The organism is Phenylobacterium sp. (genome assembly GCF_046291545.1).
Taxonomy (GTDB): Bacteria; Pseudomonadota; Alphaproteobacteria; order Caulobacterales; family Caulobacteraceae; genus Phenylobacterium.
On the sequence record NZ_JBKBSM010000001.1, the window covers coordinates 493,798 to 601,570 of the forward strand.

Genomic DNA, 107,773 nt, shown 5'->3' on the forward strand with positions numbered 1-107,773 from the left:
CGGCGATCTTCTGCCCGGTCAGGTCGCAGGCCCACACCCGCCCGTCGTCGAGGCCGGCGGCGACGATCGATCCCGCCGGCATGGCCGCGACCCGGGCGACGAGGGCGCTTTCGTCGAATCCCACCTCGGCCGCCTGCTTGCCCATCGGCCCGGTGGAGCCGGAGAACGGCCAGACCACAAGGCCGTTGGCGCCGGACGTCGCCAGCAGCTGGCCCTTGGACATGAAGACGAGGCTCTTCACCTTTGAGGGGTAGCCCCCCATCCGCATGTTCTTCTCGTCGGCCACCCGCCAGCCGTGCAGCTGGTTCTCCTGCATCGACGACATCAGGAACTTGCCGTCCGGGCTCCAGGCCACCGCGATGTGGCTGCCCGCCCATTCGAGCACCACCGGCTTCTGCTCGGCGATGCGCGCGTACCAGAGCCAGGCGCCGCCGTAGGTGGCCGCCGCGACTCGCCGGCCCTTGGGATCGAAGGCGAGACCGGCGACCGACTTCTCGTGGAGGAAGACCCGGGCGAAGGCCGCATCGGCCGCGTCGCGCACGTGCAGCTCGCGCCCGGCGGCGAAGGCGATCAGTCCCGACTCGGCGCTGGCCTCCACCGCTTCGATCCAGCGGCCGGGGACCTCGGCGATGGTCTCGGCGCCCGACGGGCGCGACCAGACGACGCGGCCGTCGTCGCCCCCGGTGACTACGCCTTCACCCCTGGGATGCAGGCACGCGGCGAGCACCGCCCCATCGTGGGCTTCCACCGCCGCGCCGTCCTCGAAGCGCACCGTGCCGTCGCCCAGAGCGAAGGCGGCCTTGCCGGAACGGTCGAAAAGGGCGGCGGAGACATAGGCGTCGAAGTCGTTGGTCATGCGCGAGCCCATAGCGCATCCGGGCGCGCAGGCAACCACCGTGGAGAACGAACGTCGGTCTTGGAAAAAGGGCGCCGCCGCCCAAGAATCGGTCGCCTCGGCGCCGCTGAACCGGGCCGGCGCCGGATGGGCGATCCGGATGAGGCGAGCGCCGTCACGTTCGGGCTTTACTTTCCCGAAACGACAGGCGAATGGTCTGCCGACGAGCGCGGGCCGTCCATCGACGGGCCCCTAGGGAAGGAATTGCATATGGGTGCGAAGCTGGGCGGCGGAGGCGGGAAGAACAAGTTCGACCTCGGCCAGAACAGCGACATCAACGTGACGCCCTTCGTGGACGTCATGCTGGTGCTCCTCATCATTTTCATGGTGGCGATCCCCGCCGCGACGGTGTCGATCAAGCTCGACCTGCCTCCGGCCATTCCGCCGCCGCCCGGCACGAAGGTGAAGGAGCCGATCCTGGTGAACATCCAGCAGGGCGGCGAACTCTACATCGGCGAGCAGGCGACCAGCCTCGACCGGCTGACCGGCGACCTGTCCGTCGTGCTGACCCAGGAAGACCCGGCTACGCCGCCGACCGAGCAGCGCGTCTACATCCGCGCCGACCGGACCGTGCGCTACGGCGACTTCATGGCCGTAATGAACAACCTGCAGGAAAACGGCTTCTATCAGGTGGCCCTGATCAACGAAGAGCTCTGAGCCCTTCGTCCTTGCAGACAGACAAGCCCGCCCGGGTTTCCCTGGGCGGGCTTTTCTTTTGGCCGTCGCGGGGCCGCCTCAGGCGGCGCAGGCCTCGAAGCCCTGGCGCAGCGCCGCCTCGTCCAGGTTGCGGCCGATGAAGACCAGACGGCTGTAGCGGGGCTCGCCCTCGCGCCACTCGCGTTGGAAGTCGCCCTCCAGGATCATGTGCACGGCCTGGAAGACGAGGCGCCGGTTCTCTCCGGCGACGTCGAGGATCCCCTTGGCCCGCAGGATGTCCGGCCCCTGGGCCTGCAGCACGTTGTTCAGCCACTGGGTCACGCGGCCGCCGTCGATGGGCTTGTCCAGCGTCAGCGAAATCCCGCGGATGCCCGCCTCGGCCACGTGGTCATGGTGGTGGTGGCCGTGATCATGGTGATGGTGGCCATGATCGTGGTCGTGGTGCTCGCAGTGCTCGTCGTGCACGTGGCCGGGCTCGCCGTGGGCCGGGTTGAGGAATTCCGGCTGCAGTTCGGTGATGCGGCCCAGGTCGAAGCCGCCACGCCCCAGGATCGCCTCCAGCGGCACGTTCGAACGCTGCGCCCGATGGATCGGGGCCAGCGGGTTGAGCCTGCGGATCTGCGCCTCCACCGAGGCGAGGTCCGCCTCGGAGACCAGGTCGGTCTTGTTCAGGATGATCTGGTCGGCGAAGGCGATCTGCTCGACCGCCTCCTTGGAATCGGCCAGCCGCAGGGGCAGGTGCTTGGCGTCGACCACCGTGGTCACGCTGTCGAGCTCGGCCTTGGCCCGCACGTCGTCGTCGACGAAGAAGGTCTGGGCCACCGGCCCGGGGTCGGCCAGGCCCGTGGTCTCGACGATGATCGCGTCGAACTTGCCCTTGCGCCGCATCAGCCCGGACAGCACGCGGATCAGGTCGCCCCGGACCGTGCAGCAGACGCAGCCGTTGTTCATCTCGAACACTTCCTCGTCGGCGCCGACGATGAGGTCGTTGTCGATGCCCACCTCGCCGAACTCGTTGACGATGACGGCGTAGCGCTTGCCGTGGTCCTCCGAGAGGATGCGGTTCAGCAGGGTGGTCTTGCCGGCGCCGAGATAGCCGGTGAGGACGGTGACGGGGGTCTTGTCGGTCATGACGCCCATCTAGTCATTGGCGGGCGCTTAGGGAACAGGTCTTGCCGCCATACCCGCGGAACGCGCGCCTTGACCCTGCGTTCTGTTATAGAATAACGCTGGTTTCCCCACCGCCCTGCGAGACCTCGTGACCGCCGCCAATCCCCGAGAGGCCCTCGACGCCGAGACCCTCGACGCCTTCCGCACGGACCGATCGTACCTGGGCGCCGACCATCGGCGGAACGAGCGGCGCACCCGCGTGGTGGCGGCGATCTGCGTCCTCAGCCTTGCGCTGCAGGTGGCCGGAGGGCTGGCGTTCAACTCCATGGCCCTGCTGGCCGGGGGGCTGCACATGGCCGGCCATGTCGCCGCCCTGGTGGTGGCCGCCGGCGCCTACGGCCTGGCCCGCCGCTTCGCCGCCGACCCCCGCTTCGCCTTCGGGACGGGCAAGATCGGCTATCTCGCCGCCTTCGCCAACGCCGTGGTCCTCGGCGTCACCGCCGTGGTGGTCCTGGCCGAGAGCGTCGAGCGGATCGCCGCCCCCCACGAGGTGGGCTACCACGCCGCCCTCCCCCTGGCCGGCGCGAGCCTGGCCATCAACCTGCTCTGCGCCTGGCTGTTGCGGCCGGCGCCGCGGGCGCACGACCACGACGAGTTCGGCGACCTGAACCTGAACGTCGCCCACCTTCACCTGACCGCCGACGCGGCGGTCGCCGTCCTGGCGATCCTGGGCCTCGGCGCCGGCGAGCTGCTCGGGTGGACCTGGGCCGACCCGGCGGCGGGTCTGCTCGGCGCCCTGCTCATCGCCCAGTTCGCCCTGACGTTGATGCGGCGGGCCGGCGGCGTGCTGCTGGACATGAACCCCAGCCCGGCCCTGGCCTCGGAGATCCGCCGGCGGATGCAGGAGGCCGGCGGCCGGGTGCTCGATCTGCACCTCTGGCGCCTTGGTCCGGGGCACCACGCCGTCATCCTGGTGGTGGCCGGCGACGGGGCCGGATCGCCGCAGGACTATCGCGCGCGGCTGGCGGGACTTCCCGGCCTAAGCCACGTGACGATCGAAGTGCGGCCGAAAGGCGTCTGACGCCTGCTGGCGCGTTGACTCAAGCCTCGGCCTCTGTATAACCGCGCCTCTCGTCCGCGGGACCGCTCGCGGGCGCAATCTATTTTGCGGCGACGCAATCACTTAAGAACCAAGGCGCGAACGATGTACGCGGTGATCAAGACCGGCGGCAAACAGTACCGAGTTAAGGCCGGCGATCTGCTCGTGGTCGAAAAGCTCGACGGCGAGCCGGGCGCGAATGTGGCCTTCGGCGAAGTGCTGATGCTGGGCGAGGGCGAGGCGGTGACGCTGGGCGCCCCCACCGTTGAAGGCGCCAGCGTCAGCGCCACCCTGATCGAGACCCGCAAGGGCGAGAAGGTGAAGATCTTCAAGAAGATCCGCCGCCAGGGCTATCGCCGCACCCGCGGCCACCGCCAGACCGAGTCGGTGCTGCGCGTCACCGCCATCGAAGGCGCCGGCAAGTCCGAGAAGTGGGACGGGACCGTCGACCTGACGCCGAAGGCCGTGCTCGACGCCCGCGCCCGCAACCTGAAGATCGACGCGCCTGCTCCGCTCGCGGCGCCGGCGGCCAAGCCGGCGAAGGCCGCCGACGCCGAGGCCGCTCCGGCCGAGGCCAAGCCCGCCAAGAAGGCGGCTGCGCCCAAGGCTGCGGCGCCCAAGGCCGAGGCCGGTGAGAAGAAGGCTGCGCCGAAGAAGGCCGCGGCCAAGAAGACGGAGAAGGACGCCGAGTAAGGCGTCCGCAGCAGGATCTAGGAGAGCGCTATGGCTCACAAGAAATCGGGCGGCTCCTCGCGCAACGGGCGCGACTCTGCGGGCCGCCGTCTCGGCGTGAAGAAGTTCGGCGGCGAAGCGGTCGTCCCGGGCAACATCATCATCCGTCAGCGCGGGACCAAGTTCTACGCCGGCGACAACGTCGGCATGGGCAAGGACCATACCCTCTTCGCGACCGCCGCCGGCGCCGTGAAGTTCGTCACCAAGCGCGACGACCGAACCTATGTTACGGTGGTTCCGGAAGTGGTGGCGGCCGAATAAGGCGAAACCTCCATTCCCCGGTTTCGCCCTGACGCAATCAGGCAAACCGGACATGAGACCAAGCGGGGGGTCCGGTTCGCCGGGCTCCCCGCTTTGTTTTTGGGCCTGGCGTCGCGCGCCGGGCCAGGAGGAGACGAGATGGCCCGTCCAGCGGCCTCGCCTGTCGTCGAAACCCCGCGGCTGCGGCTGCGCCCGCCGTGCGCCGCGGACGCCCGTCGTCTGGCGGAGCTCGCCAACGACTTCGACATCGCGCGCATGACCGGCTCCATGCCGCACCCCTATGGCCTGGACGACGCCCATGCCTTCCTCGAACGCGTGGGTACGGACGATCCGGCCAGTCACGCCGAGTTCGCCATCGAGCTCGACGGCGACCTGATCGGCATGCTCGGCTTCCACCCCATGGAAAGCGCGCGCTGCGAGCTGGGCTACTGGCTGGGCCGCGCCTACTGGGGCCGAGGCTACGCCACCGAAGCGGTCGACGGCGCCCTGGCATGGGCCAGCCGCGACTGGCGCCGCCGCTACGTCATGGCCCGGCACTTTTCCGACAATCCCGCGTCGGGCGAGGTTCTGTGCAAGGCCGGCTTCCTCTACACCGGCGAAGTGACGCTCACCCACTCGCGCGCGCGGGGGCAGGCCGCCGCCAGCCGCACCCTGGTCTGGCTGGCCTGACGTGCCCGCCCGCGCCACATCCACGACGGAGACCGCCGATGGCGTCCGCCCCGCTCGCCGCGCTGGTCGCCGGCCGCCCGCTCGCCTGGCGCGTGGGCCTGGTGCTGGCGGCAAGCTGGCTGTTGGCGGCGTCCTCCTGGGCGGCCATTCCGGTGGGACCGGCGCCGATCACCCTTCAGACCTTCACGCTTCTGGCGCTGTCCGCCCTCGCCGGGCCGCGCCTGGCGGCGGAGATCGTCCTCGTCTGGCTGGGCCAGGCGCTGATCGGCCTGCCGTTCCTGGCGGAGGGGGCGGGCGGGCCGGCCGCCTTCGCGGGGCCGACGGCGGGCTTCCTGGCCGGTTTCGCGCTGGCCGCGCCGACGGTCGGGGGCCTGGCGCAGACACCACCCTGGCGAGGCTGGCGGGGATTGATCCTCCTCTTCCTTGGCGCTCACGCCTTCATCCTGGCCCTGGGCTGGGCCTGGCTGGCCGTCCGGATCGGCGCGGGCCCGGCCTGGTCGGGCGGCGTCGCGCCCTTCCTGCCGGGAGCGCTCCTGAAGAGTCTGCTCGCCGCGGCGGTGGTGCGTCCGGCGGCGGCGCGCTTCGGCGTTCGCGGCCGAGCCTGAACACGGCCGCTCGACGGCGGGCGGCGGCTGGTCCAAAAGGCGCGGCATGAAGTTTCTCGACCAGTGCAAGATCTACATCCGCTCCGGCAACGGCGGCGGAGGCGCCGTCTCTTTCCGGCGCGAAAAGTACATCGAGTACGGTGGTCCGGACGGCGGCGACGGCGGCAAGGGCGGCGATGTCTGGATCGAGGCGGTGGACGGCCTCAACACCCTGATCGACTACCGCTACCAGCAGCATTTCCGTGCGGAGACCGGCGGGCACGGCATGGGCAAGAACCGCCACGGCGCCAATGGAGCGGACGTGGTGCTGAAGGTCCCGGTCGGCACCCAGGTGCTGGATGAGGACAAGGAGACCCTGATCGCCGACCTCGACCACCTGGGCGCCCGGGTGCGCCTCGCCAAGGGCGGAAACGGCGGCTTCGGCAACACGCACTTCAAGGGTCCGGTGAACCAGGCGCCCAAGTTCGCCAATCCCGGCCAGGAGGGCGAGGAACGCGCGATCTGGCTGCGCCTGAAGCTGATCGCCGACGTGGGCCTGGTCGGCCTGCCCAACGCGGGCAAGTCGACGTTCCTGGCCGCAGCTTCGGCGGCCAAGCCGAAGATCGCCGACTACCCGTTCACCACGCTCGCCCCGAACCTGGGCGTCGTGGACCTGTCGCCCAGCGAGCGCTTCGTCATCGCCGACATCCCCGGCCTGATCGAAGGCGCCTCCGAGGGCGCGGGCCTGGGAACCCGGTTCCTGGGGCACGTGGAGCGCAGCGCCAGCCTGATCCACCTGGTCGACGGAACCCAGGAAGACGTGGCGGGCGCGTGGCGCACGGTGCGCAACGAACTTGACGCCTATGGCGAGGGCTTGGCCGACAAGACCGAGTTCCTGGCCCTGAACAAGATCGACGCCCTGGATCCGGAAACCCGCCGGGCCAAGTCCGCCGAGCTGGAAGCCGCGGCCGGCCGGAAGCCGTTCCTGGTGTCCGGCGTCTCCGGCGAGGGCGTGACCGAACTCCTGCGCGCCGCCTGGGCGGAGGTGCGCGCCCGCCGTGGCGAAGCCGCCTCCGGCGCGGATAAAGAAGGCCAGGGCGACGGCGGGGGCTGGACCCCGTGAGCGGCCTGCAACGCGCCCGGCGCGTCGTCGTCAAGGTGGGCTCGGCCCTGGTCGCCGGCAGCGGCGGCGGGGCGGCCGATTCCGCCTGGCTGGCGGCCTTCGCCGCCGACGCCGCGCGCCTGAGGGCCAGGGGTCAACAGGTGCTGGTGGTGTCCTCGGGCGCGGTGGCGTTGGGGCGGCGGCGGCTGGGCCTGAAGCGCAAGGCCCTCACCATCCCCGAGAAGCAGGCCGCTGCGGCCGCCGGCCAGTCCGGGCTGATGCGCGCCTGGGAAGAGGCCTTCGAGCCTCACGGCCTGGCCGTTGCCCAGGTGCTGCTGACCCGCGACGACACCGAGGTGCGCCGCCGCTGGCTGAACGGCCGCGCCACTCTGGAGACTCTGCTCGACCTCGGCGTCGTGCCGATCGTCAACGAGAACGACACGGTCGTGACCGAGGAGATCCGCTACGGCGACAACGACCGCCTGGCCGCCCGCGTCGCGCAGATGATCGGCGCCGACGTGCTGGTGCTGCTGTCCGACATCGACGGGCTCTACACGGCCGATCCCCGCCGCGACCCGGCGGCTCGCCACCTGGACCGGGTTTCGCGGCTGACGCCGGAGATCGAGGCCATGGCCGGCGGCGCGAACGCCGGAGCCGGCGTCGGCACCGGCGGAATGGCCACCAAGCTCGCCGCGGCGCGCATCGCCCAGTCCGCCGGCTGCGCCACCGTAATCACCCTTGGCGCCCGCCCCTCGCCGCTGCTCGCCGTCGAGCAGGGCGAACGGGCGACGGTGATAGAGCCCGGGACCACGCCCTCAGCGGCCTACAAGGCCTGGATCGCCGGCTCGCTCGCGCCCGGAGGCGCGCTGATCGTCGACGCCGGTGCAGCCGCCGCCCTCTGCAAGGGCAAGAGCCTGCTCGCCGCCGGCGTGCGCCGCGTGGAGGGGCGGTTCGGCAAGGGCGACGCCGTGATCGTTCGCGACGAGACCGGCGTCGAGATCGGCCGGGGCCTTTGCCGCTACGACGCGGCGGACGCCGAGCGCATCTGCGGCCTGAAATCCGACGCCATCGAGGCCACCCTCGGGTACACGGCCGGGCCGCTGATCCACGTGGACGACCTGGCCCTGGCGGCTCGCACTGAGGCCTAGGCCTCGCCCCAGTCGCGTCCCATCGTCCGCTTCAGATGGGCCCGCACGGCGGCCTCGAAGGCCTCCGGCCAGGCCGCGCCGCAGTCGGCCGCGATCCGGCGGGCCCTTGGCAGGAAAAGGCGCGCATGCTCGAGCTGCGCCTCGATGACCGCCTCCGTGTCCGAGGCCGGCGTCGGCAGGGCCGCAAGCAGCTCCATGTCCTCGGCCGGCAGCACCTTGGCCACCGACAGCGCGCCGACCGGCGCCGGCAGGGCCTGGGCTTCGATCAGCAGCGCCAGCACCGCCTGGCGAAGGTGCCCGACGCCGCCGACGGCGATCGCCGGCTGCCGACGGCCCGCCACCAGCGGCAGCAGGCCCATCACCCGCAGGAACTCGCGGACGATGGCCTCGACCTTGGCCGGGTCCACCCGCCCGGGCGGCGGCGAGGCCGGCAGGGCCGCATAGACGCCGTCGCGGTCCAACAGCGGCTTCAGCGTGCTCTGCGCGCCCAGCACCATTCCCGGCACGGTCACCGTCAGGTCGAGCCGGTCGTAGCCGGCCGTGACCGCGCCGAACAGCGGCAGCGGCGGGTGCGGCGAATGCCAGTGGACGATGTCGGCCACGGCGCCCAGCCAGTCCCGCGCACCGGCGGCGAAAGCCTTGTGATCCTCGGGCGAGACGACGGCGATCAGGTCGACGTCGGACCAGTCGTCGGCCTCGTCCTTGCCGAAGCTGCCGCTCAACAGCAGCGCCCGGACGCGCGCATCTTCCTCTGCGTGGCGCGTGACGCGTGCGATCAGGTCGGCCTGCGATGGCATCGGCCCCTCCTCCGATGGGGCGCAATCTAGGCTCCCCGGCCCCCGGACGACAACGAAGACGCATTTGCCGCGCGCCGAAAGTGGGCCTAGTAAGGCTCAACTTGAGCATATCGGACCGGATACGGACGATGGACGACGCCGCCGCCAGGTCTTCGCCGAAAGACCCCGCAGGGCCCTCCGCCCGGCTGGAGGCGCTTGTCCCGGGCATGGCGATCGTCTGGGGCGGCGACCGGGTGACCCATGTGAGCGCCGACCTCGCCGAGGCCTTCCGCGCCGGCGACCGGCTGGTGGTCGTGCAGGAGACCGGCGACCTGCTGCACGTGCCGGCCCGGGAAGCCGCGGTGGCCGCCGCGGCCGTGGGCCGCGCCCACGCCGCCTTCGCCCGCATGGGACGGGTGTCCGACGCCGCGATCAGCGCGTTCTTCGAGGCTTTCGCCGCCAACCTCGAGGACGAGGCTCGCTGGGGGCGGATCGCCCGGGCCAACGCCGCCGACGTCGAAAGCGCCCGGGCCCGGGGCCGCTCGACCACCCGGCTGGCGGCGAGCGAGGCGATGCGCCGCGACATGATCGCAGGCCTGCGCGCCTGGGCCGCCGCGCCCGCCGCCCGCGGCCAGGTGATCGAGACCGTCCGCCACGAGGGCTGGCGGGTGGAGCAGACGCTGGCGCCGCTGGGGGTCGTCGGCTTCGTCTTCGAGGGCCGCCCCAACGTCTTCGCCGACGCCACTGGCGTCCTGCGCACCGGCAACACCGTGGTCTTCCGCATCGGCTCCGACGCGCTGGGCACGGCCCGCGCCATCGTCGAGCACGCCCTCGACCCGGCGCTCGCCGCCGCCGGCCTGCCCGAAGGGGCCGCCGCCCTGGTGGACAGCGCCAGCCATGCGGCAGGCTGGTCGATGTTCTGCGACGCACGCCTGTCGCTAGCGGTGGCCCGCGGCTCCGGACCGGCGGTGGCCCAGCTCGGCGCCATCGCCCGGCAGGCGGGGATCGCCGTCTCGCTGCACGGCACCGGTGGGGCCTGGATGATGGCCGACGCCACGGCGGACGCCGAGCGCTTCCACGCCGCCGTGTTCCATTCGCTGGACCGCAAGGTCTGCAACACGCTGAACGTCTGCTGCATCGTGCGCGAACGCGCGCACGACCTGACGCCCCTGTTCCTGAAGGCCCTGCGCCAGGCCGGCGAACGGCGGGGCCACGGCGCCAAGCTGCATGTGGTGGAGGGCTCGCAGGGCGTCGTCCCGCAGGACTGGCTGCAGGCCCGCACGCTGGTGGCCCGGGCCGAAGGCCCCCGCGACGAGCCGCTGGTGGAGCTCCTGGCCGAGGCCGATCTCGGCCGCGAGTGGGAATGGGAGGAGACCCCCGAGGTCACCCTGGTGATCGTCGACGACATCGATCATGCGGCGGCCCTGTTCAACCGCCACAGCCCTCGGTTCACCGCCTCGCTCATTTCCCAGGACCCCGACGCCCATCGCCGCTTCTACGAGGCCGTGGACGCCCCCTTCGTCGGCGACGGCTTCACCCGCTGGGTCGACGGCCAGTACGCGCTGAAGAAGCCTGAACTCGGGCTTTCCAACTGGGAGCACGGCCGCCTGTTCGCCCGCGGCGGCGTGCTGGCCGGCGACGGCGTCTTCACGGTGCGCAGCCGCGTCGTGCAGGACGATCCGCATCTGGACCGGGGCGGAGTCCCCACGCCTTGAGCAAGACCCTGTCTCATGTGGTTCGCCGGACCGGCTCGCCGCGTTCCTGAGGCCGGCCGGCCCGCCATGCTGCGTCCGGGATTCGTCCTGACGCCGGGCATGCGCGTGGGCCTCTACGGCGGCTCGTTCAACCCGGCGCACGAGGGGCACGCCCACGTGGCCGAGACCGCGCGGCGGCGCCTGAGGCTGGACCGGGTGATCTGGCTGGTCTCGCCGCAGAACCCGCTGAAGTCGTCGCACGAGACGGCCTCCCTCGCCGAGCGGCTGGCCGGGGCCCGCCGCCTGGCCCGCGGGCGCGCCATGATCGTGAGCGACGCCGAGACGCGGATCGGCACCCAGTACACCATCGACACCCTGCGCGTTCTGAAGGCGCGGTTCCCAGGGGTGAAGTTCGTCTGGATCATGGGCGCCGACAGTCTGGCCGGCTTTCACCGCTGGCGCGGCTGGACCCAGATCATGCGCGAGGCGCCGGTGGCCGTGGTCTCGCGTCCGTGGATCTCCCTGAAGAGCCGCTTCGCGCCGGCCGCGCGGCGCTTCGGCTCGGCCCGCGTGCATTCGTCTCAGGCCGCGCTCCTGCCCGGATCGCCGACTCCGCGCTGGACCTACCTGCGCGGCCCCTTGAATTTCCAGTCCTCAACGGCCCTGCGCGAGCGCATGGGCAAGCCTCGCTCGTGACCCGCACGAGGGCGGCTGACCGAAGGTCGCTTCCGTGTTAGTCTTGCCCACGCGAGGACCAAAAGGAGCATCCCGCTGAATAGCCAACCCGCGCCGCGCGCGCAGGAGGACATCGGCGCCGCCGAGCCCTCCCAGGAGGACCAGGGACGCGTCGGCGCCTTGGAAGATCTGATCCTGGCCCGTCTGGACGACGACAAGGCCCAGGATGTCGTGTTCATCGACCTGAAGGGCAAGAGCGCCGTGGCCGACGGCCTGATCGTGGCTTCGGGCCGCTCGCACAGGCACGTGGGCGCCATGGCCGACCACCTGTTGCGCACCCTCAAGGAGCACGGCTACGGCAAAGCCCGCGTCGAGGGCATGCCGCACTGCGACTGGGTGCTGATCGATGCAGGCGACGTGATCGTCCATCTGTTCCGGCCCGAGGTCCGCTCCTTCTACAACATCGAGAAGATCTGGTCGGTCGAGCCGCCGGCGCGCAGCGCCGCCGTCTGATCGGCCGGCCCGAGCGCCGCGCCGCGTGAAGATCGCCATCCTCGCCATCGGCCGGCTGTCGCGCTCGCCCGAGGCCGATCTCGTCAAGCTCTACGCCGATCGCGCCACCGCTGCGGGCCGCGCCCTGGGCCTGGGTCCGGTCGAGGTGGTGGAGGTGGAGGCGCGCAAGCCCGGCAAGGCCGCCGAGGCCGACGTCCTGCGCCCGCACCTGCAGGACGCCCACGTCATCGCCTGCGACGAACATGGGGCGCCGCGAACCTCCCGCGCATTCGCGGCCGAGATCGGACGGCTGCGCGACGACGGCGTGCGCCGCCTGGTGTTCGTGATCGGCGGCGCCGACGGCCTGGATCCGGCGCTGCTGGCGGACGCGAACGGCAAGCTCGCCTTCGGACCGCAGACCTGGCCCCACGCCCTGGCGCGCGCCATGCTGGCCGAGCAGGTCTATCGGGCGGTCACCATTCTTGCCGGCGGCCCCTATCATCGGGATTGAGGCGAGGCGTCGGCGCGCCTATGCCTGGACCATGCCCGCGCGCCGATCGCCTGCCCTGCCCCTCGCCCTGGCGCTGATCATCGCCGCCGGCGCGGGCGTCGCGGCCTTGGCGCAGACGGGCCTCGCCCAGAAGCTGGCCGACCTCAACCTGCGCGAGACCTCCCTGAACGCCGAGCAGGGCCGCAACCTGAACCGTATCGCCCGGCTGCTCAGCGTGCTGGTGCAGATGCGCCGCGACCCGCCCCCGGCCCTTCTGGTCAGCCCTGACGACGCCAAGGATGCGGTGCGCGCCGCGATCCTGGTCAAGGCCATCACCCCGGAGCTGCAGCGGCGCGCCCGCGCCTACGCCGCCGAGGCCGTCGAGATCGCCCGCCAGCGGCGGCTGGCCGCGGTGGCCAGCGAGACCGTGTTCATGGCCGACAGCGAGGAGGCCGACCACGACCTCGAGCTGATTCCGGAGGGCGTCCCCGCCCCACCGCCGAGGAGCGAGGCGTTCACCGGCGCGCTGATCCCGCCCTCGGAGCTGCGGCCGCCGGTGAACGGGCCGGTCGTGCAGCCGTTCGGCGCCCAGGCGGTGGGAGGCGGGCGCACGTCGGGCCTGACCTACCAGGCGCCGCCCGGCTCGGCCGTGCGCGCCCCCGGCCCGGGACAGATTCAGTACGTCGGCCCGGTGAAGGGCTGGGGCGTCATCCTGATCTTAAGGATGGCGGGTGGATACCATCTCGTGCTCGCCGGTCTGGACCGGTCCTCGGCGCAGGTCGGACAATCCGTCGCGGCGGGTGCAACTGTCGGCTGGATGCCCGATGGGCGACAATCGGCGTCAGAACTCTATTTCGAGGTTCGCCAGCGCGGGGAACCAGTTGATCCGCGCCGCTGGATGAGAGCCAATACGGAATAAGGGCCTAGGGGGCTGAAACGCGTGAGCGGCGCGCGGCGTCGCAAGGGAGCCTGTGGACAGGCAGATGAAGAAGTACCTTCTGATCGGGATTTCGGCCTTCGTCATGGGCGCGGGCTCCATGGCCTACGTCAGCCAGCAGGCCGCGGCCTCCGCCACGGCCCAGCCGCGGACGCAGACCTATCGCATGCTCGAGTTGTTCGGCGATGTGCTGGATACTGTCGAGCACCAGTACGTGACCGAGGTCGACGACACCAAGCTGATCGAGGCGGCCATCGACGGCATGCTGACCTCGCTCGATCCGCACTCCGGATACCTGAACGCCGACAGCTTTGACGACATGCGCGACCAGACGCGCGGCGAGTACGGCGGACTAGGCATCGAAGTCACCAGCGAAGAGGGCGTGGTCAAGGTGATCTCGCCGATGGACGGCACCCCCGCCGAGCAGGCGGGCATCAAGGCCGGCGACTACATCACTGCGGTGAACGGCGAGAGCGTCCTCGGCATGTCGGTGAACGACGCCGTCAAGCAGATGCGCGGCAAGCCCGGCGAGGCCGTCACCCTCACCATCGCCCGAGAGAAGAGCGATCCCTTCGACGTGAAGATCGTGCGCGAGGTGATCAAGCCGAAGTCGGCCACCGCGCGGATGGAGGGCGACTACGGCTACCTGCGCATCTCCTCGTTCAATGAGCGCACGACCGAGGACGCTGAAGCGGCCCTGGCCGACCTGCGCGCCAAGAACCCGCAGATGAAGGGGCTGATCCTAGACCTGCGCAACAATCCGGGCGGCCTGCTGGACCAGGCGGTCGGCGTGGCCGACATGTTCCTGGAAGGCGGCGAGATCGTCTCCCAGCGCGGCCGCGACCCGCGCGACGTCGAACGCTACAACGCCCGGCCGGGCGACGCCGCCGCCGGCCTGCCGATGGTGGTCCTGATCAATTCCGGGTCGGCCTCGGCAGCGGAGATCGTCGCCGGCGCCCTGCAGGACCGCAAGCGCGCCGAGCTGGTCGGCCTGACCAGCTTCGGCAAGGGCTCTGTGCAGACGGTGATCCCGCTGCGCGGCGGCATGGACGGCGCGCTGAAACTGACCACGGCGCGCTACTACACGCCCTCCGGACGCTCCATCCAGAAGACCGGAATCGAGCCGGACCTGGAGGTCGCCTCCACCCGCGAGGAGGCCGAGGCGATCGCCAACCGCGCCTTCCAGTTCAGCGAAGCGAGCCTGCGCAATGCGCTGAACGCCGACGAGGGCAAGGAGCGCCGCGGCGCCCACCAGCCGGCCGAGGCGCCGCCGGAGAACTTCGACCCGAAGAAGGACTTCCAGTTGGTTCGCGCGGAAGACGTGCTGAAGTACGGCTCGGTCGCGGCCACGCCCAAGCTGCCCAAGCCGGCGGCCAAGCTGGCGGAGGCAACCGCGAAGGTGCGGGGCGCGGAGGCGCCGGCGGTCAATAAATAGGTCCTGGCGGCGGGACCGGCGCAGCGCGCCGGTCCCCCGTTAAGCCCTTCGTTAACCATATCAGCGGACGTTCCTGGGGCCGTAGCCGTCGACCTGGGCCATGTTCTCGAAGAAGTCCCTCAAGCCCGCGCCCGCGCCTCCCCCGCGCAGCCGCAACGCGCCGCAGCTCGCCCTGGCGGCCATCTCCAATCCCTATGTCGGCGCAAGCGGGGCGGCCCTGCTGCTGCTGATCACGCTGCTGGCGCTGGTGGCGATCATGGGCGACCCGAAGGCCGGCGAGCCCCAGGTGCGCATCTCCCTGGCCAAGATCGCCCAATCCGCCGCCCCGGCCGGCTGGCGTGAGGCGCTGGTGGCCCAGCAGCCCGGCGGCCAGGTCGTCACCGAGGAGCTCTACCAGCTGTCCGACAAGCCCGGCCCCATCGGCGGCCAGGCGGTGATCACCCTGCCCGGCGCGCGCACCCAGCACGGCCGGGGCCTGCCCCCGGCGCCGATCGCCGGCCTGCACTCCCAGGGCCCCGGCGGCCCCCTGCCGATCATCGCCGCCGACGGACGCACGCCGGCGCAGGCCTACGCCCGCCCCTTCACAGCCGACGGCCGGCCCCGCATCGCGCTGGTGATCGGCGGCCTGGGCTTGAACGCCCGCGCCACGCGGGAGGCGATCGAGACCTTGCCGCCGCAGGTCACCCTGTCGTTCGTGCCCTACTCGGAAGGCCTGCAGGCCTGGATCGACCTGGCGCGCGAGCACGGCCACGAGGTGCTGCTGGAAGCTCCGATGGAGCCCACCGACTATCCGGAGAACGATCCGGGGCCCTACACCCTGATGGCCGGCGCGAATTCGGCCGACACCGTCCGGAAGCTGGAGTGGCTGCTGTCGCGGGCGACCGGCTACTTCGGCCTCACCAATTATCTCGGCTCGCGCTTCATGGCCTCGGACAAGGCCATGGCCGCGTTCTCCGGCGCCCTGAAGACCCGCGGGCTGGCGTTCATCGACGACGGCTCGGCCGCCGGCCGCGGCGGCGGGGTGCCCCGGGCCTCGGCCGACCGCATCATCGACGAGCAGCTCTCCAACGAGGCGATCGACCAGCAGCTGCTGGCCCTGGAAGCCGGCGCTTTGCAGCATGGCCAGGCTCTCGGCTCGGGGTTCGCCTATCCTGTCACCATCGACCAGGTCGCGCGTTGGGCCGCCCAGGTGGAGCAACGGGGCTATCAGCTGGCGCCGGCCTCGGCGCTGATGGTGCGAAAATGACCGACCTTGCGCTTTATCGCCCGAACGTGGGCGTCGTCCTGTTCCATCCGGACGGTCGGGTGTGGCTGGGCAAGCGCGCCAACACGCCGGGTCCCCACAACTGGCAGTTCCCGCAAGGCGGGGTCGATGACGGCGAGGACCTTGAGACCGCCGCCCTGCGCGAGCTCGCCGAGGAGACCGGCGTCACCGCCGTCACCATGCTCGGCCGTACGGACGGCTGGCTCGCCTACGACTTCCCGGCCGATCACGGCGGCTCGAAGGCCGCCCGCGGCTGGAAGGGGCAGCGGCAGGTTTGGTTCGCCCTGCGGTTCGACGGCGAGGAGTCCGAGGTGGACCTGGCCGCGCACCCGCCGGCGGAGTTCGAGGACTGGCGCTGGGCGGCCCTGGAAGAGGCGCCGCGCCTGGTGGTGCCGTTCAAGCGGGAGATCTACCTGGCCGTGGCCGAGGCGTTCGCCGACTTCGCCGGACGGCCGGGACATGGCGCCAGCGCGGCCTGAACCGGTTGGTCAAGGTTGTGCGGTAGGGTGAGACGGGTTCGCGAGCGTCCGGCCGTTCGGGCGTGGAGCGCATCTTCTGTGAGGGTTGGATGTCGGCGCCTGTGGTGATGGTGCATGGCGCCTTCTGCGGCGCATGGGTGTTCGACACGTTCCGCAAGCCCTTCGAGGCGGCGGGACATGAGGTGATCTGTCCTGACCTTCGCGGGCACGCGCCGGACGATCCGCCCCAGGCCGTGGCCGGCGTGTCCATGGCCGACTACGCTTCGGACATCGTCGGGCTCTGCGCCTCGCTGGCCGAACCGCCGATCCTGATCGGCCATTCCATGGGCGGGCTTGTGGCCCAGCTCGCCGCCCGGCGCGCGGCCTTGCGCGCCCTGGTGCTGCTGGCGCCTTCGGCGCCGTGGGGGGTGATGGGCTCGTCCATCGAGGAGGCCGTCACCGCCGTGGGGCTGCACGCCCTGGGGCCCTACTGGATCCAGGCGATCCCGCCCGACAAGGGGCTGATGCTGGCCTATTCGCTGGACCGCGTGCCCCCGGGCGCGCGACGTCCCGTGCTGGAGCGGCTGCGCCCGGAGAGCGGGCGGGCGGTGTGGGAGACGCTGAACTGGTGGCTCGATCCGCTGATGACCACCAGCATCGGGCTGCGCGCCCCCGGGGTTCCGGCCCTGGCCATGGTCGGCGAGCGCGATGTCGTGCACCCGCCGCCGACGGTCAAGCAGACCGCCCAGCGAATCGGCGCGGAGTTCCTGGTCCTGCCGGGCATGAGCCACTGGCTGCCTGGCGAGCCCGGCTGGGAGGAGGTGGCCGAGATCACCCTCGGCTGGCTGGAGACGGTGGCGGCCTAGGGGTTTCCCGACAGGCGCCGTGCCCGGTCGACCGACCCGACACGGCCATTCGCCCTAGAGCGTGCGTTCGCTGTAGAGGATGGTCGCCTGGTCGAACTTCTTGTCGAGCGGACTGTCGTCCGGGTTCTTCAGCTGCACCAGCACCAGGCCGGTGGATTCCTTGTCGGTGAAGTATTCCCAGGACAGGGTGATGCGCTTGACGCCGTCGGCGCCGACCATGAAGTCGTTGCGCTGCATCGGCATTTCCGGCTGGTGCAGGAAGGCCCAGATGTTCAGGGCGTTGACGATCGGGCGCTCCTGGCCGACCGCGTACTTGACCCGGACGTTGCAGACGTTGGTGTTCGAGCCCTTCGGCAGGACGGTGATCTCGTAGGGCTTGGAGCCCATCACCTTCGACCAGGTGTTTTCGCGCCGATTGAACTTGAAGCCCAGCGGCTTGGCGACTTCCTCGACCGTCTTGCCGCGCACCGAGGGCACGCAGATGTTGTTGATGACCGAGATCACCTCGGCGCCGTCCCCGGTCGTGGGCAGGGTCGGATGGGCGGCGGGATCGTCGGCCGGGGCCGCGGCCGGAGCCTGGGGCGCGGCGGCGTCGGGCGCAGGGGCCGCTGCAGGGGCCGCCGGCGGAGCGGCGGGCGCTTCCGGCGCGGCGGGCGGAGGCGTTTCCGCCGTGGGCTGGGCGACCGCAGCGGAGCTGAGACCCGCGAGGACGATCAGACTGGCGACGACGCTGCGCATAACGCTTTCCCCTGACTTACCAATGCGGCGGCATCACACTAAAGCAGGACGCCGACCGCAACCCCCGAACCGCGAATTTCCGGCCGCCGGTCGTCAGGCGGCCGCTTCCTCGGCATGTTCCGCCAGAATCGTCAGGCCCTCCGGGGTGACGTCGGCGAATCCGCCCTTCAGATCGAACACGGTGATCTGACCGCCGTTGCGCACCACGACCTGCCCCTCCTTGAGGGTGGTCATGAACGGCGCGTGTCCGGCCAGGACGCCGAAGTCGCCTTCCGACCCCGGCGCGTCGACCTGGTCCACCTCGCCCGAGAACAGCTCCCGTTGCGGCGAGACCAGGGAGAAGTGGAGCTTGTCGGCCATGATCAGGCCTCAGCCGCGAGCTTCTCGGCCTTGGCCACCGCATCTTCGATGGTGCCGACGTTGTAGAAGGCCGGCTCCGGCAGGTGGTCGTACTCGCCGTCGCAGATCGCCTTGAACGAGCGGATCGTGTCTTCCAGGCTGACGAACACGCCCGGCAGGTTGGTGAACTGCTCGGCCACGTGGAACGGCTGCGACAGGAAGCGCTGGATCTTCCGGGCGCGGGCCACGATCAGCTTGTCGTCTTCCGAAAGCTCGTCCATGCCCAGGATGGCGATGATGTCCTTCAGGGCCTTGTACTGCTGCAGGATCTCCTGCACGCGGCGGGCGGTGTTGTAGTGCTCCTCGCCGATCACCAGCGGGTCGAGGATCCGCGAGGTGGAGTCCAGCGGGTCCACGGCCGGGAAGATGCCCTGGGCGGCGATGTCGCGGCTCAGAACGGTCGTGGCGTCCAGGTGCGCGAAGGAGGTGGCCGGGGCCGGGTCGGTCAGGTCGTCGGCGGGCACGTAGATGGCCTGCACCGAGGTGATCGAGCCCTTGTTGGTCGAGGTGATGCGCTCCTGCAGGTTGCCCATCTCGGTGGCCAGGGTGGGTTGATAGCCCACGGCCGAGGGGATGCGGCCCAGCAGAGCGGACACTTCCGAGCCGGCCTGGGTGAAGCGGAAGATGTTGTCGATGAAGAGCAGCACGTCCTTGCCCTCTTCGTCGCGGAAGTACTCGGCCTGGGCCAGACCCGTCAGGGCCACGCGGGCGCGGGCGCCGGGGGGCTCGTTCATCTGGCCGTAGACCAGGGTGCAGCGGCTCTCGCCGCCGCCGCCCGGCTGGTTCACGCCGGACTCGATCATTTCGTGGTAGAGGTCGTTGCCCTCGCGGGTGCGCTCGCCCACGCCCGCCAGCACGGAGTAGCCGCCGTAGGCCTTGGCGATGTTGTTGATCAGCTCCTGCATGGTCACGGTCTTGCCCACGCCGGCGCCGCCGAACAGGCCGATCTTGCCGCCCTTGGTGTAGGGGCACATCAGGTCGATGACCTTGATGCCCGTGACCAGCACTTCGGCCTGGGTCGACTGCTCGGCGAAGGACGGGGCGTCGCGGTGGATGCCGCTCTGGAACTTGGATTCGATGGGGCCGGCTTCGTCGATCGGCTCGCCGATGACGTTCATGATTCGGCCCAGGGTGGCCGGGCCGACCGGCACGGTGATCGGCGCGCCGGTGTCGACCACGGGCTGGCCGCGGGTCAGGCCCTCGGTGGTGTCCATGGCGATGGTGCGCACGGTGTTCTCGCCCAGGTGCTGGGCCACCTCGAGCACCAGACGGAAGGGCTGGCCGGTCCGCTGGTCGGTGTTGGTCGTTTCCAGCGCGTTCAGGATCGCCGGCAGGTGGCCGTCGAACTCCACGTCGACGACGGCGCCGATGACCTGCGCGATGCGGCCCTTGCCCGTCCCCGCGGCGGTCGCCGTCGCCATCGGCGCGGCGGCGGCCTTGGCGGGCGACTTGCGGGCCGGAGCCTTGGCGGCGGCGGCGGGCGCGGCGGCCGCGGCGGCGGCCTTCGGGGCGGCGGGCTTCTTGGCCGGAGCCTTCGGGGTCGTAGCCATGGGGTCCAATTCTCTCAGATTAGAGCGCTTCGGCGCCGGAGATGATCTCGATCAGCTCCTTGGTGATCTGCGCCTGGCGAGTGCGGTTGTACTGCAGGGTGAGGCTGGCGATCATGTCGCCGGCGTTGCGGGTGGCGTTGTCCATCGCGGTCATCTGCGCGGCGAAGAACCCGGCCTGGTTCTCCAGCATGGCGGAGAACACCTGGACCTTGAGGTTGCGCGGCAGCAGTTCCTCGAGGATCGCCTCTTCGGACGGCTCGTATTCGTAGGCGGCGCCCTTCAGGTCGATGGGGGCGGCGCCGGTCTCCAGCTGCGCGGGGATCAGTTGCGCGGCCGTCGGGACCTGGCTGACCACCGAGCGGAACTGATTGTAGATCAGGGTGACCACGTCGGCCTCCCCCGTCTCGAACAGCTCGGTGATCCGCGCGGCCACGGCCTCGGCCGTCGCCATCGACGGATTGCCGCCGGCTTCAAACACGCCGACGAAGCGGTCCCCGTACTGGCGGCGGAGCTGGTCCCGCGCCTTCTTGCCGAGCACCAGGACGCGCACGTCCTTGCCCTCGGCGATCAGGCGGCTGATGCGCTCGCGCGCCATGCGCACGATGGACGAGTTGAACCCGCCCGCCAGGCCGCGGTCAGCGGTGGCGACCACCACCAGCTGCTTGGTCGTGGACCCGGTGCCCACCAGCAGGCGGGGGGCCGCGTCGCCCGACACGCCTCCGGCGAGGTTGGCGATCACCGACGCCATGCGACGCGCATAGGGCCGGGCGCTCTGCGCCGCGTCCTGGGCGCGCCGCAGCTTGGCTGCGGCCACCATCTGCATCGCTTTCGTGATCTTCTGCGTGGCTTTCACGCTTCCGATCCGATTGCGCATCTCCTTGAGGCTGGCCATCCCCTTAGGCTCTCCGGCTCAGGTTCAGGCGAAGGTCTTGGAGAAGCTCTCGAGCGCGCCCTTCAGCTCCGCCTCGAGGTCCGCCGTCAGCTCCTTCTTGGTGCGGATGGCGTCCAGCAGAGGCTGGTGCTTGGCGTGCAGCAGGCTCAGAAGCTCGGCTTCGAAGCGGCCGACCGCGGAGGTCGGGATGCCGTCGAGGTAGCCGCGGGTGCCGGCGTAGATCACGCAAACCTGCTCTTCCACGGCCAGCGGCGCGTACTGCGGCTGCTTCAGGAGCTCGGTCAGGCGCTCGCCCCGGGCCAGCATCCGCTGGGTCGCCGCGTCAAGGTCGGAGCCGAACTTGGCGAAGGCGGCCATTTCCCGGTACTGGGCGAGTTCGCCCTTGATGGGCCCCGCCACCTGCTTCATCGCCTTGATCTGGGCCGAGGAGCCCACGCGGCTGACGCTGATGCCGACGTTCACCGCCGGGCGGATGCCCTGGAAGAACAGGTCGGTTTCCAGGAAGATCTGGCCGTCGGTGATCGAGATCACGTTGGTCGGGATGTAGGCCGACACGTCGTTGGCCTGGGTCTCGATGAGCGGCAGGGCGGTCAGCGAGCCGGAGCCGTTGTCGGCGTTCAGCTTGGCCGCGCGTTCCAGCAGGCGGGAGTGCAGGTAGAACACGTCGCCCGGATAGGCTTCGCGGCCCGGCGGACGGCGCAGCAGCAGCGACATCTGGCGATAGGCGACGGCCTGCTTGGACAGGTCGTCATAGATGATGACGGCGTGCATGCCGTTGTCGCGGAACCACTCGCCCATGGCGCAGCCGGCGAAGGGCGCGAGGAACTGCAGCGGAGCCGGCTCCGAGGCCGTGGCCGAGACGACGATCGTGTAGTCCAGGGCGCCGCGCTCTTCGAGCGTCTTGACGATCTGGGCCACGGTCGAGCGCTTCTGGCCCACGGCGACGTAGATGCAGTAGAGCTTCTGGCTCTCGTCGCCGGTGGCGTTGACCGCCTTCTGGTTCAGGATGGTGTCGATCGCGACGGCGGTCTTGCCAGTCTGGCGGTCGCCGATGATCAGTTCGCGCTGACCGCGGCCAATCGGGATCAGGGTGTCGATGGCCTTCAGGCCCGTCTGCACAGGCTCATGCACCGACTTGCGCGGGATGATGCCCGGAGCCTTCACGTCCACGCGGCGGCGCTCGGCCACGTTCTGGAGCGGGCCCTTGCCATCGATCGGTTCGCCCAGCGGGTTGACCACGCGGCCCAGGAGGCCCTTGCCGACCGGCACGTCCACGATCTCGCCGAGGCGGCGGACTTCGTCGCCTTCGGAGATGGCGCGGTCGTCGCCGAAGATCACGACCCCGACGTTGTCGCGCTCCAGGTTCAGAGCCATGCCCTTGGCGCCGGCCTTGGGGAACTCCACCATTTCGCCGGCCTGGACGTTGTCGAGGCCGAACACGCGGGCGATGCCGTCACCCACCGACAGCACGCTGCCGACGTCGGAAACGTCGGCTTCTTCGCCGAAATTGGCGATCTGCGACTTGAGGATGGCCGAAATCTCGGCGGCGCGGATGTCCATGGGCTTACGCTCTCTTCAGGGCGAATTTGAGGGAATCGAGCTTCGAACGCAGCGAAGCATCGAACAGACGGGAGCCGACCTTCACCTTGACGCCGCCCAGGATGGACGGGTCGACGCGGGTCGAGATTTCAGGATCCTTGCCCAGCGCCTGGCGCAGGGCGGCGGCCACGCCCTTGGCCTGGGCGGGGCTCAGCGGCAGGGCGCTGACCACTTCGGCGGAGACCACGCCGCGGGCTTCGGCCGAAAGCGCCTCGAAGGCGGAAATCACCGCGCTGAGGGCCGAGGCCCGGCCATTGGCCGCGAGCAGCCCAAGGAACTTGCGGGTCGTGGAGTCCAGCCCGGCCTTTTCGGCGATGGCGCCGAGGCCCTTGGCCTTGTCATCCGCGCCGAAAGCAGGCGAAGCCAAGAGGACGCGCAGGTCGTTGCTGTCGGCGATCATCGCCTTCAGCGACTTCAGGTCGGCCTCGACCTTGGCGATCTTGTTCTCGTCGCTCGCGAGATCGAACAGGGCCTGCGCGTATCGGCCGCCCACATTCGAAGACTTGGAATCATCCGCCACTTAATTTTGTCCGCCCGATGCGTGTCGAACGCCGCCGTGAAGAGCAAGCCTCACTGCGGCTAAAGGCTTGAAAGCGCTTGGAAAAAGCACGTCACCGCAGGGCCCGAAAGGCCCCCCGGCTGTCAGCCGCGCGCCTGATAGCACGCGATTTTGGGCGCCGCAACCGAACCGCCGCCCAGGACACGGGCTTTTCAGGGCTTCGGAGCCGGCGGCGAGCCGCGCCGGAAGACGGCCGAGCCGCTCGCCAGGAGGGTCGCGCCGTCGGCGGCCAGCAGCCGGCCATGGGCGAAGACCAGGGTCCGAGTGGCGCGGTCGATCCAGGCTTCGACCACCACGGCGGCGCCGCCCGGGACCTGCGCCCCATAGTCCAGCGTCAGGGAGACAGGGGCGGCGTCCGCGCCCGCGGCTTCGGCCAGGGCCGGCTCGAGCAGGACCGCAGCGGCGGCGGGCGAGGCCGGCAGGCGGCTCTCGCGGCGGAGGATGTCGGGGGAGGTCGTCATCGGCGCGCTCCTTTAAAGGAGACCAGGCCGTTTGGGGAAGGGCCGCGGGGTCGCAGCGCGCGCTTGAATCCAAAAAGAGCGCAGATGTCTCCGGCGCGGGCAGCTCGCGAAAGCAAGGACGCCGGATGTCTCCGGCGCGGCGAACTCGCAAAAAAGAAGGGCGCCGGATGTCTCCGGCGCGGCGAACTCGCAAAAAAGAAGGGCGCCGGATGTCTCCGGCGCCCAGGGTCGACAGGCTCGAGAATTGGCGGCTGGGAGGCGCGCCTACCGCTTCGCAACCTGGGTCGCGGGGCCGGCCACGGCGTTGCATTGGTCCAGCTTGGCCGCGTCGAGGGCGCGGCGGTCGTTGCCGTAGCCGGCGAGAGGGCCGACTTCCTTCGCCAGTTCCTTGCAGGCGACGGTGGCGAAGGTGCGCGAGGTGGCGGCGTTGGCCACGCAGGTGTCGCCTTCGCAGACGAACACCGCGCCGCCGGCGATCAGCTTGGTCTTGGCGGGAACCGGCTCCTGCAGCTTGGCGGCGAGCGTTTCGGCCATCGCGGCGCCAGCCGCGGTCGTGGTCAGGATGGCCGCCGCGGCGGCCGCAAGGAATTGGAGCTTCATAAAGCCCTCCAGCGTTTCGGGGAGATGCAAGGCCCGAGGGCCCCGGCACGCCGCTCCGGTGATCGCTGGCGGTACCCCCGCCGCCAGCGCGAAGCGAACTAAGCAACGCTAAGATAACACTGTTAAGATCGCACGCAACTGTGCATTTCCGCACCGCCGTTATGCGCGTTTGCAGAGCCGCGGGCGATGACCTCGCAGGTAGGGGGCGCCACGGCTCGGCCCCGATCGCGCCATGCGAAGGGCCCCGCATGCGGCCATTCATCTCTCGTCAATCTTGTCGCGCGTTTCGTGCCCCTGCGGTAAAGGGCGCCCCGGGGCGGGCGCGGCACATTTCGCTGACTAGGACGAGACGATGGCGAAACCCAAGGCGCCGGAACCGAAGCGCGAGGGGCGGCGTGAGCCGAAACCCCGACGCACGCCGTTGCAGGCGCTGGCCTACTGGACCCTGGTTCTGGGGGTCTGGGGACTGATCTTCGCGGCGGCGGTCTTCGCCGTGGTCGCGTCCGACCTGCCCGACACCTCCAAGCTCTACGACGTGGAGCGCCAGCCCTCGATCTCCTATCTCGACCGGTCCGGCGCCGTGGTGGCCGTGCGCGGCAGCCAGTACGCGCCGCCGGTCGACCTGGATTCACTGCCGCCCTATGTGCCCAAGGCGTTCGTCGCCATCGAAGACCGCTGGTTCTACTGGCACTTCGGCTTCAATCCCTGGGGCATCGCCCGCAGCCAGGTCTACAACCTGACCCACAAGGGCGGCCCCCTGCGGGGCGGCTCGACGATCACCCAGCAGCTTGCGCGCAACCTGTTCCTGACCCTGGACCAGACCTACAAGCGCAAGCTTCAGGAACTGATCCTGGCCATCTGGCTGGAGGCCAAGTTCTCCAAGAAGGAGATCCTGGAGCTCTATCTGAACCGGGTCTATTTCGGCGCCGGCGCCTATGGCATCGAGGCGGCGTCCCAGCGCTATTTCAACAAGAGCGCCACCGAACTCACCGTCGGCGAAGCCGCCCTCCTGGCCGGCATGATGAAGGGCCCTTCCCGCTACAGCCCGGTCTCCGCCAGCGACCGCGCCGCCCGCCGCGCGACCATCGTCCTGGACGAGATGGTGCGCATCAAGGCGATCACGCCGGAACAGCGGGCCGAGGCCTTCAAGAACCCGGTGCGGGTGAACCCCACCCTGGCCAACCAGCGCGCCCAGTACTTCACCGACTGGGTGGACGATCAGGTGCGCAGCCTGGTGGGCGAGCCCACCGAGGACCTGGTGGTGGAGACCACCCTGGACCTGCCGATCCAGACCTCCGCCGAAGTGGCCCTGCGCCGCGGGGTGCTGGCCGCCGAGGGCCAGAAGGTCGAGCAGGGCGCGCTCGTCGCCCTGGACGGCGAGGGCCGCGTCCGGGCCTATGTAGGCGGGATCTCCTACACCGACAGCCAGTTCGACCGGGCCACCATGGCCCGCCGCCAGGCCGGTTCGGCCTTCAAGCCGTTCGTCTATCTGACCGCGGTCGATCAGGGGCGCACCCCCGACCTGATGGTGGTCGACGAACCGCTGAAGATCGGCAACTGGGAGCCCCGCAACTACACCAACGACTTCCGCGGCCCGATGACGCTGCAGAGCGCCCTGGCCCAGTCGATCAACACCGTCGCAGCGCGCCTGGCCAACGAAGTGGGCACCGCCAACGTGGCGGCCACCGCCCGGCGGCTCGGCATCTCCTCGAAGATCCAGCTCGACCCCTCCATGGCCCTCGGCGCCGTGGAGGTGAGCCCGCTGGAAATGGCCCAGGCCTACGCCCCCTTCGCCAACGGCGGCTTCCAGGCGCGGGCCTACGGCATCGAGCGGATCCGCACCGCCGACGGTCGGGTGCTCTATGACCACAACGTGGACAGGCCGGAGCGCCGCGCCGTCATCGGCTCGCCCTCGCTGCAGTACATGAACCAGATGCTGCGCCAGGTGGTGGCGGCCGGCACCGGAACGCGCGCGCGGGTCGCGGGCTATGACCTGGCCGGCAAGACCGGCACCACCAGCGACTACCGGGACGCATGGTTCGTCGGCTACACGGGCGGCTTCGTCACGGCGGTCTGGGTCGGCCGCGACGACAACACCCCGATGCGCCGGGTGACCGGCGGCGGGGCGCCGGCGGGAATCTGGCGCGACTTCATGGGCGCGGCCCTTCCGCGGCTGAACGTCCAGGCCATCCCCGGCGGCGAGGCGCCGCCGCCGGTCCCGCACGACGATCCGATCGGCGACCTGCTGTCCGGAGAAGGGGTCGACCAGCCCCAGCCCGCCGCGGTCCAGGCCCCGCCGGCCCCCGCGCCCGACCCGGAGCCGGTTCCCTTCTAGCCGCCGGACTGGCCGAAGGCGTGCAACCGCGCGCCCTCGGCCCGCAGCCACTGCCGATGCGGCCGCTCGTCGCCGCCGAGGCGGCGGACGTGCGCCCAGAACTGCGGGCCGTGGTTCTGCTCCAGCAGGTGGGCGCATTCGTGGACGACCACGTACTCGGCCACCGGCAGGGGCGCGAGGGCCAGGCGCCAGGAATAGCGGATCGCGCCTGGACCACCCCGAGGATCGGCCTTGCAGGAGCCCCAGCGGGCCTTGGCGTCCATCACCGACACCTTGGGCGCCGGCTGGCCCAGGGCGGCCGCGTGCGCCAGGGTGCGCGCGGTGAACACCTCGAGCGCCCGGCGCTTGATCACCCGCACCACGCCCATCGCGAAGACGTCGCCCTCTCCCGCAGCCAGGATGCGGGCGGGCTGATCGGCCGAGGCGGGCGTCCAGCGCGCCCGGCCCGCGGTGGTCTCCAGCCGGCAGGCCTCGCCGAACACCTCCAGCGCCATGCCGGGCGCCAGCAGCCAGGGCGCGGGCAGTTCGGCCAGGCGGGCCGCGATCCAGTCGGCGCGCTCCCGGGCGAAGGCCGCCGCCTCGGGCAGTCGCCGCTTCGAGGGGGCGACGGCGACCACCTCGCGCCGCGTGCGGTCGAGGCGCAGAGAGACCCGGCGGGCCCGGGCGTTGACTTTCAGGCGCACCACCGCGCCGGCCACGCTCAGCCGGTCGCCGTCGGCAGGCGCTCGGCCGAAGGGACTCATGGCGTCTGATCTAGCGCGGTTCGACGCCGGCGGGGAGCCGTGCGCCTACTCGGCGGCGTTGGCCGCCGCCCGCTTGTCCACCTTGGCCTCGAAGCGGCGGATGAAGCCGCGGACGCGGGGATAGATCTCCTCGCGGAAGCGACGGCCGTTGAACACGCCGTAGTGGCCCACGTGCGGCTGCACGTAGTCCTCCTTCAGCGCCTCGGGCAGCCCGGAGCACAGGGCATGGGCTGCCTGGGTCTGGCCGATGCCGGAGATGTCGTCGTTCTCGCCCTCGACCGTCAGCAGGCCGATGTCGCCGATCTTTTCGGGACGTACGAGGCGGCCGCGGTGGGTGAGCTCCCCCTTTGGCAGGAGGTAGTCCTGGAACACCGTCTTGACGGTCTGCAGGTAGAACTCCTCGGTCAGGTCCAGCACCGAGAGATACTCGTCGTAGAATTCCAGGTGCTTCTCGGCCGAGTCCCCGTCGCCCTTCATCAGGTCCTCCAGGTAGCGCAGGTGCGCCTGCTGGTGGCGTTCGATGTTCATCGACATGAAGCTGAAGAGCTGCACGAACCCCGGATAGACCCGCCGCCCCATGCCCGGATAGGGGGCCGGAACGGTGTAGATCATGTTCGAGGCGAACCAGGCGAAGGGCCTCTCCTCGGCCAGCTTGTTGGTGACCGTCGGAGACAGGCGCGCGTCGATGGGCGAGCCCATGAAGGTCATGGTGCCCGGACGCGAGGGCTCGTCGTCCTCGGCCATCAGGGCGGCCGCGGCCAGGACCGGCGGACCGGGCTGGCAGACCGCCACCACGTGCGGCCGCGGCCCCAGGAAGCGCAGGGCGTCACGGATGTGGTCGATGTAGTCGTGGAAGTCGAAGCGGCCTTCCAGCATCGGCACGTCGCGGGCGTTGGACCAGTCGGTGACGAACACCTCGTGGTCCTGCAGGAACGCCTCGACCGTGCCGCGCAGCAGGGTGGCGTAGTGGCCGGAGAGCGGCGCCACGATCAGCACCGGCGGCTCCAGGCTGGTGCGGCCGGCCTTGCGCATGTCGGCCATGTTCCGCGTGAAGTGGATGAGCCGAACCCAGGGCGTGCGCCACACCTCGGTCTTGCGCACGCGCACCGGCTCGCCGTCGATCATCACCTCGTGGATGTTCCAGTCGGGGCGGCCATAGCGCCGGGTCAGGTTGGCGAAGAGGTCGGCCGAGGCGAACAGGCGCCGGCCGACCGGCGTGTCGCGCGCGGGATTGAGGCTGGAAGACCAGAAGTCCCGCGTGGCGCGCGCCGTCAGGCGCAGGGGCGTGGAGCCGTAGTATCCGGCCTCGTAGAGCGCATAGAGCATCGGCGCCGTTCCTAACCCGCCCTTCGGCGGCTTGCGGGCCGGGCGTTGCGCTGCAGCGCGCCGGCGAAGATTGCTGGTGCGGCCCGAGCATCGGCCCCGGGCCGTCATCTTGTGCGGCGCAGCATAACACAGGGACGCTTAACGAAGTCCAGCGCGGATCGGTTGCAGGCTCAGCCGCCGCGCATGGCGTCGGCGATCTGCCTCGCCACCTCCGCCGGCGGCAGATTGTAGGGGATGATCCGGTTGAACCGCCCCTTGGGGTCCATCAGGTAGGTCGGGGTGGAATGGTTGACGAGGTAGCCGTCCCCCTCCCCCGCGACCTCGTAATAGACGTGATAGGCCTTGGCGATGGCGGCGACCTGCTCGGGCGTGCCGGTCAGGCCGATGGCGCCCGGGGGAAAGGAATCCGCCGACAGATAGGCCTTGAGCTGGGCCGGCGTGTCGCGTTTCGGGTCGAAGGACACGAAGACCACCTGCAGGTCCCTGGCCTTGGGCCCGAGCTGGTCCTCCGCCGCGGCCAGGGTCTGCAGCGTTGTGGGGCAGACGTCCGGGCAGTAGGTGAAGCCGAAGAAGACCGCGCTCCACTTGCCCTTCAGCACGCTCTCGTCGACCGGTCGGCCGTCCTGGTCGACCATGGTGAACGCTCCCCCCACGGCCGCGCCCTGGGCGGCCTGCGGCTGAAAGCCGCCGTTGCGGGCGGCGAGGACCGCCAGGGTCGCCGCCGCCGCGAGGCCGAGAGCCAGGAAGATCGCCGATCGCGCGCGCATTACCGCCTCCATGCTTCGAAAGGTGCTCGTCAGGCGTCGCGAACTCGACAATCCTGCAACCATGGCGCAAGCGGCGACACAGGGATCCGCGCAACACCGGGCGCACGCCGGCCTCGATAGGCCTGGGACCGACCCGGCGCAAGCACGCCCGGCCTGGGACATGGGGGTGGCGCAGCGAGGGCGGCTTCGCGTGCGGACGCTGACGGCCTCGCGCTGGCTGGTGATCGCCGGCGAGGTCGTGATCCTGGTGCTGGCGCGCACGGTGCTGGACCTCGACGCGCCGTACCTGCTCTGCTTCGGCCTGGTGGGGCTGGCGGCCTGGATCAACCTGCTCACCGGGGTGGCCTCGCCCGCCCAGCGGATGACGGGGGACCTGGAGGCCACCGTCCAGCTCGGCTTCGACATCGTTCAGATCGGCGGTCTGGTCTATCTCACCGGGGGGGCGGGCAACCCCTTCCTGGTGATGTTGATCGGGCCGGTGGTGCTGGCCGCCGCCACCCTGCCGCTGCGGGCGGTCGCGCCCCTCGGCGGACTGGCCATCGCCATCGCCCTGGCGCTGGCCTTCCTGGCCTGGCCCGAGCCCTGGAGGCCGGCGACGGGCGGTGGAGCCAGCCTCGGCTATCGGCTGAGCGCCTCGGCCGCGGCGACCGTCGGCGTGGTGCTGATCGCCGGCTATGTGCGCCAGGCCGCCGAGGACGCCGCGCGCATGGCCCTGGCCCTGGACGTCACCCAGACCGTCCTGGCCCGCGAGCAGCGCCTGTCGGCCCTGGGCGCGCTGGCCGCCGCCGCCGCCCACGAGCTCGGCACGCCGCTGGCCACCATCTCCATCGTCGCCAAGGAGATGTCCCGCGAAGCCCCGACCCAAGAGGTCAAGGAGGACGCGGCCCTGCTGATCGCCCAGGCCGAGCGCTGCCGCGAAATCCTGCGGCGCCTGGCCGAGACGCCGGACACCCAGGACGAGGTGCACGAGCGCATGAGCCTGCTGCAGCTCGTCCACGAGGTGATCGAGCCGCACGCCGACACCAAGGACGTGCGCGTCGAGGCCATCGTCACCGGCGCGCCGGGGGTGAAGGCGCCGGACATATGGCGCATGCCCGAGGTGATGCACGCCATGACCAGTTTCGTGGAGAACGCCGTGGACTTCGCCACCTCCGAGGTCCTCGTCACCGCCCGCTTCGACGCCCAGACGATCTCGGTCGAGGTCCGCGACGACGGCCCCGGCTTTGCGCCGGAAGTCCTCTCCAAGCTGGGCGAACCCTATGTGACCACGCGTCCGGGCGCGGAGGGCTCGCGCAGCGGCCACATCGGCATGGGCCTTGGGTTCTTCATCTCCAAGACGCTGCTGGAGCGGACCGGCGCTGTGGTGAAGTTCCAGAACGCCCGCCCTCGCGGGGCGGTCGTGTCCGCCAGATGGCCCCGTGCACGGATCGAGGTTCGTCAGAGTTGACAAACGCTTGAACACAGACGCGAGCTTGACGCGCAGGCTTGCGCCACACTCAGAAGCAGCGACATCATGTCGCATGCCCGCGTCGAGGGAGCCCCCACTGGGATTTAGTCCATATGACCGACTTGGCCTCTGAAGTCGCCCAACTGCCCGACAAGTCCCTGCTGGTCCTGGACGACGACGCGCCTCTGCGAACGCGGCTGGGCCGGGCCCTGGAGCAGAGGGGTTTCGAGACCACCCTGGTGGGAAGCGTGGCCGAGGCGCTGGAAGCCGTGAAGTCCCAGGCGCCGGCCTATGCCGTTCTCGACATGCGCCTGGACGACGGCTCGGGCCTGAAGGTGGTGGAGGCCGTGCGCGACGCGCGCCCCGACGCCAAGATCATCATGCTGACCGGATACGGCAACATCGCCACCGCCGTGGCGGCGGTGAAGGCGGGGGCGGTGGACTATCTCTCCAAGCCCGCCGACGCGGACGACGTCGCCCGCGCGCTCCTGGCCCGCAAGGACGAGGTTCCCGCCCCGCCTGAGAACCCGATGAGCGCCGACCGCGTGCGGTGGGAGCATATCCAGCGGGTCTACGAACTCTGCGGCCACAACGTCTCGGAGACCGCCCGGCGGCTCAACATGCATCGCCGCACCCTGCAGCGCATCCTGGCCAAGCGCACCCCCCGCTAGGCGGGTCAGCTCGGCCAGGTCTCCGGGCTCATCGCCAGGACCTCGCCGGCGAAGTGCAGGCCGCCGCAGATCAGCACGTGCGGCGGCTCGCCCGCGGCGTCCACGGCCGCCTCCAGGGCCTGCTTCACGTCCGCCGCCGTGGTCGCCGAGAGTCCGGCCTGGCGGGCGGCCGCGGCCAGGTCGTCAGGGGCGGCGGCGTTCGGGCTGTCGAAGGCGGTCGTGATCACCTGGGGCGCGAGCCCGGCGAACGGGGCGAAGAAGCCGTACGCGTCCTTGCGGGCGAACATGCCGACGATCAGCACCAACGGCCGCGGATCGCGCGCCACCAGGCGGCTCGCCGCCTCGGCGAGGGCGCGGCCGGCATGGGGGTTGTGCCCGCCGTCGAGCCACAGGTCCGCGCCCCGGGCGGCGGCCATCTGCGCCATGGGGCCGGCGGTCAGCCGCTGGAACCGCGCCGGCCAGACCGCCGAGGCCACGCCGCGGGCCAGAGCCGCCTCGTCGATGCGCGGGTCGCCGAGCGTGAGCGCCGCGGCCGCGGCGAGGCCGGCGTTGGCGAACTGGTGGGGACCGAACAGGCTCGGCGCGGGCAGATCGAGGAGCCGATCCTCCATCTGAACCATCAGGCGGCCCCGCTCCTCCCAGGCGTCGAACTCGCGTCCCATCAGGCTGAGCGGCGCCCCGAGCTTCCCGGCTTCGGCTTCGATCACCGCCAGGGCCTCGTCCATCTGGCGGGCGCAGACCACCGGCCGCTCCGGCTTGATGATCCCGGCCTTTTCCCAGGCGATCTTGGAAAGCTCCGGCCCCAGCATCTCCAGGTGGTCGTAGTCCACGGGGGTGATCACGCTCACCGCCGGGGCGTCGAAGATGTTGGTGGCGTCGAAGCGGCCGCCGAGACCCACCTCGACGATGCAAAGATCGGCCGGCGTGCGCGCAAAGGCGGTGAGCGCCAGGACGGTGGAGATCTCGAAGAAACTGATCGGCTGGCCCCGGTTGGCGGCCTCCACCTCGTCGATCAGGTCGGAAAGCGCATCGTCGGCGATCAGCGCGCCCGCCACCCGGATGCGCTCGGCGAACCGCACCAGGTGAGGGGACGTCAGGGCGTGGACCCGCAGATTGGCCGCCTCAGCGATCGCCCGCAGATAGGCCACCGTCGAGCCCTTGCCGTTGGTGCCGGCGACATGGACCACCGGCGGCAGGGCCCGCTCCGGATGGTCCAAGGCGGCCAGCAGCCGCTCCACCCGTCCGGTGGTCAGGTCGATCAGGCTCGGGTGATTGGCGCGCAGGCGCTGGATCACCTCGTCGGAGGCGCGGATCGGGTCATACATGGGGGCGAACTCTCCCGGCGAGCGCTGATCGCGCCGCGCTCCTCACACGGGACGGGTCAAAGGAAAAGGGGGTCAGGCCGCCTTGGAACGCGCTCGCCCCGCCATCAGCGTCTTGAGGATCGAGCCCAGCACGCCGGGAATCTCCTTGCGCGTCAGCACCATGTCCACCTGGCCGCGCTCCATCAGGAACTCGGCGCGCTGGAAGCCCGGCGGCAGGGTTTCACGGATCGTCTGCTCGATCACGCGGCGCCCGGCGAAGGCGATCATGGCGTTCGGCTCGGCGATGTGGATGTCGCCCAGCATGGCGTAGGACGCCGTCACCCCGCCCGTCGTCGGGTCGGTCAGCACCACGATGTAGGGCAGGCCCTTGGCCTTCACTTCGTTCAGCGCGAGCGTCGTGCGCGCCATCTGCATCAGCGACAGCGTGCCTTCCTGCATGCGCGCGCCGCCAGCGGCGGTGAAGATCACGAACGGGCAGTCCCGGGCGATCGCCTCGCGCGCGGCCTTGATGAAGGTCTCGCCGGCCGCCATCGACAGCGAACCGCCCATGAAGGCGAAGTCCTGCACCACCACCACGGTCGGCACGCCCTGGATCTCGCCGAAGGCGATGGCCATGGAGTCCTGCTCGCCGGTGGCCTTGCGCGCCGCCTTCAGACGTTCGGGATAGGGCTTGTCGTCGGGGAATTTCAGCGGGTCCTCGACCACGGTCGGCGAGGCGATGCGCTCGTACTTGCCGTCGTCGAAGGTGTACTTCAGCCGCAGTTGCGTGCCGATCCGCATGTGGCTGCCGGCCGGGGTGACCCAGAGCGACGCTTCAAGGTCCGGCCGATAGATCATCTCGCCCGTGTCCGGGCACTTGACCCACAGGTTGTCCGGCGTCTCGCGCTTGGCGAAGGCGTTGCGGACTCCCGGGGCGATCCGGGCCAGCCAGCCGCCGCGCTCGCGGGGCGCCGAGGGCCGGCCGGGCTTGTCGTTTCTCTGCTCAGCCATCGCCATGATCACACCGTCAGGCTTTCCGCACGCGCGGATCGCACAGCCTTAGCCAAGGATTGAACTTTGGAAAGAACCCGCTCGGTCACGCTTTCGTTGCCTGCCAGGCCCTGAGCGACTTCCTCGACCAGGGCCGAGCCCACCACGGCGGCGTCGGCGACCCGGGCGATCGCCGCGGCGCGCTCGGGTGTCTTGATGCCGAAGCCCACCGCCACCGGCAGGCCCGAGGCCGCCCGGATGCGCGCCACGGCCGGCGCGACCGCCTCGGCGTCGGCTTCCTTCACCCCCGTCACCCCGGCGACAGAGACGTAGTACACGAAGCCCGACGTCCGCTTCAGCACCATCGGCAGGCGCTTGTCGTCGGTGGTGGGCGTGGCCAGCCGGATCAGGGAGACTTGGTTCGCCTCCAGGGCGTCGGCCAGGGGATCGGCCTCCTCGGGCGGACAGTCGACGATGATCAGGCCGTCGGCCCCGGCGGCGGCGGCGTCGGCGGCGAAGGCGTCGTAGCCGTAGATCAGCACGGGATTGAGATAGCCCATGAGGATCAGGGGCGTGTCCTTGTCGCCGGCGCGGAAATCGCGGACCAGCTGCAGGGTCTTCTTCAGGGTCATGCCGCCGGCCAGGGCGCGCTGGGCGGCGCGCTGGATCGGCGGGCCCTCGGCCATCGGATCGGAGAAGGGAAAGCCCAACTCGATCACGTCGGCGCCGGCGGCCGGCAGGCCCTTCAGGATCTCCAGCGCCTTGGCCGCGTCCGGATCTCCGGCCATCACATAGGCCACGAAGGCCGCGCGGCCTTCCGCCTTGAGGGCGGAAAAGCGCTGGTCGATGCGCGAGGTCGTCAAATCTTGCGTCCCAGGTGCTCGGCGACGGTGAAGATGTCCTTGTCCCCACGACCGGACATCAAGAGGACAACCACGCCGTCTCTTCCGATTTCATTAACGATGTCGGGGAGGCGGGCCACGGCGTGCGCGGCCTCCAGCGCCGGGATGATCCCCTCCAGCTCGGCGCACATCTGGAAGGCGGCCAGCGCCTCCTCGTCGGTCGCCGACAGGTACTGAGCCCGGCCCACGTCGTGCAGCCAGGCGTGCTCGGGGCCGATGCCCGGATAGTCGAGCCCGGCCGAGATCGAGTGGGCGTCCTTGATCTGGCCGTCCGCGTCCTGCAGCAGGTAGGTCTTGTTGCCGTGCAGCACGCCGGGTCGGCCGCCGGTCAGCGAGGCCGCGTGCTCTCCGGTGGCCAGGCCATGGCCGGCGGCTTCGACGCCGACCAGGCGCACCGTCTCGTCGGACAGGAACGGATGGAACATGCCGATCGCATTGGAGCCCCCGCCGATGCACGCCACCAGCGCGTCCGGCAGCCGGCCCTCCGCCTCCAACACCTGGGCCCTGGTCTCGACGCCGATCACCGACTGGAAGTCGCGCACCATCGCCGGATAGGGATGGGGCCCCGCCGCCGTGCCGATCAGGTAGTAGGTGTCATGCACGTTGGTCACCCAGTCGCGCATGGCCTCGTTCATCGCATCCTTCAGGGTGCCCGTGCCGCTCGTCACCGGCCGCACCTCGGCGCCCAGCAGGTTCATGCGGAAGACGTTGGGCTTTTGCCGCTCGACGTCGGTCTCGCCCATGTAGACTACGCAGGGCAGGCCGAAGCGGGCGCAGACCGTGGCGGTGGCGACCCCGTGCTGGCCGGCGCCGGTCTCGGCGATGATCCGGGTCTTGCCCATCCGCTGGGCCAGCAGGATCTGGCCCATGCAGTTGTTGATCTTGTGCGCGCCGGTGTGATTCAGCTCCTCGCGCTTGAAGTAGATCTTCGCCCCGCCCAGGTGCTCGGTCAGGCGTTCTGCGAAGTAGAGCGGCGAGGGCCGGCCCACATAGTGGGTCATGTAGCCGGCAAGTTCGGCCTGGAACCCTTCGTCCGCCTTCGCCGCGGCATAGGCGGCGTCCAGGTCCAGGACCAGCGGCATCAGCGTCTCGGCCACATAGCGGCCGCCGAAGTCGCCGAAACGGCCATTGGCGTCTGGGAAGGCGGAGTAGTCGTTCGGTCGGGCGGTGGCGTTCACGGGTGATCCAGGGGCGTCAAGGCACAGGGCTCAAGGGCTCAGGCGCGGCGGACGGCGTCCAGGAACGCCTTGATCAGAGCCGGGTCCTTTAGTCCGGGACCGCGCTCCACGCCAGAGGAAACGTCCACCAGAGGCGCGCCGGACAGCCGCACCGCTTCGCCGACGTTCCACGGATCCAGGCCGCCGGCCAGGAGCCACGGCCGCGCGAAGCGGCGGCCCGCCAGCAGCGACCAGTCGAACCGCGCCCCAACGCCGCCGGGCCGGTCGGCGTCCTTGGGCGGGCGGCCCTCGAACATCAGGTGGGCGACGACCGGCTCGTAGGGCCGGGCCTGGTCGATGTCCGCCGCCTCCGAGACCGGCAGCACCTTGATCACAGCCGCGCCCGTGCGCTCGGCCACCTCGCGTGCGCGGGCCGGCGTCTCCTTGCCGTGCAGCTGGATGTAGTCGGGGCGCAGCGTGGCGCTCAGCCGATCGAGCAGCGCGTCGTCGGGGTCGACGGTCACCGCCACCACACCGGCGCCTCCCCTGGCGCGGACCGGCTCGGCCAGACGCGCGGCGGCTTCCGGCTCGACATTGCGGGGGCTGCGCTCGAAGAAGAGGAAGCCCACATGCCACGCGCCGCCGTCCAGGGCCGCAAGCACGGCTTCGGGCGTGGACAGTCCGCAGATCTTTGCGCCGACGTTCATGCCGCCGAATTAGGCCCCGCGAGGCCCCGGCCGCAAGGGGTCAGCCGGCCTTGGGCTTGCGGGCCGCGGGCTTGCGCGCGGCCGGCTTGGCCGCCGCGGCCTTGGCGGGCGCCGGGGCGGACCCCGCCTTCAGCAGATCGCGGATCTCGGTCAGCAGCGCCTCGGAGGGGGTGGGCGCAGGCGGGGCCGAGGGCTGGGGCTCTTCGGCCTGTTTGCGCCGCAGAGCGTTGACGCCCTTGACCAGCAGGAACACGACGAACGCGATGATCAGGAACTGGATGATCGTGTTGACGAAGGCGCCGTACTGGATGGCGACCGCGTCCACGGCCTCGGTCGCCGGATCGTCCGGCCTCAGCACGACCTGCAGGTCGGCGAAATCGACCCCGCCCAGCAACAGCCCGATCGGGGGCATGATCACCTGGTCGACGAGGCTCTTGGTGATGGCGCCGAAGGCGCCGCCGATGATGACGCCCACCGCCAGGTCGACGACGTTGCCGCGGGCGATGAATTCCCGGAACTCGGATACGATGCTCATGCGGGTCCCTCAGATGACGGCCCGAGCCTAGCCTATTCGTCGCTGGCGTTAAGCCTCTCGCGCAGTTCCTTGCCGCTCTTGAAGAACGGCACGTGCTTGGCCCGCACGTCCACCGGAGCCCCGGTGCGCGGGTTGCGCCCGGCCCGTGCGTCCCGCGAGCGGACCGAAAGCGCGCCGAAGCCGCGCAGCTCCACGCGACCACCGGTTTCGAGGGCCTGGATCATGCGCTCCAGGATGACCCCCACGACGCGCTCGACATCGCGCTGGGTGAGGTGCGGATTCTCCTCGGCGAGCCGGGTGATCAGTTCGGACTTGATCATGCTGCCTTTCCGGTCCTTAGGGCGCCGCGACCATGGGCGACTCCCGTTGGATGATCAAGGGTTGAAGATGGTTGACGCGCCAATTGGCGAATGAAAGGGCCGCCAGCTTCCACCCTAGGTGAACCTTGATCACGTGAGACGGGAGGGCTCGCGGGAATGCGATCCACGATCAACCACAGATAGGCGCTTGATCGCAAAGGAAAACGGCGGGCCGGAGATCCGGCCCGCCGCTCTGCGCCGGCCGCCGGGGGGCGGGCGGCCCGGTCCTGACGCTCAGGAAGCGTCCTACTCCTTCTGCGCCTTTTCGCGCAGGGCGGCGCCGAGGATGTCGCCAAGCGAGGCGCCCGAATCGGACGAGCCGAACTGCTCGATCGCTTCCTTCTCTTCCGACATCTCCAGAGCCTTGATCGACAGCGACACCCGGCGGGCGGCCTTGTCGATGTTGGTCACCTGGGCGTCCACGCGATCGCCCACCGCGAAGCGCTCGGGGCGCTGGTCGGCGCGGTCGCGCGACAGGTCCGACTTGCGGATGAAGGCCGTCATGAGCGCGTCGTCCTCGCCGAAGCGGACTTCGATGCCGCCCGAGGTGACCTCGGTGACGGTGACCGTCACGGTCTGGCCCTTGCGGTAGGTGTCGCCGGCCATCGGATCGCCCGCGAGCTGCTTGATGCCCAGGGAGATGCGTTCCTTCTCGACGTCGACGTCGAGAACCTTGGCCTTGACCATCTCGCCCTTGTGGTAGCGCGCGATGGCTTCCTCACCCGGCGCCGACCAGTCGAGGTCGGACAGGTGCACCATGCCGTCGATGTCGTTCTCCAGGCCGATGAACAGGCCGAACTCGGTGGCGTTCTTGACCTCGCCCTCGACGGTCGAGCCGATCGGATGGGCTTCGAGGAAGGCGTCCCACGGATTGGCCATGGCCTGCTTCAGGCCCAGCGACACGCGGCGCTTGGAGGGATCCACGTCCAGCACCACCACGTCGACTTCCTGGGAGGTCGACACGATCTTGCCGGGGTGGACGTTCTTCTTGGTCCAGGACATTTCCGAGACGTGGACCAGGCCCTCGACCCCCGGCTCCAGCTCCACGAAGGCGCCGTAGTCGGTGATGTTGGTGATTCGGCCGGTGAACTTGGCGCCCACCGGGTACTTGGCCTCCACGCCGTCCCACGGGTCGGACTGGAGCTGCTTCATGCCGAGCGAGATGCGCTGGGTGTCCGGGTTGATCTTGACGATCTGGACCTTCACCGTGTCGCCCACGGCCAGCACCTGGCTGGGATGGTTGACGCGCTTCCAGCTCATGTCGGTGACGTGCAGCAGGCCGTCGATGCCGCCCAGGTCCACGAACGCGCCGTAGTCGGTGATGTTCTTGACCACGCCTTCGCGGACTTCGCCTTCCTGCAGCTGGCTGACCAGCTCGGTGCGCTGTTCGGCGCGGGCTTCTTCCAGGATGGCGCGGCGCGAGACCACGATGTTGCCGCGCGGACGGTCCATCTTCAGGATCGCGAAGGGCTGTTCCTTGCCCATCAGCGGACCGACGTCGCGCACCGGACGGATATCCACCTGCGAGCCCGGCAGGAACGCCGAGGCGCCGCCCAGGTCGACGGTGAAGCCGCCCTTCACGCGGCCGACGATGGCGCCCATCACCGGCTCGTTGCGCTCATAGACGCCTTCCAGGCGCGTCCAGGCTTCCTCGCGGCGGGCCTTGTCGCGGCTGATCACCGCCTCGCCCATCGCGTTCTCGACCCGCTCCAGGAACACTTCGACGGTGTCGCCCGTGGTGACGGTCGGCTTGCCGGCCTCGTCCAGGCCGAATTCCTTGAGCGGCACGCGCCCTTCGGTCTTCAGGCCCACGTCGATGATCGCGAAGTCCTTCTCGATGCCCACGATCTTGCCGTGGACCACCGAGCCTTCCATGAAATCGCGCCCGCCCAGGGACTGGTCGAGCAACGCGGCGAAGTCGTCGCGCGTAGGGTTGAGGCTCATGTCGTCAGCCATATTGAACTTTCGTCTTCAATGGACATCGGGTCCGCGCCGCATTGCGGTCGGACGGAATCCCGGCGTCGGGTTAGAGGTTGGACCGAAGGCGCGGATGGACCCCGCGCGGGTGGAATTCGCCCGCGGCTATCGAGGGAATGGCGCGGTGGGATTAGCCGTGCCGGGATCCTTCCCAGCGGGCGCGCGCCGCCTCGACGATGCGGCGGGCCGCATCGGCGGCCTGTTCTATAGTCATTTCAGAGGTGTCCAGCAAGACGGCGTCGGCCGCCGGCCGCATGGGGGCGGCCTCGCGACCGGCATCGCGGGCGTCGCGCCGGCGGATGTCCTCCAGCACCTCGGCCGCCGAGACCGTCTCGCCCTGCGCCTCGAGCTGGCGCCGGCGGCGCTCGGCGCGGACCTCGGGCGTGGCCGTGACGTAGAGCTTGGCCGGCGCCTGCGGACAGATCACCGTGCCCATGTCGCGCCCGTCCAGCACGGCTCCCCCGGCCTGTCCCGCAAAGCGGCGCTGCAGATCCAGGAGGGCGGCGCGCACCGCCCCGTGCACGGCCACGCGGCTGGCCGCCTCCCCCGCCCCGCGGGTGCGGAAGGCCGGATCCTCGAGATCGGCGGCCGAGAGCCGGCGCGCGAGCGCCTCGGCGGCCGCGGCGTCGTCGAGATCGGCGCCCGCCCGCTGCAGCATCACGCCCACGGCGCGATAGAGCAGGCCGGAGTCCAGCACCGGCAGGCCGTAGAGCGCCCCGAGGCGGGAGGCGACGGTGCCCTTGCCCGACGCCGCCGGGCCGTCGACGGTAATGACGAAGCCCCCTGTCCCGCTCATGCTCCCGCCCCGCCGGAGCGGCGCGCGCACGGCCCCGGCTGGCCGCCGCGCGACGCGGTCGATCCTGCCGCCGCCATGGGACGTCCAAGCCTCCTAAACGCCGTCGGTTTTCGCGATGGGATTGCTTTTGACAGCCGCCATTCCGCGTGGCAAGGGACGCGGCTCCCGCAAAACCGCTCTATTCAGAGGATCGCCGCCTTGGCCAATCCCGAGCTGGGCACCAAGCAAGTCTGCCCAAACTGCCAAGCCAAGTTCTACGATCTGGGCCGGCGCCCCGCCGTCTGCCCCAAGTGCAAGACCGAGTTCGATCCGGAAGAAGCGGTGCGCAGCCGCCGCGTCCGCGCTCGCGCCGTCCAGCCTGAGCACGAGACCGAGGACGAGGTCGAGGATCAAGTCCGCGGCAAGCCCGCCGACGACGAGGACGAGGACGAGGACGTCAGCGCCCCCGAAATCGACGAGGTCGCCGACGAGCCGCCGATCGGCGGCGACGACGAAGACGAGGACGAAGACGGCAAGGTCGGGGTCAGCCCCGTCTCTGACGATGACCTCGGCGACTTCTCCGACGACGAGGAACTGTCCGACGAGGACGACGACGTGCCCTTCCTGGAAGAGGAAGAGGACGACTTCGACGACTCCGAAATCGACGGCCTGCCGGACTCCGGCGACGACGACTGACGGGGTGCGACATTCGCGTGAAAAAATTCGCTTCAAGGCGGCTTGATCACGGGAAACTGTCAGACTAGGTTCCGCGCCTCTTCGGCCGGCCCGCCGGGCGGAGAGGCAAAGACCTCGGGGCTATAGCTCAGCTGGTAGAGCGCTTGAATGGCATTCAAGAGGTCAGCGGTTCGACTCCGCTTAGCTCCACCATGAAGGCCCGCCGGGAGACCGGCGGGCCTTCGCCTTATCCGGGCCCCTGCAATCCGTTCCACCGGGCGCGCGCCGCCGCTTGACGGCGGTCAAGGCGGAGGGCCGCGGCGATGGTCACGCTGCGTCCGACGTGCCCGCCGCGCGGTCGCCACGGCGGCGACCAAGCGGGCGCCGGGAGACATCACATGCGCAGGTCCATCGCCCTCGTCATGGCCTCGGTCGCCAGCCTTGTCGCCGCAACGCCGGGACTCGCCCAGCCACGCCCCTACGTCGACGCCTGGGGCGGCCGGCCGCCGCCGCGCGACGGCGCACACTACTACTACGACGGCCGATGGGTGGATCACGACGAGTGGCGCCGCCACGAGGCCGAGCGCGAGCGCTGGGCCCGGGCCTATCACCGCCGCCGCCCCGACCGCCGCGACGACGACGGCTCGGCCGCCCTGGTGGCCGGCATCATCGGCTTCGCCCTCGGCGCGGCCATCGTCGGCTCGATGGAGCAGGCCGAGCACGCCCGCACCGCCGACGAGAGCTGGGACGACTACTGCCGGCGCAAGTACCGCAGCTACGACCCACGGAGCCGCACCTATCTCGGCTACGACGGCCTACGCCATTATTGCCGCTGAGGAGACCTTCGCCGGCGCAGTGAACGGTTCCGCAAGCAAAGCGGCCTAGGGTCGGCGTCATGATCGCCTTCGCCGCCTCGCTATCCACCGATCCCCGGCTGCGCCGCCTCGCCGGCGAACTGGCCCGCTTCTTCGCCGTGGGCGCCACGGCGACGGTGGTCCACTACGCCATCCTGATCGGCCTGGTGGAACTGGCCCACGCGGCCCTGATCCCGGCGACCACCGCCGGCTTCATCGGCGGCGCGACCACGAGCTACACCCTCAACCGCCGCGTCACCTTCTCCCACCAGCCACAGTACGGACGGGGCTTGGCCAAGTTCTTCGCCGTCAGCCTGTTCGGCATGGGGCTGAACGCGCTGATCGTCGGCGGCCTGGCGCGGCTGGGCCTGCCCTACCTTATGGCCCAGGTGGGCGCCACCGGCGCCTGCTTCTTCTGGAACTTCACCGCCGCCCGGCTGCTGGTGTTCCGCGCGCCGCGGCCGCAGGGCTGAACGCGCCCGCCTTCGTCGGCATGACGCGCCAGGTAATGGCGCAGCTTCCCGCCCGCTTCTAGGCTCCCCCCATCGATCGGGAGGGTGGGACGATGAACGCTTTCTGGCGCAACTGGATGTGGGGCTGGTGTGCCGCCGTCGGGCTTTTCGGCGCGGTCCTGGCGCTGGGGGGCCTGCCGGCGACGGGCGAGCCCGCGCGCCTGCTGCTGGACGTGCTGAACGGCCCCGCGCCGGTGGCCCTGGACGGGGCGCTGCGCTTTTCGGTGGCGGTGCTGGGCGCCGTGACCATCGGCTGGAGCCTGACCCTGGCGGCGGCCATCCGCGCCGCGCTCGAACTGGGCGAGGGGGCCGGGCCGGTCTGGCGCCTGACGCTCGCAGGCGTCGTCGGCTGGTTCGTGATCGACAGCATCCTGTCGGTGGCGACGGGATTTGCGCTGAACGTGGTGCCGAACCTCATCCTCCTGGCCACCTTCCTCTGGCCGCTGCAGCGGAGCGGCGCCCTGCGCAGCGCCTGACGCGGGACGCCCGCGGCTACTTCTCCATCACGTTCAGCACAGCCAGGGTCATGGCCGTGACGCCAGTGCGGATCGAAGGCTCCGGAACCGGCGCGAAGAACGGCGAGTGGTTGGCCGGGATCGGCGCGCCCTTGGCCCGGGCCTCGGCCATCATCTTCGGGTCCAGCCCGCCGATGGAGAAGAACACCGACGGCACGCCGGCCAGGATGTACTCCGAATAGTCCTCGCTGGCCGTGCCGGGCGCCGGGAGTTCGAAGGCCTGGTCGCCGAACGCGGCCTTGAACACCCGGGCCGTGCGCGCGGTCAGGTCCGCATCGTTGACCACCGCCTTGCCGCCCGCCTCCATGGTCACGTCCGGCTTCGGCGCGCCGGCGATCGCGGCCACCCCGTCGGCGGTGCGCTGAACCCCCTCCAGGATCTTGGTCCGCACCTCGCCGTCATAGGTGCGGATCGTGCCGCGCAGCAGCGCCTGGTCGGGGATGATGTTGCCGGCGCTGCCCGCCTGGATCGCGCCGACCGTGACGATGCCGAAGGCGGCCGGGTCCTTTTCGCGGCTGATCACGCTCTGGACGTCCACCACGAAGCGCGCGGCCATCATCACCGGATCGATGGTCACCGAGGGCATGGCGCCATGGCCCCCGCGCCCCTTGAACAGGACCTCCAGGCTGTCGGAATTCGAGGAGACCACCCCCGGCTTGTAGGCCACCTGACCGGCGGGCAGCGGGCCGACATGCAGGCCGAAGCCGTAGTCCGGCTTCGGGAAGCGGGTGAACAGGCCGTCCTCCAGCATCGCCCGCGCGCCGGTGACCGTCTCTTCCGAGGGCTGGCCGATGAACACCAGGGTGCCGCTCCAGCGATCCTTCATCGCCACGAGCGCCTGGGCCGTGCCGACCCAGGAGGCCATGTGGATGTCGTGGCCGCAGGCGTGGTCGACGAAGGTCTCCTTGCCGTTCCACACCGCCTTGGCCTTGCTGGCGTAGGGCAGGCCGGTCTTCTCCTCCATGGGCAGGGCGTCCATCTCGGTGCGCACCAGCACGACCGGCCCGTCGCCGTTCCTGTAGATCCCGACCACGCCGGTCTTGCCCACGCCTTCGGTCACGGTGAAGCCCAGCGCCCGCAGCGCCTTGGCGAGCTTGGCCGCCGTCTGGGTCTCCTGAAAGCCGAGTTCAGGGTGGGCGTGGATGTCCTTGTAGAGGGCGTCGAGCTTGGGATAGGCGCCGTCGAACTGGGCGCCGATCGCCGCCTTGGCCTCCGCCACGTCCAGGGCCGCGGCCCGGTCCGGCGCCGCCGCCAACGACAGGAGCGCAAGGGCCGAGCACAGGGCGGCGGACGGACGAAGGGTCATGGCGATCTCAGGCGCTCGCGCCTGCCTCTGTTGTCGGAACCAGCGCGCACGCCCCCGCGGCCTCTGGCCGCCACGCTCGCGCCGCGCCACACTGGCGCAGGGCGCGGCCTTGAACAATGCGCCGAGCGAAGATCGCCGCCGGGGAGACGACCATGAGATTGAAAACCGCCCGCATTGCGCCCGTTCCGGACGCTGAACTGACCGCCGACCAGAAGGAGGCGCTCGGCCCGATGCTGGAGACCGGCCGGGTGCTGAACATCTTCCGCACCCTGGCCCATGCCCCCAAGGCGCTGAAGGCCTTCCTGTCCTGGGGCAACTATGTGCTGTCGCGGCGCAACGCCCTGCCCGCCCGCGAGCGCGAGATCGTCATCCTTCGCATCGGCTTCCTGTGCCGCGCCGGCTACGAATGGACCCAGCACGCCGAGATCGGGCTGCGCTCGGGCCTCACCGCCGAAGAGGTGGCCCGCATCAAGGCGGGCGCCGACGCCGCCGGCTGGAGCGCGGCGGATGCGGCCCTGATCCGCGCCGCCGACGAACTGCACCACGACCAGTTCATCACCGACTCCACCTGGCGGGCGCTGGGCGAGCACTTCGACGACAAGCAGAAGATGGACGTGGTGTTCACCGCCGGCCAGTACACCCAGGTGTCGATGATGCTGAACACCTTCGGCGTGCAACTCGACGAGGGCCAGAGCCTCGATCCCGACCTCAAGGGCTTCTGACGTGGCCGGTCGAATGCAGGACAAGGCCTGCGTCGTAGTCGGCGCGGGCCAGACGCCGGGCGAGACCATCGGCAACGGCCGGGCGATCGCCGTCCTCTTCGCCCGCGAAGGCGCGCGCGTCCTGTGCGTCGACCGGGATCTGGGGCGGGCCGAGGACACCGTGGCGATGATCCGCGCCGAGGGCGGCGAGGCCTTCGCCGCGCAGGCCGACATCCGCAAGGCCGCGGACTGCGACGCCATGGCGGCCGAGGCCAACGCGCGCTTCGGAAGGGTCGACGTGCTGGTCAACAACGTCGGGATCGGCGGCGGGGGCGACGGCCCGGCCCACCGGCTCACCGAGGCGGCCTTCGACCGGATCGTCGCGGTGAACCTGAAAGGCTGCTGGCTGTCCGCCCGGGCCTTCCTGCCGTCGATGCGCGAGGCCGGCGCCGGCGCCATCGTCAACATCTCGTCCCTCGCCGGGATCGCCGGAGGGAACCAGACCGCCTACGAGGTCACCAAGGCCGGCGTGAACCGGCTGACCACCAGCATCGCCCAGGCGAACGCAGGCAAGGGCGTGCGCTGCAACGCGGTGGCCATGGGGCTGCTGGACACCCCCATGGCCGTAGCCGGCATCGCCGAGGCTTCGGGTCAGGACGTGGAGGAGGTGCGCCGCGCCCGCAACGCCCGGGTGCCCTTGGGCGGGCGAATGGGAACGGCCTGGGACACGGCGTACGCCGCCCTGTTCCTGGCCAGCGACGAGGCCCGATTCATCACCGGCGTGGTGCTGCATGTGGATGGGGGCATGTCCAGCCGCATCGGCTGATCCCTGGGCGGCCGCCATTGAAACCGAGGCGGCGCCATTCCATCTAAGTCGCAACCGGTCGGACGTGCCGACAGCGGGCGTCGGGCCGGGGAGTCGCTTCCAGCGAGGACTCTTTGGAATGACCCGGACGATCCTGTTCGACAGCCCCTTCCTGCTCGGCTTCGAGCACACCCGCGCCCTTGCCGAACGGGCGGCCAAGGCGGCCGCCGAGAGCTACCCTCCCTACAACGTGGAGGACCGCGGCGCAGGCGCCTTGCGCATAACCCTGGCCGTGGCTGGCTTTTCGCCCGACCAGCTCCACGTGACCGTCGAGGACCGTCAACTGGTCGTCGCCGGCCGCCGGGAAGACGGTTCGGCTAAGCCCGACGAGGCTTATCTGCATCGCGGAATCGCCGCCCGCGGCTTCGTGCGCAGCTTTGTCCTGGCGGACGGAATGGAGGTCGAAGGGGCGATCCTGGAGCACGGCCTCCTGCACATCGACCTGGTCAGGCCCGAGCCCGAAAGGCTGGTGAAACGTATCCCGATCCGAACGGCCGGCTGAACCGGCGACCGTTCAGAGCGTTGAGTTTTTGGAGGTGGTCATAATGACGCCCGTACTGTCGACTGAAGCATTCGCCAATCTTGGCGCTCCGGACCTGGTCTATGTGCGCCCGATCAAGGCCGCCGAGATCATCGCCAGCGTGCCCGCACAGCAGATCGCCGAGTTCGAGCTCGATCCGGATCAGACGCTGTATGCAGTGCACCGCGCCGACGGCGAACGCCTCGCCGTCCTGGCCGACCGGGACTCCGCCATGGCCGCCGCACTTGCGCACGAATTGGCGCCGGTGTCGGTGCACTGATCCCGACAATCTCGGCCGCAGTCGCGGCGGCCGGCGTGTCAGGCCGCCGTGGAGCGGGCTTCCTGCACCAGAAGGGCGTGGATGGCGTCGGCCGTCCACGCCTGGCGCAGTTGCTCGCGCAGGTCGGCCTGCCGTAGCAGGCGCGAGACGCGGGCCAGGGCGCGCAGGTGCTCCGCCCCGGCCTTGGCCGGCGCAAACAGCGCGAAGATCAGGTCCACCGGCTGCTCGTCGATCGAATCGAAGGCCACCGGCTGGTCCAGCCGGATGAAGACGCCGCGGATGCGGTCCAGCCCCTCGACCCGGGCGTGCGGGACGGCCACGCCGTAGCCGACGCCGGTGGAGCCGGCCTGTTCGCGTTCCGAGAGCGCTTCAAGGAGGACCCCGGCGTCGAGGCCGAAGCTGCGGGCCGCCAGGTCGGACGCCAGGGCCAGGGCCTGCCGTTTCGTGGGCGCGTTCGCCCGCGGCGCGATAGCCGCGCGGTCCAGGATGTCGCCGATCTGCATTAGCCTCAAACACGCCCGTTCAACTGCCGGCCCCGACTGCGACCGACTGGGAACGCCCGGATCTCGGCTCGATCAGCCGCCTCCGTTCGATCCGTTCCCGTTCGGCGGCTTGGTGCGTTCGGGGTCGATCCAGCCGATATTCCCGTCGGGTCGGCGATATACCACGGACAACCCGCCGTGAGCGGCGTTCCTAAACACGATTGTTTGAGATTCCGTCAAGTCCAGTTCCATGACCGCCATCGAAACGGTCATGACGCGGATGGGCTTTTCGGTTTCGGCGATGACCATGGCCGAGGGCAGCGCGCCGTCGCCCGGCCCGCCCTCGTCCAGCTCATCTTCCTCTTCCTCCTCAGGGGCGCGCAGCACGAAATAGGCGGCGGTCTCCGCCTGCTTGGCCTGGGCGGCGAGATGGTGATCCTTCAGCCTTCGCTTGTAGCGGCGGATCCGCGTCTCGATCTTCTGCAGCGCTGTGCCGAAGGCCGAATGGGCGTCGGCGCCCAGCCCCTGGCTCTGCAGTTGCTGGCCCGAGGCGAGCGTGACCACGCAGTCCACCTTGAAGGCGTAGCCCTCGCGGGTGACCACCACGTCGGCGCCGCCGCCGCGGTCAAAGTACTTGCCAATGCTGCTTGTGAGTTCGTCGGACACCCGCGTCCGCAGGGCGTCTCCGACATCGACATGCTTGCCGGTGACTTGGACTTGCATGCGACAACAACGCGCCCGCACACGGATGGTGTCAAGCCGTTCCCAAAAGCGTGAGCATGTGCCGGAAGAAGCCCATGATCGCGCCCCCCGCCACGTAGAGCACGCTCCAGCTCGCGGCGGCCAAGGCGTAGCCCAGCAGCGCCAGAACCCCGTCCCGCAGGACCAGCGACAGGGACAGGGCCGTGATCGCCGCGGCGGGCAGCAGGTTGCCGAACGGCAGCGGCAGGATGAGCACCAGCGACAGCCCCACGCACATCAGTCCGAGGAACCGGTCGCCGAAGCGCCCGAACAGGAAGCCGAGCCGCGGGCGGGAGACGTGCTCCACCCGCTCCAGCCACGGGATGATGCGGCCGAACGCCTGATGGAGGGTCGAGGCGCGGATCGTCCGGCGTCCCGCGTTCGGCGGCAGCCACAGCCGCCGCACCCCCAACGCCAGTTGCGGCGCCAGGAGGACGAGGGGCGCCCCCAGCACCGTGGACGACCCCGGCGGCAGCGGCAGGAGGTTGGGCGCGGCGAACACGAACAGCAGCGCCCCCAGCGCCCGCGGGCCGAAGGCGGAGATGATCTGGCCGACGCTGAGCGTCCCCTCGTCCGCCGCCGTCAGCTCCCGCAGGATCTGCGACAGGGGTTTCACGTGCTCCATTTCGATCGCCTGCTCATCGGACATGCGGCGCTCCGCTGGCCAGCCTCTCCGCTCGTGACACCTCATGCCGAACGGTCAAGGCCGGTCGGCGTTCGCGACGCCGCCCGTTTACAGGAGCCCCGCTTCTGGTCTATCGGAGCGGCCATGTCGGTTACGGCCATGATCTGCGTCATTAAAACCATCACGCCCGCGGGCGTGGGGGATGACGCGCGCGCGGCCTAAGGCCGCACGGCCCCCCTCGACCCCGCCGGCAGGACGGGGTCGCCGAACCGACGGAACCCGCCTCCGGCTCCCAAGCAAGGAGATGTGTTCCATGAGCCCCGCCCAATCCGCCGCTGCGCAGGACGCCCCCCGCACGCGGCATGTCGCGATCGTCGGCGCCACCGGCGCCGTCGGCCGCGAGCTGATCGCCTGTCTCGAGCGCCGCGACTTTCCGACGGCCAGCCTGCGGCTCCTGGCCTCGCCCCGCTCGGCCGGCCGGACCCTGCCCTTCCGCGGGCGCGAACTCACGGTCGAGGCGCTCGGTCCGGACAGCTTCGCCGGCGTCGACGTCGCGCTGTTCTCCGCCGGCGCCTCGATCTCGCGCAAGTATGCGCCGATCGCGACCGCCGCCGGCGCGATGGTGGTCGACAACTCGTCCGCCTTCCGCATGGACCCGGCGACGCCGCTGGTGGTGCCCGAGGTCAACGGCTCGGCCCTGGCCGCCGGACCGCGGCTGATCGCCAACCCCAACTGCGTGGCCGCCATCGCCGTGATGGCCCTGGCGCCGCTGAACGCGAACGTCCAGGTCCGCCGCGTGATCGGCGCGACCTACCAGGCGGCCTCCGGGGCGGGAGCCGCGGCGATGGAGGAGCTGGAGGCCTCCACCGCCGCCCATCTCGCCGGACAGGCCTTCCAGCCCAAGGTCCTGCCGCATCCCTACGCCTTCAACATCTTCAGCCACAACGCCGAGGTCGATCCGGACAGCGGCTACAACGGCGAGGAAGCCAAGGTGATGGACGAGGTGCGCAAGATCATGGGCGCGCAGGACCTTCGGCTGTCGTTCACCTGCATCCGCGTGCCGGTGCTGCGCGCCCACGCCATGGCTCTGACGGTGGAGTTCGATGCGCCCGTCAGCCCGGACGAGGCCCACGCCTGGCTGGCCGAAGCTCCCGGCGTGCGGCTGGTGGACGACCGCGCCGCCAACCATTTCCCGATGCCGATCGAGGCCTCCGGCGCCGACGAGGTGCTGGTGGGCCGCATCCGGCGCGACCTTTCAGACCCGGAGGGACGCACCCTGGCGCTCTTCGTCTGTGGCGACCAGTTGCTGAAGGGCGCGGCGCTCAACGCCGTGCAGATCGCCGAGGCGCTGCTCTGAAGCGGCGACTCGCGGCATCAGAAGCCAGCCAAGGAGCGTCCATGATCGAGCTGCACTATCACCCCGGAAACGCCAGCCTGTTCCCGCACCTGCTGCTCCGCGAACTGGGCGTTCCCTTCGAGCTGGCCCTGGTCGACCGCGACGCCGAAGCCCAGAGGAGCGCCGCCTACCTGGCGCTCAATCCCACCGGCAAGATCCCGGTCCTCGTCCATGACGGGCGGCCGGTGTTCGAGACCGTGGCCATCGGCCTCTACCTGGCCGACGCGTTTCCGGCGGCGGGACTCGCGCCGCCGCCGGATTCGCCAGTGCGGGCCGACTACCTCAAGCTGATGGCCCTCATCTCCAACACGCTCCAGGCGGAGTTTCGGATCTGGTTCTACCCGCACGAGTTCACCACCGATCCGTCCGGCGTGGAGGCGGTGAAGCAGGCGGTGGGCGCCCGGCTGACGGCCGCCTTCGAGACGATCGCCAGCCTCCTCGGGGATGGGCCCTGGCTTCTGCCGTGGGGCCCCTCGGCGGCCGACCTCTACCTTTTGATGATGGTCCGCTGGGGCCGCACCCTGCCCAGGCCGGCGCGGGAGATCGGCGGACTCGGCGCCCACGCCGAGCGGCTCCTGGCCCGCCCGTCGGTGCAGGCGGCGTTCGCCGCCGAAGGCCTTCCGGCCCCGTTCGTCTGATCGCCGTCAGAAGGCGGCGGGGGGCATGTCCTTCAGCCGGGGCAGCACCCTGTCCTTGTCCGAAAGGATCGCCTCCTCGGCGGAGACGCCCCAGTCGACGCCGAGGTCGGGATCGTTCCACAGCACGCCGCCCTCGGTCTGCGGGGCGTACTGGCCGTCGACCTTGTAGAAGAGCTCGGTGTCGTCGACCCGCGTGACATAGCCGTGGGCGAAACCGCGCGGGACGAAGAGCTGCTCGCCGCCCTCCGCCGTCAGTTCCGCGGCCACCCAGCGTCCGAAGGTCGGCGAGCCGGCCCGCACGTCCACCGCCACGTCCAGGATCGCACCCTTCAGCACCCGGACCAGCTTGGCCTGCGGATGCGGAGCCTGCTGGAAGTGCAGGCCGCGGACGGTGCCCCTGCGGGCGTTGAAGGCCTGGTTGTCCTGCACGAAATCGGCGTCGACGCCGGCCTCGGCCAGGGCCTTTCGGCTCCATGTCTCGGCGAACCAGCCCCGCGCATCGCCATGGCGCTTGGGCGTGATAAGCAGGACCTCGGGCAGGGCGAGCGGAACGATCGTCGTCATGGCCTTGTCGACAGTGATTGGAACAGCCCTCCGCATGGACGAGCCCGGAGACGAAAACAAGGCCGCGGCGCCGGCGATCAGCGTGGTGATCGTGGCGTTCAACAGCGCCGACACCCTGGGCGCTTGCCTGGAGCGGCTGGCGGCCCAGACCTTCCGCGACTTCGAGCTGATCCTGGTGGACAACGCCTCGCCCCAGGGCGAAGCCCGGCCCGCCGCCGCCGCCTTCCCCGGCGCCCGGTTGATCGAGAACGGCGCCAACCTCGGGTTCGCCGCCGCGGTGAACATCGGCGCGCGGGCCGCACGCGGCCGCTGGCTGGCGCTCCTGAATCCCGACGCCTTCCCCGAGCCCGACTGGCTGGAGGCGCTGATCCGCGCCGCCGAGCGCCACCCCGGCTACCGCGTGCTGACCTCGCGCCAGCTCATGGACGACGATCCCGAAGTCCTGGACGGCCTGGGCGACGTGATGAGCGGACCGGGCATTCCCTATCGCGGCGGCTACATGACCCCGGATCCGAAGACCACGTCCGAGGGCGAGGTGTTCTCCCCGTGCGGCGGGGCGATGATGATCGAAACGCGGTTGTTCCTGGACCTCGGCGGCTTCGACGAGACCTTCTTCTGCTACTGCGAAGACGTCGACCTGGGCTACCGCCTGCAGCTCGCCGGCGAATCCACCCTGCTTGCGCCCGACGCGGTGGTCCGCCACGTCGGCTCGGCCTCCTCGGGCGGGCCGAAGTCGGACTTCGCCGTCTTTCACGGCACGCGCAACCGCTTCTGGGTGCTGGTCAAGGACACCCCCCTGGCCCTGCTGCCTGTGGTCCTGCCGCTGCATGCGCTGGCGGTGGTGCTGATCGCCACGCGCCCGGCGAACCGCGACAGGGCGCCGGCGATGTGGCGGGGCCTGCGCGCGGCCGTGGCGGGCCTGCCGCAGGTCCTGCGCCGACGGCGCGAGGTTCAGGCGGCGCGCCGCGCCTCGACCTGGAGCCTGGCGCGGGCCATGACCTGGAACCCGGCGGACCTGCGCGGCCGCCGCCCTGTCATCCGTCCGCTGAAGCCCAGTCGACCAGGCGAGCCATGAAGGCCGCGCCGCGCTCCATCTGCGAGCGCTCGACGTATTCGTTGGGCTGGTGGGCCTGGTCGATGGAGCCGGGACCGCAGATGACGGTGGAGAAGCCCGCCTGCTGGAACTGGCCGGCCTCGGCCGCGTAGCCGACCACCCGGCGCGGGCCGTTGTCGCCGGCCAAGCGCCGGGCCAGGGCCTCGGCCGCCCCATCCGTCTCCGGCGCGAACGCGGGCGTGTTCGAGCGGCGCGCGATTTCGACGCCGGCCTGCGGGAAGCGCGCCTTCATCGCCGCGTCGGCCGCCGACGCCTCGGCGAAGAAGTCGGCCAGCACCGCCTCCGGGTCCATGCCGGGCGGGCAACGCAGGTCGAACAGGAACACGCATTCGCGCGCGAGGATGTTGACCGCCGTGCCGCCGTGCACCTGGCCGATGGTCAGGGTCGCGTGCTTGGGGGTGAACGGCGAAGCCGGGTCGGCCTGCCGCTCCAGCCGTTCGGCCAGGGCCGAGAGGCTCGCCATCAGCCTGACCGCTTCCATCACCGCCGAGATCCCGAGCTGGGTCTGGCTGGAATGGGCCTCGTGGCCCCGCACGGTGACCCGAAAGGTGGCGATGCCCTTGTGCCCGCAGACCGCCTCCATGTTGCTGGGTTCGCCCACCACCACCATGGCCGGGCGAGGCAGCTCGGCGGCGATGGCGCGGATCATGTCCGGCGCGCCGAGGCAGCCCACCTCCTCGTCGTAGGAGAACGCCAGGTGCACCGGCTTGCCGAGGGGGCGGGCGGCGAGATCCGGAACGGCCGCCAGCGCCAGGGCCAGGAAGCCCTTCATGTCGCAGGTCCCGCGGCCGTAGATGCGACCGTCCGCCTTCTCCGTCAGCTTGAACGGATCGGTGTCCCAGGGCTGGCCTTCGACAGGCACGACGTCGGTGTGGCCGGACAGAACCACCCCGCCCTCCGCCGCCGGACCGATCGTGGCCATCAGGTTGGATTTCAGGCCGTCGGGGCTCGGCACGCGGCGCGAGGCCACGCCATGGTCGGCCAGATAGGCCTCCACCCATTCGATCAGCGCCAGGTTGGACAGGTGGGAGGTGGTGTCGAACGCAACCAGGCGCTCGAGGATTCCAAGCGCGCGCGGCGCCAGCGTTTCGGAAGACGACATGGCCGGAGCCTACGCGCTTGGCGGGGGGCTGGGGAAGCTCGGGCGTCGCGGGCCCGCCCGATTGTGCGCAAGACAGGCGCCCCGCTCCGGAAGGATCGCGGCGGTCCTTGACTCCGTCCGGCCCGAAAGGCACCCCTCTTGGCCATGAACGCCGCGCACGCCCTGAGCCTACGACTTCTTCGCCCGACCCTCTGAGGGTCGGGACCGCAAGCCGTCGTCGTCGCTCCGGAGCTGAAAATGCCGTTCGTCCTTCCACACGCCCTTGTCGTCCAGCCCGAGCCGGGCCATGGCTTCGCGCGACTTAGGAGCGGCCGCCGGGACTGACGGCGACCCGGCGGCGGCGCGCGAGCCGCATCCCTGATTCCGTGACCCAGACGCAAAGGCGCGACCGATGCTGCGCGACCCCTCGACCAAGTACCGCCCCTTCCAGCCCATCGACCTGCCCGACCGCCAGTGGCCCTCCCGGGTGATCACCAAGGCGCCGCGCTGGCTGTCCACGGACCTGCGGGACGGCAACCAGGCCCTCATCGACCCGATGGACGGCGAGAAGAAGCAGCGCTTCTTCGACATGCTGGTGAAGATCGGCCTGAAGGAGATCGAGGTGGGCTTCCCCTCGGCCTCACAGACCGAGTTCGACTTCATCTCCGGCCTGATCGCCAAGCGGCTCATTCCGGCCGACGTCATGATCCAGGTGCTGACCCAGTCGCGCGCCGACCTGATCGCCCGCACCTTCGAGGCCCTGGAGGGCGCCGAGCAGGCCTGCGTCCACCTCTACAACGCCGTCTCGCCCGCCTTCCGCAAGATCGTCTTCGGCATGGACCGGGCCGGGATCAAGGACATCGCGGTCACCGGTGTGAGTCAGCTTCGAGAGGAGGCCGAGCGGCGGCCGGGCACGCGCTGGACCTTCGAGTACTCGCCGGAGACCTTCTCCACCACCGAGCTCGATTTCAGCCTTGAGGTTTGCGAGGCGGTGCTCGACGTGCTGGAGCCCACGCCGGAGCGGCCGGTCATCCTGAACCTGCCGGCCACCGTCGAGGCGGCAACGCCCAACGTCTACGCCGACCAGATCGAGTGGTTCTGCCGCCATATCTCACGGCGGGACAGCGTGGTGATCAGTCTGCACCCGCACAACGACCGCGGTTCCGGCGTGGCCGCCGCCGAACTGGGGCTGATGGCCGGGGCCGACCGGGTCGAGGGCTGCCTGTTCGGCAACGGTGAGCGCACCGGCAACGTCGATCTCGTCACCCTGGCGCTCAACCTCTACACCCAGGGCGTCTCGCCGAACCTGGACTTTTCGGACCTGGAGTCGGTGGTCAACACCGTGACCTACTGCAACCAGATCGGCGTGCACCCGCGCCATCCCTATGCGGGCGAGCTGGTGTTCACCGCCTTCTCGGGCTCCCACCAGGACGCCATCAAGAAGGGCTTCGCCGCCCGCGAGACCCAGAACGACGACTATTGGGAAGTGCCTTACCTGCCGATCGACCCGGCCGACCTGGGCGCCTCCTACGAGGCCGTGATCCGCGTCAACAGCCAGTCCGGCAAGGGCGGCGTCGCCTGGGTGCTGCAGCAGGACAAGGGCCTGAAGCTGCCGCGCCGCATGCAGGGCGACTTCTCCCGCGTGGTCCAGGCCCTGGCCGACGAGACCAGCCGCGAACTGAACGCCGCCGACATCTGGAGCGCCTTCACCCGGGCCTACCACCTGGAGGGCCCGCAACGCTTCGAGCTGGTCGACTACCGCGAGACGGGCGTGGCCCGCGCCGGCGGCGAGCGCGTGTTCTCCGGCGAGGTCAAGGTCGACGGCAAGGCCCAGGCGATCAGCGGACGGGGCAATGGCCTGCTCTCCAGCGTGCTGGCCGCGCTGCAGGCGGGCTGCGGGGTAAGCCTGGACATCCTCGACTACCAGGAGCACGCCATCGGCCACGGCGGCGGGGCCCAGGCCGCAGCCTATGTCGAGTGCCAAGCCGCCGACGGCCGCATCGTCTTCGGCGTGGGGCTCGACACCGACGTCGCCACCGCCTCGGTCCGCGCGATCCTCTCGGCGGCGAACGGACTTTAGGGGGCGTTCGCGCGGCCCCCGCCGCCCCTCAAGCCATCGCCTCGACCTTCAGCGGCAGCCCGCCCTTCGGCCGCAACGCGATGTCGGCCTGGACCTCGACCCGATGGCCGGGCGCCGGCGAGAAGCGGTAGCGCGCCAACCATGTGGCCAGGATCAGCAGCGCCTCGGCCGTGGCGAACTGGGCGCCGATGCACACCCGCGGCCCCGCGCCGAAGGGGATGTACTGGAAGCGGTGGCGCCCGTCCCTGGCCTCGGGACTGAAGTTCTCCGGGTCGAAGACGTCGGGGTCGTTCCACAGACGGCGATGGCGATGGACCAGCCAGGGCCAGACGCTGACGAGATCGCCCTTGCGGACCCGATGGCCGCAGAGCTCGTCGTCGGCCGCCGCCTGGCGTTCGATGCGCGGGGCCGGCGGATAGAGCCTGAGGGTCTCGTCCAGCACCCAGCGAAGATAGGGCAGCCATTCGATGATCGCGTCCGGATCAGTCTCGGTCAGGGCGTCGCGCGCCTCTGCGGCCAGCACCTCCTGGACCTCCTGCTGCTCGCTCAGGATGTAGAGCGTCCAGGCCAGGGCGTTGGCCGTGGTCTCATGGCCGGCGACCAGGAAGGTCACGGCGTTATGCAGGGTCAGGCGCGCGGCCTCGTCCGGGGCGTAGTCCTGGCTGAAGGCGCGCAGCAGGCGGGTAATGAAGTCGTCCGGCGGATCGTCGCCGACCCGCCGTTCCTCCAGGAACCGGGCCATGGCGTTCTTTAGGAAGGCCCGCCCCTGAGCCGCCCGGCGCAGGCGGGGGGAGACGTCCAGCCAGGGCGCGCCCATCAGGGCGCCGGGGCGAAAATCGCCCAGTGAAGCCAGGGCGGAGGCCACGTGTTCGTGGGCCTCCCCGGTGCTCATCACCGCCTCCGATGAGCAGAGCGTGCGCGAGATCACGCGGAAGGTCGTGGCGGTCGCCGCGGCGGCCAGGTCGACCACCCCCGGCGCCTGATGCGCCCAGGCCCCGGCGGCGACCTGCGCCTCGCCCAGGAAGTCCGGCATGAAGCCCTTGACGGCGGCGGGGGTGAACACCGGCGCCATGACGCGGCGCTGGCGCTTCCAGCTCTCGCCCTCGGCGGCGAACAGGCCCTCGCCCAGGAGGTCGCCGGCGAGCGCCTGCAGGAGGGCGGGCTTGGGGTAGTTAGCCACATTGTCCAGCAGCACCCGGCCGACCGCGTCCGGGTCGCTGACCACGTGGAAGTGGAAGCCGAACAGCGGCCGGCTGACGATCGGCGCCTCGAAGGCCTCCTCGGTCCAGCCGAGGATCACGTTCTGGCGCAGTTCGCCGACCATGAAGCGCCACAGCGGCGGCGTCCGGGCCAACGGCCTGGGCGCAGCCGGCCGGAAGCGGCCGTCGCCGGCCGCATAGGCTAGGTTCGTCATGAGCTCCCCCTCGGCCGGCGTACAACCGGCCGTTGATTTTGAGAGAGCATGGGTATTTCGCCGCGGCGCAGCAATCGATATAAGGGGCGCGTTCTTGTGAGTTCAAATCACATGGCCAGACGCGATCTGCCGCCCCTGACCGGCCTGCGCGCCTTCGAGGCGTTCGCGCGCCTGGGCCAGATGACGCTGGCGGCCGACGAGCTTTGCGTCACCCACGGGGCGATCAGCCGCCAGATCCGCAGCCTGGAACGCGCCACCGGCCTTAGCCTGACGGAAGGGCCGCGTCATCGCCTGCGGCTCACCGAGGCTGGGGCGCGGCTCGCCGCGACGCTCTCCGCCAGTCTCGACGCGATCGAGCGGACCTTCCTCGATCTGATGACCGCGGCCGAAAGCGAGCTTCGCCTGTCCTGCGTCGGCACCTTGGCGATGCGCTGGCTGATCCCTCGGCTGCCGGCGTTCCACGCCGCCCACCCCGGCCTGAAGGTGACCGTGACAGAGGCCTATGGTCCGGTGGATTTCGCCCGCCAGCCGTTCGACGCCGCGATTCGCCTGACCGAGCACGTGCCGGCCCATGGGGTGCGCTCGGTCGCCTTCCTGGACAACTTCCATGGCCCGGTGCTGTCGCCGGAGCTGGCCGCCGGCGCCGGGACGAGCCTGGCGGGCATCGCGCGCCTGCCGCGGCTGGACACGCGCACGCATCTGCGCGCCTGGGCCGAGTGGCAGAGCCACACGGGCCTTGCGCTCGACGAGCCGCCGGAGCGGCGGGAGTTCGAGCACATCTTCTACACCCTGGAGGCCGCGACGGCGGGCCTGGGGGTGGGCGTGACGCCCTGGATCTATGTGGCTGGCGATGTGGCGGCCGGCCGGCTGATCGCCCCGCTCGGCTTCGTCTCCACGCCGGCGCGCTTCCACTTCATCCTGCCGGAAGGCGAGCCGAAACCCGCCGCCGAGGCGTTCGGCGCCTGGCTGCTGGCCGAGGCCGCCCAGGCGCCGGCTCCGCCGCCGCTGCTGGCCGCGGCCTGAGGCCCGCGGTCGCGCCATCGGAGGGCTTGCCGCAACGCAGCAGGACGATCATGAGAGCCGCATGAGCGCGACCTTCTTCGACCTGCAAGCCACCCACAACCCGCACCGCTGGTACCTGCCGCTGACCGAGGGCGTCTGCGTGGGCCCGCCGGGAAACCTGTTCATGTTCGGCGGCGTCGGCCTGGCCTCGGCGATCACAGCCATGGAGCGAACCCTCGAGCGCCCGGTGATCTGGGCCACGGCGCAGTACCTGTCCTACGCCCGCCCGCCGTCGATCGTGGACCTCGACGTCTGGGTGCCGGCGCACGGCAAGCACACCAGCCAGGCCCGCGTGATCAGCCACGTGGGCGACAAGGAGATCCTGACCGTCAACGCAGCGCTGGGAACCCGGCCGGACGACGTCTCCCACCAGTGGGCGGCCATGCCCGACGTCCCGCCGCCGGAGGATTGCGAGCCTTCAGAGCTGTGGCCGCAGGAGAACCGCAACGACCTGCACGGGCGCATCGAAACGCGCATGGTCAAGGGCCGCTATGGCGAGGGCGTGCGCGACGGGTCGATCAGCCCCGACGGCCGCATGGTCATGTGGGTCCGCCCGGTCGGCGACTATCCGATCGACGCCGGGATGCTGGCGGTGTTCGCCGACCACGTCCCCTCGGGCTTCGGCGCGGCGCTCGGCCGCCACGGCGGCGGCAACAGCCTGGACAACACCCTGCGCATCCGCCGGATCGTTCCCACCGACTGGGTGCTGTGCGACATCCAGATCATCGGCGTCCACTCCGGCTTCGGCCATGGGATGATGAACCTGTTCTCCCGCGACGGGGAGCTGATGGCCACCGCCAGCCAGTCGGTGATCCTGCGCATGCGCGAGGGCTGAGCCCGCTGCGGAAGGGCGGTGCGGACGGATCCGCGGTCGACTCGCCGGACCAGCCGGCTACTCTCGGACTCACAAGCGACGGCGGACGGTGCAGAAACCGCCGCGCACCGGGAGGATGACCATGACGCAGCCGCGCGACGGCGGCGGGACCGAGGCGGGCTACGGCCTGCTTGTCCTGCTCACCCTGATGAACGTGCTCAATTTCGTGGACCGCCAGTTGCTGGCGAGCTTCGCCAACTACATCGTCCCTGACCTGGGGCTGACCAACACCGAGTTCGGCCTGCTCACCGGCCTCGTGTTCATCGTCTTCTACGCCGTCGCGGGGCTGTTCATGGGCGGCCTCGCCGACCTCGTGCACCGGCCGCGGCTGATCGCGACGGCGATGCTGGCCTGGAGCGCCCTGACCGCGGCGTCGGGCCTGGCCAGGAACTTCGTCACCCTGGCCATCCCGCGGGTGTTCATCGGCGTCGGGGAATCGGCCCTCACGCCAACGGCCATGTCGCTCCTGGCCGATCGCTTTCCGCCGGCGAAGCTCGGCTTCGCCACCGGCTTCTACTACATGGGCGTGCCCATCGGCGTCGGCGTCAGCCTGCTGGTCGCCGGCGTGCTCGGCGAAGCCATCGGCTGGCGCAACTGCTTCTTCCTGCTCGGGGGGCTGGGCGTCGTCTTCTCGCTCGTGGTCTTCCAGGTGAAGGAGACGCGCGCCCACGGCCGCGGCGCCCATGCCGAACGGCCGAAGCTGGGCGAACTGATCAAGGTCTTCATCGGCGCGGTGCGCGGCTCTGCGGCCCTGCAGCTCACCATCCTGGGCGGTGTGGTCGTGCACTTCATCCTCGGCGCAGCCAGCTTCGACCAGCTCTGGCTGGTGCGCGAGCGCGGCTTCGAACGCTCGGACATCGCCATCATCAGCGGCGCGATCGCCACCTTCTCCGGCGTGGCGGGCAACCTCTTCGGCGGGGTCGCCTCGGACCGCTGGGTCGCGGCCACCGGGCGCAGCCGCGCGATGTTCATGGTTCTGCTGCTGCTGGCCCTTCTGCCGGTGAACCTGGCCTATCGCCTGGCGCCGGCGGACAGCGTCTTCTTCTGGGTCGGCATCGTGGTCGCCTACTTCCAGCTCGGCGCCTTCTACGGCCCCACCTTTTCGGCGGTGCAGGAGCTCTGTCCGCCGCAGGTGCGATCCACCGTCGTCGCCTTCTACATCATGGCCCTCAACGTCGTCGGCCTTGGCCTCGGCGTCACCGGCAGCGGCATACTCGTGGACCGCCTGATCGCCGCCGAGGTCACCCACCCCTACAGCTGGACCCTCTTCGCCTTCACCTGCCTCTCGGCGCTCGCGATTCCCTGCTACTTCCTGGCGGCGAGGGCGGTCGGACGGGCCCGGGCGCTGGCGGCGGCCTGAAGCGTGGTCGTCATCACGGCTTGACGGCGGCGGCGGGATGTCGGCTAAGCCCCCCGGCCATGATCCTCACCCTTTCCTGCCCCGACCGCCCCGGCATCGTCGCCGCCGTCTCCACCTTCCTGTTCGAGCGCGGATGCAACATCCTCGACGCCCAGCAGTACGACGACCAGGAGACGGGCCGGTTCTTCATGCGCGTGGTGTTCGACGTGCAGGGGCAGGACGCGGCCGCCCTGAGCGCGGCGCTCGAGCCGATCGCCGAGCGGTTCGCCTTTCAATGGCGGCTGCGCGACCAGAAGACGCGCCGCCGGGTGATGATCCTGGCCTCCCAGACCGATCATTGCCTGGCCGACCTGCTGTACCGCTGGCGGCGGGGGGAGCTGCCGATGGATCTGACGGCGGTGGTCGCCAACCACCCCGCCGAGACCTTCCAGCACCTCGACCTCTCCGGCGCGCCCTTCCATCACCTGCCGGTGTCCCGGGCCACCAAGCTCGAGCAGGAGGCGGCGATCTGGAAGCTGATCCAGGACACCGACACCGAGCTCGTGGTCCTCGCCCGCTACATGCAGGTCCTTTCCGAAGGGCTGGCGGCCAAGCTGGAGGGGCGCTGCATCAACATCCACCACTCGTTCCTGCCGGGGTTCAAGGGCGCGCGGCCCTATCACCAGGCCCACGCTCGCGGCGTAAAGGTGATCGGGGCCACGGCCCACTACGTCACCGCCGACCTCGACGAGGGGCCGATCATCGAGCAGGACGTCGAGCGCATCAGCCACCGCGACGCGCCCAAGGACCTGATCCGCAAGGGCCGGGACATCGAGCGGCGGGTCCTGGCCCGCGCCGTGCGCTGGCACCTGGAGGACCGCGTGCTCCTGAACGGCGCCAAGACTGTGGTGTTCACCGACTGAGCGCCGGCGCAGGCCGTCAGAGCAGTTCGGCCCGCCCGTTGGCCTTCAGGCTCTCCACGGCGGTCTTCAGCGCCGCCGAAGCGTCCTTGGCGCAGACCATGACGACGCCGTTCTCGACCACGACCACCAGGTCCTTTACTCCGGCGAGGACCACCGGGGGGCCGTCCGTCCGGGCCAGGCAGCCTTCGGTGGCGGCGGCGACCACCTCGCCCTCGAAGGCGTCGCCGCTGTCGGACTTGTCAGCCAGATCCCAGATGGCCCGCCAGGCGCCCACGTCGCTCCAGCCCATGTCGCAGGGCACCACCATCGCCCGGTCCGTCCGCTCCATCACCGCATAGTCGATGGAGATCGAGGGCGCGGCGGCGAAGCTGTCCCCGAGCGCGACGAGGTCGCCGTCGACGGCCGCCTCGGCCACGGCGGCTTCGGCGGCCTTGGCGACCTCCGGGGCCAGGCGCCGGGCCTCTTCAAGGAAGGCCGCGGCGGAGAACAGGAACATGCCCGCGTTCCAGCTGTAGGCCGGATCGGCGAAGAACCGCTCGGCGTCCGCCAGACAGGGCTTTTCGACGAACGCCGCCACCGGCCGCACCGCCCCGTCCGCCGTCGCCGCGCGGATGTAGCCGTAGCCGGTCTCGGGCCAGGCGGGCTTCAGGCCGAACACCACCAGCGCCCCGTCCGCCGCGGCGCCGCGGCCTTGGGCCACCGCAGCGCGGAAGGCGTCGGCGTCGCGGACGTTGTGGTCGGCCGGCAGCAGCAGCATCAGGGCGGCGGGATCGCGGGCCGCCAGCCAGGCGGCCGCGGCGACCGCGCAGGCCGCGGTGTTGCGCGCCGCCGGCTCCAGCATCAGCGCCTGGGGCGCCACGCCAGCTTCGGCCAGTTGCGACCGCGCCAGATCGGCGTGGGCGGCGTTGCAGACCACCACGGCCGGCGCGAACAGCTCGCCGCTGGCCCTCAGGGCCGTGTCCTGGATCAGGGTTCGGGCGGTCCCCAGCGCATGGAACTGCTTGGGACGGGCCGCCCGCGAGACGGGCCACAGCCGCGTGCCCGAGCCGCCGGACATCAGGACAGGTGTGATCTTCTGGGTCATGCCTGTCCTCGCCTTCAAGATTCAGGCCGCCGACGCCGGGGGATCGAACTCGGAGACCCAGTGGCCCGGGGCCACTTCGAGCAGCCTCGGCGGCTCGACCCGCGCCCCGGGGTCGGCGCTGAGCCGCGACGGCAGGAACCGCAGGGCCGAGCGCGGGTCGAGCGGGCTCGGGGGCTCGCCGGTGAGCCTCAACCGGGTTCGGGCGCGCTCGCGCACGGGGTCGGGAATCGGCGCGGCGGACAGCAGGGCGCGCGTATAGGGATGACGCGGATCGGAATAGAGCGCATCGCGGCCGGCCTCCTCCATCACCCGTCCCAGATAGAGCACCATCACCCGATGGCTGATCTCACGCACCACGGCCAGGTCGTGGCTGATGAAGATCATCGCCAGGCCCATCCGCCGCTGCAGTTCGATCAAGAGGTCGATGATCTGCGCCCGGATCGAGACGTCCAGGGCCGAGACCGCCTCGTCGCAGATCACCAGCCGCGGCTTCAGGATCATGGCCCGGGCGATTCCCACCCGCTGGTTCTGGCCTCCGGAGAGCTCGTGCGGATAGCGGTTGATCAGCGTCTCGGAGAGGCCCGCCTGGACCATCATGGCCCGCACCTCGGTCTCGCGCTGATCCCGGGCCAGATCGGGCCGATAGACCCGCAGCGGCTCGGCGATCGAGTCGCCGATGGTCATGCGGGGGTCCAGGCTGGCCAGCGGGTCCTGGAAGACGATCTGCAGGTCCTTCCGGGCCGTCCGCAGCGCCCGCTGGTCCGCATGGGTGATGTCGCGCCCCATAAGGGTCACCGCCCCCGCGCTCGGCGGGATCAGGTTGAGGATGGCGCGTGACAGGGTCGACTTGCCGCAGCCGCTCTCGCCCACCACCCCGAGGGTCTCGCCCTGGCGCACCGTCAGGTCCACGCCGTCGACGGCGCGCAGGTCGGCCTTGGCGCCGAACAGGCCCGAGCGCACGGGGAACCACACCTTCACGCCCCGCGCCTCCACCACCACCGGCGCGTCGGGCGGCGGCGGCGCCGGCATGGGCCGGCCGCCCCGGTCGGCGCGGTCCAGGCGCGGGATCGCCTCCAGCAGGCCCTTCGTGTAGTCGGTGCGTGGGGCGGCGAAGATGGCCTCGACCGGCCCCTCCTCCACATAGGCTCCGTCCTTCATCACGCAGACCCGGTCGGCCAGCCGCGCGATCACGCCCATGTCGTGGGTGATCAGGGCCATGGCCGTGCCGGTATCCCGGCGCAGTTCGTCCATCAGGTCGAGGATCTCGGCCTGCACCGTCACGTCCAGCGCCGTGGTCGGCTCGTCGGCGATCAGCAGCTCGGGCTCCACGGCCATCGCCTGGGCGATCATCACCCGCTGACGCATGCCGCCGGACAGTTCATGCGGATACTGTCCCATGCGCCGGGCGGCCTCGGGGATGCGGACCCTCTCCAGCCACTGGCGCGCCCGTGCGGCGGCGTCGCGGTCGGACAGGCCCAGGTGCAGGCGCAGGGGTTCGGCGATCTGCTCGCCGATCTTCACGTGCGGCGTCAGGGCCGTCAGCGGGTCCTGGAAGATCATGGTCATCTTCGAGCCGCGAATGCGGTTCAGCGCCCGTGGCTTCAGCCCCAAAAGCTCCTGGCCGCGGAACCGCGCCGAGCCGGACGCCCGCCCGTTCGCCGCCAGCAGCCCCATCACCGTCATGAAGGTCTGGCTCTTGCCCGAGCCGCTTTCGCCGACCACGCCCAGGGTCTCGCCCCGCCCGATCGCCAGCGACACGCCTCGCACCGCCGCCACGGCGCCGTCGAAGGTTTCGAACTCGACCCTGAGGTCGTCGATCGCCAGGACGGGCGGAGCGGCTGCGGCCGCGGGGTCATGAGGCAAGGCGGGGCTCGGGGTACGCTGAGACGGGGCGCCGGCATTAGCACCGATCGCGGTGACGGCCGCAAGCGTGCGGCCCCTCTCAGGCGCATCCGCAGCCGCCCCTGACGAAGACGGCCAAGGCGTCTATAGTCGCCGGACCCTCGTTCAGCCTCCAGTGGCCATGCTGCGTCCAGCCCTGTTCCTCGACCGCGACGGCGTTCTCAACATCGACCACGGCTACGTCCACCGCTGGGAGGATTTCCAGTGGGTGGAGGGCGCCAAGGAGGCGATCGGCGCCTTCAACCGCGCCGGCTGGCTGGTGATCGTGGTGACCAACCAGTCCGGTATCGGCCGCGGCTACTACTCCGAAGCGGACATGCAGGCCCTGCACGCCAGGATGGTCGAGGACCTGGCCGCCAGCGGCGGACGGATCGACGCCATCTACTTCGCGCCCCACCATCCCGAGGCGCCGCTCGAGGCCTACCGCCATCCCGATCCGCCGGACCGCAAGCCCAATCCCGGCATGCTGCTGAAGGCCCTGGCCGAACACCCGATCGACCGCGAGCGCTCGATCATGGTGGGCGACAAGCCCGCCGACCTGGAGGCCGCCCTGCGCGCCGGCGTCCGTGGGTTCCTGTTCGAGGGCGGAAACCTGGCCGATTTCCTCGAAGCCCAGGCCGTGCTGGCATGATCGAGGTCCGGGACGTCGTCTACGACTATCCTACGGCCCGCGCCCTGCATGGCGTCTCGTTCAGCGTCGAGCCGGGCGCGGTCCTGGCCCTGGTGGGCCCCAACGGCGCGGGCAAGACCACCCTCCTGCGCTGCATCGCCGCCCTGGACGCGCCCACCGAAGGCCGCATCGCCGTGGCCGGGATGGACACCCAGCGCGACCCGCGGGCGGTCCACGCCGCCCTCGGCTACCTGCCCGACTTTTACGGCCTCTATGAAGAGCTCAGCGTGCGCCGGTGCCTGCTCTACGCCGCGCGCTCCCGCGGCGTCGGCGAGGCCGACGCTCCGCGCGCCGCGGAGGCCGCCGCCGCCCGGGTGCAGCTTTCGGATCGCCTGGACGCCCGCGCCGGCGCGCTCTCCCGCGGGCTTCGCCAGCGGCTGGCCATCGCCCAGACCATCGTCCACCAGCCCAAGGTGCTGCTGCTCGACGAGCCGGCCGCCGGCCTCGACCCCGAGGCGCGCCGCAGCCTCTCCGAGCTGATCCTGCGGCTGGCCGCGGAGGGGATGACCATCGTCGTCTCCTCGCACATCCTGGCCGAGCTGGAAGACTACTCCACCCGGATGCTGATGCTGCGCGACGGCCGCGCGGCGGGCGGGGGAGTGGTGGCGGCCGGCGCCGGCGTCCGCGACGGGATGCGGGTGGCCGCGACCTTCGCCGAACCCCCTGCGGACCTGGCCGAACGCCTGTCCGACCTCGGCTTTGAACTGGAGAGGCAGGACGCAGACCAGGTCATCCTCCTGGCGCCGGAGGGCGTCGACGACGCCGAGGCGCTCGCGCGCCTGGTCGGCGCGGGTCTGCGGCCGCGCTCATTCCAGCCTGTGCGCCGCACCCTGGAGGACGCCTATCTGGACGAGGTGCGCCGATGAACCCGGAGTTCCAGCGCAACCTCTGGCTCGAGGCGTCCCCGCGGCGGCTCGCCTGGGCGGCCGTGACCCTGGTCCTGGTCTATGGGGCGGCCCTGCTCACGGTGCGCGGCCGGCCCGAGCTCGCCGCCCACACCCTCTCCGGGGTCGGGTTCCTGGTCTATGTGGTCTGCGGTCTGCTCTGGGCCTCCCGCGCCGCTGGCGGCTCGGTGCTGGCTGAGATCGCCGAACGGACCTGGGACTTTCAACGCCTGTCGGCGCTCACCCCCTGGCAGATGACCTGGGGCAAGCTGTTCGGCGCCGGAAGCCTGGCCTGGCTCTGCGCCCTGAGCGGCCTGCTGGCGATGGTTCCCCTCACCCTCCAGGCGGGAGCGCCGCGGGGCTGGTGGAGCCTCGGCTTCTTCCTCGCCCTGGCCCTCCTGTTCCAGGCCCTCGCCCTGGGGGCGGCCCTGATCGGCGTACGCAAGGCCCGCGCCGAAGGCCGTCCCGCCCGGGGCGGAGTGGTGCTCGGCGGCCTGCTCCTGGGACTGGTGCTGCTGTCGGCGGTCTCCGGCTCCAGCGGATTCCAAAAGGGCGTCGGGCTGGACTGGCTGAGGTGGCTGTTCGAGGGCGACGGCTTCGTCGCCTGGTGGGGCCTGATCGCGCCGGCCGCCGGGTTCCGCACCCTGGCGGCGGGGTTCTTCGCGCTGTTCGCGGTGGTCGGCGCCTGGCGGCTGATGCGGCTTGAACTGATGATGGGCTCGGCGCTGCTGGTCTGGCCGGTGTTCCTGGCGTTCCTGGCGGTGTTCGCGGGAGGCTTTCCCTTCCGCAACGAGGGGCTGGGCGCCAGCCTGGTGGCCGCCGCCCTGGCCGTGGCCCTCTGCGCCTACGCCGCGGCCTTCGCCGAGCCGGCCGACCGCGTGCGCCTGCGCCGGTTCGCCGCCGCCCTGCGCGGCGGCGACGTGAGGGGCGCAAGTCCCCTGGCGCCGGCGGCCCTGGCGCCCTGGGTGGTCGCGGTCGCCCTGGTGATCCTGGCCCTCGGCGTCGGCGGCTGGCGGGACGTCCGCGCCTGGCAGGGCGCGGCCCTGATGGCGTTCGTCGCCCGGGACCTCGGCGTCATCGCCTGGTTCCGGATGGGCCCGCGGCCGCAGCGCGGCGACCTGGCCGCCATCCTAGCCCTGGCCCTAGCCTACGGCGTCGGCGGCGTCGTCGGCTCCACCCTGGCGGGCCGCCAGGGAGCGGCGGTGTTCGCCCCGCTCGCCGGCTATCCGATCAGCCTGATCTCCGGCGTCGTCCAGGCGCTGGTGATGGGGCTGCTGGTCGCCCGCCGGTTCAGCGCCCCTCCTGTCGCTCCAGCATCCGCTCCAGGCTCGTAAGCTCGTCGGCCTCGGCAGGCGGCTTGTCCCAGCGCAGGCGGCTGATCCGCGGAAAGCGCATGGCCACCCCCGATTTGTGGCGGGTCGAGCGCTGCAGCCCCTCGAAGGCCACCTCCAGCACCAGGCCGAACCGCGGCTCCGCGCGAACCGCCCGTACGGGCCCGAACCGCTCGGTGGTGTTGTCGCGCACGAACTTGTCGATCCGCCTCAGCTCGTCGTCGGTGAAGCCGAAGTAGGCTTTGCCCACCGGCGTCAGCATCCGCGCTCCGTTCTCGCCGTCGGTCCAGACGCCGAAGGTGTAGTCGGAATAGAAGCTCGAGCGCTTGCCGTGCCCCCGCTGGGCGTACATCAGCACCGCATCGATCAGGTAGGGATCGCGCTTCCACTTGAACCACGGCCCCTTCGGGCGCCCCGCCTCGTAGATCGAGGTCAGGTGCTTGAGCATCAGCCCCTCGGCCGCCTGCGGGTCCCCGGGCGGCGGCTCGGCGCGCAGGGCGGCGAGTTCGGCCCAGCTTTCGAACGGCTGCAGCGGCGAAAGGTCGATACGCGGCGAGGCGGCCCTCGCCACGAAGGCCTCCAGCCGCGCCCGGCGCTCGGCGAACGGCAGGGCGCGGGTGTCTTCGCCCCCCTCCGCCAGCAGGTCGTAGGCGCGGATCCCCGCCGGGTGGCTGGCCATCAGCCTTGCCGAGGCGCTCTTTCGGTTCAGCCGCTGCTGCAGCTCGCCGAAGCCCGCGACCGCGCCGTCGCGCAGCACCAGCAGTTCGCCGTCGATCACGCCTTCGAAGGTCAGCGCCTCGAGCACGTCGGGAAACGCCTGGGAGATGTCGTCGCCAGTGCGTGAATAGAGCCGCCGGATTCCCCGCTCGCTCACCGCCTGGACGCGGATTCCGTCCCACTTCCATTCGGCCGCATAGTCGGCCGGGTCCAACCTCGGCAGGTCGACGACCTCGTCGATCGCCTGGGCCAGCATGACCGGCCGGAACCGGCCGGGCGCATCCGGCGCCGGTCGGTCGGCCCGTCCCTCGAGCCAGGCGAAGAGATCGTCGTAGGGCGGGCGCTGGGCGTGCCAGACCTCGTCGATCGCCGAGACCTCCACGCCGCCGAGGTCGGCGAGGGCCTGCTTGGCCAGGCGGGCCGAGACCCCCACCCGCAGCGCCCCGGTCATCAGCTTCAGCAGCGCCCATCGGGAGGTGGCGTCCAGGGCGTCGAGCCAGCCCTCGATCAAGCGCTGCACCTCCGTGCGCGAGGCCCCGGCGAGGGCGTCCACGACCTCCGAGAGCTCCGGCTCCCGGTTGGCGCCGGGCCGCGCCGGCCAGGCGAGGGCGACGGTCTCGGCGAGGTCGCCCACATAGTCGTAGGACCAGCGGAACAGCAGCGGATCCATCCGCGCCTCGATCGCCTTGCGGATGAAGCCCGGCTTGGCCGCCTCGAAGGACAGCTCGCCGGTCAGGGCCGCCAGCGCCCAGCCCCTGTCGGGGTCGGGCGTGCGGGCCAGGTGGTCGCGCACCAGGGTCAGCTTGGCGTTGCGCGAGGCGGTCAGCGACAGCCGGTCGAGCAGGTCGGCGAAGGCGCGCATCAGTCCTCCTCTTCCTCCTCGTAGCCGACCAGGGCCAGGGCCTGCGCCGGCAGGCCGTGCAGCTCGGCCCAGCGCGCCAGCGCCTCCTCGCGCCCATGGGTGATCCACAGCTCGCCCGGCGCCAGCTCGGCGGCGGTGGCGGTCAGCTCGTCCCAGTCGGCGTGGTCGGAGATCACCAGCGGCAGCTCCACCCCCCGCTGCCGCGCCCGCGCGCGCACGCTCATCCAGCCGGAGGCGAAGGCGAGCACCGGGTCGGGGAAGCGCCGACCCCAGCGGTCGGACAGGGCCGAGGGCGGGCCGATCACGATCTCCCCGGCGAAGTCGACCTTGGCCGAGGTGGTCGCCGGGGCGAGGGGGCCGAGCGCCACCCCGTGCGCCTCATAAAGCCGGTTCAGCCGCTCCAGCGCCCCGTGGACATAGATCGGGCGCTCCCACCCGGCTTCCCGAAGCAAGGCGATCACCCGCTGCGCCTTGCCCAAGGCGTAGGCGCCGACCATGTGGCAGCGCTCCGGGAACTGGGCGATCGAGCGCAGCAGCCGACCGATCTCGCCGGCGTCCGGCGGGTGTCGAAACACCGGCAGGCCGAAGGTCGCCTCACTGATGAAGACATCGCAGCCGACCGGCTCGAACGGCGCGCAGGTGGGGTCGCGGCGGCGCTTGTAGTCTCCGGAGACCACCATGGTCATCCCGCGGTGACGGACCACCGCCTGCGCCGAGCCCAGCACGTGGCCGGCCGGGACGAGGCTGATCTCCACCCCGTCGCGATGCACGGTCTCGCCATAGGCGGCGGCCTGCCGGGCGTCGGCGAAATCGGCCCCATAGCGTTCGGCCATGATGTCCAGCGTGGCCGGCGTGGCGAGCACCGCGCCGTGGCCGGCGCGGGCGTGGTCGGAATGGCCGTGCGTGATCACCGCCCGCGGGACCGGCCGGACCGGGTCGATGTAGAAGTCCCCGGAGGGGCAATAGAGGCCCTCGGGCCGAGGATGGAGCAGATCCTTGGGTCGCATCACCTTCCCCGATATGGGCCCGGCCGGGCGTTCACGAACCTTACAGAGTATTCATATTGTGAATTCGGCGTCATGACCAAGACTTAACGAGTATTCGCGGGATTGATTGCCTATACCCCCGGTCATCGGACGCGGCCGACGCGCCCACCACACATTCAAACGGGGTTTCCCAATGTCGCACTCGCTCTCTCCCTTCGCCGGTCTCGCCAGCCTCGTCATGGCCGCCGTTCCGCTCCTCGCCGTCGTGGCCGCCCTGTCGGCCCATGCCGTCGGGTAACCGTTGACCGCCAGGCGGCGAGGCCGTACGCCGCCTGGATGACCGAGACGCTCGACCCCCGCGGCCGGCACATGACGCAGAACGTCCCGCAGGCCGCCGCCCTGGGCTTTCAGTTCGTATCCGTCGCAGACGGCCGCGGCTCCATCATGGTTTCCTGGCGCGAAGACCTCGTGGGGGACCCGGACACGGACGTCATCGCCGGCGGCGTCGTCACCAGCCTGCTGGACCACACCTGCGGCCTGGCGATTCATGCGGTGTCTCAGGACCCCTTCCCCACCGCCACTCTGGACCTGCGTATCGACTACCTGCGCCCGGCCGCGCCACGGGCGGGCGTCACCGCCGAGGCGCACTGCTACAAGGTCACGCGCCTGATCGCCTTCGTGCGCGCCACCGCCTGGGACGCCGATCCCGCCGATCCGATCGCCACGGCGCAGGCGGCCTTCATCCTCAACCGCGGGAGCGAGGGATGAGCGAGGCGGCCGAACGGCTACAGGCCTTCCTCCAGCGCGTGCCCTACATCCGCTTCCTGGGCATGCGCGCCGAACTGGCCGGCGACGAGATGACCGCCGTCCTGCCCTTCGCCGACCACCTGATCGGCAACACCATGCTTCCGGCCCTGCACGGCGGGGTGATCGGCGCGTTCCTGGAGATGACGGCCCTGGCGCAGCTCTCGGTCGTCCAGCCCAGCGCGCGGGTGCACAAGACCATCGACGTCACCATCGAATACCTGCGCCCGGGCCGGGCCCTGACCACCTACGCCCGCGCCGACCTGCGCAAGGTCGGCCGTCGCATCGCCAATGTCCACGTGGAAGCCTGGCAGGATCGGCGCGACAAGCCGGTCGCCGCCCTGCGCGGCCATTTTCTGCTGAGCGGCCCCGACGCCGGCTGACCTGCCTGCGGGGTCAGTCCGCGCTTGCCTCGATCGCCTCGATGTCATCGTCCGAGAGGCCGAAATGGTGGCCGATCTCGTGCACCAGCACGTGGCCGACGAGCTCGGCCAAGGTGACGTCGCCGCGCTCGGCCCACTCGTCCAGGATCGGCCGGCGGTAGAGGAACACCATTGAGGGCTGCGGCAGCGGATCCAGCACCGACCGGCGCGACAGGTCCACCCCATGGTAGAGGCCGGTCAGCTCGAAGGGATCCTCGATGCCCAGGTCGTCCAGCACCTCCTGTGGCGGAAAGTCGTCGACACGGAAGATCACCTCGCCGGTCATCTGGCGGAAGGCGGCCGGCAAGGCGGCGAAGGCGGCCTCGGCCAACGCGGCGAGGTCGTCGAGACTAGGGGCGCGCAAGGTCTGGGATCTCCTACTCGTCCGGCACGACGATCTGCGGGTTTTCCGGAAGGCGCGCTTCGAAGAGGCCGATGTCCAGCGGCTGTTGCGGCGCCACCGGGCGCAGGGGCTGGCGGGCGATGGCGCGCAGCATCTCGCCGCCGCTCACGACGGCCTCGCCCCGCCGGGCCTGGCGCGCCTGGGGCGCATCGATCGGCGCCTCGGCCGCGACGACCCGCCAGAAGGAGACCTGAAGCCGCCACACCGTCGGCGCCGGGGGCGGCGGCGCGGGCCAGCGGCGGCCTTCGCGGTAGACCGGCTTGGCCGGCGCGGGCAGGCGTTGGGAAGCCACCTCCACCAGGCGGCAGTAGCGATCCTCAGCCGGCAAGGCGCCTGGCCGTCCCGGCCGGTCGTCCTCCACACGGCCCGGCCATGCGTCCAGCGCCGCGTCCCGCGTGGCGAAGACCGGTCCCACCGCTTCGGTGACGAAGGCCACCGCCTGGCCCACGGCGATCTCGGCCTCCCGCGCACGCGCGGCGCGCGCGATCGGCGCGCTCAGCGCCTGTTCGCCGTTCGTGGCCACGGGATAGAGGATCGCCGTCATGTCCGCATCATCGCCCGAAATCTGCGACACAAAAACCTTGGCTCGAGAAAGCGGCGGGCGTGCGGCGAGGCGTGAGGCGGCTTATCGTGCCCCTGGGATGATTCGCTATAGTCGCGGCCAGGCGGCGATGGAGCCGGAATGAGCGCCCCTGACCTGATCCTAGCGGCAACGGCGGGGGCCGTGTCGCTAGCCATCTGCGCCACCTTGTGGACGCTGAGCCAGAAGCGCCAGAACCTCGAGCGCCTGGGCGCCCTGCAGGCCCAGATCGCCGACCTGGAGGCGCGCGCCTCCGCCGCCCAGTCGTCCGCCGAAGCCTTCGATTCGGCCCTGCTGTCGGTGGAGGACGGACAGGCGCAGCTCGCCTCCGGCGAGGAGAGCCTGGCGAGCTGCGCCGAGGCCCTCGGCCTGAAGTCCGCCGACGCCCAGGTGCTGGTCGGCGCCCTGATGCGGGCCGATCCCGACCATGCGCGCCGCCTGAAGGGCCTGTTCGAGCGGGGCGAGGCCTGCGCCTTCGAGGTCCGTGGGCCGCGCGGCGTGGTGGCCGTCGAGGGCCGCGCGGCGGGCGCCCTGGCCTGGCTGCGGCTGTCGGCGGTGCTGGGCGAGGACGCGGGCCTGCCCACGGCTCCGCGCTTCGCCGCCTTCCTCGATGCCCGCGTCCATCCGGCCTGGATCGCCGCCGCCGACGGCGCCGCCGTCTGGGCCAACGCCGCCTGGCTCGCCATGGTCGACGCCGCCAGCCTGGACGATGCGGCCAAGCGCGGCCTTTCCTTCGACCGCAGCGTCGACGTCCTGGTGCGGGAAGCCGCCGCCCTGGGCCAGACCCGCGAGACCATGCGCTGGGTAACGGCCGCCGGACGCCGCCGCGCCTATCACATCACCGCCCAGCCGCTGGAAGGCGGCGGCGTCAGCGTCTGGACCGACGACGTCACCGAGGCCGAGGAGCTGCGGGAGGCGCTCAAGCGCCACGTCGCTGCGCATGACGAGACGCTGAACCACATCGCCGACGCGGTGGCGATCTTCTCCCACGGCAAACGGCTGACCTTCCACAACACCGCCTTCGCCGACCTTTGGGGCCTGGAGCCGGCCTGGCTGGCCGAGCGGCCCACCCACGGCGAGGTGCTCGACCGCCTGCGCCAGCGCCGGCGCCTGCCGGAGACCGCCGACTACGCCAAGTGGAAGGCCGCCGAACTGGACCGCTACGAGGCCCTCGGCGCCGGGCCCGACGAGCTGTGGAGCCTGCCGGACGGGCGCACGCTGCGCGTGGTGCGCCAGCCTCACCCGATGGGCGGCCTTCTGCTGCTGTTCTCCGACATCACCGGGGAGCTGCGTCTGAAGGCCCAGTACAACGCCCAGATCCAGGTCCAGCAGGCGACGCTCGACAAGCTCAACGACGCCGTCGCCGTGTTCGGTTCGGACGGGCGGCTTCGCCTGCACAACGAGGCCTTCGAGCAGTTCTGGAACACCACCGCCCAGCAACTCGACGCCGCCGGCGATTTTGAGGGCGTGGTCGAACTCTGCATCCGCCGCCTGCACGACCAGGCGTTCTGGCGCGAACTGAAGGGACGGGTCGGCGATCCCGACCCCAGCGCCCGCGCGCCGATGTCCGGAGAGGCGCGGACCTCCGATTCCCGGATCGTTCTCTACCAGTCGCGCCCCCTGCCCGACGGGGCGACCCTGATCGCCTTCACCGATGTGACCGACGCCCGCAAACTGGAAAGCGCCCTCGCCGCCCGTTCGGCCGCCCTGGCCGAGGCCGAGCGGCTGAAGCGCGACTTCGTCGGCAATGTCTCCTACGAGCTGCGTACGCCGCTGACGACGATCATCGGCTATTCCGAGCTGCTGGAGCACTCCGGCGAGAACCTGTCGGAGCGCGGGCGCACCCACGCCGCGGCCGTCCGCGCGGCGGCCACCCAGCTCGCGCGATCGATCGACGACGTGCTCGACATGGCCCAGATCGACGCCGATGAGATGGCTCTCGACGTCGGCGACGTACGGGTGGCCGAGCTTCTCGCCTCGGCGGCCGAGCGCTGGGGCCGGGACGCCGAGGCCGGCAAGGTGGAGATCGTCGTCGAGCATCCCGCCGACATCGGCCTCATCCGCGGCGATCGGCGCCGCCTGGACCAGATCCTCGACCACCTGGTGGAGAACGCCCTGCGCCAGACGCCGCCGGGCGGCAAGGTGACGATTTCAGCCCGCCGGGCCCTGGGGGAAATCCAGCTCCAGGTCGCCGACACCGGACGCGGCATTCCCTTCCACGTCCAGGCGCACATCTTCGACCGCTTCATCGGCCGCGACCGCGGCGGCCCCGGACTGGGGCTGGCCCTGGTCAAGGCCCTGACCGAGCTGCATGGCGGCTGGGTGGCGCTCGAAAGCGAACCGGGCGCCGGCGCGGCCTTCACCTGCCACCTGCCGGAAGAGGCGGACGCCGCCAGCGCCGCCCATCCCGAGCTCGAGTTCTAGGCGGACGGCGTCAGGCCGCCGCAGGCTGCGCCGCCGCCGCGTCGAATTCGGCCCGCCACGCCGCGACCGTGGCGCGGGTGTCCTGGTCCCAGGGATGGAAGCCGGGACGATACCAGGCCAGATAGGTCTTCCAGCCGCGGCGGAAGAGACCCGGCTTGTTCCAGACGAACCGCTTCACCGCCTTCAGGGCCGCTTCGGGCGCGTAGCCGTCGGCTTCCAGCAGCCGCGCCGCAAAGCGGGTGATGTTCCGGCTGAACACGAAGGTGATCACGGCCATGGACAGCACCCGCCGCCGATAGCGCAGGAACGGAGACCAGCCCTTCGTCACCTCCATGAAGACGTCGAAAGCCACGGCCTTGTGCTCGGTCTCCTCCATCGCATGCCAGCGCCACATCCGCTCGATCTCGGGCGCGGCGCCGTCGAACAGATCCTGATGGGCGATGTGCGCCTCGGCCATCATGGCCGTGAAATGCTCCAGCGCGATGGTCGAGATCAGCATGGCCATCGGCCCGCGCTGGCGCGCCAGGGCCGTACGGGCGCGGACGTGCTCCTCGATCTCGGCCACGGGGTAGCGTTCACGGTCGATGAGCTGGTTCAGCGCGTGGTGCTCGCGCGAGTGGATCGCCTCCTGAGCGATGAAGCCGCGCACGTCTTCGGCCAGCTTCCCGCTGAGCTGGCCCCGGTAGTGCCTGACGGCGTCCATGAACATTCGCTCGCCGTCCGGGAAGGTCAGCGACAGAGCGTTGAAGACGGCGGTGCCGACGGGATCGCCGCCCAGCCAGTGTCCCTGGCGGGCCCCCTCCAGATCGAACCGGAGGTCGCGGGGCTGGATGTCGACGTCGGCGGGGGTGGTCTTTGCGGTCATGGCGCGGCTCTGAGGTTTCGCGATAGGAGGAGGGCTTGCTTCACCAGATCAGATCATATCGACAAAAATGTCAATAGATAGGCCGTCGGGCCGCAAGCGCACGCGCCGTACGCCAGAGGAATCGCGGGAGAACATCCTCGCCGCGGCCGAGGCGCTGCTCGTGGAAAAGGGACCGCAAGCCCTGAAGCTGGCCGACGTGGCGACGGCCGCCGGCGTCGTCCATGCGACGGTCATCCACCACTTCGGCTCCGTCGACGGGGTGCAGACCGCCCTCATGGAGCGCATGATCCGCCAACTGGTGGATCAGGTCCTGGCGGCGGGCGGGCGGGCCGACGACTCGCAGAGGCAAGGGGAAGCGGCAGGGTCCGCCCTGTTCGACGCCTTCGAGGCCCGCGGCGCGGCCCGCCTCGCCGCCTGGCTCGAACTGACCGGCGAGGCCAAACGCCTGACGATCGTGCGCGAAGCTGTGGAGGAGGTGGTGTCCAGCCGCCTGGCCGGGGCGGACCTCGACGCCGAGACCGCGCGCGACCTGGTCCTCGTCGGCGTCATCCTGGCCATCGGGGTGGGCCTCTTCGGCCGCTCGCTCTCGGAGATGCTGGGCAAGCCGCCAGGCCGCGCGCGCGAGGTGGCGCTCGATTGGCTGCGGACCCAGATCGCCGCGGCGGTCGGCCGCCCCGCCTGACGGCAGGTCTCAGGCCGGGGCGTTGGCGGCCTCGAAGCCGGCCATGTCCATCCAGACGAATTCCAGCACATGGCCGTCCGGATCCTCGACCTGGCGATTGTACATGAAGCCCATGTCCATCGGCGGCCGGGCGTCGGCCTTGCCGCCGGCCGCGGCGCCGGCCTCGACGACGGCGTCCACCTCCGCGCGGGTGTCACGGCTGAGGGCCACCAGCACGCCCGTTTGCGATTGCGCGTCGGCGACCGGCCTCGTCAGGAAGGTGGAGAAATAGTCGCGGGTCAGCAGCATGAAGGTGATCGCCTCGGACCACACCATGCTGGAGGCGTTCTCGTCGCTGAACTGGTCGTTCTTCTCGCAGCCGAGGGCGGCGTAGAAGCTGGTCGCGGCGGCGAGGTCGGCCACCGGCAGGTTCACGAAGATCATCTTGGGCATGGGCGCTCCTCAAAGCGTTCTGACGGCTAAACGCCCGTAGGACGCGCGGGGGGCGCCGCCGCCGACAAGCCTGCGCAGAAAAGCCGGATCTTCAGGCCGCTTCGGGGCGCCAGGCGACCATGCCCCTGGTGCGGGCGCGCACCTCCGGCGGCGCCAGGCACATCGTCAGGGCCTCAAAGCCCGGCGCGCCGGGACGGGGCGTCACCAGCACAGGCGGGCTGTGATTGGCGGGACAGAGGATGATCGCCTCGCCCGGACCGACCTCGGAAGGGTCCAGCACCGCCGAAGAGCGGGTCATCAGAAACAGCGGCCGCGCGCCGGGCCCCCTCCGGCGGAGCCAGGCGATCAGCGCCTCCTGGGTCGCCTCCCCCAGGCCGTCCTCCACCATGTCGACCACGAGCGCGCCCGACCCGCCGTCCTCGACGGCGCAAAGCAGGACCACCAGCGCCGCCGAGCGCTCGGCCCCCTCCTCCGACAGCCAGGCCAGCGCCGCCTCCACCCTGGCCTGCGACTCCGGATCCGCCGCCAGCCGCGCCTTCAGCGCCGTCTCGTCCTCCTCCAGGCGTTCGGGCCCGAGGAACCCGGCCGCCGGCAGGGCTTCGGCCAGACGGCGGGCCAGGCGCGTCTTCCCGCTGCCCAGGGAGCCGACGATGAAGGTGATCGGCTCGATCTCGCACAACTCGAACCGCTCGCCGCCCCAGGGCCAGGGCAGGTCGAAGGCCACGCAGGGGGCCGCCGCAGGACGCCGCAGGCGCGCCAGCTCGGCCAGACCGGGCGCCTCTCCGCGGGCGAGGCCGCCGCGGAGGTCGCGGACCTTGGCGATGGCGCCGGCCAGATCCTTCGCCTGCGCCTCGAGCTGGGCCTGGTGGGCGGCGAGGGCGGGCTCCAGGCCGCCGCAGTCGCCGGCGAGCACCCGGGCGGTTTCGGCGAGGCTGAGGCCGAGGGCGCGGAGGGCCGCAACCTCGGCGGCGCGGGCCATCTCGGTCGGGCCGTAGGCGCGCCAGCCGGCTGCGGTGCGCCCGGGCTCGACGAGTCCGGCCCGCTCGTAGAGCCGCAGGGCTTTTGGGGAGACGCCGAGCCGGCGGGCGGCTTCGGCGGGGCTGAGGAACCGGTCGGGCAGTTTCACGAATCACCTCGCTGGTCTGTGACCCCGCCCTTATCGGACCGGTCCCAGGGGCCGGGTCAACGGCGCCGCCACGCCGACGCTTACGGCTGAAAGAGCGGGAAATACGTCATTTCGGCCAGCCGGGGCCGCCGCTAACCTTCGTTCATCCAGTCCAGCCGTTCGGAGCGCACCGATGTTTCGCCTGATCGCCGGCCTGACGCTGGCGCTGACCCTGGCGGGCGGCGCAGCGGCCCGGCCCTTCGTCGCCATCCTCGCCGACCCCCGCGGAACGGTGGCGCCCGACGTGCTCGCCCCCTACGCCATCCTCGCCGAGAGCGGCGCGGTGGAGGTGAAGGTGGTCTCCCCCACCCGCGCGCCGGTGCGGCTGACGCCGGGCCACGCCTGGGTCGCGCCGCAGATGACCCTCGCCGAAGCCGCCGCGGCGCAGCCAGACGTGATCATCGTCCCGGCCATGTCCGTAGTGGAGGACGCGGCGCGAACGGCCTGGCTGAAGGAACAGGCCGCCCTGGGCGCACGGGTGATGTCCATCTGCAACGGAGCCAAGGTGCTGGCCGCGACCGGCCTGCTGGAGGGGCGCGAGGCGACCGTCCACTGGTTCAGCCGCGGCCGCCTGAGCCGCGCCTATCCGGGCGTGACCTGGCGCGACGACCGGCGCTGGGTGGCCGACGGCCCGATCGTCACCACCGCCGGGATTAGCGCCGCCGAGCCGGCGACCCTGCACCTGGTCGGGGAACTCGCTGGAGAGCCGGTGATGCAGGCGACCGCCGCGCGGCTCGGCATGCCCGCGCCGGACCCGCGGCACGACGGGCAGGCCTTTCGCCTGACCGTTCGCAACATGGTGCTGACGGTGGTCAACAAGCTGGCGTTCTGGCGGCACGAGGACGTCGCCCTCCCGCTGGCGAGCGGCATGGACGAGCTGGCCTTCGGCGCGGCGCTGGACGGCTGGTCGCGCACCTATCGCTCGACCGCGTGGGCCGTCGGCGACGCGGCGGCGACCTCGCGCCACGGCCTGGTCCTGAGCCCTTCGGCGCAGCGGCCGCAGTCCTTCGACCGCCGCGTCTCCGTGCCGGGAGCCGACGCGGACCGGGCGACCTTCGAGGCGATCGGCCTGGCCTACGGCCGGCCCACCGCCCGGTTCGTCGCCATGCAGTTCGAGCACCCCTACGGCGCTCTGCCGAGGCACTAGGTCCTTGGCTTGAGCCGCCGCATAAGGCCTTCCTGGGCGCAGGTCGCCACCAGCGCGCCGGAGGGCTCATAGAGATAGCCGAAGTTCATGCCCCGCCCGCCGCTGGCCGAGGGGCTCTCCTGATCGAACAGGTGCCAGGCGTTGGCGTCGATCGGCCGGTGGAACCACATGGCGTGGTCCAGGCTGGCCGACTGCAGCTCGCTCCAGTGCACCCCGTGCGGGCGCAGCGAGGTGCCGAGCAAGGTCATGTCCGAGGCGTAGGCCAGCACCACCTGGTGCAGGCGCTGATCCGCGGGCAGCGGCTCGCGCGCGCGCATCCACACCTGCTGGCGCGGCTCGGCCGGCGGATCGCCCTGGCCTGAACGGGGATCGACGCGGCGGATCTCCAGCGGCTCTGCGTCGGGATCGTCGGAGTCGCTGTCCAGGGGCGCTCCCTCCCAGCCCGGCGCAGGCGGCATCGGCCGCTGGTGCTCGAAGCCCTCCTCCACCGCCTGGAACGAGGCGGCAAGGTTGAAGATCTGCTTGCCCTTCTGCACGGCGATCACCCGCCGGGTCGTGAAGCTGCCGCCATCGCGGGCGCGGTCGACCTCGAAGACGATCGGGATGGAAGGATCGCCGGGCCGCATGAAGTAGCAGTGCAGCGAATGGCACAGGCGCTCCTCCACGGTCTCGTAGGCGGCCAGCAGCGCCTGGGCGATCACCTGGCCGCCGTAGATCCGCCGCCGCCCCTCGCCCCCCGGTGTCAGCCCGCGAAACAGGTTCACCTCCAGCCGCTCCAGCGACAGGTTCTCGATGAGTGTGCGCGCGCTCATGGGTCTCCTCGCTTCAGGCCGCCCCTCATGGCCGAAGGGCGCCGGACGCGCCACCGTTTTCGGCGGCCCTGCGGACGCCCCCGACGCTCCGCCCGGCCGACACGCGCGAAGGCGCCCGCCAAGATTGTTCGACGCAACCTCCGGCGGCCTCTACGTCGCCAGAAACGCCTCGACGGCCTCCATGAAGACGTCGAGGCGGTCGTGGTGGACCCAGTGGCCGGCGCCCTCCACATTCACCAGGCGCGCGTCGCGGAAGTTCTGGATGCGACCGTCCACCACCGGGTCGGAAGCCCAGGATTCGGTTCCGCGCACCAGCAGGACCGGGCAGGCGATGTTGCGCCAAAGGGCGTGCTGGTCGGGGTGGCTGAGCCCGCCCGGCCCGCCGCCGAAGCGGGCGTGGTTGTCGAACTTCCAGCTCCAGGTGCCGTCCTCGTTCTGATGGGCGCCGTAGACGGTGAGGTGGCGCGCCTGTTCGGGCGACAGGTGGGGGTTCTCTTCGGCCATGCGGGCGACCGCATCGTCGAGGCTGGCGTATCGGCGCGGCGTGCGGCCCGAGTTCCGCCGGCGGTCGGCGATCCAATCACGCAGGCGCGCATCGACCGTGCGTTTGGCCTGCTCGGCCATCACGGTCGGCGAGGGACCCAGCCCCTCGATGGCCACGATCCTGGCGGCCGCCTCGGGGAAGGCGCCGCAGTAGTTGAGCGCGATCCCCGCCCCAAGGGAGTGGGAGATGATGGTCACCGGGGCCAGGGCCTTCTGGTGGACGAGCTGCGCCAGGTCGTAAACATAGGCGGCCATGTCGTAGCCGCCGCCGACGGCCCAGGCGCTTTCGCCGTGCCCGCGCAGGTCCGGCGCGACCACGTGGTAGCGGTCGCGCAGCCGCTCGGCGACCCAGTCCCAGTTGCGGCAGTGGTCGCGCCCGCCATGCACCAGGAGCAGGGGCGGCGCCCCTTCGTTGCCCCAGTCGACGTAGTGCAGCCGCAGCCGCTGAGAGAAGTAAAAATGCGACGTGGGCCCGTCCATGAGCGCTCCCCCTTTACCGAGCCGCATGGCTTAGCACGGGGAGCGCCCCTGGAAGCGAGCATCGCCCTCCCGGCCCGCCCGAGGAACGGGCGTGGCGCCTCGGCCAGGCCCGGCGTGCCATTGCGATCCGCCGCGGGCCGCGCTCTGTTGATTCAGGGACGCGGGCCCGGACGAGGGCCCATGATGCGCGAGGGGGATTGGGTGATGACCGTGCGAAGGGGCGGCTGTCTGTGTGGCGCGAGGGCCTATGAGATCGAGGGCGATCTGGACGGCGTCTGGATTTGCCACTGCTCGCTTTGCCGCAAGGTCACGGGCTCGATCGGCAACGCGATCCTGATCGTGCCGAAGGCGCGCTTCCGCTGGTTGAGGGGCGAAGACCACGCGGTCACCTATGTCCTGCGCGAGACCTATTCCATCACCCGCTGCCAAACCTGCGGCACGCCGCTGCCGGCCGAAGTGGACGACACGAACGTCTATGTCACGGCAGGCACACTGGACACGCCCCTCGGCAAGGGCGTTCGCACGCACCTTTTCTGCGCATCCAGGGCCGATTGGGACCGCGACGAGCCGGACGTCCGCTACTTCGACGCGCGATCACGCTGAGGCGGACGCGCCGAGGGCGGCCGTTCCAGGGCCCGCGGAGGGCTGGGGGCGCACCGTGCCGCGCGGACGCGCCGGGCGGCGCGCCGTCGCCTGGCCGTATTAGTGCTGGCTTTCCGGGAGGCGGACCACCAGGCCGTCGAGGTCGTCGGTGACCTTGATCTGGCAGGACAGGCGGCTGTTGTCCTCGACGCCTTCGGCGAAGTCGAGCATCGACTCCTCCATGGCCGACTTGTCGCCGGTCTTCGCCAGCCAGGCGGCGTCGACATAGACGTGGCAGGTGGCGCAGGCGCAGGCGCCGCCGCAGTCGGCGTCGATGCCCGGGATGTTGTTCTTCACCGCGCCTTCCATCACCGACAGGCCGGTCTTGACGTCCACGACGTGCTCGGCGCCGCTGTGTTCGATGTAGGTGATCTTGGCCATTTCTTCCCCGTTGTGCGGCTACGCCGCGACCTCTTTCATGGAAACTGATGGGTCCGCAAGCTTGCTCCGGTTCACGGGCCTGCGGTTTCCGATGAGCTGGCGGCCCATCATGAACTCGGGCGGCGAATTGATCGCCTCGACCGCCTGGACCTGGTCGCCCTTCAGATGGAAGACGGCGAACTTGCCGCTGGCGGGATCGCCGCGCACCAGCACCTCGTCCACGTCGAAGGGGTAGCCGGCGATCTGCAGCTTGATGTCGTACTGGTCGGACCACTGCCAGGGCGTCTCGCCCGGCGGCGGGGCGCGGCCGGTGATGGCGCAGGCCGCCTGCTTGGCCTGTTCCAGGGCGTTGGGCACGCTCTCCATGCGGAACATGCGGTCATAGATCGGCATCGGCCGGTGGGCCACGTCGCCGATCGCATAGATCGAAGGGTCGGAGGTGCGGGCCGACAGGTCGACCACGACGCCGCGGGCGCACTCGAGGCCGGAATCCTCGGCGATCTCGTCGTTGGGACGCGCGCCGACCCCGACCAGGGCCGCGTCGCAGTCGATCACCCGTCCGTCGGAGAGGATCACGCCGGTGACACGGCCGTTTTCGCCCCGGAAGGCGGTGACGGCGGCGCCGAGCTCGAAGGCGACGCCATGGGCCTCGTGATAGGTCTTGAAGAAGGTCGACAGCGTCTCGCAGGCGACGCGGGCGAGCAGGCGCGGCTCACGCTCGAGCACCACGGCCTCGGCGCCCAGGGCGCGGGCGCTGGCCGCCGCTTCCAGGCCAATGTAGCCGCCGCCAACCACGGCCAGGCGCTTGCCCGGACCCAGGGCCGCCTTCAGCTTCTCGGCGTCCTCCGCCGTGCGCAGGAAGAGCACGCCCTGAAGGTCGGCGCCTTCGATCGGCAGGGCGATGGGCCGGGCGCCGGTGGCCAGGATCAGCACGTCGTAGCCGACCGTCTCGCCATTGGAGAGGGCAAGCCTTTTCGCGCCCCGGTCGAGGGAGACCCCGCGCACGCCGGGGCGGAAGTCGATCCCGTTCTCGGCGTAGAATTCCACGGGCTTGAGCGCCAGGCTGTCGGCGTCCGCCTCGCCCTTGAGCCAGGCCTTGGACAGCGGCGGGCGCTGGTAGGGGGCGATCGGCTCCTCGCCGATGAGGGTGATGGGGCCCTCATGGCCATACTGGCGCAGGAGCGCGGCCGCCGTCCCGCCGGCGTGGCCGGCGCCCAGGATCACCACATGTGCGGTCACGTCGCTCATCCCTCCCCGGATGCACAAAAGTGACGCCGGCGTCAACTTATCGCCGTTATTTTTTGGCGGGTTCCGGCGTCATACTCAAGACCCGCTCATTCCCCCGCATCAGGGGGATTATCGCAACCCCTTGAATCGACGAGCTTCGCCGCGGGCCGACCGTCACACCACCCGGTCGGCCAGCATCTTCTTGACCTCGGCGATCGCCTTGGCCGGGTTCAGGCCCTTGGGGCAGACCTGGGCGCAGTTCATGATCGTGTGGCAGCGGTAGAGCTTGAACGGATCTTCCAGCTCGTCCAGGCGCTCGCCGGTGGCCTCGTCGCGGCTGTCGATCAGCCAGCGATAGGCGTGCAGCAGGGCGGCCGGGCCCAGGTAGCGGTCGCCGTTCCACCAGTAGCTCGGGCACGAGGTGGTGCAGCAGGCGCAGAGGATGCACTCGTAGAGGCCGTCGAGCTTCTCGCGGTCCTCCGGGCTCTGGATCCACTCGCGCTGCGGCTCGGGCGTCTCGGTGTGCAGCCAGGGCTCGATCGAGGCGTACTGGGCGTAGAACAGCGTCAGGTCCGGGATCAGGTCCTTGACCACCGGCATCGACGGCAGCGGACTGATCTGCACCTCGCGGGCCGGCTCGTCGGCGTGGCCGTGGGTGCAGGCCAGGGTGTTGCGCCCGCCGATGTTCATGGCGCACGAGCCGCACACGCCTTCGCGGCACGAGCGGCGGAACGCCAGGGTCGAGTCCATGGTGTTCTTGATGTGGATCAGCACGTCCAGGACCATGGGGCCGCAGGCGTCGACATCCACGTCGTAGGTGTCCCAGCGCGGGTTCTCGTTCCCCTCCGGATCATAGCGGTAGATGCGGAAGGTCTTGACGTTCTTGGCCCCCGCCGGCGCCGGGTGGTGGCGGCCCTTGGTGACGCGGGAGTTCTTCGGCAGCGAAAGCTGGACCATCAGGCGCGATCCTCGATGGAAACGGTCGGGCGTTGGCGGCGGGCGGTCGCCATCAGTAGACCCGGGCCTTGGGCGGGATGTAGGCGATGTCGTTGGTCATGGTGAAGCTGTGCACCGGACGGTCGTCCAGCCGCACCTTGCCGGTCGTGTCGTCGAACCAGGCCAGGGTGTGCTTCATCCAGGCCTCGTCGTCGCGGTCCGGATAGTCCTCGCGCGCATGGGCGCCGCGGCTTTCGGTGCGGTTGAGGGCGCCGTTCACCGTGACGATGGCCTGGCCGATCAGGTTATCGAGCTCCAGGGTCTCCATCAGGTCGGTGTTCCAGACTAGGCCGCGGTCGGTGACCGACAGGTCCGCGCGCTTGTCGTGCACGGCCTGCAGGCGCTGGACGCCGGAGGCCAGGCTTTCGCCTGTGCGGAAGACGGCGGCGTCCTCCTGCATGGCGCGCTGCATCTCAAGGCGCAGCTTCGCCGTCGGCGTGCCGCCGGAGGCGTTGCGCAGCTTGTCGAACCGGGCGAGGTGCGACTCGGTCATCGCCGGCTTGAGCTCGGGTTGGCTGGCGCCGGCCTTGACCGTGTCGGCCGCGCGCAGGGCCGCCGAGCGGCCGAACACCACGAGGTCGATCAGGGAGTTGGAGCCCAGGCGGTTGGCGCCGTGCACCGAGACGCAGGCCGCCTCGCCCACGGCCATCAGGCCGGGGACCACCTTGTCCGGATCGGCGCCCTCGCGAGTGACCACCTCCGAGTAGAAGTTCGTGGGGATGCCGCCCATGTTGTAGTGCACCGTCGGCAGCACCGGGATCGGCTCCTTGGTGACGTCCACCCCGGAGAAGATCTTGGCGCTCTCGGAGATGCCCGGCAGGCGCTGGTGCAGGATCTTCGGGTCCAAGTGGTCCAGGTGCAGGAAGATGTGGTCCTTGTTCGGTCCCACGCCGCGGCCCTCGCGGATCTCCATGGTCATGGCGCGGCTGACCATGTCGCGGGGCGCCAGGTCCTTCACGCTGGGGGCGTAGCGCTCCATGAAGCGCTCGCCCTCGGAATTGGTGAGATAGCCGCCCTCGCCCCGGGCGCCTTCGGTGATCAGGCAGCCGGCGCCGTAGATGCCGGTGGGGTGGAACTGCACGAACTCCATGTCCTGCAGCGGCAGGCCGGCGCGCAGCACCATGGCGTTGCCGTCGCCGGTGCAGGTGTGGGCGCTGGTGGCCGAGAAATAGGCCCGCCCGTAGCCGCCGGTGGCCAGGATCACGAGCTGGGCCTGGAAGCGGTGCAGGGTGCCGTCGTCGAGCTTCCAGGCGGTGACGCCGCGGCAGGCGCCCTCGTCCATGATCAGGTCGAGGGCGAAGTACTCGATGAAGAACTCGGTGTCGTGCGCCAGGGACTGGCCGTACATGGTGTGCAGCATGGCGTGGCCGGTGCGGTCGGCCGCCGCGCAGGTGCGCTGGATCGGGGCCTCGCCGTAGTTGCGCGTCATGCCGCCGAAGGCCCGCTGGTAGATCCGGCCCTCAGGCGTGCGGGAGAATGGCACGCCCCAGTGCTCGAGCTCGTAGACCGCGGCCGGCGCGTTGCGGCACAGGTATTCGATGGCGTCCTGGTCGCCCAGCCAGTCCGACCCCTTGACGGTGTCGTACATGTGCCAGCGCCAGTCGTCCTCGCCCATGTTGCCGAGGCTGGCCGAGATGCCGCCCTGGGCGGCGACGGTGTGCGAACGGGTGGGGAAGACCTTGCTGATGCAGGCTGTCTTCAGCCCCGCCTGGGCGCAGCCGAGGGCGGCGCGAAGGCCCGAGCCGCCGGCGCCCACCACCACGACGTCGAACTTGTGGTCGATGAATTCGTAAGTCGCCATGGGACCTCTCAAGCGCCTCCCAGCGCGACCTTGAGGATGGAGAACACCGCCAACGCCCCGGCCAGGGCGCAGACGAAGAGGTTGAGGATCAGCAGGGCCGCCTTGGAGCTGGGCTTGTGGATGTAGTCCTCGACCACCACCCGCAGGCCCGCGTGCATGTGCCAGAAGCCGACGGCGATCATCAGCGTCAGCAGCACCGGATTGAGCGGGCTTTCACCCAGCCAGGCCACCGCGCCGGCGTAGTCCGTGCCGGCCAGACGCAGGCCGGCGAACACGGCCCACAAGACCAGCGGGACCAGGGCGATGGCGCTGACGCGCTCGGCGATCCAGTGGCCGACGCCGTGCTTGGCCGCGCCCAGGCCCCGGGCCCGCGACAGGGGCGTGCGATAGCTGCTCATCAGGCGGCTCCCGTCATGAAGGCGATGGCCCAGACCGCCAGGGTGGCGACCACGGTGAAGGTCAGGGCGAACACCGCCGAGGCGTTGGCGCTCTTCACGTCAAGGCCCTTGCCGGCGTCCCAGGTCAGGTGCCGGACGCCGTTGGCCAGGTGGTAGAACAGCCCCGCCGTCAGGGCGAACAGCACCAGCTTGCCCAGCGGAGAACCCAGCACCGCCTTGAAGGCGCCGTAGGCGTCCGGCCCGGCGGCCAGGCAGACGGCCCAGGCGGCCAGGATCAGCGCCCCGACGTAGAGGCCCACGCCGCTGACGCGGTGCAGGATCGAGGTCAGCATGGTGATGTGCCAGCGCCAGACCTGCAGGTGCGGCGAAAGGGGGCGGGCCCGAAGGCGTGGTGTCGCGTCGGTCATCTTCGCTTTCCGATGGCGTCTGGCCGGGCGCTCTCGGGGCGTTCGGCGCGTCCGCTTTTAAGCCGCGCCCGGCCCCTGTCAACGAACCGGCGGGGCTGCCGCCACGTGACCGACCGGCCCGCGCACTTCGCCCCACGCGAACGCTTAGCGACGAAAACGCCCATGACAATGCGCATTTGCGGTATGGTGCCTTCGCGATGCGCGAAGGCCGGCGGTTGGGCCGTCGCCTCCGGGAGCCACAGACACGTGCAGCACAGGGGCCTTCTTTCGTGCGTTTCGACCTGACCGACCTTGGCCTGTTCGTCGAGGTGGTGGAGGCGGGCTCGATCACCCACGGGGCGGAGCGGGCCCGGCTGGCGCTTGGAGCCGCCTCGGCCCGCATCCGCGCGATGGAGGCCGAAATTGGCGCGGCGCTGCTGACCCGCACCCGCTCCGGCGTGGTCCCGACCCAGGCCGGCCGCACCCTGGTCAAGCACGCCCGGGCGATGCTGGAGATGAACGCGCGCCTGCGCGAGGACCTGGGCGCCTTCACCAAGGGGGTGTTCGGCGAGGTCAGGGTGCTGGCCAACACCAACGCCTCCACCGAATTCCTGCCCGAGGCCCTGGCCGCCTTCCTGGCCGAACACCCGAACGTGCGCATCGACCTGGAGGAGCGGCTGTCGGACGAGATCGTCGGCCTGATCGCCGAGGGCGCCGCGGACATCGGCATCGTCGCCGGCACGGTGGAGGTGGGGACGCTGGAGACCTATCCCTTCCGCTCGGACCGCTTCGTGGTGGTGGCGCCCGCCGGCCATCCCCTGGCCGCCGCGCCCCGGGCCGCCTTCGCCGACGTGCTCGACTACGAGTTCGTGGGGCTGGACCGCGCCAGCGCCCTGCAGCGGTTCCTCTCGGACAAGGCCGCGCGCCTCGGCCGACCGCTGATGCTGCGCGTGCAGCTGCGCAGCTTCGACGCCGTCTGCCGCCTGGTGCAGGCGGGCGTGGGCGTCGGCGTCGTGCCCCACACCACCGCCGCGCGCACGGCACCCGCCCTGGGCCTGGCCGTCGTCGAACTGGCCGACGACTGGGCGGTCCGCGACCTCACCATCTGCGTGCGGAACCTGGAGGCGCTGAGGCCGTACGCGCAGGACCTGGTGCGGAGTTTGAGAGGAGGGTGACATCCACTCAAAGTGGAATCCGGCTATCGCCTCCACCAACGTCGCGGCAGGAGCCAGGAAATGAACATCATCGACCGACTGCGATCATTCTTGCAGCCAAAGGCCGTCGACAAGGTTCCGAGACGAGCCTGGTCTTCATCCATCTTCCTGAGGCGATTGAGCCAGGGGTGCGGGAGGAGCGCTACGAAACGCACCTGGAAGCCGAGCTCCAGTTGTCAGGCCTCCGTTGGGTCAGCGGCGGTGGCACGCTGATGAGCGCCGAAAAGGCCGATGGGTCCCGAGATATCCTGTCGTGCGGGGTCGATGTGGACGCGCACGACGTATCGGCAGCCCTGGAGCTTCTTCGCGCGCATCTTCCGTCCTTAGGCTGCCCGGTCGGCACGCGGCTCGAGCATCAGGAATCTGATTCAGCGCTCTACGACGAGTACGACGGAAAACGCTGGGTCGTCAGGCACCCCCAAAGGCATCACCCCGACTACGCCGGCGATTGATCAGCCTCGCCGCCCAACCCCGCTCACCCACCGCTCCCCCTCGCGTCCCGGCCGCGCGTCGTCGCCGCTCCAGAGGTCGAGGAGGTCCAGGCCCAGCGCCGCGATGAAGTCGGCGAGCATTGACTCGGTCATGTCGGTGAAGCGGCGGCCGTTCTTTTCGCGCTCTGTCTCGCCTTGCTTGAAGGAGGCGAAGAGGACGCCGCCGGGATTCAGGAGGCCGACGAGGCGGCCGCTGGTCGCCACGAGCTCGGCGCGGGGGACGTGCAGCAGGGTGGCGCTGGCCCAGACAAGGTCGAAGCCGCCGCCGAAGGCGTCCGGCCCCTCCACCTCTTCGAAGCGCATCTGGCGGACGGCGAGGCCCGTGTGCTCGCGCGCCAGGGCGACCATCGCCGCCGAACCGTCGAAGGCCTGTACCTGGTAGCCGGCCCTGTGGAAGGCCAGGGCGTCGCGCCCCGAGCCGCAGCCGGCGTCCAGCACCCGCCCGCCGGCCGGGACGTGGGCCAGGACCCGGGCGTGGAGGTCGTCCATTCGCGCGGCGGCGGTGTCCTCGAAGAACGGACGGGCGTTCTGGTCGTAGTAGCCGATGGAGATGGGGCTGGCCTCCCTCGCCCGGGAGCTTATCCCTCTCGGCCCGAGGGTGAAGCGTGGCGAAGGACGGGTGACAGGGGGCGGGTCCAGCGCCTATGACGCCTCGCGCAGCGCGGAAGGAGCCTGACCATGAGCGGCGAGGACTACGTCTTCGACGAGGAGACCGGCGAATGGATCAGCGCCGCCGAGGCGCAGACCAAGGCCGAGGCGGCGTCCCGCGTGGAAGTGCGCGACAGCGCCGGCAACCTGCTGGCCGACGGCGACAAGGTGGTGCTGATCAAGGACCTGGAGGTCAAGGGCGCGGGCCAGACGCTGAAGCGCGGCACCGTGATCCGCTCCATTCGCTTGACCGGCGATCCCCAGGAGATCGACTGCCGCCACGACGCCATCAAGGGGCTGGTGCTGCGAGCCGAGTTCGTGCGCAAGGCCTGAGCCGCCTTCCAGCGCCAAAGAGCCGGCAAGACGTTCGGCGGCGGGGGATCGCCCGCCGTCCCGGCGCCTAGGAGGCGGCGGCCTGGCCGTCGGCGGCCGGGCGCAGGCGCACCTCCAGCGGGGCGAGCTTTTCAATGTTGAGGGTGGCGGCCGCCACGCCCACCCGGTCGCCCGCGGCGTCGATCTCCTCGAGCAGACGGGTGAACAGCCGGTCCTTGGTGGAGCGGCGGGACTTGTAGTCGACCACATAGCGCAGGGTGAAGGCGATCCAGTTCTCGTTGGCGACGAGGGAGACGACAGGCTCCACGCCGGCGGGCTCGGTGAGATAGCGGCCGCGCACGAGGGCCCAGGCCGCCTCGGCCTCCCGGGCGTAGCCGCCGACCACCTCCTCGGCGACCGACTGGATGAGCCGGCGGGCGAAGGCGTGGTCGGAGCCGTACTTGATGGGCACCAGGATCTCGTCCCACAGGAAGGGGAAGTCCGCCGAGTAGTTGTACACCGGCTCCTTGAAAACGAAGGAGTTGGCCACCCGCACGATGCGGCCGTTGTACTGGTCCGCGTCCACCCATTCGCCGATCTGCATGACCGTGGTGCGCAGGACGCCGATGTCGATGACGTCGCCCTTGATGCCGCCGAGCTGGACCCGGTCGCCCACCTTGAAGAAGCCGCCGAACATGATCGCCAGCCAGCCGGCGACCGAGGCGATCACTTCCTGCAAGGCGAAGGCGATCCCCGCCCCGGCCACGCCGAAGGCCACGCTGAGGCCGCCGAGCTGGCGGCTGAACACGGCGGCCGTGACCAGGACCGCGGCCAGGTAGCTCAGGAAGGTGAAGGCCTTGCGCAGCTTGTATCGGTGGTCGGCGTCGCCGACCCGGTCGGTGACGAAGCGGCGCACCAGGTTGGCCGCCAGCCACACCAGGAACAGCCCGACGGCCAGGTGCGCCCAGTCGCTCTCCAGGGCTGCGGCCGCCGTGGCGGCGATCTTGTCCAGCTCCATCCTCGGGTCCCGCTCCGCCCCTGGACAAGGCGCAGGCGCCGCGATGGTTTCACCAGCCGCGGCGGCCCGCTACACCAGGGCCGCCACGGAGGGACGCCGCACATGGCCGAGGCCTACGACTACATCGTCATCGGCGCGGGCTCGGCCGGGTGCGTCCTGGCCGAACGGCTCTCCGCCGATCCGCGCCGGCGGGTGCTGGTGCTGGAAGCCGGCGGCCACGACGACTGGATCTGGTTCCACGTGCCGGTGGGGTATCTGTTCACCATCGGCAACCCGCGCTCGGACTGGATGTTCGAGACGGACCCCGTGCCGGGGCTGGACGGGCGCACCCTGAAGTACCCCCGGGGCAAGGTGATCGGCGGCTGCTCGGCGATCAACGCCATGATCTACATGCGCGGCCAGTCGGCGGACTACGACGGCTGGCGCCAGATGGGCCTGACCGGCTGGGGCTGGGACGACGTGCTGCCGCTGTTCCTGGACCAGGAGGACCACATCGCTCCGCCCGGCCCGCTGCACCGCGCAGGCGGCCCCTGGCGGGTGGAGCATCCGCGCATGCGCTGGGCGGTTCTGGACGCCTTCGCCCAGGCCGCGGCGGCCGAGGGCATCCCCTCGACGGCGGATTTCAACGGCGGCGACAACTTCGGCAGCGGCTATTTCCAGGTGAACCAGAAGGCCGGCGTGCGCTGGAGCGCGGCTCGCGGCTTCCTGAAGCCGGCCCTGAAGCGGCCCAACCTGAAGCTCGTCACGGGGGCGCTGGCCTCGCGGCTGATCATCGAGGAGGGCCGGGCCGTGGGCGTCTCCTGGCTGCGCAAGGGCGTGGCCCACCACGCCCGGGCCAACGGCGAAGTGGTGGCGGCCGCCGGAGCGGTGGCCACGCCGGCGTTGCTGGAGCGATCGGGGCTGGGAGACGGCGAGCGGCTGCGCAGCCTGGGGATCGAGGCCCGCGCGCATCTGCCGGGGGTGGGCGAGAACCTGCAGGACCACCTGCAGATCCGCCCGTACTTCCAGGTGAGGGGCGTGCCGACGATGAACGCGCTCTACGCCTCGCTCTGGCGCAGGCCCTTGATGGCGCTGGAGTACGCCGCCCTGCGGCGCGGGCCGATGTCGATGGCGCCGAGCCAGATGGGCGCCTTCGCGCGTTCCTCGCCCGAGGTGGCGACCCCGGACCTGCAGTTCCACGTGCAGCCCCTGTCGCTGGACCGGTTCGGCGAGCCGCTGCACCCGTTTCCCGCCATCACGATCAGCGTGTGCAACCTGCGGCCCGCAAGCCGCGGATCGATCCACGCGGCCAGCCCTGATCCGGCCGCGCCCCCGGCGATCCAGCCCAACTACCTGTCGCATCCGCACGACGAGCGGGTGGCGGTGGAGAGCCTGAAGCTGGTCCGCCGCATCGTCGGGCGCGAGCCCCTGGCGCGGTTCGGACCCGTCGAGCGCGGGCCGGGCGCGCAGGCGCGCACCGACGAGGAACTGCTGGCCGCCGCCCGGGCCCTGGGCACGACCATCTTCCATCCGGTCGGCACGGCCCGGATGGGGCTGGCCGACGATCCGCTGGCGGTGGTGGACGCGCGGCTGCGGGTGCGTGGAGTCGAGGGCCTGCGCATCGCCGACGCCTCGGTGATGCCGACCATCACCTCGGGCAACACCAACTCGCCGACCATGATGATCGCCGAGAAGGCCGCCCGGATGATGCGGGAGGACGCCCGCTAGGCCGACGGCCCCGCGGGCGCCGCGCCTCAGGCGGCCCGGCGCGCCTGGACGCCGCGGAACACGGCCAGGGCGTCGCGCACGTCGTCGGCGGTCTCGAGGATGCGAACCCCCTGGTGCAGGAGCAGCGCCGGCGGCATGTTGGCCGGGATGTCATAGCCAACCGCCTGCAGCGTGCGCTCCACGCCCGGACCGAAGGCCATCACGGGCAGGCCTTCCTGGCAGGCGGTGTTGATCAGCTTGTCGAACTGGCTTTCGCCCTCGGCCGAGCGGGGGTCCTGCGCGCCCGGCACGACGACGCCGGCCAGGGCGTGGCTCTCGATGTCGGCGACGCCGGCGGTGGAGAGCACGTTCACCGAGCCGTAGGGCGCGCCGCCGGAGCCCGCCGGCTCGCAGGCGATCGGCGCGAGGGTGACACCCTCCTCGAACAGCAGCCATTCGGCGTTGTCGATGTCTCCGAAGTCCATGCGCGGGGCGGTCATCAGGCCGGCGCGGGTGCGCGGGCCCTGCTGGAAGCGGCCGCGCTGGGGCTTGGGACGGGCGGGGGCGTTGCGGCGAGCTTTCATGGGGAGGTCCTTTCGGGTGTGGAAACGGAGGCGCGAGGCCGGACGGCCGCCCTTTCGGGGCGCCGGCGCAGGCGCGCGCAGGGAAACGGAGGTCAGGCCGCGGGGAGCGGGGGGTCGTGGTCGCGGACGGAGGCGCCGATGACGACCGAGCGGGCGCCCCAGGTGCGCTCGAGTTCTCGGGCGAGCTGATGGCCGTCGCGGCGGCCCTCAAGGCGTTCGCCGACGACGGCGAAATTCACGGGCGACTGGGCGGCCAGAACGAGGGCGGCGGAAGCCCGACCCACGGGGCCGACGACGCTGAAGCCGGCATCGGAAAGCAATTCAACGATGCGCTGCGCGCCGCATTCAGAATGCATAGCAACTATGACAGTATTCGATGGCGATACTCTGTTCAAACTCTCTCCTACTTTGGTTGATACGGCGATATCCGAGCTGGCGTGTCCTCTAACACATTTTCCGACATTTGTCGAATGACGGGGCCTAATTGAGCGAAATCAGGCACGTCAACCTGACGGCGCGACGACTCTACACGACGGCCTGTTCCGCGATCTTTGAGATCAGCCGGCGCAAACGACCGTGCGCATTTTCAGCCCGCAAGGCCTTGCGGGCGCAGGTGCCGGCGCCCCATGTCGCCCCCGGGGCCGAGGGCGCGACGGGCGCCGAACGCGACAAACGACCTGAAGGGAGACGCCACGTGGCCGACAATTCCATGAGCCTGCAACTGCGTACGCTGGTGAAGTCCAGCGGCGAGCTCGAGCTCTCGCTGGCGCAGGTCCCGATCCCGGAACCGGCGGACGACGAGATCGTGGTCCGAGTGGAGGCCTCGCCGATCAACCCGTCCGACCTGGGCCTGCTGATCGGCCCGGCCGACCTGTCGACCCTGAAGGTGTCCGGCGAGGGGACCGGCGCGGTCGTGACGGGGCAGATCCCGTCACAGGCGATGCGCATGCTCGGCGCAAGGCTCGACCAGTCGATGCCCGTGGGCAACGAGGGCGCAGGCACGGTGGTGGCGGCCGGCGCCTCGCCGCAGGCCCAGGCGCTGCTGGGCAAGACCGTGGCGATCCTCGGCGGGGCGATGTACGCCCAGCACCGCTGCGTGAAGGCCGCCGACGCCCTGCCGTTGCCGCCAGGCGCTACGGCCGCCGACGGCGCCTCCTGCTTCGTCAATCCGCTCACCGCCCTCGGCATGGTGGAGACCATGCGCCGCGAAGGCCACACCGCCCTGGTGCACACCGCGGCCGCTTCGAACCTTGGCCAGATGCTCAACCGCATCTGCCTGAAGGACGGCGTGGAGCTGGTGAACATCGTGCGCAGCCCCGAGCAGGTGAAGCTGCTGAAGGACCAGGGCGCCAGGCACGTCGTGGATTCGTCGAGCCCGAGCTTCGTTGAGGACCTGACGGCCGCCCTGGTGGAGACCGGCGCCACCTTGGCCTTCGACGCCATCGGCGGCGGCAAGCTGGCCGGCCAGATTCTGGCCTGCATGGAGGCGGCGGCCAACAAGAAGGCCACCGAATACAGCCGCTACGGCTCCTCGGTGCACAAGCAGGTCTACATCTACGGCGGACTGGACACCCGGCCGACCGAGCTGAACCGGGCCTTCGGCATGGCCTGGGGCCTGGGCGGCTGGCTGCTGACCCCCTTCCTGATGAAGATCGGACCGCAGGCGGCCCAGGCGCTGCGCCAAAGGGTGGCCGATGAGCTGAAGACCACCTTCGCCAGCCACTACACGGCTGAGATCTCCCTGGCCGAGGCCCTGAAGCCGGAGGTGATCGCGGCCTACAATCGCCGGGCCACGGGCGAGAAGTACCTGATCAACCCGAACAAGTAGCGCGCCGGGCGGGCGTCTCAGTCCTCGGCGAGCCAGTCGGCGGAGCGCATTTCCTGGAGGCGTGAGGCGGTGCGTTCGAATTCGAACGCACCGTCCCCTTCGGGGTACAACCGGATCGGCTCGGCGGCGGCCAGGACGATCAGCTTGGTGCGCGCCTCATAGAGCGCGTCGATCAGGGTGACGAAGCGCCGGGCCTCCTCGCGGCGCGCGGGCGAAAGCGCCGGCACGTCGCCCAGGAAGACGGTGTGGAAGCGCTCGGCGATCGCCAGGTAGTCGTTGGGCCCAAGGGCGACCGAGCAGAGACTGGCGAAGCTGGCGCGCAGGAGCCCCCCCGTGGCGTGCGGCAGGTGCACCTTGCGGCCCAGCACCTCGAGGGTCTCGCCCAGCTCCTCGTCGCCGTCGAGCATGTCGGCCCACAGGGCGTCGAACTGTCGTTCGTTGTCCGGGTCGATCGGCGAGAACCAGGTTCCCGCGGCCCGCAGCCGGTCGAGGCGGTAGTCGTGCGAACCCGCCACGGCGACGATATCCATATTGACCTTCAGCAGGCTGATGAACGGCAGGAAGAGCTGTCGGTTGATGCCGTCCTTGTAGAGGTCGTCAGGCGGGCGGTTGGACGTCGCGACCAGGGTGACGCCGCGTTCGAACAGGGCCTGGAACAGCCGGCCGAGGATCATGGCGTCGGCGATGTCGGTGACCTGCAGTTCGTCGAAGCACAGAAGGCGGGCCTGGTCCGCGACCACCTCGGCCACAGGGGGGATGGGGTCGTCGCCCTTGGCCTGGCCGAAGCGCGCCTTGCGCTGGGTCGCATCGCCCTTGCGCCAGGCGTCGATCAGCCGGTGGATCTCGCCCATGAAGACGTGGAAGTGGGTGCGGCGCTTCTTCTCCACCGGCGCCGTCTCGAAGAACAGGTCCATCAGCATGGACTTGCCCCGGCCCACCGGGCCCCAGAGGTAGACGCCGCGCTGGCTCTGAGGCCGGCGGAAGCGCGCCAGCAGACCACCGCCGTTGGCCGCCTCGAGGTCGGCTTCCAGGCGCGCGAGCGGCTGCAGCGCCTGAGCCTGCACGGGGTCCGGTCGGATCTCGCCGGCGTCCAGGCGCCGGGCGTAAGCGGTCAGCAGGGGGGAGGCCATCGCCGCCCCCCTAGCGCGTGCGGCGCACGATCACAACGGGCGAGGCGCAGGCGCTATTGGGCCGCCCAGCTTCCCGCGCAATCGCCGTCCAGGGGCTCGCCCGCGAACGCCTTCTTCACGAACGGGGTGGAATCGCCGAGCGAGCCGTTCACCGCGCCCGAATGGTCGAGCTCGGCGTAATAGTGGGTCTCCAGCCGGGCGCCGGCGCGGCAGGCGGCCACGATCAGGGCCTTCTGCATCGGCGGCGGCACGTCCACGTCCTTGCCGCCGGTGCCCATGAAGACAGGGGCGGAGGGCTTGAGCGTCGCATAGCCCATCTGGTCGAAGACGGCGGCCAGCTTTACCGTCGGGTCCTGGATGAAGCTGTTGGTGAAGGTCAGGCCGTCGGCCATGACCCGCTCGGCCACCGCGCCCAGGCACCCCTCGGCGCCCAGCTTCACCGCGGGCATGGCCTTTTCGCTGACGTAGTCCTCGAACCGGAACGAGGGGTCGGTCTGCTTCACGAGGTACAGGATCAGCAGGATGTAGGCGAAAGTCTCCTGGGGCGTGTCGCGGCCTGCCGCCGTGGCGCCGGCGAAGGTCTGGGGCGTGACCCAGGGGGTGCCGGTGGCGACCGTGCCGCGCACGTCGAGCTCAGGGGCGTAGGCGGCGGCGTATCCGGCGGTGGCGAAGGCCGCGCCGCCCCCCTGGCTCTGGCCGACCAGGACGACCTTCTTGGACAGCTCGAAGTCGCCGGCCTGCACCGCGCGCACGCTGTCGAGCACGCTGTAGGCGGCCGGGCGCGAGGCCATGTAGGGGTGCCCGCCAGGCGTTCCCAGGCCCTGGTAGTCGGAGGCGACCACGGCGTAGCCCTGGGCCAGCCAGTGATTGAGATAGGTGATGTCGCGCTGGGAGCGGCCGGCGTAGGACGGCGCGCAGACGTCCGCCACGCCGACGGTGCCGTGGGCCCAGGCCATCAGCGGCCAGCCGCCCTCAGGCGCCTCGCCCTTGGGAATGAACAGGGCGCCGGAGACGGGAACGGGCGACTTGCCGTCGAGTCCGTCGGTGGAGGCGTAGAGGATGCGCACCCCCTTGGAGGCGTTGGCCAGAAGGAGGCCGTCCGGCAGGGGCTCGGTGCGCAGCATCGTCCCGGGCCCGGCCGTCACCGGCGCGGTCCAGGCGTAGAACTCGGGGACGCCGCCGTCCCCCTGGCTGGGGTCGAGGTCGGCCCCCGCGGCCAGCGAGGGCGCGAGAAGCGCGGCGATCGCCGCCGTGGCGACCAGGGTTTTCGTCATGCGTCCGATCATTGTTTCCCCCTTTGAGCGGCGGCCTCAGCCGTCGAGGCCGAGTTCCTTGCGAACATGCTTGTAGGTTTCGCGCCGCTCGCAGGCGCAGGCGCGCATCTTCCCATCCTGGGTCCACCAGACCAGCAGCGGGTAGGCGAAGGCGACGCCGTTCTTCTTCATCAGCGGGCTCAGTTCGTCCACGAGGTCGCGGCCGGCCTCGACGACGGCGCTGCGGGCCGCGTCGCCGTCGGCTGGCGGGATGCCCGAGGCCTCCCAGGCTTCGATCGGGGTTTCGTCCCAGTCCTGCGCCAGGCGCCAGCTGCGGTTCACCCAGAGTTCGGCCACGGTGGACCGCTCCGTCGGGGTGGACTTGGCTACGCCGTTCACGTCTCGGCGGGCGATCTCGATCACACGGGTGTCGACGCCGGCGGCGTGCAGGTCGGGGAACTGCTCCTGCTTAAAGCGCAGGCAATCGGGGCAGGAGCGGAAGCTGACCATGTAGAGCTTGGGCCCGGTCAGGCCCGGGGAAACCCAGCCGGCCTGTTCAAGGAGGCGCGCGACCTTGGCCTCGTCCTTGGCGATGGTGTGCGGCCGCCAGCGCAGGTCGAAGTTCCAGACCGCCCAGAGGGTCCCGCCCACCAGGGCGACGAACAGCGCCGCCATCCCCCAGAGGCGAAAGCTCTTCATCGGCGCGCCCTCCCCGCTCCTCGCCGGCCTACCTCATGGTCGGGATGACGAAGGCGGAGTCGGTCACGTCGCCCTCGGGCCAGCGGGCCGTGACCGTCTTGACCTTGGTGTAGAAGCGCACGCCCTCCATGCCGTGCTGGTTGGCGTCGCCGAAGGCCGATCGCTTCCAGCCGCCGAAGGAGTGGTAGGCCACCGGCACCGGGATCGGCACGTTGATCCCGACCATGCCGACGTTGACGCGGCTGGCGAATTCGCGGGCGGCGCGGCCGTTGCGGGTGAAGATGGCGACGCCGTTGCCGTACTGGTGGGCGCTGGGCAGGGCCAGGGCCTCGTCGAAGCTCTCGGCGCGGACGATCTGCAGCACCGGGCCGAAGATCTCCTCCTGATAGGTCTTCATGGTCGGCTTGACGTGGTCGAACAGGGTCGGACCGACGAAGAAGCCCTCCTCGAAGCCCTGCAGGGAAAAGCCGCGGCCGTCGACCACCAGCTCGGCCCCCTCGTCGACGCCAAGCTGGATATAGCCCTCGATCTTCTGCTTGTGCTGGGCGGTGACCACCGGGCCGTACTGGGCGGAAGCATCGGTGGAGACGCCCACCTTCAGGGTCTCGATTTCGGCCGCCAGCTTTTCGCGCAGGGCGACGGCGGTCTTCTCGCCGACCGGCACCGTGACCGGAAGCGCCATGCAGCGCTCGCCGGCCGAGCCGTAGGCGGCGCCCACCAGGTCCTTCACCGTCTGGTCGAGATCGGCGTCGGGCAGGACGATGCCGTGGTTCTTGGCGCCCCCCATCGCCTGCACGCGCTTACCCTGAGCGGTTCCGGTCAGGTAGACGTAGTGGGCGATGTCGGAGGAGCCGACGAAGCTGACGGCGGCGATCGCCGGATGCTGCAGGATGGCGTCGACGGCGGCCTTGTCGCCATGCAAGACGTTGAGCACGCCCTTCAGGTCCATGCCCTGGTCGGCGCCGGCCTCCATGAACAGCTCGCCCAGGCGCACCGGCACGCTGGGGTCCCGCTCGGACGGCTTGAGCACGAAGGCGTTGCCCACGGCCAGGGCCACGCCGAACATCCACATCGGGATCATGGCCGGGAAGTTGAACGGGGTGATGCCGGCGGCCACGCCAAGCGGCTGGCGCATGGAGAAGACGTCGATCCCCGGGCCGGCGCCCTCGGTGTATTCGCCCTTCAGCAGGTGCGGCACGCCGCAGGCGAACTCGATCACCTCCAGGCCGCGCTGCAGGTCGCCCTTGGAGTCGGCGATCACCTTGCCGTGCTCGCTGGACAGCAGCTCGGCCAGCTCGTCCATGCGCGCCTCGACCAGGCGCTTGAAGGCGAACATCACCCGCGCCCGGCGCTGCGGATTGACGGCGGCCCAGGCCGGCTGGGCCTTGAGCGCCGCCTGGACGGCGGCGTCCACCTCGGTCGCGTCGGCCAGACCCACCCGCGCCTGCACCCGGCCGGTGTTGGGATCGAACACCTCGCCGTACCGGCCGGTCCCCGAAGGCGTCGAGACGCCGCCGATGAAGTGATGGATCTCGCGCATGGCCTATCCTCCGGGTTCGCTGCAGGCTTCGGTGTGTAGGTCCGGGCGCCGGCCTTGACCAGCCCTCTTGAGGCCCCGCCTTTCGGACCCTCTGCGGGTGCGTCGGGGCGTCACTTGCCCGGGAGCGCACGACAGAGGCATGTTGCTTCCATGACGCTCGCCACCTCGGCCCCCGTCCTGCCGCACAGCCGCACGGGACACGACCACATCGTCGACGTGCTGATCGCCGAGCGGGCGCCCAACCTGTCGCGCCATCCGACCTGGCCGCTGCTGCGGCCCCTGCTCTACCGGCTGCTGAACTACGCCAAGGCGCGGCGGATGGCCGATGTGATCGCCCCCCTGCCCGGGGCGGCGGCGCTGGAGCACGTCTCCCAGCTCCTGTCGGTGAAGGTGGCCGTGCGGGGACTCGAGCGGATCCCCACGGCCGGACGGGTGGTGATGGTGTCCAACCACCCCACCGGCATCGCCGACGGGATCGCCCTCTACGACGCGGTCAAGGCGAGGCGGCCGGACCTGTGCTTCTACGCCAACGCCGACGCCCACCGGGTCGCGCCGGGCTTTTCCGACGTGCTGATCCCGGTGGAGTGGGTGGAGGAAAAGCGCACCCGCGAGCGCACCCGCCTGACCCTGCAGCTGACGCGCCAGGCGATGGAGGCCGAACGCGCCCTGGCGATCTTCCCCGCCGGGCGGCTGGCTCGGCGCGCCCCGGACGGGACCTTGTCGGACCCGCCGTGGATGGCGAGCGCCCTGTCGATCGCGCGGCGGCACGAGGCTCCGATCGTGCCGGTGCACATGACCGGCCCCTGGTCGACCCTGTTCCACGCCTTCGACCGCTTTTCCGGGGAGTTGCGCGACATCACCCTGTTCCACGAGCTTCTGAACAAGCGCGGACGCAGCTTCAGCCTGATCGTCGGCCCGCCGGTCGCGCCTGGCGCGTTGGATCCGGACGCCGTCGCCGCCACCACGGCGATGAAAAGCTATGTGGAACGCACCCTGCCGCTCGATCCGGACCGGCCGTTCGCATGAGCTCATCGGCCCGGCGCGAGCTTCACCTCCCCGACGAGGCCGCCACCGCGCGCCTGGGCGCCCGGATCGCCCAAGCCCTGCGGAAGGGCGAGGCGGTGTGCCTGTCCGGGCCGCTGGGGGCCGGCAAGTCGACCCTGGCGCGGGCCCTCATCCGGGCGCTCACGACGCCGGACCAGGACGCGCCGAGCCCCACCTTCACCCTGGTGCAGTTCTACGAGGGGCGCGGCCTGAACCTCGCCCATTTCGACCTCTACCGCCTGAGCTCGGCCGAAGAGGCCTACGAGATCGGGCTGGACGAGGCGCTCGACGATGGGGCGGCGGTGATCGAATGGCCCGAGCGGCTGGAAGGCGCCCTGCCGCCGGATCGGCTAGATGTAACGCTCACCCCCGAATCAGGGCCTGGCGGCGAGACCCGCCGCGCGCGCCTGACGCCGCACGGGGCCTGGATTGGACGAGGACTGGAAGTTGGATCGTGAGGCCCTGAAAAGCGCGTTCCTCGCCCGGCACGGCCTGGCCGAGGCGCGGCGCGAGCCGCTGGCTGGAGACGCCTCCACGCGCCGCTACGAGCGCCTGCACCGGCCGGGTCGGGCGAGCCTGATCTTCATGGACCAGCCGCCGGTCGAGAGCGCCCCCTGCCCGCCCGGGGCGACGCCCGAGGAGCGGCGGGCGGCCGGCTACAACGCCATGGCCCGCCTGGCGGCGGGACGCGTGGACGCCTTCATCTGCGCGGCCTCCTGGCTGCACGACCAAGGCCTGTCGACGCCCCAGGTCGTCGCCCACGACGCCGAAGCCGGCCTGGCGGTGCTGGAAGACCTGGGCGATGATCTCTACGCCAGCCTCATCGCCGGCGGCGCCGACGAAGCCCCGCTCTACGCCGCGGCGATCGACGCCCTCGCGGCGATCCACGCGGTGGAGCCGCCGGCCAGTCTGTGCGCAGGGACCGCGAGCTGGCCGCTCCTGACCTACGACGACCTCGCCCTGGCCACAGGCGGGGAGATGTTCCTGGAGTGGTGGCCGAAATTCTCGGGCCTGGCGCCCTTCTCGGCCGAAGCCGCGGCCGAATGGGACGCTCTATGGGCGCCGATCCGCGCCCGCGGCGAGGCGGGGGCCACGGTGTTCTGCCATCGCGACTACCACGCCGAAAACCTGATCTGGCTGCCCGAGCGCCGTGGCGCGGCGCAGGTCGGCATGCTGGACTTCCAGGACGCCCTGCGGGCGCACCCGGCCTGGGACCTGTCGATGCTCCTGCACGACGGACGGCGCGACGTGTCGCCGGAACGCGAGGCCGCCGCGCTCGCCCGCTATTTCGAGCTGCGGCCCGAGGTGGACCGGCGGCAGTTCCTGGCCGACTATCACGCCCTGGGCGCGCTGAACGTCTCGCGCATCCTGTTTATCTTCGCCCGGCAGGTGTCCGGCTTCGGGCGGCCGAAGTACGAGGCCTTCATGCCGCGCATGTGGCGCTATCTGGACCGATGCCTGGCCGACCCCGAGCTGGCTCCGATCAAGGCCTGGTTCGACCGCAACATCCCGGCCGAGGCGCGGCGGTGAGCCAATCCGGGCCGAAGGTGGCGATGGTGATGGCCGCGGGCCTGGGCACCCGCATGCGCCCGCTCACCGACACGCGGCCGAAGGCGCTGGTCGAGGTGGGCGGCAAGGCGCTCATCGACCACGTGCTGGACCGCCTGGCCGAGGCCGGGGTGGAGACCGCAGTGGTCAACGTTCACCACTTCGCCGACCAGATGGAGGCGCACCTGGCCGGGCGGGTCCGCCCGCGGGTGCTGATCTCAGATGAGCGGGCCGAGCTGCTGGACTCCGGCGGCGGCGTGCGCCACGCCCGCCCGCTGCTGGGCGATGAGCCGGTGTGGGTGGCCAATATCGATTCGCTCTGGATCGAGGGCGAAACGCCGGCCCTGGAGGCGATGAAGGCGCTGTGGGACCCCAGGCGGATGGACGCCTGCCTGCTGCTGGCGCCGCGGGGCCAGGGGATCGGCTTCGAAGGGCCGCGCGGTTTCTTCCGGGACGCGGAGGGCCGGCTGACGCATTCGGCCGAGCCTGAGCCGCCGACGCCCTTCGCCTTTACGGGCGTGCAGATCATCAAGCCGCGGGTGCTGGACGGCGAAGGCGCGGGCGCCTTTTCCATGGTCCCGGTCTGGCGACGGCTGAGCGGCGAGCGGCGGCTGTTCGGCGCAGTGATGGACGGCTTCTGGATGCACGTGGGCGATCCCCAGGCCCGCGACGAGGCCGAGGCGAGGCTGGCGGCGGCGCCATGAGCGGAGGCGGCCTCTTCGATGGGCCGGGACCGCGCTGGTTCAACATTCCGGCCCACCGGCCCTTCGTGGAGGACCTGGCGAAGGGCCTGCACGACGCCCTCGCGCCACTGGGCCCGGACGCCCTCTCCCAGGCGGTGGTGCTGACGCCGACGCGGCGCGGGGCGCGGGCGCTGGCCGACGCCTTCATAGCCGCGGCCGGCGGAAAGGCCGTGCTGCCGCCGCAGATTCGGCCCGTCGGCGACCTGGACGAGGGCGAGCCGCCGTTCGAGCCTGGGGACCTGGCGCTGGACCTGCCGCCGGCCATCGAGCCCCTTCGCCGCCGCTTCGAGCTGATGCGGATGGTCAAGGAGGCCGAGGGCCTGCTGAACCGCGAGCTGGACGCCGGCGCGGTGCTGGAGCTGGCCGAGGCCCTGGGCGGCTTTCTGGACAGCCTGCAGATCGAGGAGGTCGATCCGGCGGGCGGGCTGGCCGATCTGGTCGAGGCCGACCTCGCGGCGCATTGGCGCGTCTCCCGCGAGTTTCTGGAGCACGCGCTCGCCGAATGGCCGCGGCGGCTCGACGTGCTGGGCGTGGCCGACGTGAGCGCCCGGCGCGTGGCCCTGCTGCGGCGGCTGGCCGAGCGCTGGGAGGCCGCCCCGCCCCGGGGCGTGCTGGTCGCGGCGGGCTCCACCGGCACGGCGCCGGCCACCGCGCGCCTGCTGACGGTGGTGGCCAAGGCGCCGCAGGGCTGCGTGGTTCTGCCGGGCCTGGACGAAAGCCTGGCGCAGGCCGCCTGGCTGAAGGTGGGCGAACAACATCCGCAAGGAGCGCTCCGGCGGCTGCTGGCGCGGGCGGGGGTGGAGCGGGAGGAGGTGAGGGCGTGGCCGGCCTCGGGCTCCTTCGCCGCGGCTGGACGCTGGCGGCGGCGGATCGTCAACGAGGCGCTGCGGCCCGCCGAATCCACCGCCGACTGGCTGAACGTGATCGAGGCCCTGCGGCACGAAGGCGATGCGGATGGGGTGGATCCGGTGGCCGAAGGCCTGGCCGGGCTGTCCCTAGTGACGGCGCGCAGCGAAGAGGAGGCCGCCGAGGCCGCCGCCCTGCTCCTGCGCGAAACCCTGGAGACGCCGGAGCGTACGGCCGCCCTGGTCACCCCCGATCAGACCCTGGCCCGGCGCGTCACCCTGAAGCTCGCCCGCTGGGGCGTGGTCCCCGATTCCTCGGCCGGCTACGCCCTGGCCGGCGCCCGCTGCGCGGTGCTGGCCGCGCTCGCCGCCGCGGCGACGGTGGATCCGTTCGATCCGGTGACCTTGCTGGGCGTCGCCAAGCACCCGCTCGTGCGGCTGGGGCTTGCGCCGGACGACTTGGCGCGGGCCGCCCGGGCGCTGGAGCGGTTCGGGTTGCGTGGCGCCCGGCGGCGGAGCTGGGCGGCGCTGGAGGCGCGCATCGGCGCGGCCAAGGACGACGGCCAGGCGCAAGCGGCGCTGGACTTGCTGGCGCGGCTGCGGGCCGCCCTGGCGCCCTTGGCCGATCTCTACGCTGGCGGCGCGGCGCCGCCGGCGGCGGGGGCGCGAGCTCTGGCGAGCGCGATGGAGGCCCTGGCGGCGGACGCGTCGGGTTCGACCGGCGAACTCTGGTCGGGTCCCGCCGGCGAGTGCCTGGCCCGGCTGCTGGCCGGGCTGATGAGCGAGGGCGAGGGTCTGCCGCCAGCCAGCCCGCGGGGCTTCGCCGACCTCCTGCGGCGGCTGGTCGAAGGCGAGACGGTGCGCGCCGGCGGCGCGACCCATCCCCGCCTGCGCATCCTGGGCGCCATCGAGGCGCGGCTGGTGCGCGCCGACCGGCTGGTGCTGGCCGGGCTGGAGGAAGGGACCTGGCCGCAGGGAGCGCCACTGGACCCGTTCCTGTCGCGGCCGATGCGCGAGCGCCTCGGGCTGCCCCCGCCGGAGCGGCGGGTCGGCCTGTCGGCGCATGACTTCGCGCAGGCGGCCTGCGCGCCGGAGGTGATCCTGCTGCACGCCGAGCGGCGGGAGGGCGCGCCGGCGGTGAAGTCGCGCTGGCTGTGGCGGCTGGAGACCCTGGCGCGGGGGGCCGGCGTGCCCCTGGGCGGGCGCCCGGAGCTGATCGACTGGGCGCGCGGCCTGGATGCGCCCGGCGCCTACGCCCCGGCCCGGCGGCCTGCGCCCAAGCCGCCCCTGGAGCACCGCCCCCGAAGGCTGGCCGTGACCCGCATCGAGGCCCTGACCCGAGATCCCTACGCGGTGTGGGCGCGGGACATCCTCAAGCTCTACCGGATGGACCGCCCGGACGAGCCGGTGGAGGCCCGCGCCCGCGGCACGGCGATCCACGCCGCCTTTGAGCGGTTCGCCCGGGCCTACCCGCGCGAGCTGCCGCCGGACGGGGCTGAGCGGTTCGAAGCCTTCTACATGGCCGAACTGGAGGCCGCCGGCATGCCGCCGGAGGCCCTGGCCCGCGAGGCGGCGCTGGCGCGGGAGGCGGCGCTCTGGGTCGCCGAGCTGGAGGCGTCCCGCCGGGCCGACGGGCGCGCGATCCACGTTGAGATCGAAGGGCTGGCCGCCATCTCAGCGCCCGCCGGCGCGTTCGTGCTGACCGCCAAGGCCGACCGCATCGAGGTCGACCCGGAGGGGTTCGGCCACATCCTGGACTACAAGACCGGCCGCGCCCCTTCGGCCGACATGGTCCGCACCGGGTTCTCGCCGCAACTGACCCTCACCGCGGCGATCCTGGCCCTGGGCGGATTCGCCGAGATCGGACGCGTGCGGCCGGGCGACCTGACCTATCTGGAAGTGACCGGCCGCAAGCCGGCCGGGCAGACGATCGTGCGCGCCGCCGCCGGCGAGGAAAGCGCCGACGCCGCCGAGCGGGCGCTCGAAGGGCTCTCGCGGCTGATCGCCGCCTTCGACGATCCGGACCGCCCGTACGCCTCGCGCACCGCGCCGCAGTTCGTGAAGGCCCGCGGCGGCGATCATGACCATCTGGCGCGGGTGTTCGAGTGGTCGACGAGCGGCGAGGAGGACGGGGAATGACCCACGCCGACCCGCAGCGGCGGGCCGCCGACCCGGCGGTGTCGGCCTTCGTCACGGCCAACGCCGGCTCGGGAAAGACCAAGACCCTGATCGACCGGGTGGCGCGGCTGCTGCTGTCGGGCGCAGCGCCCGAGGCGATCCTGTGCGTGACCTACACCAAGGCGGCGGCGGCCGAGATGCAGCGGCGCCTGTTCGACCGCCTGGGCGCCTGGTCGGTCCGCGACGACCAGAGCCTGCGGGCCGAACTCGCCGAGCTGGAGGGCCGCTCGTCCGGCGACTATGACGGCTCCGCCCTGTCGGAAGCCCGCGCGCTTTTCGCCCGCGCCCTGGAGACGCCCGGCGGGCTGAAGATCCAGACGATCCATGCGTTCTGCGAGAAGCTGCTGCGGCGCTTTCCCCTGGAGGCGGGGATCTCGCCCGGTTTCCGGGTGATGGACGACGCCGCCACGGCGGCCGTCGCCGGCGCGGCGCGCAAGGCGGTGGCTCAGGCGGCGATGCGTCCGGACCTGCCGGCCCTGGCCGAGGCCTATGCGCGCATGTCGGTGGCCCTGGATTTCGCCAGCTTCAACGCCATGTTCGCGGCCTTCGAGGCCCGGCGGGGAGCCCTGGACGCCCATTTCCGCCGCTGCGGCGGCGGCGCGGGCGCGGCGGCCGCGGCTTGGGCGGCGTGCGGCTTCCTCGACGGGCCGGTGGCGCCCGAGGTCGTGGAAGCCGAGGCGCGCGCCGGCTTCGACCGACGCTTGTGGACCGCCTGCGCCGAGGTGCTGGCCCTCGGAGGCAAGGCCGACCAGACCGCCGCGGCCAGGCTGCGCGCGGTGGCGGCCGAGCCCGAGCCGCCCCTTTCGGCCATGCTCGGCGCGCTGTTCACCGAGGGCGGCGAGGGCGCGGCGGCGGCCTGGGTGGGCAAGACCAGCGGATTGAAGGCGGACGAAGGCCTGCGGATGGCCTTGCTGAGCGAGCAGGACCGGCTGGAGGCGGCGCGCGAGCGGCTGCGTTCCGCCCGGGTGGCGCAGGACACGGTCTACGCCCTGACGCTGGCGAGCGCCTACCTGGAGGCCTACCGCATCGAGAAGCGCGCCTCCGGCGCCCTTGATTTCGCGGACCTGATCGAAAGGAGCCGCGATCTCGTGGCCGAGCGCCCGGACGCGGCCTGGGTGCTCTACAAGCTGGACGGCGGGATCGACCACATCCTGGTGGACGAGGCCCAGGACACCGCCCCCGAGCAGTGGGAGATCATCACCGCCCTCACCGCCGAGTTCTTCGCCGGCGCGGGTGCGCCGCGGCGCGGAAAGCTGCCGCGCAGCCTGTTCGTGGTGGGCGACGAGAAACAGTCGATCTACTCGTTCCAGGGCGCGGCGCCCGAGCGTCTGCTGGTGGAGACCGAAGCCCAGCTCGCGCGGATAGCGGCGGCGGGCGCGCAGGGCGTGGCCGTGCCCCTGGTCGCATCCTGGCGGTCGACCGCCCAGGTGCTCCGCTTCGTCGACACGGTGTTCGACGATCCGGACACCCGCGCAGGGGTTCCGCCGCCCCGGGGGGAGGAGAAGGTGCGCCACCTGGCCACCCGGCACGACCATCCCGGATGCGTGGACCTGTGGCCTCTGTTCGTGGAGCCCAAGGGCGACAAGCGCGAGGCCTGGGACGCGCCCCTCGACGTGGAGAGCGAGGCCGGGGCGAACCGGCGCCTGGCCCGCGCGATCGCCGCGGAGATCGCCGACCTTGTCGCGCGCGGGGACGCGGTGTGGGAACGCGACCGCGGCTGGCGGCCGGCCCGCTACGGCGACGTGCTGATCCTGGTGCGGCGGCGGCGGGCCCTGTTCGAAGAGATCCTGCGGGCGCTGAAGCAGGCGGGCATACCCGTGGCCGGGGCGGACCGGCTGTCGTTGTCCGGCCATATAGTGTTCGACGACCTGATGGCCCTGGCGCGGTTCGTCCTGTTCCCCGAGGACGACCTCAACCTCGCCGCCCTGCTGCGCAGCCCCTTCTGCGATGTGGACGACGAGGGGCTCTACGCCCTGGCGCATCGGCGCGAGGGCGGGCTGTGGACGGCGCTGAACCGCCGGGCGGACGAGCGGGCCGAGTGGCGGGCGGCGGCGCAGCTCCTGCAGGCGGCGCTCGGCTGGGCCCGGGACCGGCGGCCCTTCGAGTTCTTCGGCCTCGCCCTGGCGGCCCGGGACGGCCAGGACCGCTCGATGCGCGCGCGGCTGCTGACGCGCCTTGGCGCGGAGGCCGAGGACGCCCTGGACGAGTTCCAGGCCCAGGTCCTGGCCGCCGAGGCCCGGGGGATCGAGGACCTGGAGCGGCTGGTCGCCGATTTCGCGGGCCTGGACATCGTCGTGAAGCGCGAGCTGGAGAGCGGCCGCGACGAGGTGCGGGTGATGACCACCCATGGCGCGAAGGGCCTCGAGGCGCCGATCGTATTCCTGCCGGAAACCACCCTGGAGGGCGGGGCGCGCGGATCGCCGCTGATGGAGACCGAGGACGGCGGGTTCCTGTGGTGCGCCTCGGCCAAGGCCGACTGCGCGACGTCGGCCGCCGCCCGCGAGGCGCGCAAGCGCAAGGAGGAGGAGGAGGCCCTGCGCCTGCTCTACGTCGCCCTGACCCGCGCCCGCGACCGGCTGGTGATCTGCGGGCGCATCGCCGCCAACCGCAAGGAAGATGGGCTGAAGGGATGGTGGCGGCTGATCCGCAACGCCTTCGAACACGACGACGTTCGGCCCCACACCTCGCCGGCCGCCTGCGGCGAGGTGACGGCGACGCGCTTCGGTCCTGACCCGAGGCGCCTGGCCCCGGCCGCGGCAGCCGCGGCGGCCGAGCAAGCGCCCCTGCCCGCCTGGACCGGGGCGGCGGCCGTACAGGAAGCCTTCGCGCGCTACGCTTCGCCCTCGACCCTCGGGGAGAGCGACCGGGCGCCGAGCCCCTCGCCCCTGGCCGCCGTGGGCGGCCTGGGCCGCTTCCGCCGCGGCGACCTGATCCACCGGCTGCTGCAGATCCTACCCGACATCGCCCCGCCCGAGCGGCGCGAAGCGGCGCAGCGCCTGCTGGGCCGCGAGCGTGACCTCTCCGAGTACCAGCGCCGGGAGATGGTTTCCGCGGCCATGGGCGTCCTGGAGGACCCGCGGTTCGCCGAGGTGTTCGGCCCCGGCAGCCGCGCGGAGGTGGCCATCGCGGGCACGGCGGCGAGCCTGCCGAACGGGCTGAAGATCTCCGGCCGCATCGACCGGCTGGTGGTGCTGCCCGAGCGCGTGCTGGTCGCCGACTTCAAGACCAACCGGCCCTCGCCCGACCGGATCGAGGACGCCGACCCCGCCTATCTGCGCCAAATGGCGC

General features: G+C 71.0%; 110 protein-coding genes, 1 tRNA gene and 1 pseudogene (2 of these 112 running past the window's edge). 58 read left to right on the forward strand and 54 right to left on the reverse strand.

Annotation, left to right across the window (positions count from 1 at the left end; all coding sequences use genetic code 11):
• Positions 1 to 856, reverse strand: the 5' portion of a protein-coding gene (locus ACK4YQ_RS02425; protein WP_409607914.1) for a WD40 repeat domain-containing protein. 116 nt of this gene lie to the left of the window's left edge; the window shows 856 of its 972 coding nt (coding positions 1-856); its start codon is at positions 854 to 856; the stop codon falls past the left edge of the window.
• A gap of 249 nt (positions 857 to 1,105) precedes the next feature.
• Here ACK4YQ_RS02425 and ACK4YQ_RS02430 point away from each other — a divergent pair, with 249 nt between their 5' ends.
• Positions 1,106 to 1,552 (forward strand): biopolymer transporter ExbD, encoded by a 447-nt coding sequence (locus tag ACK4YQ_RS02430; RefSeq protein WP_409607916.1) that lies wholly within the window; start codon positions 1,106 to 1,108, stop codon positions 1,550 to 1,552.
• A gap of 78 nt (positions 1,553 to 1,630) precedes the next feature.
• On the opposite strand, the gene ACK4YQ_RS02435 is transcribed toward ACK4YQ_RS02430, so the two are convergent.
• On the reverse strand, positions 1,631 to 2,692 hold the full coding sequence (locus ACK4YQ_RS02435; RefSeq protein WP_409607918.1) for a CobW family GTP-binding protein: 1,062 nt from the start codon (positions 2,690 to 2,692) through the stop codon (positions 1,631 to 1,633).
• 118 nt (positions 2,693 to 2,810) lie between these two features.
• On the opposite strand from ACK4YQ_RS02435, the gene ACK4YQ_RS02440 reads away from it, so the two are divergent.
• The 7 genes from ACK4YQ_RS02440 (at position 2,811) to proB (ending at position 8,257) form a co-directional block, all read left to right on the forward strand.
• A complete protein-coding gene (locus tag ACK4YQ_RS02440; protein ID WP_409607920.1) occupies positions 2,811 to 3,743 on the forward strand; it encodes a cation diffusion facilitator family transporter in 933 nt (310 codons plus the stop codon).
• A gap of 123 nt (positions 3,744 to 3,866) precedes the next feature.
• Positions 3,867 to 4,454, forward strand: a complete 588-nt coding sequence (gene rplU, locus ACK4YQ_RS02445; RefSeq protein WP_409607922.1) for a 50S ribosomal protein L21 — start codon at positions 3,867 to 3,869, stop codon at positions 4,452 to 4,454.
• 30 nt (positions 4,455 to 4,484) lie between these two features.
• Positions 4,485 to 4,754 (forward strand): 50S ribosomal protein L27, encoded by a 270-nt coding sequence (gene rpmA, locus ACK4YQ_RS02450; protein ID WP_409607924.1) that lies wholly within the window; start codon positions 4,485 to 4,487, stop codon positions 4,752 to 4,754.
• A gap of 138 nt (positions 4,755 to 4,892) precedes the next feature.
• Complete coding sequence (locus tag ACK4YQ_RS02455) at positions 4,893 to 5,423, forward strand: GNAT family N-acetyltransferase (RefSeq protein WP_409607926.1); 531 nt, start codon at positions 4,893 to 4,895, stop codon at positions 5,421 to 5,423.
• A gap of 38 nt (positions 5,424 to 5,461) precedes the next feature.
• Positions 5,462 to 6,028 (forward strand): biotin transporter BioY, encoded by a 567-nt coding sequence (locus tag ACK4YQ_RS02460; RefSeq protein WP_409607928.1) that lies wholly within the window; start codon positions 5,462 to 5,464, stop codon positions 6,026 to 6,028.
• Positions 6,029 to 6,074: 46 nt separating this feature from the next.
• Positions 6,075 to 7,130 (forward strand): GTPase ObgE, encoded by a 1,056-nt coding sequence (gene obgE / locus ACK4YQ_RS02465; RefSeq protein WP_409607930.1) that lies wholly within the window; start codon positions 6,075 to 6,077, stop codon positions 7,128 to 7,130.
• Positions 7,118 to 8,257, forward strand: coding sequence for a glutamate 5-kinase (gene proB, locus ACK4YQ_RS02470; protein WP_409609500.1), 1,140 nt, complete (start codon positions 7,118 to 7,120; stop codon positions 8,255 to 8,257). The genes obgE and proB overlap by 13 nt, the downstream gene beginning before the upstream one ends.
• On the opposite strand, the gene ACK4YQ_RS02475 is transcribed toward proB, so the two are convergent.
• On the reverse strand, positions 8,254 to 9,054 hold the full coding sequence (locus ACK4YQ_RS02475; protein ID WP_409607932.1) for an aminoglycoside 6-adenylyltransferase: 801 nt from the start codon (positions 9,052 to 9,054) through the stop codon (positions 8,254 to 8,256). The two genes, proB and ACK4YQ_RS02475, sit on opposite strands and share 4 nt — an antisense overlap.
• Positions 9,055 to 9,182: 128 nt before the next feature.
• Between ACK4YQ_RS02475 and ACK4YQ_RS02480 the strand changes: the two genes are divergently transcribed.
• The 9 genes from ACK4YQ_RS02480 (at position 9,183) to ACK4YQ_RS02520 (ending at position 17,344) form a co-directional block, all read left to right on the forward strand.
• A complete protein-coding gene (locus ACK4YQ_RS02480) occupies positions 9,183 to 10,748 on the forward strand; it encodes an aldehyde dehydrogenase family protein (protein ID WP_409607934.1) in 1,566 nt (521 codons plus the stop codon).
• A gap of 15 nt (positions 10,749 to 10,763) precedes the next feature.
• Positions 10,764 to 11,423, forward strand: a complete 660-nt coding sequence (locus ACK4YQ_RS02485) for a nicotinate-nucleotide adenylyltransferase (protein ID WP_409607936.1) — start codon at positions 10,764 to 10,766, stop codon at positions 11,421 to 11,423.
• Positions 11,424 to 11,498: 75 nt separating this feature from the next.
• Entirely contained in the window at positions 11,499 to 11,915 is a 417-nt protein-coding gene (rsfS, locus tag ACK4YQ_RS02490) for a ribosome silencing factor (protein WP_409609502.1), read from the forward strand.
• 25 nt (positions 11,916 to 11,940) lie between these two features.
• On the forward strand, positions 11,941 to 12,405 hold the full coding sequence (gene rlmH / locus ACK4YQ_RS02495; RefSeq protein WP_409607938.1) for a 23S rRNA (pseudouridine(1915)-N(3))-methyltransferase RlmH: 465 nt from the start codon (positions 11,941 to 11,943) through the stop codon (positions 12,403 to 12,405).
• Between the two features lie 31 nt (positions 12,406 to 12,436).
• Positions 12,437 to 13,303 (forward strand): murein hydrolase activator EnvC family protein, encoded by an 867-nt coding sequence (locus ACK4YQ_RS02500; protein WP_409607940.1) that lies wholly within the window; start codon positions 12,437 to 12,439, stop codon positions 13,301 to 13,303.
• A 64-nt stretch (positions 13,304 to 13,367) separates the two neighbouring features.
• Entirely contained in the window at positions 13,368 to 14,756 is a 1,389-nt protein-coding gene (locus ACK4YQ_RS02505; RefSeq protein WP_409607942.1) for a S41 family peptidase, read from the forward strand.
• A 100-nt stretch (positions 14,757 to 14,856) separates the two neighbouring features.
• Positions 14,857 to 16,002: a divergent polysaccharide deacetylase family protein gene (locus tag ACK4YQ_RS02510; RefSeq protein WP_409607944.1), complete on the forward strand. Its 1,146-nt coding sequence runs from the start codon at positions 14,857 to 14,859 to the stop codon at positions 16,000 to 16,002.
• Positions 15,999 to 16,499, forward strand: coding sequence for an RNA pyrophosphohydrolase (locus ACK4YQ_RS02515; protein WP_409607946.1), 501 nt, complete (start codon positions 15,999 to 16,001; stop codon positions 16,497 to 16,499). The genes ACK4YQ_RS02510 and ACK4YQ_RS02515 overlap by 4 nt, the downstream gene beginning before the upstream one ends.
• An 89-nt stretch (positions 16,500 to 16,588) precedes the next feature.
• Positions 16,589 to 17,344 carry an alpha/beta fold hydrolase gene (locus ACK4YQ_RS02520; protein WP_409607948.1) on the forward strand — a complete coding sequence of 252 codons (756 nt, stop codon included), beginning with the start codon at positions 16,589 to 16,591 and terminating at the stop codon, positions 17,342 to 17,344.
• A gap of 54 nt (positions 17,345 to 17,398) precedes the next feature.
• On the opposite strand, the gene ACK4YQ_RS02525 is transcribed toward ACK4YQ_RS02520, so the two are convergent.
• The 8 genes from ACK4YQ_RS02525 to ACK4YQ_RS02560 form a co-directional block, all read right to left on the reverse strand.
• Positions 17,399 to 18,082, reverse strand: a complete 684-nt coding sequence (locus tag ACK4YQ_RS02525) for a hypothetical protein (RefSeq protein ID WP_409607950.1) — start codon at positions 18,080 to 18,082, stop codon at positions 17,399 to 17,401.
• 93 nt (positions 18,083 to 18,175) lie between these two features.
• A complete protein-coding gene (locus ACK4YQ_RS02530; protein ID WP_409607952.1) occupies positions 18,176 to 18,442 on the reverse strand; it encodes an ATP synthase F1 subunit epsilon in 267 nt (88 codons plus the stop codon).
• A gap of 2 nt (positions 18,443 to 18,444) precedes the next feature.
• Positions 18,445 to 20,031 (reverse strand): F0F1 ATP synthase subunit beta, encoded by a 1,587-nt coding sequence (gene atpD, locus ACK4YQ_RS02535; RefSeq protein WP_409607954.1) that lies wholly within the window; start codon positions 20,029 to 20,031, stop codon positions 18,445 to 18,447.
• Between the two features lie 19 nt (positions 20,032 to 20,050).
• Positions 20,051 to 20,923 carry a F0F1 ATP synthase subunit gamma gene (locus ACK4YQ_RS02540; RefSeq protein ID WP_409607956.1) on the reverse strand — a complete coding sequence of 291 codons (873 nt, stop codon included), beginning with the start codon at positions 20,921 to 20,923 and terminating at the stop codon, positions 20,051 to 20,053.
• 24 nt (positions 20,924 to 20,947) lie between these two features.
• Positions 20,948 to 22,483 carry a F0F1 ATP synthase subunit alpha gene (gene atpA, locus ACK4YQ_RS02545; RefSeq protein WP_409607958.1) on the reverse strand — a complete coding sequence of 512 codons (1,536 nt, stop codon included), beginning with the start codon at positions 22,481 to 22,483 and terminating at the stop codon, positions 20,948 to 20,950.
• A 4-nt stretch (positions 22,484 to 22,487) separates the two neighbouring features.
• A complete protein-coding gene (locus tag ACK4YQ_RS02550; protein WP_409607960.1) occupies positions 22,488 to 23,042 on the reverse strand; it encodes a F0F1 ATP synthase subunit delta in 555 nt (184 codons plus the stop codon).
• 191 nt (positions 23,043 to 23,233) lie between these two features.
• Positions 23,234 to 23,542, reverse strand: a complete 309-nt coding sequence (locus ACK4YQ_RS02555) for a PaaI family thioesterase (protein WP_409607962.1) — start codon at positions 23,540 to 23,542, stop codon at positions 23,234 to 23,236.
• 264 nt (positions 23,543 to 23,806) lie between these two features.
• A complete protein-coding gene (locus ACK4YQ_RS02560) occupies positions 23,807 to 24,142 on the reverse strand; it encodes a CC_3452 family protein (RefSeq protein ID WP_409607964.1) in 336 nt (111 codons plus the stop codon).
• A 352-nt stretch (positions 24,143 to 24,494) separates the two neighbouring features.
• Between ACK4YQ_RS02560 and ACK4YQ_RS02565 the strand changes: the two genes are divergently transcribed.
• On the forward strand, positions 24,495 to 26,477 hold the full coding sequence (locus tag ACK4YQ_RS02565) for a transglycosylase domain-containing protein (RefSeq protein WP_409607966.1): 1,983 nt from the start codon (positions 24,495 to 24,497) through the stop codon (positions 26,475 to 26,477).
• Here the strand turns inward: ACK4YQ_RS02565 and ACK4YQ_RS02570 are convergent.
• The 3 genes from ACK4YQ_RS02570 to ACK4YQ_RS02580 all read right to left on the reverse strand — a co-directional run bounded on the left by ACK4YQ_RS02570 (position 26,474) and on the right by ACK4YQ_RS02580 (position 29,313).
• Entirely contained in the window at positions 26,474 to 27,220 is a 747-nt protein-coding gene (locus ACK4YQ_RS02570) for a M48 family metallopeptidase (RefSeq protein ID WP_409607968.1), read from the reverse strand. The genes ACK4YQ_RS02565 and ACK4YQ_RS02570 overlap by 4 nt on opposite strands.
• Positions 27,221 to 27,265: 45 nt before the next feature.
• Positions 27,266 to 28,546: a polyhydroxyalkanoate depolymerase gene (locus ACK4YQ_RS02575; RefSeq protein WP_409607970.1), complete on the reverse strand. Its 1,281-nt coding sequence runs from the start codon at positions 28,544 to 28,546 to the stop codon at positions 27,266 to 27,268.
• Between the two features lie 170 nt (positions 28,547 to 28,716).
• Entirely contained in the window at positions 28,717 to 29,313 is a 597-nt protein-coding gene (locus ACK4YQ_RS02580; protein WP_409607972.1) for an SCO family protein, read from the reverse strand.
• A gap of 61 nt (positions 29,314 to 29,374) precedes the next feature.
• Here ACK4YQ_RS02580 and ACK4YQ_RS02585 point away from each other — a divergent pair, with 61 nt between their 5' ends.
• Both ACK4YQ_RS02585 and ACK4YQ_RS02590 read left to right on the forward strand, forming a co-directional pair.
• On the forward strand, positions 29,375 to 30,760 hold the full coding sequence (locus ACK4YQ_RS02585; RefSeq protein WP_409607974.1) for an ActS/PrrB/RegB family redox-sensitive histidine kinase: 1,386 nt from the start codon (positions 29,375 to 29,377) through the stop codon (positions 30,758 to 30,760).
• A gap of 113 nt (positions 30,761 to 30,873) precedes the next feature.
• The gene (locus ACK4YQ_RS02590) at positions 30,874 to 31,431 is read left to right on the forward strand and encodes an ActR/PrrA/RegA family redox response regulator transcription factor (protein ID WP_409607976.1); all 558 of its coding nucleotides are present in this window, start codon (positions 30,874 to 30,876) and stop codon (positions 31,429 to 31,431) included.
• Between the two features lie 5 nt (positions 31,432 to 31,436).
• On the opposite strand, the gene ACK4YQ_RS02595 is transcribed toward ACK4YQ_RS02590, so the two are convergent.
• From ACK4YQ_RS02595 to cmk, 9 genes and pseudogenes are all read right to left on the reverse strand, one after another.
• Positions 31,437 to 32,756, reverse strand: a complete 1,320-nt coding sequence (locus tag ACK4YQ_RS02595; RefSeq protein ID WP_409607978.1) for a bifunctional folylpolyglutamate synthase/dihydrofolate synthase — start codon at positions 32,754 to 32,756, stop codon at positions 31,437 to 31,439.
• A gap of 72 nt (positions 32,757 to 32,828) precedes the next feature.
• Entirely contained in the window at positions 32,829 to 33,752 is a 924-nt protein-coding gene (gene accD, locus ACK4YQ_RS02600; protein ID WP_409607980.1) for an acetyl-CoA carboxylase, carboxyltransferase subunit beta, read from the reverse strand.
• A 2-nt stretch (positions 33,753 to 33,754) separates the two neighbouring features.
• Positions 33,755 to 34,588, reverse strand: a complete 834-nt coding sequence (trpA, locus tag ACK4YQ_RS02605; RefSeq protein WP_409607982.1) for a tryptophan synthase subunit alpha — start codon at positions 34,586 to 34,588, stop codon at positions 33,755 to 33,757.
• A complete protein-coding gene (trpB, locus tag ACK4YQ_RS02610; protein WP_409607984.1) occupies positions 34,585 to 35,805 on the reverse strand; it encodes a tryptophan synthase subunit beta in 1,221 nt (406 codons plus the stop codon). Before trpB ends, trpA begins: the two co-directional genes overlap by 4 nt.
• A 38-nt stretch (positions 35,806 to 35,843) precedes the next feature.
• Positions 35,844 to 36,491, reverse strand: a complete 648-nt coding sequence (locus ACK4YQ_RS02615; RefSeq protein ID WP_409607986.1) for a phosphoribosylanthranilate isomerase — start codon at positions 36,489 to 36,491, stop codon at positions 35,844 to 35,846.
• A gap of 130 nt (positions 36,492 to 36,621) precedes the next feature.
• Positions 36,622 to 37,026, reverse strand: a pseudogene (mscL, locus tag ACK4YQ_RS02620) (large-conductance mechanosensitive channel protein MscL); the annotation flags it as partial.
• A gap of 32 nt (positions 37,027 to 37,058) precedes the next feature.
• A complete protein-coding gene (locus ACK4YQ_RS02625; protein WP_409607988.1) occupies positions 37,059 to 37,346 on the reverse strand; it encodes an integration host factor subunit beta in 288 nt (95 codons plus the stop codon).
• A 285-nt stretch (positions 37,347 to 37,631) separates the two neighbouring features.
• The gene (gene rpsA, locus ACK4YQ_RS02630; protein ID WP_409607990.1) at positions 37,632 to 39,341 is read right to left on the reverse strand and encodes a 30S ribosomal protein S1; all 1,710 of its coding nucleotides are present in this window, start codon (positions 39,339 to 39,341) and stop codon (positions 37,632 to 37,634) included.
• Between the two features lie 151 nt (positions 39,342 to 39,492).
• On the reverse strand, positions 39,493 to 40,158 hold the full coding sequence (gene cmk, locus ACK4YQ_RS02635) for a (d)CMP kinase (protein WP_409607992.1): 666 nt from the start codon (positions 40,156 to 40,158) through the stop codon (positions 39,493 to 39,495).
• Positions 40,159 to 40,356: 198 nt separating this feature from the next.
• On the opposite strand from cmk, the gene ACK4YQ_RS02640 reads away from it, so the two are divergent.
• The 5 genes from ACK4YQ_RS02640 to ACK4YQ_RS02660 all read left to right on the forward strand — a co-directional run bounded on the left by ACK4YQ_RS02640 (position 40,357) and on the right by ACK4YQ_RS02660 (position 42,654).
• The gene (locus ACK4YQ_RS02640) at positions 40,357 to 40,833 is read left to right on the forward strand and encodes a TIGR02300 family protein (protein WP_409607994.1); all 477 of its coding nucleotides are present in this window, start codon (positions 40,357 to 40,359) and stop codon (positions 40,831 to 40,833) included.
• A gap of 116 nt (positions 40,834 to 40,949) precedes the next feature.
• Positions 40,950 to 41,025, forward strand: a tRNA-Ala gene (locus tag ACK4YQ_RS02645).
• 185 nt (positions 41,026 to 41,210) lie between these two features.
• Positions 41,211 to 41,648 (forward strand): BA14K family protein, encoded by a 438-nt coding sequence (locus ACK4YQ_RS02650; protein ID WP_409607996.1) that lies wholly within the window; start codon positions 41,211 to 41,213, stop codon positions 41,646 to 41,648.
• A 59-nt stretch (positions 41,649 to 41,707) separates the two neighbouring features.
• Positions 41,708 to 42,139, forward strand: a complete 432-nt coding sequence (locus tag ACK4YQ_RS02655) for a GtrA family protein (protein ID WP_409607998.1) — start codon at positions 41,708 to 41,710, stop codon at positions 42,137 to 42,139.
• 92 nt (positions 42,140 to 42,231) lie between these two features.
• Positions 42,232 to 42,654 (forward strand): hypothetical protein, encoded by a 423-nt coding sequence (locus ACK4YQ_RS02660; RefSeq protein ID WP_409608000.1) that lies wholly within the window; start codon positions 42,232 to 42,234, stop codon positions 42,652 to 42,654.
• Positions 42,655 to 42,670: 16 nt separating this feature from the next.
• On the opposite strand, the gene ACK4YQ_RS02665 is transcribed toward ACK4YQ_RS02660, so the two are convergent.
• A complete protein-coding gene (locus ACK4YQ_RS02665) occupies positions 42,671 to 43,999 on the reverse strand; it encodes an amidohydrolase (protein WP_409608002.1) in 1,329 nt (442 codons plus the stop codon).
• Positions 44,000 to 44,151: 152 nt separating this feature from the next.
• On the opposite strand from ACK4YQ_RS02665, the gene ACK4YQ_RS02670 reads away from it, so the two are divergent.
• From ACK4YQ_RS02670 to ACK4YQ_RS02685, 4 genes are all read left to right on the forward strand, one after another.
• Entirely contained in the window at positions 44,152 to 44,721 is a 570-nt protein-coding gene (locus tag ACK4YQ_RS02670) for a carboxymuconolactone decarboxylase family protein (RefSeq protein ID WP_409608004.1), read from the forward strand.
• Between the two features lies 1 nt (position 44,722).
• Positions 44,723 to 45,526: an SDR family NAD(P)-dependent oxidoreductase gene (locus ACK4YQ_RS02675; RefSeq protein WP_409608006.1), complete on the forward strand. Its 804-nt coding sequence runs from the start codon at positions 44,723 to 44,725 to the stop codon at positions 45,524 to 45,526.
• Between the two features lie 118 nt (positions 45,527 to 45,644).
• On the forward strand, positions 45,645 to 46,067 hold the full coding sequence (locus ACK4YQ_RS02680; protein WP_409608008.1) for an Hsp20 family protein: 423 nt from the start codon (positions 45,645 to 45,647) through the stop codon (positions 46,065 to 46,067).
• A 43-nt stretch (positions 46,068 to 46,110) separates the two neighbouring features.
• Positions 46,111 to 46,365, forward strand: a complete 255-nt coding sequence (locus tag ACK4YQ_RS02685) for a DUF1150 family protein (protein WP_409608010.1) — start codon at positions 46,111 to 46,113, stop codon at positions 46,363 to 46,365.
• Between the two features lie 38 nt (positions 46,366 to 46,403).
• Here the strand turns inward: ACK4YQ_RS02685 and ACK4YQ_RS02690 are convergent, their stop codons facing one another.
• The 3 genes from ACK4YQ_RS02690 to ACK4YQ_RS02700 form a co-directional block, all read right to left on the reverse strand.
• Positions 46,404 to 46,868: a PTS sugar transporter subunit IIA gene (locus tag ACK4YQ_RS02690; protein WP_409608012.1), complete on the reverse strand. Its 465-nt coding sequence runs from the start codon at positions 46,866 to 46,868 to the stop codon at positions 46,404 to 46,406.
• A gap of 72 nt (positions 46,869 to 46,940) precedes the next feature.
• Positions 46,941 to 47,570, reverse strand: coding sequence for a ribosome hibernation-promoting factor, HPF/YfiA family (hpf, locus tag ACK4YQ_RS02695; protein WP_409608014.1), 630 nt, complete (start codon positions 47,568 to 47,570; stop codon positions 46,941 to 46,943).
• A 31-nt stretch (positions 47,571 to 47,601) separates the two neighbouring features.
• Positions 47,602 to 48,237, reverse strand: a complete 636-nt coding sequence (locus ACK4YQ_RS02700) for an exopolysaccharide biosynthesis protein (RefSeq protein ID WP_409608016.1) — start codon at positions 48,235 to 48,237, stop codon at positions 47,602 to 47,604.
• A 289-nt stretch (positions 48,238 to 48,526) separates the two neighbouring features.
• Here ACK4YQ_RS02700 and ACK4YQ_RS02705 point away from each other — a divergent pair, with 289 nt between their 5' ends.
• A complete protein-coding gene (locus ACK4YQ_RS02705; RefSeq protein WP_409608018.1) occupies positions 48,527 to 49,570 on the forward strand; it encodes an aspartate-semialdehyde dehydrogenase in 1,044 nt (347 codons plus the stop codon).
• Positions 49,571 to 49,611: 41 nt separating this feature from the next.
• On the forward strand, positions 49,612 to 50,247 hold the full coding sequence (locus ACK4YQ_RS02710; protein WP_409608020.1) for a glutathione S-transferase family protein: 636 nt from the start codon (positions 49,612 to 49,614) through the stop codon (positions 50,245 to 50,247).
• 6 nt (positions 50,248 to 50,253) lie between these two features.
• Here the strand turns inward: ACK4YQ_RS02710 and rfbC are convergent, their stop codons facing one another.
• Entirely contained in the window at positions 50,254 to 50,811 is a 558-nt protein-coding gene (gene rfbC, locus ACK4YQ_RS02715; RefSeq protein ID WP_409608022.1) for a dTDP-4-dehydrorhamnose 3,5-epimerase, read from the reverse strand.
• Positions 50,812 to 50,845: 34 nt separating this feature from the next.
• Here rfbC and ACK4YQ_RS02720 point away from each other — a divergent pair, with 34 nt between their 5' ends.
• Positions 50,846 to 51,886, forward strand: coding sequence for a glycosyltransferase family 2 protein (locus ACK4YQ_RS02720; RefSeq protein WP_409608024.1), 1,041 nt, complete (start codon positions 50,846 to 50,848; stop codon positions 51,884 to 51,886).
• Here ACK4YQ_RS02720 and argE read toward each other — a convergent pair.
• The gene (gene argE, locus ACK4YQ_RS02725) at positions 51,846 to 53,027 is read right to left on the reverse strand and encodes an acetylornithine deacetylase (protein ID WP_409608026.1); all 1,182 of its coding nucleotides are present in this window, start codon (positions 53,025 to 53,027) and stop codon (positions 51,846 to 51,848) included. The genes ACK4YQ_RS02720 and argE overlap by 41 nt on opposite strands.
• 391 nt (positions 53,028 to 53,418) lie before the next feature.
• On the opposite strand from argE, the gene leuA reads away from it, so the two are divergent.
• Positions 53,419 to 55,086, forward strand: coding sequence for a 2-isopropylmalate synthase (gene leuA, locus ACK4YQ_RS02730; RefSeq protein ID WP_409608028.1), 1,668 nt, complete (start codon positions 53,419 to 53,421; stop codon positions 55,084 to 55,086).
• Positions 55,087 to 55,114: 28 nt separating this feature from the next.
• Here leuA and ACK4YQ_RS02735 read toward each other — a convergent pair whose 3' ends face one another.
• A complete protein-coding gene (locus tag ACK4YQ_RS02735; protein ID WP_409608030.1) occupies positions 55,115 to 56,500 on the reverse strand; it encodes a cytochrome P450 in 1,386 nt (461 codons plus the stop codon).
• A 111-nt stretch (positions 56,501 to 56,611) separates the two neighbouring features.
• Between ACK4YQ_RS02735 and ACK4YQ_RS02740 the strand changes: the two genes are divergently transcribed.
• The 4 genes from ACK4YQ_RS02740 to purU all read left to right on the forward strand — a co-directional run bounded on the left by ACK4YQ_RS02740 (position 56,612) and on the right by purU (position 60,698).
• Positions 56,612 to 57,523, forward strand: a complete 912-nt coding sequence (locus ACK4YQ_RS02740; protein WP_409608032.1) for a LysR substrate-binding domain-containing protein — start codon at positions 56,612 to 56,614, stop codon at positions 57,521 to 57,523.
• Between the two features lie 61 nt (positions 57,524 to 57,584).
• Positions 57,585 to 58,397 (forward strand): acyl-CoA thioesterase, encoded by an 813-nt coding sequence (locus ACK4YQ_RS02745; RefSeq protein WP_409608034.1) that lies wholly within the window; start codon positions 57,585 to 57,587, stop codon positions 58,395 to 58,397.
• A 121-nt stretch (positions 58,398 to 58,518) separates the two neighbouring features.
• Positions 58,519 to 59,796, forward strand: a complete 1,278-nt coding sequence (locus tag ACK4YQ_RS02750; RefSeq protein ID WP_409608036.1) for an MFS transporter — start codon at positions 58,519 to 58,521, stop codon at positions 59,794 to 59,796.
• A 59-nt stretch (positions 59,797 to 59,855) separates the two neighbouring features.
• Positions 59,856 to 60,698, forward strand: a complete 843-nt coding sequence (gene purU / locus ACK4YQ_RS02755) for a formyltetrahydrofolate deformylase (protein ID WP_409608038.1) — start codon at positions 59,856 to 59,858, stop codon at positions 60,696 to 60,698.
• Positions 60,699 to 60,714: 16 nt separating this feature from the next.
• On the opposite strand, the gene ACK4YQ_RS02760 is transcribed toward purU, so the two are convergent.
• Both ACK4YQ_RS02760 and ACK4YQ_RS02765 read right to left on the reverse strand, forming a co-directional pair.
• Complete coding sequence (locus ACK4YQ_RS02760; protein ID WP_409608040.1) at positions 60,715 to 61,782, reverse strand: mannose-1-phosphate guanylyltransferase/mannose-6-phosphate isomerase; 1,068 nt, start codon at positions 61,780 to 61,782, stop codon at positions 60,715 to 60,717.
• A gap of 21 nt (positions 61,783 to 61,803) precedes the next feature.
• Positions 61,804 to 63,645 (reverse strand): dipeptide ABC transporter ATP-binding protein, encoded by a 1,842-nt coding sequence (locus tag ACK4YQ_RS02765; RefSeq protein ID WP_409608042.1) that lies wholly within the window; start codon positions 63,643 to 63,645, stop codon positions 61,804 to 61,806.
• A gap of 160 nt (positions 63,646 to 63,805) precedes the next feature.
• Between ACK4YQ_RS02765 and ACK4YQ_RS02770 the strand changes: the two genes are divergently transcribed.
• Genes ACK4YQ_RS02770 through ACK4YQ_RS02780 form a run of 3 tightly spaced genes read left to right on the forward strand, consistent with a single transcriptional unit; the run spans position 63,806 to position 66,572 of the window.
• Positions 63,806 to 64,315: a D-glycero-alpha-D-manno-heptose-1,7-bisphosphate 7-phosphatase gene (locus tag ACK4YQ_RS02770; protein WP_409608044.1), complete on the forward strand. Its 510-nt coding sequence runs from the start codon at positions 63,806 to 63,808 to the stop codon at positions 64,313 to 64,315.
• Positions 64,312 to 65,220, forward strand: a complete 909-nt coding sequence (locus tag ACK4YQ_RS02775) for an ABC transporter ATP-binding protein (protein WP_409608046.1) — start codon at positions 64,312 to 64,314, stop codon at positions 65,218 to 65,220. The genes ACK4YQ_RS02770 and ACK4YQ_RS02775 overlap by 4 nt, the downstream gene beginning before the upstream one ends.
• A complete protein-coding gene (locus ACK4YQ_RS02780) occupies positions 65,217 to 66,572 on the forward strand; it encodes a hypothetical protein (protein ID WP_409608048.1) in 1,356 nt (451 codons plus the stop codon). The genes ACK4YQ_RS02775 and ACK4YQ_RS02780 overlap by 4 nt, the downstream gene beginning before the upstream one ends.
• Here the strand turns inward: ACK4YQ_RS02780 and ACK4YQ_RS02785 are convergent.
• Positions 66,529 to 68,148, reverse strand: coding sequence for a cisplatin damage response ATP-dependent DNA ligase (locus ACK4YQ_RS02785; RefSeq protein WP_409608050.1), 1,620 nt, complete (start codon positions 68,146 to 68,148; stop codon positions 66,529 to 66,531). The genes ACK4YQ_RS02780 and ACK4YQ_RS02785 overlap by 44 nt on opposite strands.
• Positions 68,148 to 69,155 carry a ligase-associated DNA damage response exonuclease gene (locus ACK4YQ_RS02790; protein WP_409608052.1) on the reverse strand — a complete coding sequence of 336 codons (1,008 nt, stop codon included), beginning with the start codon at positions 69,153 to 69,155 and terminating at the stop codon, positions 68,148 to 68,150. The genes ACK4YQ_RS02785 and ACK4YQ_RS02790 overlap by 1 nt, the downstream gene beginning before the upstream one ends.
• Positions 69,156 to 69,470: 315 nt before the next feature.
• On the opposite strand from ACK4YQ_RS02790, the gene ACK4YQ_RS02795 reads away from it, so the two are divergent.
• Together ACK4YQ_RS02795 and ACK4YQ_RS02800 are read left to right on the forward strand one after the other, a co-directional pair.
• Entirely contained in the window at positions 69,471 to 69,902 is a 432-nt protein-coding gene (locus ACK4YQ_RS02795; protein WP_409608054.1) for a PaaI family thioesterase, read from the forward strand.
• Positions 69,899 to 70,321 carry a PaaI family thioesterase gene (locus tag ACK4YQ_RS02800; RefSeq protein ID WP_409608056.1) on the forward strand — a complete coding sequence of 141 codons (423 nt, stop codon included), beginning with the start codon at positions 69,899 to 69,901 and terminating at the stop codon, positions 70,319 to 70,321. Before ACK4YQ_RS02795 ends, ACK4YQ_RS02800 begins: the two co-directional genes overlap by 4 nt.
• A gap of 13 nt (positions 70,322 to 70,334) precedes the next feature.
• On the opposite strand, the gene ACK4YQ_RS02805 is transcribed toward ACK4YQ_RS02800, so the two are convergent.
• Together ACK4YQ_RS02805 and ACK4YQ_RS02810 are read right to left on the reverse strand one after the other, a co-directional pair.
• Positions 70,335 to 70,724, reverse strand: a complete 390-nt coding sequence (locus tag ACK4YQ_RS02805; RefSeq protein ID WP_409608058.1) for a metallopeptidase family protein — start codon at positions 70,722 to 70,724, stop codon at positions 70,335 to 70,337.
• A gap of 13 nt (positions 70,725 to 70,737) precedes the next feature.
• Positions 70,738 to 71,307, reverse strand: coding sequence for a hypothetical protein (locus tag ACK4YQ_RS02810; protein WP_409608060.1), 570 nt, complete (start codon positions 71,305 to 71,307; stop codon positions 70,738 to 70,740).
• Positions 71,308 to 71,445: 138 nt separating this feature from the next.
• Here ACK4YQ_RS02810 and ACK4YQ_RS02815 point away from each other — a divergent pair, with 138 nt between their 5' ends.
• A complete protein-coding gene (locus ACK4YQ_RS02815; protein WP_409608062.1) occupies positions 71,446 to 73,767 on the forward strand; it encodes an ATP-binding protein in 2,322 nt (773 codons plus the stop codon).
• A 10-nt stretch (positions 73,768 to 73,777) separates the two neighbouring features.
• Here the strand turns inward: ACK4YQ_RS02815 and ACK4YQ_RS02820 are convergent, their stop codons facing one another.
• Entirely contained in the window at positions 73,778 to 74,632 is an 855-nt protein-coding gene (locus ACK4YQ_RS02820) for a metal-dependent hydrolase (RefSeq protein WP_409608064.1), read from the reverse strand.
• 67 nt (positions 74,633 to 74,699) lie between these two features.
• Between ACK4YQ_RS02820 and ACK4YQ_RS02825 the strand changes: the two genes are divergently transcribed.
• A complete protein-coding gene (locus ACK4YQ_RS02825) occupies positions 74,700 to 75,314 on the forward strand; it encodes a TetR/AcrR family transcriptional regulator (protein WP_409608066.1) in 615 nt (204 codons plus the stop codon).
• 9 nt (positions 75,315 to 75,323) lie between these two features.
• Here ACK4YQ_RS02825 and ACK4YQ_RS02830 read toward each other — a convergent pair whose 3' ends face one another.
• A complete protein-coding gene (locus ACK4YQ_RS02830; RefSeq protein ID WP_409608068.1) occupies positions 75,324 to 75,746 on the reverse strand; it encodes a VOC family protein in 423 nt (140 codons plus the stop codon).
• A 91-nt stretch (positions 75,747 to 75,837) separates the two neighbouring features.
• Positions 75,838 to 76,872, reverse strand: coding sequence for a MerR family transcriptional regulator (locus tag ACK4YQ_RS02835; RefSeq protein ID WP_409608070.1), 1,035 nt, complete (start codon positions 76,870 to 76,872; stop codon positions 75,838 to 75,840).
• Positions 76,873 to 77,044: 172 nt separating this feature from the next.
• Between ACK4YQ_RS02835 and ACK4YQ_RS02840 the strand changes: the two genes are divergently transcribed.
• On the forward strand, positions 77,045 to 78,058 hold the full coding sequence (locus tag ACK4YQ_RS02840; RefSeq protein WP_409608072.1) for a DJ-1/PfpI family protein: 1,014 nt from the start codon (positions 77,045 to 77,047) through the stop codon (positions 78,056 to 78,058).
• Here ACK4YQ_RS02840 and ACK4YQ_RS02845 read toward each other — a convergent pair.
• Both ACK4YQ_RS02845 and ACK4YQ_RS02850 read right to left on the reverse strand, forming a co-directional pair.
• A complete protein-coding gene (locus ACK4YQ_RS02845; protein WP_409608074.1) occupies positions 78,055 to 78,870 on the reverse strand; it encodes an acyl-CoA thioesterase in 816 nt (271 codons plus the stop codon). The genes ACK4YQ_RS02840 and ACK4YQ_RS02845 overlap by 4 nt on opposite strands.
• 150 nt (positions 78,871 to 79,020) lie before the next feature.
• Complete coding sequence (locus ACK4YQ_RS02850; protein WP_409608076.1) at positions 79,021 to 79,893, reverse strand: alpha/beta fold hydrolase; 873 nt, start codon at positions 79,891 to 79,893, stop codon at positions 79,021 to 79,023.
• A 180-nt stretch (positions 79,894 to 80,073) separates the two neighbouring features.
• Here ACK4YQ_RS02850 and ACK4YQ_RS02855 point away from each other — a divergent pair, with 180 nt between their 5' ends.
• Entirely contained in the window at positions 80,074 to 80,496 is a 423-nt protein-coding gene (locus ACK4YQ_RS02855; RefSeq protein ID WP_409608078.1) for a GFA family protein, read from the forward strand.
• Between the two features lie 99 nt (positions 80,497 to 80,595).
• On the opposite strand, the gene ACK4YQ_RS02860 is transcribed toward ACK4YQ_RS02855, so the two are convergent.
• From ACK4YQ_RS02860 to sdhC, 6 genes are all read right to left on the reverse strand, one after another.
• Positions 80,596 to 80,916, reverse strand: coding sequence for a 2Fe-2S iron-sulfur cluster-binding protein (locus ACK4YQ_RS02860; RefSeq protein ID WP_409608080.1), 321 nt, complete (start codon positions 80,914 to 80,916; stop codon positions 80,596 to 80,598).
• Positions 80,917 to 80,934: 18 nt separating this feature from the next.
• The gene (locus tag ACK4YQ_RS02865) at positions 80,935 to 82,164 is read right to left on the reverse strand and encodes an NAD(P)/FAD-dependent oxidoreductase (protein ID WP_409608082.1); all 1,230 of its coding nucleotides are present in this window, start codon (positions 82,162 to 82,164) and stop codon (positions 80,935 to 80,937) included.
• 153 nt (positions 82,165 to 82,317) lie between these two features.
• Positions 82,318 to 83,100, reverse strand: a complete 783-nt coding sequence (locus ACK4YQ_RS02870) for a succinate dehydrogenase iron-sulfur subunit (protein WP_409608084.1) — start codon at positions 83,098 to 83,100, stop codon at positions 82,318 to 82,320.
• Between the two features lie 52 nt (positions 83,101 to 83,152).
• Positions 83,153 to 84,940, reverse strand: a complete 1,788-nt coding sequence (gene sdhA / locus ACK4YQ_RS02875) for a succinate dehydrogenase flavoprotein subunit (protein ID WP_409608086.1) — start codon at positions 84,938 to 84,940, stop codon at positions 83,153 to 83,155.
• 8 nt (positions 84,941 to 84,948) lie between these two features.
• The gene (gene sdhD, locus ACK4YQ_RS02880; protein ID WP_409608088.1) at positions 84,949 to 85,338 is read right to left on the reverse strand and encodes a succinate dehydrogenase, hydrophobic membrane anchor protein; all 390 of its coding nucleotides are present in this window, start codon (positions 85,336 to 85,338) and stop codon (positions 84,949 to 84,951) included.
• Entirely contained in the window at positions 85,338 to 85,745 is a 408-nt protein-coding gene (gene sdhC / locus ACK4YQ_RS02885; RefSeq protein WP_409608090.1) for a succinate dehydrogenase, cytochrome b556 subunit, read from the reverse strand. Before sdhC ends, sdhD begins: the two co-directional genes overlap by 1 nt.
• Before the next feature lie 269 nt (positions 85,746 to 86,014).
• On the opposite strand from sdhC, the gene ACK4YQ_RS02890 reads away from it, so the two are divergent.
• Positions 86,015 to 86,899: a LysR substrate-binding domain-containing protein gene (locus ACK4YQ_RS02890; protein WP_409608092.1), complete on the forward strand. Its 885-nt coding sequence runs from the start codon at positions 86,015 to 86,017 to the stop codon at positions 86,897 to 86,899.
• Between the two features lie 167 nt (positions 86,900 to 87,066).
• Complete coding sequence (locus tag ACK4YQ_RS02895) at positions 87,067 to 87,390, forward strand: hypothetical protein (protein WP_409608094.1); 324 nt, start codon at positions 87,067 to 87,069, stop codon at positions 87,388 to 87,390.
• Here the strand turns inward: ACK4YQ_RS02895 and ACK4YQ_RS02900 are convergent, their stop codons facing one another.
• Positions 87,391 to 87,918, reverse strand: a complete 528-nt coding sequence (locus ACK4YQ_RS02900) for a class I SAM-dependent methyltransferase (RefSeq protein ID WP_409608096.1) — start codon at positions 87,916 to 87,918, stop codon at positions 87,391 to 87,393.
• 279 nt (positions 87,919 to 88,197) lie between these two features.
• On the opposite strand from ACK4YQ_RS02900, the gene ACK4YQ_RS02905 reads away from it, so the two are divergent.
• Positions 88,198 to 88,410 carry an alkylphosphonate utilization protein gene (locus ACK4YQ_RS02905; protein WP_409609504.1) on the forward strand — a complete coding sequence of 71 codons (213 nt, stop codon included), beginning with the start codon at positions 88,198 to 88,200 and terminating at the stop codon, positions 88,408 to 88,410.
• Positions 88,411 to 88,477: 67 nt separating this feature from the next.
• Here the strand turns inward: ACK4YQ_RS02905 and ACK4YQ_RS02910 are convergent, their stop codons facing one another.
• Positions 88,478 to 89,407 (reverse strand): mechanosensitive ion channel family protein, encoded by a 930-nt coding sequence (locus ACK4YQ_RS02910; RefSeq protein WP_409608098.1) that lies wholly within the window; start codon positions 89,405 to 89,407, stop codon positions 88,478 to 88,480.
• A gap of 102 nt (positions 89,408 to 89,509) precedes the next feature.
• Here ACK4YQ_RS02910 and ACK4YQ_RS02915 point away from each other — a divergent pair, with 102 nt between their 5' ends.
• Positions 89,510 to 91,114 carry a GMC family oxidoreductase gene (locus tag ACK4YQ_RS02915; protein WP_409608100.1) on the forward strand — a complete coding sequence of 535 codons (1,605 nt, stop codon included), beginning with the start codon at positions 89,510 to 89,512 and terminating at the stop codon, positions 91,112 to 91,114.
• A 26-nt stretch (positions 91,115 to 91,140) separates the two neighbouring features.
• Here the strand turns inward: ACK4YQ_RS02915 and ACK4YQ_RS02920 are convergent, their stop codons facing one another.
• A complete protein-coding gene (locus ACK4YQ_RS02920; protein ID WP_409608101.1) occupies positions 91,141 to 91,677 on the reverse strand; it encodes a hypothetical protein in 537 nt (178 codons plus the stop codon).
• A 116-nt stretch (positions 91,678 to 91,793) separates the two neighbouring features.
• Between ACK4YQ_RS02920 and ACK4YQ_RS02925 the strand changes: the two genes are divergently transcribed.
• Entirely contained in the window at positions 91,794 to 92,093 is a 300-nt protein-coding gene (locus tag ACK4YQ_RS02925; protein WP_409608103.1) for a hypothetical protein, read from the forward strand.
• A 278-nt stretch (positions 92,094 to 92,371) separates the two neighbouring features.
• Positions 92,372 to 93,505 carry a zinc-binding dehydrogenase gene (locus tag ACK4YQ_RS02930; RefSeq protein WP_409608105.1) on the forward strand — a complete coding sequence of 378 codons (1,134 nt, stop codon included), beginning with the start codon at positions 92,372 to 92,374 and terminating at the stop codon, positions 93,503 to 93,505.
• A 17-nt stretch (positions 93,506 to 93,522) separates the two neighbouring features.
• Here the strand turns inward: ACK4YQ_RS02930 and zapE are convergent, their stop codons facing one another.
• The 4 genes from zapE to ACK4YQ_RS02950 are packed head-to-tail and all read right to left on the reverse strand — an operon-like array spanning position 93,523 to position 98,127.
• Positions 93,523 to 94,635 (reverse strand): cell division protein ZapE, encoded by a 1,113-nt coding sequence (gene zapE, locus ACK4YQ_RS02935; RefSeq protein ID WP_409608107.1) that lies wholly within the window; start codon positions 94,633 to 94,635, stop codon positions 93,523 to 93,525.
• A gap of 53 nt (positions 94,636 to 94,688) precedes the next feature.
• A complete protein-coding gene (locus ACK4YQ_RS02940; RefSeq protein WP_409608109.1) occupies positions 94,689 to 95,909 on the reverse strand; it encodes a lipase family protein in 1,221 nt (406 codons plus the stop codon).
• 36 nt (positions 95,910 to 95,945) lie between these two features.
• The gene (locus tag ACK4YQ_RS02945) at positions 95,946 to 96,587 is read right to left on the reverse strand and encodes a hypothetical protein (RefSeq protein WP_409608111.1); all 642 of its coding nucleotides are present in this window, start codon (positions 96,585 to 96,587) and stop codon (positions 95,946 to 95,948) included.
• 28 nt (positions 96,588 to 96,615) lie between these two features.
• On the reverse strand, positions 96,616 to 98,127 hold the full coding sequence (locus tag ACK4YQ_RS02950) for a CoA-acylating methylmalonate-semialdehyde dehydrogenase (RefSeq protein ID WP_409608113.1): 1,512 nt from the start codon (positions 98,125 to 98,127) through the stop codon (positions 96,616 to 96,618).
• A gap of 150 nt (positions 98,128 to 98,277) precedes the next feature.
• Between ACK4YQ_RS02950 and ACK4YQ_RS02955 the strand changes: the two genes are divergently transcribed.
• The 6 genes in view from ACK4YQ_RS02955 to addA are tightly spaced (at most 23 nt apart) and all read left to right on the forward strand, a layout consistent with a single transcriptional unit that may run on beyond the window.
• Entirely contained in the window at positions 98,278 to 99,153 is an 876-nt protein-coding gene (locus ACK4YQ_RS02955) for a GNAT family N-acetyltransferase (protein ID WP_409608115.1), read from the forward strand.
• Positions 99,150 to 99,629, forward strand: coding sequence for a tRNA (adenosine(37)-N6)-threonylcarbamoyltransferase complex ATPase subunit type 1 TsaE (tsaE, locus tag ACK4YQ_RS02960; RefSeq protein WP_409608117.1), 480 nt, complete (start codon positions 99,150 to 99,152; stop codon positions 99,627 to 99,629). Before ACK4YQ_RS02955 ends, tsaE begins: the two co-directional genes overlap by 4 nt.
• Positions 99,619 to 100,701, forward strand: coding sequence for an N-acetylmuramate/N-acetylglucosamine kinase AmgK (amgK, locus tag ACK4YQ_RS02965; RefSeq protein WP_409608119.1), 1,083 nt, complete (start codon positions 99,619 to 99,621; stop codon positions 100,699 to 100,701). The genes tsaE and amgK overlap by 11 nt, the downstream gene beginning before the upstream one ends.
• Positions 100,702 to 100,724: 23 nt before the next feature.
• Positions 100,725 to 101,423: a nucleotidyltransferase family protein gene (locus tag ACK4YQ_RS02970; RefSeq protein ID WP_409609506.1), complete on the forward strand. Its 699-nt coding sequence runs from the start codon at positions 100,725 to 100,727 to the stop codon at positions 101,421 to 101,423.
• Positions 101,420 to 104,446: a double-strand break repair protein AddB gene (gene addB / locus ACK4YQ_RS02975; RefSeq protein WP_409608121.1), complete on the forward strand. Its 3,027-nt coding sequence runs from the start codon at positions 101,420 to 101,422 to the stop codon at positions 104,444 to 104,446. Before ACK4YQ_RS02970 ends, addB begins: the two co-directional genes overlap by 4 nt.
• Positions 104,443 to 107,773, forward strand: partial view of a double-strand break repair helicase AddA gene (gene addA, locus ACK4YQ_RS02980; protein WP_409608123.1) — the 5' portion only. It continues 140 nt past the right edge of the window; the window shows 3,331 of its 3,471 coding nt (coding positions 1-3,331); its start codon is at positions 104,443 to 104,445; the stop codon falls past the right edge of the window. The genes addB and addA overlap by 4 nt, the downstream gene beginning before the upstream one ends.

Excerpts from the sequence above, each read along its gene's own strand:
- ACK4YQ_RS02785 (WP_409608050.1), bottom strand. The coding sequence starts at position 68,148 with ATGCGCGCCTTCGCCGACCTGCTCGACCGGCTGTCGCTGACCGCCTCG.
- ACK4YQ_RS02770 (WP_409608044.1), top strand. The coding sequence starts at position 63,806 with ATGCTGCGTCCAGCCCTGTTCCTCGACCGCGACGGCGTTCTCAACATC.
- ACK4YQ_RS02940 (WP_409608109.1), bottom strand. The coding sequence starts at position 95,909 with ATGACGAAAACCCTGGTCGCCACGGCGGCGATCGCCGCGCTTCTCGCG.
- ACK4YQ_RS02870 (WP_409608084.1), bottom strand. The coding sequence starts at position 83,100 with ATGGTCCAGCTTTCGCTGCCGAAGAACTCCCGCGTCACCAAGGGCCGC.
- ACK4YQ_RS02685 (WP_409608010.1), top strand. The coding sequence starts at position 46,111 with ATGACGCCCGTACTGTCGACTGAAGCATTCGCCAATCTTGGCGCTCCG.
- ACK4YQ_RS02595 (WP_409607978.1), bottom strand. The coding sequence starts at position 32,756 with ATGTATGACCCGATCCGCGCCTCCGACGAGGTGATCCAGCGCCTGCGC.
- ACK4YQ_RS02780 (WP_409608048.1), top strand. The coding sequence starts at position 65,217 with ATGAACCCGGAGTTCCAGCGCAACCTCTGGCTCGAGGCGTCCCCGCGG.
- atpA (WP_409607958.1), bottom strand. The coding sequence starts at position 22,483 with ATGGACATCCGCGCCGCCGAGATTTCGGCCATCCTCAAGTCGCAGATC.
- ACK4YQ_RS02655 (WP_409607998.1), top strand. The coding sequence starts at position 41,708 with ATGATCGCCTTCGCCGCCTCGCTATCCACCGATCCCCGGCTGCGCCGC.
- ACK4YQ_RS02790 (WP_409608052.1), bottom strand. The coding sequence starts at position 69,155 with ATGCGACCCAAGGATCTGCTCCATCCTCGGCCCGAGGGCCTCTATTGC.
- ACK4YQ_RS02735 (WP_409608030.1), bottom strand. The coding sequence starts at position 56,500 with ATGACGAACCTAGCCTATGCGGCCGGCGACGGCCGCTTCCGGCCGGCT.
- sdhA (WP_409608086.1), bottom strand. The coding sequence starts at position 84,940 with ATGGCGACTTACGAATTCATCGACCACAAGTTCGACGTCGTGGTGGTG.
- zapE (WP_409608107.1), bottom strand. The coding sequence starts at position 94,635 with ATGGCCTCCCCCCTGCTGACCGCTTACGCCCGGCGCCTGGACGCCGGC.
- ACK4YQ_RS02815 (WP_409608062.1), top strand. The coding sequence starts at position 71,446 with ATGAGCGCCCCTGACCTGATCCTAGCGGCAACGGCGGGGGCCGTGTCG.
- addB (WP_409608121.1), top strand. The coding sequence starts at position 101,420 with ATGAGCGGAGGCGGCCTCTTCGATGGGCCGGGACCGCGCTGGTTCAAC.
- ACK4YQ_RS02625 (WP_409607988.1), bottom strand. The coding sequence starts at position 37,346 with ATGATCAAGTCCGAACTGATCACCCGGCTCGCCGAGGAGAATCCGCAC.
- ACK4YQ_RS02590 (WP_409607976.1), top strand. The coding sequence starts at position 30,874 with ATGACCGACTTGGCCTCTGAAGTCGCCCAACTGCCCGACAAGTCCCTG.
- tsaE (WP_409608117.1), top strand. The coding sequence starts at position 99,150 with ATGAGCTCATCGGCCCGGCGCGAGCTTCACCTCCCCGACGAGGCCGCC.
- ACK4YQ_RS02480 (WP_409607934.1), top strand. The coding sequence starts at position 9,183 with ATGGACGACGCCGCCGCCAGGTCTTCGCCGAAAGACCCCGCAGGGCCC.
- ACK4YQ_RS02430 (WP_409607916.1), top strand. The coding sequence starts at position 1,106 with ATGGGTGCGAAGCTGGGCGGCGGAGGCGGGAAGAACAAGTTCGACCTC.
- ACK4YQ_RS02830 (WP_409608068.1), bottom strand. The coding sequence starts at position 75,746 with ATGCCCAAGATGATCTTCGTGAACCTGCCGGTGGCCGACCTCGCCGCC.
- ACK4YQ_RS02740 (WP_409608032.1), top strand. The coding sequence starts at position 56,612 with ATGGCCAGACGCGATCTGCCGCCCCTGACCGGCCTGCGCGCCTTCGAG.
- sdhD (WP_409608088.1), bottom strand. The coding sequence starts at position 85,338 with ATGAGCAGCTATCGCACGCCCCTGTCGCGGGCCCGGGGCCTGGGCGCG.
- ACK4YQ_RS02555 (WP_409607962.1), bottom strand. The coding sequence starts at position 23,542 with ATGACGACCTCCCCCGACATCCTCCGCCGCGAGAGCCGCCTGCCGGCC.
- rpsA (WP_409607990.1), bottom strand. The coding sequence starts at position 39,341 with ATGGCTGACGACATGAGCCTCAACCCTACGCGCGACGACTTCGCCGCG.
- ACK4YQ_RS02650 (WP_409607996.1), top strand. The coding sequence starts at position 41,211 with ATGCGCAGGTCCATCGCCCTCGTCATGGCCTCGGTCGCCAGCCTTGTC.
- ACK4YQ_RS02665 (WP_409608002.1), bottom strand. The coding sequence starts at position 43,999 with ATGACCCTTCGTCCGTCCGCCGCCCTGTGCTCGGCCCTTGCGCTCCTG.
- ACK4YQ_RS02760 (WP_409608040.1), bottom strand. The coding sequence starts at position 61,782 with ATGACCCAGAAGATCACACCTGTCCTGATGTCCGGCGGCTCGGGCACG.
- ACK4YQ_RS02955 (WP_409608115.1), top strand. The coding sequence starts at position 98,278 with ATGACGCTCGCCACCTCGGCCCCCGTCCTGCCGCACAGCCGCACGGGA.
- ACK4YQ_RS02575 (WP_409607970.1), bottom strand. The coding sequence starts at position 28,546 with ATGCTCTATGCGCTCTACGAGGCCGGATACTACGGCTCCACGCCCCTG.
- ACK4YQ_RS02525 (WP_409607950.1), bottom strand. The coding sequence starts at position 18,082 with ATGCGCAGCGTCGTCGCCAGTCTGATCGTCCTCGCGGGTCTCAGCTCC.
- ACK4YQ_RS02700 (WP_409608016.1), bottom strand. The coding sequence starts at position 48,237 with ATGTCCGATGAGCAGGCGATCGAAATGGAGCACGTGAAACCCCTGTCG.
- ACK4YQ_RS02825 (WP_409608066.1), top strand. The coding sequence starts at position 74,700 with ATGTCAATAGATAGGCCGTCGGGCCGCAAGCGCACGCGCCGTACGCCA.
- ACK4YQ_RS02705 (WP_409608018.1), top strand. The coding sequence starts at position 48,527 with ATGAGCCCCGCCCAATCCGCCGCTGCGCAGGACGCCCCCCGCACGCGG.
- ACK4YQ_RS02530 (WP_409607952.1), bottom strand. The coding sequence starts at position 18,442 with ATGGCCGACAAGCTCCACTTCTCCCTGGTCTCGCCGCAACGGGAGCTG.
- sdhC (WP_409608090.1), bottom strand. The coding sequence starts at position 85,745 with ATGACCGACGCGACACCACGCCTTCGGGCCCGCCCCCTTTCGCCGCAC.
- ACK4YQ_RS02680 (WP_409608008.1), top strand. The coding sequence starts at position 45,645 with ATGACCCGGACGATCCTGTTCGACAGCCCCTTCCTGCTCGGCTTCGAG.
- ACK4YQ_RS02710 (WP_409608020.1), top strand. The coding sequence starts at position 49,612 with ATGATCGAGCTGCACTATCACCCCGGAAACGCCAGCCTGTTCCCGCAC.
- leuA (WP_409608028.1), top strand. The coding sequence starts at position 53,419 with ATGCTGCGCGACCCCTCGACCAAGTACCGCCCCTTCCAGCCCATCGAC.
- ACK4YQ_RS02565 (WP_409607966.1), top strand. The coding sequence starts at position 24,495 with ATGGCGAAACCCAAGGCGCCGGAACCGAAGCGCGAGGGGCGGCGTGAG.
- ACK4YQ_RS02860 (WP_409608080.1), bottom strand. The coding sequence starts at position 80,916 with ATGGCCAAGATCACCTACATCGAACACAGCGGCGCCGAGCACGTCGTG.
- ACK4YQ_RS02585 (WP_409607974.1), top strand. The coding sequence starts at position 29,375 with ATGGCGCAAGCGGCGACACAGGGATCCGCGCAACACCGGGCGCACGCC.
- ACK4YQ_RS02900 (WP_409608096.1), bottom strand. The coding sequence starts at position 87,918 with ATGGACGACCTCCACGCCCGGGTCCTGGCCCACGTCCCGGCCGGCGGG.
- ACK4YQ_RS02670 (WP_409608004.1), top strand. The coding sequence starts at position 44,152 with ATGAGATTGAAAACCGCCCGCATTGCGCCCGTTCCGGACGCTGAACTG.
- ACK4YQ_RS02845 (WP_409608074.1), bottom strand. The coding sequence starts at position 78,870 with ATGAGCGCGCGCACACTCATCGAGAACCTGTCGCTGGAGCGGCTGGAG.
- ACK4YQ_RS02690 (WP_409608012.1), bottom strand. The coding sequence starts at position 46,868 with ATGCAGATCGGCGACATCCTGGACCGCGCGGCTATCGCGCCGCGGGCG.
- obgE (WP_409607930.1), top strand. The coding sequence starts at position 6,075 with ATGAAGTTTCTCGACCAGTGCAAGATCTACATCCGCTCCGGCAACGGC.
- ACK4YQ_RS02820 (WP_409608064.1), bottom strand. The coding sequence starts at position 74,632 with ATGACCGCAAAGACCACCCCCGCCGACGTCGACATCCAGCCCCGCGAC.
- ACK4YQ_RS02540 (WP_409607956.1), bottom strand. The coding sequence starts at position 20,923 with ATGGCCAGCCTCAAGGAGATGCGCAATCGGATCGGAAGCGTGAAAGCC.
- rpmA (WP_409607924.1), top strand. The coding sequence starts at position 4,485 with ATGGCTCACAAGAAATCGGGCGGCTCCTCGCGCAACGGGCGCGACTCT.
- ACK4YQ_RS02865 (WP_409608082.1), bottom strand. The coding sequence starts at position 82,164 with ATGAGCGACGTGACCGCACATGTGGTGATCCTGGGCGCCGGCCACGCC.
- ACK4YQ_RS02460 (WP_409607928.1), top strand. The coding sequence starts at position 5,462 with ATGGCGTCCGCCCCGCTCGCCGCGCTGGTCGCCGGCCGCCCGCTCGCC.
- ACK4YQ_RS02795 (WP_409608054.1), top strand. The coding sequence starts at position 69,471 with ATGACCGAGACGCTCGACCCCCGCGGCCGGCACATGACGCAGAACGTC.
- ACK4YQ_RS02855 (WP_409608078.1), top strand. The coding sequence starts at position 80,074 with ATGATGCGCGAGGGGGATTGGGTGATGACCGTGCGAAGGGGCGGCTGT.
- ACK4YQ_RS02475 (WP_409607932.1), bottom strand. The coding sequence starts at position 9,054 with ATGCCATCGCAGGCCGACCTGATCGCACGCGTCACGCGCCACGCAGAG.
- ACK4YQ_RS02800 (WP_409608056.1), top strand. The coding sequence starts at position 69,899 with ATGAGCGAGGCGGCCGAACGGCTACAGGCCTTCCTCCAGCGCGTGCCC.
- hpf (WP_409608014.1), bottom strand. The coding sequence starts at position 47,570 with ATGCAAGTCCAAGTCACCGGCAAGCATGTCGATGTCGGAGACGCCCTG.
- ACK4YQ_RS02720 (WP_409608024.1), top strand. The coding sequence starts at position 50,846 with ATGGACGAGCCCGGAGACGAAAACAAGGCCGCGGCGCCGGCGATCAGC.
- ACK4YQ_RS02505 (WP_409607942.1), top strand. The coding sequence starts at position 13,368 with ATGAAGAAGTACCTTCTGATCGGGATTTCGGCCTTCGTCATGGGCGCG.
- accD (WP_409607980.1), bottom strand. The coding sequence starts at position 33,752 with ATGGCGATGGCTGAGCAGAGAAACGACAAGCCCGGCCGGCCCTCGGCG.
- rfbC (WP_409608022.1), bottom strand. The coding sequence starts at position 50,811 with ATGACGACGATCGTTCCGCTCGCCCTGCCCGAGGTCCTGCTTATCACG.
- ACK4YQ_RS02435 (WP_409607918.1), bottom strand. The coding sequence starts at position 2,692 with ATGGGCGTCATGACCGACAAGACCCCCGTCACCGTCCTCACCGGCTAT.
- ACK4YQ_RS02850 (WP_409608076.1), bottom strand. The coding sequence starts at position 79,893 with ATGGACGGGCCCACGTCGCATTTTTACTTCTCTCAGCGGCTGCGGCTG.
- purU (WP_409608038.1), top strand. The coding sequence starts at position 59,856 with ATGATCCTCACCCTTTCCTGCCCCGACCGCCCCGGCATCGTCGCCGCC.
- rplU (WP_409607922.1), top strand. The coding sequence starts at position 3,867 with ATGTACGCGGTGATCAAGACCGGCGGCAAACAGTACCGAGTTAAGGCC.
- ACK4YQ_RS02570 (WP_409607968.1), bottom strand. The coding sequence starts at position 27,220 with ATGAGTCCCTTCGGCCGAGCGCCTGCCGACGGCGACCGGCTGAGCGTG.
- ACK4YQ_RS02810 (WP_409608060.1), bottom strand. The coding sequence starts at position 71,307 with ATGACGGCGATCCTCTATCCCGTGGCCACGAACGGCGAACAGGCGCTG.
- ACK4YQ_RS02950 (WP_409608113.1), bottom strand. The coding sequence starts at position 98,127 with ATGCGCGAGATCCATCACTTCATCGGCGGCGTCTCGACGCCTTCGGGG.
- ACK4YQ_RS02615 (WP_409607986.1), bottom strand. The coding sequence starts at position 36,491 with ATGAACGTCGGCGCAAAGATCTGCGGACTGTCCACGCCCGAAGCCGTG.
- argE (WP_409608026.1), bottom strand. The coding sequence starts at position 53,027 with ATGTCGTCTTCCGAAACGCTGGCGCCGCGCGCGCTTGGAATCCTCGAG.
- ACK4YQ_RS02580 (WP_409607972.1), bottom strand. The coding sequence starts at position 29,313 with ATGCGCGCGCGATCGGCGATCTTCCTGGCTCTCGGCCTCGCGGCGGCG.
- ACK4YQ_RS02500 (WP_409607940.1), top strand. The coding sequence starts at position 12,437 with ATGCCCGCGCGCCGATCGCCTGCCCTGCCCCTCGCCCTGGCGCTGATC.
- ACK4YQ_RS02455 (WP_409607926.1), top strand. The coding sequence starts at position 4,893 with ATGGCCCGTCCAGCGGCCTCGCCTGTCGTCGAAACCCCGCGGCTGCGG.
- ACK4YQ_RS02515 (WP_409607946.1), top strand. The coding sequence starts at position 15,999 with ATGACCGACCTTGCGCTTTATCGCCCGAACGTGGGCGTCGTCCTGTTC.
- ACK4YQ_RS02920 (WP_409608101.1), bottom strand. The coding sequence starts at position 91,677 with ATGAAAGCTCGCCGCAACGCCCCCGCCCGTCCCAAGCCCCAGCGCGGC.
- ACK4YQ_RS02945 (WP_409608111.1), bottom strand. The coding sequence starts at position 96,587 with ATGAAGAGCTTTCGCCTCTGGGGGATGGCGGCGCTGTTCGTCGCCCTG.
- atpD (WP_409607954.1), bottom strand. The coding sequence starts at position 20,031 with ATGGCTACGACCCCGAAGGCTCCGGCCAAGAAGCCCGCCGCCCCGAAG.
- ACK4YQ_RS02970 (WP_409609506.1), top strand. The coding sequence starts at position 100,725 with ATGGTGATGGCCGCGGGCCTGGGCACCCGCATGCGCCCGCTCACCGAC.
- ACK4YQ_RS02910 (WP_409608098.1), bottom strand. The coding sequence starts at position 89,407 with ATGGAGCTGGACAAGATCGCCGCCACGGCGGCCGCAGCCCTGGAGAGC.
- ACK4YQ_RS02560 (WP_409607964.1), bottom strand. The coding sequence starts at position 24,142 with ATGAAGCTCCAATTCCTTGCGGCCGCCGCGGCGGCCATCCTGACCACG.
- ACK4YQ_RS02660 (WP_409608000.1), top strand. The coding sequence starts at position 42,232 with ATGAACGCTTTCTGGCGCAACTGGATGTGGGGCTGGTGTGCCGCCGTC.
- ACK4YQ_RS02750 (WP_409608036.1), top strand. The coding sequence starts at position 58,519 with ATGACGCAGCCGCGCGACGGCGGCGGGACCGAGGCGGGCTACGGCCTG.
- cmk (WP_409607992.1), bottom strand. The coding sequence starts at position 40,158 with ATGAGCGGGACAGGGGGCTTCGTCATTACCGTCGACGGCCCGGCGGCG.
- ACK4YQ_RS02520 (WP_409607948.1), top strand. The coding sequence starts at position 16,589 with ATGTCGGCGCCTGTGGTGATGGTGCATGGCGCCTTCTGCGGCGCATGG.
- ACK4YQ_RS02485 (WP_409607936.1), top strand. The coding sequence starts at position 10,764 with ATGTGGTTCGCCGGACCGGCTCGCCGCGTTCCTGAGGCCGGCCGGCCC.
- ACK4YQ_RS02840 (WP_409608072.1), top strand. The coding sequence starts at position 77,045 with ATGTTTCGCCTGATCGCCGGCCTGACGCTGGCGCTGACCCTGGCGGGC.
- ACK4YQ_RS02745 (WP_409608034.1), top strand. The coding sequence starts at position 57,585 with ATGAGCGCGACCTTCTTCGACCTGCAAGCCACCCACAACCCGCACCGC.
- ACK4YQ_RS02775 (WP_409608046.1), top strand. The coding sequence starts at position 64,312 with ATGATCGAGGTCCGGGACGTCGTCTACGACTATCCTACGGCCCGCGCC.
- ACK4YQ_RS02510 (WP_409607944.1), top strand. The coding sequence starts at position 14,857 with ATGTTCTCGAAGAAGTCCCTCAAGCCCGCGCCCGCGCCTCCCCCGCGC.
- ACK4YQ_RS02915 (WP_409608100.1), top strand. The coding sequence starts at position 89,510 with ATGGCCGAGGCCTACGACTACATCGTCATCGGCGCGGGCTCGGCCGGG.